Origin of the sequence: Spirosoma oryzae, assembly GCF_003002825.1 — a bacterium.
In the GTDB taxonomy this organism is placed as follows: domain Bacteria; phylum Bacteroidota; class Bacteroidia; order Cytophagales; family Spirosomataceae; genus Spirosoma; species Spirosoma oryzae.
Genome location: NZ_PVTE01000027.1, coordinates 1 through 82,056, shown reverse-complemented (window position 1 = coordinate 82,056; position 82,056 = coordinate 1). Strand labels below are relative to the sequence as shown.

General features: G+C 55.6%; 64 protein-coding genes. 30 read left to right on the top strand and 34 right to left on the bottom strand.

Annotated features, from left to right (window positions below):
* Nucleotides 1–287: 287 nt before the first annotated feature.
* Complete coding sequence (locus CLV58_RS23205) at nt 288–695, bottom strand: hypothetical protein (protein ID WP_106140225.1); 408 nt, start codon at nt 693–695, stop codon at nt 288–290.
* Between the two features lie 111 nt (nt 696–806).
* Nucleotides 807–1,835, bottom strand: a complete 1,029-nt coding sequence (locus CLV58_RS23200) for a bile acid:sodium symporter family protein (RefSeq protein WP_106140224.1) — start codon at nt 1,833–1,835, stop codon at nt 807–809.
* A 258-nt stretch (nt 1,836–2,093) separates the two neighbouring features.
* Here CLV58_RS23200 and CLV58_RS23195 point away from each other — a divergent pair, with 258 nt between their 5' ends.
* Nucleotides 2,094–2,474 carry a MerC domain-containing protein gene (locus CLV58_RS23195; RefSeq protein WP_106140223.1) on the top strand — a complete coding sequence of 127 codons (381 nt, stop codon included), beginning with the start codon at nt 2,094–2,096 and terminating at the stop codon, nt 2,472–2,474.
* A gap of 204 nt (nt 2,475–2,678) precedes the next feature.
* On the opposite strand, the gene CLV58_RS23190 is transcribed toward CLV58_RS23195, so the two are convergent.
* Both CLV58_RS23190 and CLV58_RS23185 read right to left on the bottom strand, forming a co-directional pair.
* Nucleotides 2,679–6,146, bottom strand: coding sequence for a methylmalonyl-CoA mutase family protein (locus CLV58_RS23190; RefSeq protein WP_106140222.1), 3,468 nt, complete (start codon nt 6,144–6,146; stop codon nt 2,679–2,681).
* Between the two features lie 121 nt (nt 6,147–6,267).
* Nucleotides 6,268–7,494 (bottom strand): ABC transporter permease, encoded by a 1,227-nt coding sequence (locus CLV58_RS23185; RefSeq protein WP_106140221.1) that lies wholly within the window; start codon nt 7,492–7,494, stop codon nt 6,268–6,270.
* 313 nt (nt 7,495–7,807) lie between these two features.
* On the opposite strand from CLV58_RS23185, the gene CLV58_RS23180 reads away from it, so the two are divergent.
* The 3 genes from CLV58_RS23180 (at nt 7,808) to guaA (ending at nt 12,770) form a co-directional block, all read left to right on the top strand.
* Complete coding sequence (locus tag CLV58_RS23180) at nt 7,808–9,010, top strand: exo-beta-N-acetylmuramidase NamZ family protein (RefSeq protein ID WP_106140220.1); 1,203 nt, start codon at nt 7,808–7,810, stop codon at nt 9,008–9,010.
* Nucleotides 9,011–9,110: 100 nt separating this feature from the next.
* A complete protein-coding gene (locus CLV58_RS23175; RefSeq protein ID WP_245882431.1) occupies nt 9,111–11,174 on the top strand; it encodes a sialate O-acetylesterase in 2,064 nt (687 codons plus the stop codon).
* A gap of 63 nt (nt 11,175–11,237) precedes the next feature.
* Nucleotides 11,238–12,770 carry a glutamine-hydrolyzing GMP synthase gene (guaA, locus tag CLV58_RS23170; RefSeq protein ID WP_106140219.1) on the top strand — a complete coding sequence of 511 codons (1,533 nt, stop codon included), beginning with the start codon at nt 11,238–11,240 and terminating at the stop codon, nt 12,768–12,770.
* 138 nt (nt 12,771–12,908) lie between these two features.
* Here the strand turns inward: guaA and CLV58_RS23165 are convergent, their stop codons facing one another.
* Nucleotides 12,909–13,622: an SDR family oxidoreductase gene (locus CLV58_RS23165; RefSeq protein ID WP_106140218.1), complete on the bottom strand. Its 714-nt coding sequence runs from the start codon at nt 13,620–13,622 to the stop codon at nt 12,909–12,911.
* A gap of 180 nt (nt 13,623–13,802) precedes the next feature.
* On the opposite strand from CLV58_RS23165, the gene CLV58_RS23160 reads away from it, so the two are divergent.
* From CLV58_RS23160 to CLV58_RS23145, 4 genes are all read left to right on the top strand, one after another.
* Complete coding sequence (locus CLV58_RS23160; protein ID WP_106140217.1) at nt 13,803–14,765, top strand: NAD(P)H-quinone oxidoreductase; 963 nt, start codon at nt 13,803–13,805, stop codon at nt 14,763–14,765.
* Nucleotides 14,766–14,874: 109 nt separating this feature from the next.
* Nucleotides 14,875–16,056, top strand: coding sequence for a glycosyltransferase family 2 protein (locus CLV58_RS23155; protein WP_106140216.1), 1,182 nt, complete (start codon nt 14,875–14,877; stop codon nt 16,054–16,056).
* The gene (locus CLV58_RS23150; RefSeq protein ID WP_106140215.1) at nt 16,049–16,702 is read left to right on the top strand and encodes a glycosyltransferase; all 654 of its coding nucleotides are present in this window, start codon (nt 16,049–16,051) and stop codon (nt 16,700–16,702) included. The genes CLV58_RS23155 and CLV58_RS23150 overlap by 8 nt, the downstream gene beginning before the upstream one ends.
* Nucleotides 16,703–16,709: 7 nt before the next feature.
* Nucleotides 16,710–17,945 (top strand): glycosyltransferase family 4 protein, encoded by a 1,236-nt coding sequence (locus tag CLV58_RS23145; protein WP_106140214.1) that lies wholly within the window; start codon nt 16,710–16,712, stop codon nt 17,943–17,945.
* An 87-nt stretch (nt 17,946–18,032) separates the two neighbouring features.
* Here CLV58_RS23145 and CLV58_RS23140 read toward each other — a convergent pair whose 3' ends face one another.
* Entirely contained in the window at nt 18,033–19,871 is a 1,839-nt protein-coding gene (locus tag CLV58_RS23140; RefSeq protein WP_106140213.1) for an ABC transporter ATP-binding protein, read from the bottom strand.
* A 22-nt stretch (nt 19,872–19,893) separates the two neighbouring features.
* Nucleotides 19,894–20,946, bottom strand: coding sequence for a glycosyltransferase family 4 protein (locus CLV58_RS23135; protein ID WP_106140212.1), 1,053 nt, complete (start codon nt 20,944–20,946; stop codon nt 19,894–19,896).
* 238 nt (nt 20,947–21,184) lie between these two features.
* On the opposite strand from CLV58_RS23135, the gene CLV58_RS23130 reads away from it, so the two are divergent.
* The gene (locus CLV58_RS23130; RefSeq protein ID WP_170108774.1) at nt 21,185–22,252 is read left to right on the top strand and encodes a glycosyltransferase family 4 protein; all 1,068 of its coding nucleotides are present in this window, start codon (nt 21,185–21,187) and stop codon (nt 22,250–22,252) included.
* A gap of 84 nt (nt 22,253–22,336) precedes the next feature.
* Here the strand turns inward: CLV58_RS23130 and CLV58_RS23125 are convergent, their stop codons facing one another.
* The 4 genes from CLV58_RS23125 to CLV58_RS23110 all read right to left on the bottom strand — a co-directional run bounded on the left by CLV58_RS23125 (nt 22,337) and on the right by CLV58_RS23110 (nt 26,270).
* The gene (locus tag CLV58_RS23125; protein WP_106140210.1) at nt 22,337–23,290 is read right to left on the bottom strand and encodes a Kelch repeat-containing protein; all 954 of its coding nucleotides are present in this window, start codon (nt 23,288–23,290) and stop codon (nt 22,337–22,339) included.
* A 177-nt stretch (nt 23,291–23,467) separates the two neighbouring features.
* Entirely contained in the window at nt 23,468–24,841 is a 1,374-nt protein-coding gene (locus tag CLV58_RS23120) for a glycoside hydrolase family 88/105 protein (protein ID WP_106140229.1), read from the bottom strand.
* Nucleotides 24,842–24,905: 64 nt separating this feature from the next.
* Complete coding sequence (locus CLV58_RS23115) at nt 24,906–25,790, bottom strand: alpha/beta hydrolase (protein WP_106140209.1); 885 nt, start codon at nt 25,788–25,790, stop codon at nt 24,906–24,908.
* Between the two features lie 81 nt (nt 25,791–25,871).
* A complete protein-coding gene (locus tag CLV58_RS23110; RefSeq protein WP_106140208.1) occupies nt 25,872–26,270 on the bottom strand; it encodes a helix-turn-helix domain-containing protein in 399 nt (132 codons plus the stop codon).
* A gap of 180 nt (nt 26,271–26,450) precedes the next feature.
* Here CLV58_RS23110 and CLV58_RS23105 point away from each other — a divergent pair, with 180 nt between their 5' ends.
* The 10 genes from CLV58_RS23105 (at nt 26,451) to CLV58_RS23060 (ending at nt 35,439) form a co-directional block, all read left to right on the top strand.
* Nucleotides 26,451–27,125 (top strand): ClpP family protease, encoded by a 675-nt coding sequence (locus CLV58_RS23105; protein WP_106140228.1) that lies wholly within the window; start codon nt 26,451–26,453, stop codon nt 27,123–27,125.
* A 144-nt stretch (nt 27,126–27,269) separates the two neighbouring features.
* Entirely contained in the window at nt 27,270–28,124 is an 855-nt protein-coding gene (locus CLV58_RS23100) for a hypothetical protein (protein ID WP_146141517.1), read from the top strand.
* 229 nt (nt 28,125–28,353) lie between these two features.
* Complete coding sequence (gene clpX, locus CLV58_RS23095) at nt 28,354–29,586, top strand: ATP-dependent Clp protease ATP-binding subunit ClpX (RefSeq protein WP_106140206.1); 1,233 nt, start codon at nt 28,354–28,356, stop codon at nt 29,584–29,586.
* Nucleotides 29,587–29,742: 156 nt separating this feature from the next.
* Nucleotides 29,743–30,351 (top strand): hypothetical protein, encoded by a 609-nt coding sequence (locus CLV58_RS23090; RefSeq protein ID WP_106140205.1) that lies wholly within the window; start codon nt 29,743–29,745, stop codon nt 30,349–30,351.
* Nucleotides 30,352–30,549: 198 nt separating this feature from the next.
* Nucleotides 30,550–31,161, top strand: a complete 612-nt coding sequence (locus tag CLV58_RS23085; protein ID WP_106140204.1) for a hypothetical protein — start codon at nt 30,550–30,552, stop codon at nt 31,159–31,161.
* A gap of 203 nt (nt 31,162–31,364) precedes the next feature.
* A complete protein-coding gene (locus tag CLV58_RS23080; protein WP_106140203.1) occupies nt 31,365–32,498 on the top strand; it encodes an aspartate aminotransferase family protein in 1,134 nt (377 codons plus the stop codon).
* Between the two features lie 36 nt (nt 32,499–32,534).
* On the top strand, nt 32,535–32,912 hold the full coding sequence (locus tag CLV58_RS23075) for a GxxExxY protein (RefSeq protein ID WP_106140202.1): 378 nt from the start codon (nt 32,535–32,537) through the stop codon (nt 32,910–32,912).
* A gap of 50 nt (nt 32,913–32,962) precedes the next feature.
* Nucleotides 32,963–33,922: an N-acetylornithine carbamoyltransferase gene (locus CLV58_RS23070; protein ID WP_106140201.1), complete on the top strand. Its 960-nt coding sequence runs from the start codon at nt 32,963–32,965 to the stop codon at nt 33,920–33,922.
* A 130-nt stretch (nt 33,923–34,052) separates the two neighbouring features.
* A complete protein-coding gene (argB, locus tag CLV58_RS23065; protein WP_106140200.1) occupies nt 34,053–34,835 on the top strand; it encodes an acetylglutamate kinase in 783 nt (260 codons plus the stop codon).
* 211 nt (nt 34,836–35,046) lie between these two features.
* Entirely contained in the window at nt 35,047–35,439 is a 393-nt protein-coding gene (locus tag CLV58_RS23060) for a VOC family protein (RefSeq protein ID WP_106140199.1), read from the top strand.
* A gap of 36 nt (nt 35,440–35,475) precedes the next feature.
* Here the strand turns inward: CLV58_RS23060 and CLV58_RS23055 are convergent, their stop codons facing one another.
* Together CLV58_RS23055 and CLV58_RS23050 are read right to left on the bottom strand one after the other, a co-directional pair.
* Entirely contained in the window at nt 35,476–38,790 is a 3,315-nt protein-coding gene (locus CLV58_RS23055; RefSeq protein ID WP_245882430.1) for a S41 family peptidase, read from the bottom strand.
* A 329-nt stretch (nt 38,791–39,119) separates the two neighbouring features.
* A complete protein-coding gene (locus CLV58_RS23050; RefSeq protein WP_170108773.1) occupies nt 39,120–40,235 on the bottom strand; it encodes an acyltransferase family protein in 1,116 nt (371 codons plus the stop codon).
* Between the two features lie 374 nt (nt 40,236–40,609).
* On the opposite strand from CLV58_RS23050, the gene CLV58_RS23045 reads away from it, so the two are divergent.
* Nucleotides 40,610–40,855 (top strand): DUF3820 family protein, encoded by a 246-nt coding sequence (locus CLV58_RS23045; RefSeq protein WP_106140197.1) that lies wholly within the window; start codon nt 40,610–40,612, stop codon nt 40,853–40,855.
* Nucleotides 40,856–41,050: 195 nt separating this feature from the next.
* Here CLV58_RS23045 and CLV58_RS23040 read toward each other — a convergent pair whose 3' ends face one another.
* From CLV58_RS23040 to CLV58_RS28160, 5 genes are all read right to left on the bottom strand, one after another.
* Nucleotides 41,051–41,449: a hypothetical protein gene (locus tag CLV58_RS23040; protein WP_106140196.1), complete on the bottom strand. Its 399-nt coding sequence runs from the start codon at nt 41,447–41,449 to the stop codon at nt 41,051–41,053.
* A 343-nt stretch (nt 41,450–41,792) separates the two neighbouring features.
* On the bottom strand, nt 41,793–42,533 hold the full coding sequence (locus CLV58_RS23035; RefSeq protein ID WP_106140195.1) for a hypothetical protein: 741 nt from the start codon (nt 42,531–42,533) through the stop codon (nt 41,793–41,795).
* Nucleotides 42,534–42,913: 380 nt separating this feature from the next.
* Entirely contained in the window at nt 42,914–43,348 is a 435-nt protein-coding gene (locus tag CLV58_RS28830) for a transposase (RefSeq protein WP_245882429.1), read from the bottom strand.
* A 1-nt stretch (nt 43,349) separates the two neighbouring features.
* On the bottom strand, nt 43,350–44,213 hold the full coding sequence (locus tag CLV58_RS28825) for an IS110 family transposase (RefSeq protein ID WP_245882428.1): 864 nt from the start codon (nt 44,211–44,213) through the stop codon (nt 43,350–43,352).
* A 483-nt stretch (nt 44,214–44,696) separates the two neighbouring features.
* Nucleotides 44,697–45,212 (bottom strand): hypothetical protein, encoded by a 516-nt coding sequence (locus CLV58_RS28160; RefSeq protein WP_146141516.1) that lies wholly within the window; start codon nt 45,210–45,212, stop codon nt 44,697–44,699.
* Between the two features lie 483 nt (nt 45,213–45,695).
* Here CLV58_RS28160 and CLV58_RS23025 point away from each other — a divergent pair, with 483 nt between their 5' ends.
* Nucleotides 45,696–47,966: a S9 family peptidase gene (locus tag CLV58_RS23025; protein ID WP_106140194.1), complete on the top strand. Its 2,271-nt coding sequence runs from the start codon at nt 45,696–45,698 to the stop codon at nt 47,964–47,966.
* A gap of 244 nt (nt 47,967–48,210) precedes the next feature.
* The gene (locus tag CLV58_RS23020; protein ID WP_106140193.1) at nt 48,211–50,277 is read left to right on the top strand and encodes an alpha-1,4-glucan--maltose-1-phosphate maltosyltransferase; all 2,067 of its coding nucleotides are present in this window, start codon (nt 48,211–48,213) and stop codon (nt 50,275–50,277) included.
* 89 nt (nt 50,278–50,366) lie between these two features.
* Here CLV58_RS23020 and CLV58_RS23015 read toward each other — a convergent pair whose 3' ends face one another.
* Nucleotides 50,367–51,602 carry a M16 family metallopeptidase gene (locus tag CLV58_RS23015; RefSeq protein ID WP_106140192.1) on the bottom strand — a complete coding sequence of 412 codons (1,236 nt, stop codon included), beginning with the start codon at nt 51,600–51,602 and terminating at the stop codon, nt 50,367–50,369.
* A 30-nt stretch (nt 51,603–51,632) separates the two neighbouring features.
* Between CLV58_RS23015 and CLV58_RS23010 the strand changes: the two genes are divergently transcribed.
* Complete coding sequence (locus tag CLV58_RS23010; protein ID WP_106140191.1) at nt 51,633–52,670, top strand: glycosyltransferase family 9 protein; 1,038 nt, start codon at nt 51,633–51,635, stop codon at nt 52,668–52,670.
* 5 nt (nt 52,671–52,675) lie between these two features.
* Here CLV58_RS23010 and CLV58_RS23005 read toward each other — a convergent pair whose 3' ends face one another.
* From CLV58_RS23005 to CLV58_RS22990, 4 genes are all read right to left on the bottom strand, one after another.
* Complete coding sequence (locus CLV58_RS23005; protein ID WP_106140190.1) at nt 52,676–53,665, bottom strand: NAD-dependent epimerase/dehydratase family protein; 990 nt, start codon at nt 53,663–53,665, stop codon at nt 52,676–52,678.
* A 355-nt stretch (nt 53,666–54,020) separates the two neighbouring features.
* Nucleotides 54,021–54,794 carry a DUF4397 domain-containing protein gene (locus tag CLV58_RS23000; protein WP_245882427.1) on the bottom strand — a complete coding sequence of 258 codons (774 nt, stop codon included), beginning with the start codon at nt 54,792–54,794 and terminating at the stop codon, nt 54,021–54,023.
* Nucleotides 54,795–54,917: 123 nt separating this feature from the next.
* Entirely contained in the window at nt 54,918–56,447 is a 1,530-nt protein-coding gene (locus tag CLV58_RS22995) for a SusD/RagB family nutrient-binding outer membrane lipoprotein (protein ID WP_106140188.1), read from the bottom strand.
* A 74-nt stretch (nt 56,448–56,521) separates the two neighbouring features.
* Nucleotides 56,522–59,614, bottom strand: a complete 3,093-nt coding sequence (locus tag CLV58_RS22990) for a SusC/RagA family TonB-linked outer membrane protein (protein ID WP_106140187.1) — start codon at nt 59,612–59,614, stop codon at nt 56,522–56,524.
* Between the two features lie 343 nt (nt 59,615–59,957).
* On the opposite strand from CLV58_RS22990, the gene CLV58_RS22985 reads away from it, so the two are divergent.
* Nucleotides 59,958–61,100: a pyridoxal phosphate-dependent aminotransferase gene (locus CLV58_RS22985; RefSeq protein ID WP_106140186.1), complete on the top strand. Its 1,143-nt coding sequence runs from the start codon at nt 59,958–59,960 to the stop codon at nt 61,098–61,100.
* Between the two features lie 284 nt (nt 61,101–61,384).
* On the opposite strand, the gene CLV58_RS22980 is transcribed toward CLV58_RS22985, so the two are convergent.
* The 6 genes from CLV58_RS22980 to CLV58_RS22960 form a co-directional block, all read right to left on the bottom strand.
* The gene (locus tag CLV58_RS22980; protein WP_146141515.1) at nt 61,385–62,566 is read right to left on the bottom strand and encodes a right-handed parallel beta-helix repeat-containing protein; all 1,182 of its coding nucleotides are present in this window, start codon (nt 62,564–62,566) and stop codon (nt 61,385–61,387) included.
* Nucleotides 62,567–62,715: 149 nt separating this feature from the next.
* Complete coding sequence (locus CLV58_RS29250) at nt 62,716–63,261, bottom strand: PD-(D/E)XK nuclease family transposase (protein ID WP_425443552.1); 546 nt, start codon at nt 63,259–63,261, stop codon at nt 62,716–62,718.
* Nucleotides 63,254–63,565 carry a PD-(D/E)XK nuclease family transposase gene (locus CLV58_RS29245; RefSeq protein ID WP_425443551.1) on the bottom strand — a complete coding sequence of 104 codons (312 nt, stop codon included), beginning with the start codon at nt 63,563–63,565 and terminating at the stop codon, nt 63,254–63,256. Before CLV58_RS29245 ends, CLV58_RS29250 begins: the two co-directional genes overlap by 8 nt.
* A gap of 325 nt (nt 63,566–63,890) precedes the next feature.
* Nucleotides 63,891–64,757 (bottom strand): glycosyltransferase family 2 protein, encoded by an 867-nt coding sequence (locus CLV58_RS22970; protein ID WP_106140184.1) that lies wholly within the window; start codon nt 64,755–64,757, stop codon nt 63,891–63,893.
* A gap of 2 nt (nt 64,758–64,759) precedes the next feature.
* Complete coding sequence (locus CLV58_RS22965; protein ID WP_106140183.1) at nt 64,760–65,413, bottom strand: acyltransferase; 654 nt, start codon at nt 65,411–65,413, stop codon at nt 64,760–64,762.
* The gene (locus CLV58_RS22960) at nt 65,400–66,596 is read right to left on the bottom strand and encodes a glycosyltransferase (RefSeq protein ID WP_106140182.1); all 1,197 of its coding nucleotides are present in this window, start codon (nt 66,594–66,596) and stop codon (nt 65,400–65,402) included. Before CLV58_RS22960 ends, CLV58_RS22965 begins: the two co-directional genes overlap by 14 nt.
* Before the next feature lie 111 nt (nt 66,597–66,707).
* Between CLV58_RS22960 and CLV58_RS22955 the strand changes: the two genes are divergently transcribed.
* Genes CLV58_RS22955 through CLV58_RS22935 form a run of 5 tightly spaced genes read left to right on the top strand, consistent with a single transcriptional unit; the run spans nt 66,708 to nt 73,770 of the window.
* On the top strand, nt 66,708–67,520 hold the full coding sequence (locus CLV58_RS22955; protein ID WP_106140181.1) for a TolC family protein: 813 nt from the start codon (nt 66,708–66,710) through the stop codon (nt 67,518–67,520).
* 7 nt (nt 67,521–67,527) lie between these two features.
* Nucleotides 67,528–69,750: a GumC family protein gene (locus CLV58_RS22950; RefSeq protein ID WP_106140180.1), complete on the top strand. Its 2,223-nt coding sequence runs from the start codon at nt 67,528–67,530 to the stop codon at nt 69,748–69,750.
* Complete coding sequence (locus CLV58_RS22945) at nt 69,747–71,099, top strand: lipopolysaccharide biosynthesis protein (protein ID WP_106140179.1); 1,353 nt, start codon at nt 69,747–69,749, stop codon at nt 71,097–71,099. The genes CLV58_RS22950 and CLV58_RS22945 overlap by 4 nt, the downstream gene beginning before the upstream one ends.
* A 7-nt stretch (nt 71,100–71,106) precedes the next feature.
* Nucleotides 71,107–72,573 (top strand): O-antigen ligase family protein, encoded by a 1,467-nt coding sequence (locus CLV58_RS22940; protein WP_106140178.1) that lies wholly within the window; start codon nt 71,107–71,109, stop codon nt 72,571–72,573.
* Nucleotides 72,574–72,585: 12 nt separating this feature from the next.
* Nucleotides 72,586–73,770 (top strand): glycosyltransferase family 2 protein, encoded by a 1,185-nt coding sequence (locus CLV58_RS22935; RefSeq protein WP_106140177.1) that lies wholly within the window; start codon nt 72,586–72,588, stop codon nt 73,768–73,770.
* Between the two features lie 224 nt (nt 73,771–73,994).
* On the opposite strand, the gene CLV58_RS22930 is transcribed toward CLV58_RS22935, so the two are convergent.
* From CLV58_RS22930 to CLV58_RS22915, 4 genes are read right to left on the bottom strand one after another with little or no spacing between them, the layout of a single operon-like run.
* Nucleotides 73,995–75,170, bottom strand: coding sequence for a glycosyltransferase family 4 protein (locus CLV58_RS22930; protein WP_106140176.1), 1,176 nt, complete (start codon nt 75,168–75,170; stop codon nt 73,995–73,997).
* A complete protein-coding gene (locus CLV58_RS22925; RefSeq protein ID WP_106140175.1) occupies nt 75,154–76,113 on the bottom strand; it encodes a glycosyltransferase family 2 protein in 960 nt (319 codons plus the stop codon). The genes CLV58_RS22930 and CLV58_RS22925 overlap by 17 nt, the downstream gene beginning before the upstream one ends.
* Nucleotides 76,110–77,285, bottom strand: coding sequence for a sugar transferase (locus tag CLV58_RS22920; RefSeq protein WP_146141514.1), 1,176 nt, complete (start codon nt 77,283–77,285; stop codon nt 76,110–76,112). Before CLV58_RS22920 ends, CLV58_RS22925 begins: the two co-directional genes overlap by 4 nt.
* A 20-nt stretch (nt 77,286–77,305) precedes the next feature.
* Nucleotides 77,306–77,737 (bottom strand): response regulator, encoded by a 432-nt coding sequence (locus tag CLV58_RS22915; RefSeq protein ID WP_106140174.1) that lies wholly within the window; start codon nt 77,735–77,737, stop codon nt 77,306–77,308.
* An 89-nt stretch (nt 77,738–77,826) separates the two neighbouring features.
* Between CLV58_RS22915 and CLV58_RS22910 the strand changes: the two genes are divergently transcribed.
* On the top strand, nt 77,827–79,623 hold the full coding sequence (locus CLV58_RS22910; RefSeq protein WP_106140173.1) for a choice-of-anchor Q domain-containing protein: 1,797 nt from the start codon (nt 77,827–77,829) through the stop codon (nt 79,621–79,623).
* Between the two features lie 129 nt (nt 79,624–79,752).
* Here the strand turns inward: CLV58_RS22910 and CLV58_RS28510 are convergent.
* Nucleotides 79,753–82,056: beta strand repeat-containing protein (locus CLV58_RS28510; protein ID WP_170108772.1), on the bottom strand; the 2,304-nt coding region annotated here is incomplete at its 5' end.

The window sequence follows — 82,056 nt, the reverse complement described above, 5'->3', positions numbered from 1 at the left end:
TGGTCTCAGGGTGTTGAGTCAGGCAGTGGAGCGTTTTTATTTCATCAAACTAGGTTATGGACTCAATCCGAATTAAAACCCCTACAAGATTAGCCTAAAGGGGGAGTAATTTCTTCGCGGAACGCTCCCCCTTCAGGGGGCTGGGGGGTAGATGAACCGAAGGGAATTTGGCTTCTGATAGTATCAAATCAAGAACTTAACAGCCCTGCCTTTCAGGGGATTTAGGGGTTAGTTCGACCTAAACCAAAGTAATTTCGGTCAAATACATAAGCGTTGAACGCTACTGACTACCGGCGTCCGTAGAAGCCACCGGGGCGGCCGGGACGCTGGTTTTGCTGGGCAGCAAACAGCCGTTCACGCTGCGAGCGATTCAGCACTGATAGCATCTCGTCGCGCTTGTGGGCGCGGGCCTGTCGGAGTCCCTGTGGGGTGAAGCGTGACGTCGCGAACAGGTGGTCGTAATTGTCTTCGATTCGGTGCAACTGCTTTTCCTGCCGGCGCGATAGACCGACAATAGCGTCGAGCCGTTCGATTTTCAGTTCATCGCGAAACTCATCGTTGGGGTCATTTGGGTAGCCCTGATTGCCATAAGCAGGGGGGCGGTTGTCGAACGGGCGCTGGTACACGCGCTGAGCCATGCTGCTACCGGCGGTCAATACGAAAAGCGAAAAGGCGGCAATGAGTGTCTTTTTCATGTCAGTTGGTCATTGGTGGTTAACTGACGGTTAGAGACCATTGACCGGGCATCGTTTAACCGGCTCACCGACGAACCAGGCTGAACCGGCTTTTTGACCGCTCGAGTGGCGTCAGCGGGTGGTCGAATCGTCGGAAACAGGCTGCGGAATAGGCTTCCAGTTGGCCATTGCCTTCGCCAGAATACTGGCCACGATCAGTTGAAGGGCATGGTAGATCATAATCGGCAGCAGCACGACCCCGGCCGCGCTACCCGGAAACAGTACCTTCGCCATCACGCTACCCTGCACCAGCGATTTCTTTGACCCGCAGAACAAGGCCGTAATCCGGTCTTCCCGGCTGAAATGCAGCCACCGACTGATGACGGTAATAAAGCCAAAGACGATGAAAAAAAGCGCCAGCATACCCACGGCCAGCAGGACCAGATCGGCCACCGACAGGTTGCGGAACAGATTCATGGCAAACGATTCGCAAAAGGCGGTGTACACGATGAGCAGAATCGTGATCTGATCGAAGTAGCGAAGGGCACCTTTGTATTTTTCGGCAAACCAGCCCAACTGCTTGTTCAGCAGCAACCCCAGCACTACCGGTACGACAACCTGAATGGTCAGCTTCAGAATAATCGATTCCAGATCGAACTGACCGCTACCGGCACTAAGCAGCGCACTCATCCAGATGGGTGTAATGAACACGCCAATCAGGCTGGAGATACTGGCGTTGAAAATAGCCGCCGGGATGTTGCCGTTGGCGATCGAAACCATCACAACCGATGAGGAAACCGTAGAAGGCAGGGCCGCGACGTAGAATACGCCCAACCAGAGTAAGCTGGTTTCCGGCGTAATCAGCAAGGCCCGGGCACCCAGCACAAGCAGTGGGAACAGGATAAAGGTTGTCAGGTGGATGAGCAGGTGCAGCCGGTAATTACGCAGTCCGACCTTGAGCTGATCGAAATTAAGCCGCAGGCCATAGAGAAAGAAAATCAGTGAAACGCCGTAGTTGGTAAACGCCGATAACGACAGCGGTCCGGTTTGCATACCGGGTTCGGGCCAAAGCCGGGCCAGGCCGATCATCGCCAGCAGGGCCAGCAGAAACCAATCGAGTCCGACGCGGCCAAGTAATGTTGCAAGGGAGGTTTTTGCCATACACTACTAACGCGAATCGCGGTGTACGGTTCAGGGTAGACGGTTTTCGGTTTTCTGTATACGGTTTACGGGTTGTCCCCGGCAGCTTCCAACAGTTGGAACTGTAGGCTACGTTCATCGACCCGTTAGCCGCTAACGCGGCTCCAGCAACTGGAAGCGTCTGGGGACAACACCGCTACGGTTCGCAAGGAACATATTTGCAACATTGTTGCAAATATGCGATTTCATAACTACCTTTGTGCCATCAATGTGTGCGTTATGAATCAATCACTATCCCGCCACCGGGCTGATTACGTTGGTATTACCGGCTCCGTTCTATGCATCATTCACTGCCTGATTACGCCGGTACTGGTGATGACGTCGGCGCTGCTCAATTACGAGTCGCTGCGGATCGGGTTCCTGAGTCTGGATTACCTTTTTATCGTCATCAACGTCATCGCCGTATGGTCGGCTTCCCAGCGGGCAACCAGCCCGATACGGTGGGCGCTGTGGGGTTTTCTGGCCCTGTTTGCGCTTGGTTTGTTGCTGGAGGACTACAGCGAGTGGTTTGAATACATGGCTTACGCGGCATCGGCGGGGCTGGTCGGTACGCACCTGCTGAACATCCGTCAGTGCCGCGCCACACACGCGCATCATTAGTCAACGCTATTGCCCACAGTGCAACAGGGAGTCCAGTCTTCAAGTCATGCGTCGATGGTTGGGTACTTTTGACCGCATCGGTACTGGCTCTCTGTTTTTTTGTAGCCCAGACGTCCACGTCTGGAGGACGCATTAGCGGCCTAAATAGCTGCCGCTGTCACTAGTTGGCCTGACGGCCTCCAGACGTGGACGTCTGGGCTACAATCACATATTCCGCCGGTACTGCCCGCCGACGGCGTAGAGGGCGTGGGTAAGCTGACCCAGGGAACACACCTTGGCGGCTTCCATCAGGCTTTCGAAGACGTTGCCGTTGGTGAGGGCTGTTTGCTGTAGCTGCGCGATGGCCGTTGCCGCGACCTCCTGATTACGGGTCTGAAACGCCCGGCAACTGTCGACCTGATACCGTTTCTCGTCGTCGGTTGAGCGGATGACTTCGGCGGGCGTCAGGGTGGGGGAGCCGGCCGGGTCGAGGAAGGTGTTGACACCGACGATGGGTAGTTGGCCGTTGTGCTTCAGCGTCTCGTAGTACATTGATTCTTCCTGAATCTTGCTGCGCTGGTACATTCGTTCCATCGCGCCCAGCACACCACCCCGCTCATTGATCGACAGAAACTCCTGGTAAACCGCTTCTTCGACCAGATCGGTCAGTTCTTCCACGACGAATGAGCCCTGCAACGGATTTTCGTTTTTGGTCAGGCCAAATTCACGGTTGATGATGAGCTGAATGGCCATGGCCCGGCGGACCGACTCCTCCGTGGGGGTGGTGATGGCTTCGTCGTAGGCATTGGTATGCAGCGAGTTACAGTTGTCGTACACGGCTAACAGCGCCTGTAGTGTCGTACGAATGTCGTTGAAACCAATTTCCTGCGCGTGCAGGCTTCGCCCCGAGGTTTGAATATGGTATTTGAGTTTCTGCGAGCGCTCGTTGGCCCCGTACCGATTCCGCATCGCTTTCGCCCAGATCCGACGTGCTACCCGTCCCATCACCGTATACTCCGGGTCCATACCATTCGAGAAAAAGAACGACAGGTTGGGCGCAAAATCGTCGACATGCATACCCCGGCTGAGGTAATATTCCACGAACGTAAACCCGTTTGACAGGGTGAAGGCCAGCTGGGAAATCGGGTTGGCTCCGGCTTCGGCGATGTGATAGCCCGAAATCGACACCGAATAAAAATTCTGTATCCGGTGATCGGTGAAATACTGCTGAATATCGCCCATCATCCGTAGGGCAAATTCCGTCGAGAAAATGCAGGTGTTCTGCGCCTGATCTTCCTTCAGAATATCGGCCTGTACCGTTCCGCGCACCCGTTGTAGCGTATCGGCTTTGATCTGCTCGTAAACCTCACGCGGTGCGACCCGGTCGCCCGTCGTGCCAAGCAGGGCTAGACCAAGTCCGTCGTTGCCGTCGGGTAGCGGGCCTGAATACCCCATGAACCCCACCCCTGGCCCCTCCCCGTTAGGGAGGGGAACCTCCGGTTCCACTTTTGTTCCCCTCCCTAATGGGGAGGGGTTAGGGGTGGGGTTTGTGGCATTCTCCCGTACCCACTTTTCGCACTGCTGATCGATGGCGGTGTTGAGAAAGAAGGCCAGTAGGATGGGGGCCGGTCCGTTGATGGTCATGGATACCGACGTGGCCGGGTCGCATAGGTCGAAGCCGGAATACAGCTTTTTGGCGTCGTCGAGCGTACAAACGCTGACGCCGGAATTGCCGATCTTACCAAAAATATCGGGGCGCAGGGCGGGGTCTTCGCCGTAGAGTGTCACCGAATCGAAGGCTGTCGACAGGCGTTTGGCGGGTTGCCCGTTCGAGACGTAGTGGAACCGGCGGTTGGTGCGTTCGGGGCCACCTTCACCCGCAAACATCCGCGTCGGATCTTCGCCGTCCCGCTTGAGCGGAAACACCCCTGCCGTGTACGGAAATTCACCCGGCACGTTCTCGGTCAGCAGCCAGCGCAGCACGTCGCCCAGATCATGGTATTTCGGCAGGCTTACTTTCGGAACGCGCAGATGCGACAGCGTCTCGGTGTACAGCGGTTGCCGAATGGTTTTGTTACGAATGGTAAATTCGTAAAAGTCAGCGGTATAGCGCGCTTGTATGGCGGGCCACTGCGTCAGTAAGGCCCGACAGTCGGGATGCAGCCGGGCGTCGAGTTGCGCGCGAAGCTGTTCGAGGGTTTCCCTCACGGCAGCGGCCGACCGTCCCGTCCTCTCCTGTTCTGGGCGGTCCGCCGTCGCGGGAGGGGTTGGGGCGGTCGGCCGCTGCCGTGAGGGTAAAAGCATAGCCAGCGTTCCGTCGAGCTGATACAACTGCCGGGCTAGCGTTGTCTGCTCATCTACAAACCGCTCGTACCGCCGGCTTTCTTCGACAATCTCGGCCAGGTAGCGTACCCGGTCGGGGGGGATAATAGGGTTTACTGTATTCGGTTTACGGTTTTCGGTGGCTGTCCGGGCAGTAGGTTCCTCACCGTAAACTGAAAAACCGCCCGGCGGCCCGGCGAGAACCGTCATGAGCCGGGCGAACAGCGTGTTCATACCGGCGTCGTTGAACTGAGCCGCCATCGTCCCGATGATGGGTAGTTCGTCGTCGGGAGTGTCCCAGTCGTTGTGGTTGCGCCGGTACTGTTTCCGAACGTCGCGCAGGGCATCGGCTGAGCCGCGTTTGTCGAACTTGTTGATGGCAATGACGTCGGCGAAGTCGAGCATGTCGATTTTTTCGAGCTGTGTAGCCGCGCCGTACTCGGCCGTCATCACGTACAGTGTCTTGTCGGCATGTTCGGTAATCTCCGTGTCCGACTGCCCGATTCCCGACGTTTCTACGATAATCAGATCGAAATCGGCGGCCTGGCAGATGTCGATGGCATCCTGCACGGAACGGCTCAGGGCCAGGTTCGATTGCCGCGTCGCCAGCGATCGCATGTACACCCTCGGGGAACTGATGGCATTCATGCGGATACGATCGCCGAGGAGGGCCCCGCCCGTTTTCCGCTTCGACGGGTCGACGGAAATGATCGCCAGCGTTTTGTCGGGAAAGGCTCGTAAGTAGCGCAGCACCAACTCATCAATCAGCGACGATTTACCCGCGCCACCCGTACCGGTGATACCCAGTACAGGACAAGTTTCGGTTGTCAGTTTGCGGGTGCCGGTTGTCGGACCGTCGTTTTCAGCGATGGTGATCTGCCGGGCGATGCTGTCGTTGCCAGCGGATGGCAGTTCAAAATCACACCGATCCAGCAGGTCATCGATCATACCTTGCAGGCCCATTGCCCGGCCATCGTCGGGCGAGTAGATGCGGGTAATGCCGTAGGCGTGCAACTCCTCGATTTCGCGGGGGAGAATCGTCCCGCCCCCGCCCCCAAAGATCTTGATGTGACCCGCTCCGCGTTCGCTGAGCAGATCATACATGTATTTGAAAAACTCCAGATGCCCGCCCTGATAGCTGGTTATGGCGATGCCCTGCACGTCTTCCTGAATCGCACAGTCGACAATATCGGCCACCGACCGGTTGTGTCCCAGGTGAATCACTTCCGCGCCTGATGCCTGCATGAGCCGACGCATCAGGTTGATGGCCGCATCATGTCCGTCGAACAGCGAAGCCGCCGTAACAATACGAATCTTATGCTGGCGAATGGATGCCGTATCTGCTTTCTCCTGTCGACGCTGAGTAATCATAGTTCTATCGTATCTGGCTATTGTACCAAAGATACGAAGAAAGCTGAGCGGTACACGGTCGACGTCTCAAGCTACCACCAGCACATTGCCAGGTCACAGCTCCAGTGTGATAGGTATACTATTACTTCTTGAATGCCAGCGCCTGTATCGGCTGGATACGGTTGATAATGATCGTCGGAATCCAGAGTACCAGCGCAATCAGCAGGACGGTGGCGGCATTGAGGATCAGGACCGTTGGCCAGTCGATGGCGATGGGTACGTACTTGATAAAGTAGTTCTTGGGATCGAGGGGAATCAGCCGGAACTTGTCCTGAATCAGACTCAGCCCGATGCCTATAATGTTGCCGAGCGCCAGGCCCCAGAGTACCATGTTCAGGCCGACGTTGAGGAACACTCGTCGGATAAGCGGATTGGTGCCACCCAGCGTTTTCAGTAGCCCGATCATGGGGGTTCGTTCCATCATCAGCACCAGCAGCACCGACACCATGTTGAACGACGCGACGAAGGCGATCAGGCCCAGCAGAATAACCATGTTGCGGTCGAGCAGCAGCATCCAGTCGAAGAGGGGGCGGTACTGCTCTTTGACCGATACCAGTCGCATATCCGGTGACAGTCGGTCGAAGACGGCCTCGCGGGTTTGGTCGAGTTTATTGAAATCGCGGACGAAAATTTCGTAGCTCCCTACCGTGTCGGGGCCCCATTTATTCAGGCGCTGAATCAGCCGGATATCGCCCAGCGCCACCGTCTTGTCGACTTCTTCCAGGCCCGTTTCGTAGATACCGACGACGGTCATTTTACGGGCGCGGGGCGGATTACCCAGAAAGTAAAGCGGTAACGATTGCCCTACTTTCGCCTTCAACTGATTGGCCATGTACTGACTAATCAGCAACTGCGTCGACCCGTTGCCTGTGTCGGCCCCGACTTCGGGAACCGTTCCGGCAACCAGCGACTCGCGCAGCAGGTTCCAGTTGTAGTCACGCCCGACACCCTTTAGCACGACGCCCGCCAGCTCGTCGGGCGTTTTCAGGATGCCTGGCTTCGTCGCTACCGCCTGCATATGGACCACCCCCGGAATGCTGGTTCCGGCCTTGAACAAGGGCGTGTTCAGTGGTAAGGACGTGTCGTCGAGAGACCGGTTGTTCGTGAATTTACTGACCTGTAAGTGCGCGCCAAACAGAAATATTTTCTGCTGGATAGACCGTTGGTAGCCGTACAGGACCGCGAAGGCAACGATCATAACGGCCAGCCCCAGTGCGATACTGCCAATGCCGATTCGGGTAACGGTAGCGGAAAAACTGCCCTGCGGAGCGTGACGCACCCGGCGGGCCAGAAATAAAGAAAGATTCAACGTACGAGTGCCTGACTAAGAACGAATATTGTCGACCGCCCCGGCCGACAAGCTACTAACTACAAAGAAACGTGGATCAGCCTTACCGCTGGTGTAAATCGAGCGAAATTCCGTCTGTCGAAATCAATTTTTAGCATTGTGTTGCTTATCCGCAGCTAGCAATGGCAGCACATCCGTTGCTGACTGCGGACAGGAGAAATAAATAGTCTACCAGACTGTAGCTTATGTTTGTCTGAACGCGTGGACAATCCTGAGCGATTCGACGCAGCGTCTGGTCGAATCGCCTATTTTTGTAAAAACCGCTCTTGCCTTTATGTCGCTACAACCTGTCTGTCGATTGCTAGTTGCTCTGTTCGTTAGTTTATCCATGGCCTGTCAGGCGCAATCCACGCAGCAAACGGGTACTGCCAGTGTCGCCCGTACGACTGTCGTGCCGGGTGCCGAACAGACGGCCCTCTACCTGCCTGCGCTGAAGGGTAAGCGCGTCGGAATGGTTGTCAACCATACCTCGCGAATTGGTAAAACGCACCTTGTCGACAGTCTGCTGGCACTCGGTATCACGGTGAAAACGATTTTTGCACCGGAGCATGGCTTTCGGGGAGAAGCTACCGACGGGGAGAAAATCAGCAACGGTCGCGATCCCCGAACGGGGGTTATGATCGCGTCGCTGTACGGGGCCAACCACAAGCCGTCACCCGCTCAGATGGACTCGCTCGATGTTGTCGTGTTTGATATTCAGGACGTAGGCTGCCGGTTCTATACGTACATCAGCACCATGCACTACGTCATGGAAGCCTGCGCTGAAGCGAAGAAACCGCTTATTGTGCTCGATCGGCCGAACCCGAACGGCCATTACGTCGACGGGCCGGTGCTGAACCCGAAGTTTAAATCGTTCGTCGGGATGCACCCGATCCCCGTTGTTTATGGGCTTACCGAAGGCGAACTGGCGGGTATGATCAACGGAGAAGGCTGGCTCGGGCCTAACAAAACCTGTTCGCTGACGGTGATTCCGGTGAAGAACTACACGCACCAGACCCCCTACGTGCTACCGGTCCGGCCATCACCCAATCTGCCCAACCAGCAGGCTGTTCTTCTGTATCCGTCGCTCTGCTTTTTCGAAGGGACAGTCGTCAGTGTCGGTCGGGGTACCGACAAGCAATTTCAGGTGATTGGTTCGCCATATACCAAGTACGGTCCGTACGAGTTTACGCCTGTCGACAAGCCGGGGGCGATGAATCCACCGCAGGAGGGTAAATTATGCTACGGGCTCGATCTGACGCAAGCCCCCATTTCGAAAACGGGATTGATGCTCGATTATCTGTTCGATTTTTACAAACGCGCTACCAACAAGTCGACCTTCTTCCTGGCAGGCGGTGGGTTCGACCGGTTGTCCGGTACGGATCAGTTACGGTTGCAACTGACGGCGGGTGTATCCGAAGCGACCATTCGCAAGAGCTGGGAGCCGGATCTGGCCACTTATAAAACGATGCGGCAGAAATACCTGATCTATCGGTAAAGGCAGATATTGCGGAGATCGAGAACAAAGCAGTAGTACAAGATGATGACATATAGCGAGCCATTGGATAAATTTGTGGACTGCCTATAACCACCGTCTTGTGAATACGCTAGTACGCTTTATCTTTCTTGCTGGGTTCTTTATTTCTTTTGAAAGCGATGGGCAAAACCTTTCGTTGAGCAGTTGGCCTGCCCGGCTGCAACTGTACGCCCGAGACCCCTCTACCAGCCGCTGTGGCGTGCCTGTCAGTGGCCGCATTACTGACCCGACGGCTGCAACGGTATCGGTTGTCACGTTGCGTGATCAGAAACCATACGCATACACACGTCTGATCGCCGATTCTGCCGGACTATTCCGCGTTACGCCATCAATCAAGGCGGAGCCGCACCAATATAGTTTCCAGCTTTTTCAACACCGGTCGGCTGGGGATTCGGTCAGAATCGCTACCCGTGACAGCATCGTTTGTGGGGATGCCTATCTGATTATGGGTCAGTCGAACGCCGTCGGTCGTTTCGATAACAATCCGTTTCGGAGCACGTTTTGTCGATCGTTCGGTGTCAACAATGGTAATGCCGCTTACAACCCGGCGGATACGAGCTGGTGCCTGACCAATACGGCTGAAGGCGTGAACAGTCTGTGGGGCGTCGAACTGCAACGCTATATCTACCAGCGAGACAGTATCCCGACAGCCGTTATCAACGGAGCTGTCGGGTCGACAGATATATCGACTCATCTCATTCGAATCGGTACGCAGCCCGATAATCTAAATACGCTGTATGGGCGGCTGTTGTACCGGACACGGAAGGCGGGGCTGGCCGATCAGCCATTGGTGATGATCTGGCGGCAGGGCGAAGCCGAGGCCGCCAACAACAGCGATGGATATGCGCAGCAGTATGCCCGGCTGTACGGCAACTGGCGGCAGGATTATCCCAACATTCGGCGCGTATACATGGCGCAACTCAATATTCTGCCTGATCAGTCGTCGGCGCGGGCGGGTGCTATCCGCGATTTCCAACGGCAGATCACCAGCGTGTACGCCAACCACGTTCCGATTGCAACAGTTGGTTTGCCGGGGTATCAGGGACTTCACTACGACGAATCCGGTTACCGGCAGTTCGGACTGGAACTGTACCGGCTGATTGCCCGCGATCTGTACAAGAGCACCGACACAAGCAATATCGCGTCGCCCAATCTGAAACGACTCTTTTACAGCAAGCCCGATTATACCGAAATTACCATGGAGTTCGAGGCTGGGCAACGCGTGAAATGGCCGGCCGACTCGGTCATTATCAATCCGAAGACAGGTCGTACGTACACCCAGCGAATGACCGATTTTATCTATACAAACTACCCCAATGGCGAGTCGGGGCTGATACAGTCGGTGTCGGAGCAGGGTAACAAGCTGGTTCTGACGCTTGCTCGCCCGGTCACGGCGCAAACTCTGACATATCTCCCTTCGTCGTACCAGGACAATCAGCTTGGCTATTACGCGGGTCCAACCATTCGAAATGAGCGGGGTATGCGCGCGCTGACGTTTCAGTCGGTTCCTATTGCTGCGCCCCTGCCTGTTGCCAACGACCTGCGGGCCGTACCACTCGACACGGCGGCCATTCAGCTCAACTGGAATCAGCCAGCTACGGGTGTTGACCATTGGGAAGTCGAACGGGCCGACACCAGCGGGCAATTCAGACAAATCGCGAGCCTGAGTAATCAACTGAGCACGTACAGCGACCGCCGGAAGGCCAATACGCTTGATTCACTGCGTATCGGCGAATTATATCGGTACCGAATCCGGGCCATTGGCCAGAAAGCGGAAGCCAGCTATTCACCCGTCGTGACAGCTTCGCTACAGTTTGTGCTTGGCATTCCCATCGGTCCCGAACTTACCCCCAATCCGGGTGGGGCACACGGTTCGGCACTCGTGTATCCCAACCCAGCCGCCGATCAGGTGTTCGTCCGCTTACCACTCGACTGGAGCGGTGACCCTATTGCGCTCATACTAACCGATTCGCAGGGTAAAGTTGTGTTGCAGCAGAGTCGCGCGGTAATCGGGGGCATGTCGGTCGTGCCGTTTTCGGTGGCAACGTTGCCTGTTGGTATCTATGTGCTGAAGCTGGCATACCGGGGTGGGGGTATTCAGTGTCGGCTGGTGGTGAATCGTTAGTTGAAGCGGGTGAGGGCTGCCGTATGGAAAAATGCCCTACCTTTGCATTTTAGAGACCAATCCATGGCCACCGAACAGATTCTGATTCTGGATTTCGGTTCGCAGTACACCCAACTTATCGCCCGCCGGGTGCGCGAACTCAATGTCTACTGCGAAATCCATCCTTACAACAACATTCCAGTTATCTCGCCCGACGTCAAAGGCGTAATCCTGTCGGGAAGCCCGTCGTCTGTGCGGGAAGATGATGCGCCCAACCTTCATCTGGCAGCATTCCGGCAGAAATTACCGCTGCTGGGCGTTTGCTATGGCGCACAGTTACTGGCGCATACAAGCGGGGGTGAAGTACAACCCTCGTCGATTCGTGAGTACGGCCGTGCCAAGCTCGGGACGGTCGAAGCGGACAGTCCGCTGATGCGGGGAATCGATCCGCACTCGCAGGTATGGATGTCGCACGGCGACACGATAACCGCCATTCCCGATTCGTTTAAGGTTATTGCCTCGACTGATTCGGTACGGGTAGCGGCCTTCCACATTACGGGTGAAGATACGTACGGTATCCAGTTTCACCCCGAAGTAACGCATTCGTTACAGGGAAAAGAACTGCTGAAAAACTTTGTTGTCGATATCTGCGGCTGCGCTCAGGACTGGACGTCGGAGTCGTTTGTGGAGTCGACGGTGGCTCAGCTGAAAGAAAAGCTTGGCGACGACAACGTAGTGCTGGGCCTGTCGGGCGGGGTCGACTCGTCGGTAGCGGCCATGCTTATTCACCGGGCTATCGGTAAAAATCTATACTGCGTTTTCGTCGACAACGGACTGTTGCGGAAAGATGAGTTCACAGAAGTCCTGGCGTCGTACGAGTCGCTGGGATTGAACGTGAAAGGCGTCGATGCAAAAGAGCAGTTCTACACGGCCCTGGCTGGCCTGACCGATCCCGAAGCGAAACGCAAGGCCATCGGCAAGACGTTTATCGACGTCTTCGACCATGAAGCGCATCAGATCGAAGGCGTAGCCTGGCTGGGTCAGGGAACTATCTACCCGGACGTCATCGAGTCTGTGTCGGTAAAAGGTCCATCGGCGACGATCAAGTCGCACCATAACGTAGGGGGCTTGCCCGACTTTATGAAACTGAAAGTCGTTGAGCCGCTGAATACGCTGTTTAAAGATGAGGTACGGGCTGTTGGTCGTACGCTTGGGCTGCCCGAAGCCATTCTGGGCCGTCACCCGTTCCCCGGTCCTGGTCTGGCCATTCGTATCCTGGGTGACGTTACGCCCGATAAAGTGGACATACTCCAGCAGGTCGATGCGCTGTTTATCAACGGATTAAAGCGCGACGGGTTGTACGACAAAGTGTGGCAGGCTGGCGCGATGCTCCTGCCGGTGCAGTCGGTTGGCGTGATGGGCGACGAACGTACGTACGAACGCGTGGTAGCACTGCGGGCCGTGACGAGCGTCGACGGTATGACCGCCGACTGGGCGCATCTGCCGTACGAATTCCTGGCCAACGTATCGAACGACATCATCAACCGGGTGAAAGGCGTCAACCGCGTCGTGTACGATATTTCGTCGAAGCCACCGGCAACGATCGAGTGGGAATAAATTGTCGGTTTACGGTATTCGGTATATAGTTTACGGCGGCTGTCGCACGGCGGCTACCTGTTTACACAAAGACACCGGGCTGAAACCCGGTGTCTTTGTATTTGCACCCTGTACCGAAAACTGTGTACCGAATACCGACTATTTCCCCGGCCGTGATGGGCGTACTTCCACTTTGCTGGGGAGCGTACGGGCGGGCATGTTGATCAGGTCGGCCACGATCTGACCGATGTCTTCCGGTTGAATCTTCCACGCATCTTTCTCGCCCGGTTCGTTCCCGTCGAAATAGGTAGCTACCGAGCCGGGCATGATCGTCGACACTTTGATGCCGTCTTTGCGGAGGTCGAGCATGATCGCCTGCGTAAAGCCGACCAGTCCAAATTTACTGGCATTGTAGGCCGAGCCTTTCTCAAAGAAATTCGCACCTGCCAGGCTGGCAATCGTGATGAAGTAGCCTTCCGTCTTGGCCAGTTCCGCCACAGTCGCTTTGGTGGTGTAAAAGACACCCGTCAGGTTGATGTCGATGGTTTCCTGCCACTGCTCCGGCGTCAGTTCCTGGACGGGCGCAAAGTGGCCGACACCTGCGTTGGCGATGACGTAGTCGAGTTGGCCCCATTCCGCAAGCAGCGTATCGACGGCCTTTTGCTGCGACGCCAGATCCCGCACGTCGGCCTGAATACCCAGCGCGTAACCGTCTTTAATTTTGTTAAGCGCTGCTGCCGCCTGGTCGGCGCTCTCCTGTGAGCGGCTGGTGACGGCTACCCGAATGCCCTGATTGATAAGTGCTTCGGCCACACCGTAGCCGATACCCTTTGACCCACCTGTGATAAGGGCCGTTTTACTAGACGCTGCCATACGAGCTGTTGAATCAGAAAAAGTGGAATTAACTACTCAACTGATAACCGCCACCCAGTCGGTAAGGTTTAGGTAAACAGTCGACGGGTCAACCGCTCAATAGCCAGACAGGCAACTACCCTAGCTAATGGTGCCGAACAGTTAGTCAATCACTCCATCATTCTATCATTCAATCAATCCGTGAACGCTATCGTTATTACTCAACCCGGCGACGCTGCCGTTTTGCAGGTGCAGGCGCGACCCCGCCCAGAGCCTGGTTACCGGCAAGTATTGGTGCGTGTCGCAGCCGCCGGTCTGAATCGTAGCGACATCATGCAACGGCAGGGTGGGTACGGTACCGATCCGTCGGGGCAGGTGCCGGGCCTAGAAATGGCGGGCACGGTTGAGCAGTGTGGGCCGGGAGCCAATCGGTGGCAGGTGGGCGATGCCGTCTGTGCGCTGCTGCCCGGTGGTGGTTATGCTGATTACGTGGTCGTCGATGAGCGGCATTGCTTGCCTGTTCCCGACGGGATGTCGATGACGGATGCGGCTTCGCTTCCTGAAACAGTGCTGACCGTCTGGTCGAACGTATTTCAGCAGGGCCGGTTGCGGTCCGGCGATCATTTCCTAGTGCACGGCGGTAGCAGCGGCATCGGAATTACCGCTATTCAATTGGCCGTTGCTTTTGGCGCGAACGCCTTTGCGACGGTGGGTAGCGAGGAAAAGAAAGCGTTTTGTGAAAAGCTGGGTGCCGAGCGGGTCGTCAATTACAAAACCGAAGATTTTGAGCAGGTGCTACAGCCCTATGGTATCGACGTGATTCTGGATATGGTAGGGGGCGACTACGTACCCAAAAACATCCGGCTGCTACGGCCCGACGGTCGACTGACGTTTATCAATGCCATGAAAGGAGCCGAGAGTACGATCGATATTCGGGAACTGATGAGCAAACGTATCGTGCTGACCGGGAGTATGCTCAAACCGCGCTCGGATGAGTTCAAGGCGGCATTGGTTGCCGATGTATTGGCCAGCGTGTGGCCCCTGCTTACGACTGGTCAGCTAAGGCCGGTTGTGTACCGGACGTTTCCGCTGGCTGACGCGGCAACCGCCCAGCAGCTCATGGAAAGCAGTGACCATATCGGCAAGATTGTGCTGACCGTGTAGCGGTCCGGGCCGTTGTTGCCCTATCTTTGGTGGACAGAACTACGACGTCTGACCGGTACAGACAGGCTGCTGCTACAGGGCAGTGGCTAACGCACTCAAACCGAACACGATGACGTTTTCATTGCTCATTGGGGTAAAGAATAACCTGGCCTATACACAGTACGTGTACGAACAGACGCGGCTGATCTACCCGGAAGTGGAGATCGTTTTCGTCAGCTACGGCAGTACCGACGGAACGCACGAATGGCTCGACACGCTGCACGACGAACACGTCCGTTTCTACCACGAGCCTGTTGAGAAAACGCTGTCGGACACGTACAACAAGGCGACGCAGCTAGCCACGTCGGCCTACGTTATCTTCGCCCACAATGATATGGTGCTGGCACCGGGCTTTCTGGAAGCACTGGCACCGTTGCAGACCGACAACCGGGTAATCTCCTATACGACAGTAGAACCGCCCATTTTCGCCGATGACGAGCGGCCGGGCAAAATTGTGCGCGACTTCGGCGATGGGCTCGACACATTTCAGCGTGACGCTTTTTTTGCCTTTGCCGAGCAGCAGCAACGCACAAATCAGCAGGCAAACCGAACGGTCGATACCCGAAACAAGCTGTCGTTTTTTCTGAGCGTATCCCGTCGGGTGCTGCTCGACATGGGTGGACTCGATCCGCTGTTCAATCCGATGTTCTGCGAAGACGATGATCTGCTGTTGCGCTTCCAGTTAAAAGGGCTGGAACCGGTGGTGTCGCTCGATGCCATCTGCTACCATTTTGTCAGCAAAACGTCGCGGTTCTCGGCCGAGTACCAACAGCGTACGCAACGGATCGAAGCCCAGTCGATTCGAAACTTTATTCGCAAATGGGGCTTTCGGAACAGCGGACCGGTAAAGCGTTCGTACGATATTGGCCTTGTACTGCCCAATGCGACAACGGATGTGCTGCGTGTGGTCGAACCCTGGTGCCGCACGATTTATACCAATGCCGATGTCGAATCGTTTATTCGGGAAGAGCAGCCGCTTACCAGCGTCGATTTACGGGTGAAGTTTAGACGGTTGACCGAGCCGGTTACGAACGATGTCGTGGTTCGTGTGAACGCCCGGCACGTGTCGGCCAATAGGATAGAAGCCTTGCCGGAACTGATCGCCAACCGGCTCAACAAACCACGTAGCTGGCTGAAACGATTGGTAAACGTGTTCTATCCAACGTTTCACCGGGAGGGAATGCGTATCCGAATTGTCAATCCCCGGTCGCACGAAACGCAATTGATTAACCGACAGACTGTCAATGCTTAGTCGTTTTTTTTACTGGCGTATCCGCATCACCTATGGCCTGACGGTATGCAACGAGGCCGCCGAACTGGACCGATTACTTGCCTTCCTGCTGGAACACAAGGATCGTCGTGACGAGGTCATTGTGCTTCAGGACACCACAGTTGTCGATGAAGCCGTTACGGCCGTTATCAATCGGTACCGGCCGCACCTGATCTGGGAACAAAGCCGCCTGAATGGCGATTTTGCCACGTTCAAAAATCAGTTGATCGACAGGGCATCAGGTGATTATCTCTTTCAACTGGATGCTGATGAAGTGCCGGGGCCTGGCCTGATGAAGTCACTGAAGAAAACGCTGGTGAAACAAAACAAGTCCGATTGTTTCGCCGTCCCCCGTATCAATTACGTCGACGGACTGACGGACGCCTATGCAACACAGCGGAACTGGCAGCTGGGGCCTGACAGGCGTATCAATTTTCCGGACTATCAGTTACGCCTGTTTCGACTGGGTCGTGATATCCGGTGGCAATACCGGGTACACGAACAACTGCGGGGCCAGCAAACCTGCCATTTTTTACCCGCCGATCAGGACGATCGTTGCCTGATGCACCACAAAACACTAAGCCGGCAGATTCAACAAAACAACCTGTACGACACGTTACAGTCGTGATTTACCAATGAAAAAAATTGCCTTTATCGTGCAGCGCTACGGCGTGGAAGTCAACGGCGGAGCTGAATACCTCTGTCGTATCCTGGCCGAACGGTTGTCCCGGACTTACGAGGTCGACGTGCTGACCAGTTGCGCACTGGAGTACCAGACATGGGCCAACTGGTATCCCGCCGAAACAACCATGATCAATGGCGTACGCGTTCACCGCTTTGCGGCCGAGTATGAACGCCAGGCCAAATTATCGGGTCGTACGGAGCATCAGCTTCGCAAGTTGACTGATCTGGGGAAGCGGGGCGTCTGGGGCTGGCTAAAGAAAAGCTACTACTCATTGAAAGGGCCGTCGATCGCTGAGTGTATCGAGAACTGGCCCAAGTATCAAGGGCCTTATACGCCCGGTCTGATCGATTACCTGAAACAGAATCAGCAGCAGTACGACGCGCTGATTTTTATTACCTATCTCTACTATCCGACCGTCGCAGGCTTGTACGTAGCCCCCGAAAAATCGATCTTCATTCCGACGGCGCATGACGAGAAGCCAATTTATTTTCCTGTCTTTCCGCCCTTGTTCAACAAGCCACGCGCTATTCTTTTTCTGACACCGGGTGAAAAGCGGTTTGTACACCGGCAGTTTAAGAATGAGTCGATTTACAACGACATCGTGGGAATTGGTATCGAGCCGCCCCGCGCCGTGTCCGAAAAGTCGACGGCTGAACTGATCGGCAGCGACGCTGACTATTTGCTTTACATCGGCCGGATCGACGCGGCAAAGGGGTGCGACAAGATGTGCGAGCAGTTTATTCGCTACAAAAAAAAGCACCCGTCGTCGCTGAGACTGGTGCTGGTTGGTCAGTCGTTTATGCCAATTCCCAACCATCCCGACATCATTCCGGCGGGGTTTGTCGATGAAGACGTGAAAGCCCGCCTGCTCATGAATGCAAAAGCGCTGCTCATGCCGTCACCGCACGAAAGTCTGTCGATGGTCACCCTGGAAAGTATGGCGGTAGGCGTGCCCGTTATTGCCAATGCCGATTGCGAAATCCTGCGCGACCATATCGAATCCAGTCAGGCAGGATATGCCTACCACACCTATGCCGAACTCGAAACGGCGATCACCAACATTCTGACGCAGGATGTGAGCAAGATGGCCGAAAATGGCCGTCAGTACGTGCAGCAGTATTACACCTGGCAAACCGTACTCGACAAGTTCGACAAAGCAATCGATTACGCAGCGAGTAAGAAATAGTGGAGAAGAAAGAGGAAAGACGTAAGAAAAAAGATGATGACTTGAACTCACTCTTTCTTCTTACGTCTTTCCTCTTTCTTCATAATCCTACTGCAACACCTCGTGCATGGTGTTGAGCCGGCGGTAGATGCTGTTTTCCTGATTGATGAGTTCGTAGTGATTGCCTCGTTCGATGATCTCTCCCTTTTCCATAATCAGGATTTCGTCGGCTTCGCGGATAGTGCTCAGCCGGTGGGCAATAACCAGCGTCGTACGACCCTCCATCAGGTTGTCGAGAGCATCCTGCACCGATTTTTCCGATTCCAGATCCAGGGCCGAAGTGGCTTCGTCCAGAATCAGAATCGACGGTTTTTTAAAGACGGCCCGTGCGATACTCAGCCGCTGCCGCTGTCCGCCACTGAGCCGGATACCCCGGTCGCCGATGATGGTGTTGTAGCCATCTTCGGTGTCGACGATGAACTGGTGCGCGTTGGCCACTTTGGCGGCTTCGATCACGTCTTCCAGCTTCGCATCGGGCTTGCCGAGGGCGATGTTGTTGAAAATTGTGTCGTTGAACAGGATGATTTCCTGCGTTACGAAGCTCATCTGCGCCCGTAGCGATTCCATCTTGAAGTCCTGCACGTCGACACCGTCGATGGTGACACGACCCTGATTGGTTTCGTAGAAGCGCGGAATCAGATCGGCAATGGTCGACTTACCTACACCCGACGGGCCGACCAGCGCGATTTTTTTGCCTTTACCAATCTTGAAGCTGATGTTCTTCAGAACCGGCTTTTCGCCATACTGGAAGCTGACATTGTCGAACACGATCTCGTGTTGAAATGGCGGCATCGGCCGGGCGTCGGGCTTGTCCTGAATCTCAATGGGTTTGTCGAGCAGTTCAACGACGCGTTCGCCAGCCGCTTGTCCCTGCTGAATGTTCGTAATGGCAACGACAATCGCTTTAGCCGGGCGGATGACCTGCGAGAAAATGGCGATGAAGGCGATAAAGGAACTGGCTTGTAGTTCGCTCTGACTGCTTAAGACCAGCGTACCGCCAAACACCAGAATACAGGCTACCACGAATACCCCTGACGCTTCCGAAAACGCCGGAGCCAGTTCCCGCCGTTTGAAATTGTCGAGGCTGACCTTGCGGTAGAAGTCGTTTTCGACGGCGAAGCGATTCAGTACGAACGGTGTTGCGTTGAACGCCCGCAGAATCCGCATGCCCATGAGTGTTTCGTCCATGAGCGTCAGCATACGGCCCATTGACGTTTGTACGTCCTTCGCTTCTTTCTTGAGTTTCTTGGTAACGGCCGAAATACCGATTGCCGAAATCGGAATGATCAGCAGCGTAAACAGCGTCAGTTTGTAGGAGATAGCGAATAGGGCTACGAAATAGGCGATGAGCATAAATGGCTCCTTGAACACGACTTCGACGGAGCTACTCGCCACACTTTCGATGGCATATACGTCGCCGTTAAGCCGCGACAACAGATCGCCTTTCTGCTCCTTCGTAAAATAACCCAGGTGCAGGTTATTGATTTTTTCGAACAGGGCTTCCCGTAACCGCTTGACCAGCAACGTCCGGGCGCTGAGTAGGGTCCGTTGCGCCAGAAACCGAAACAGGTTTGTCATGACGACCGCGACCACAATCATACCGGCAATGAAGTATAGCACATAAACCGGATTAGTGGCTTTGAGCTGATAGATCAAATGATAAAACAGATCGTGGAGGTACGTCGGCGTAAGGCTGAAGGCCGGTGATACTGCGTACCGGGCTGCATCGGCCGTGCTGATGGGATTGAACAGGAACTTAAGCAGCGGGATGATCAACGCGAACTGAAACACGTTGAAAACCACACTAATCAGCGTAAATACAATAAAAGGAGTTAAAAAACGCCCGTAAGGCTGGGCGTAGGCCATTAACCGTTTATAAATCTTCATTCGCTGTACGTATCGTGAGCCGTTAGGTCATTGACCGATACACCTCCGTATACTTGCGAGCGGCATCGGTCCAGTTAAAGCTGGCACTGTGTGCGATCATGGCTTCCTGCATCTGACTACCCGCCTTGGTGTAACGTTGCATACCGTCCATAAAGTCGTCGTGCAGGTTATCGAAGTCGTCGAAGTAGAACGCCAGGTCTTTGCCGATCTCGGGCAGTGCTGTACTCTTTGACAAAAATACGGGTTTTCCAATAGACATCGCTTCGGTTACGGGCAGACCGAAGCCCTCCGCCAGCGACGGCATGACGACCGCCTGACAATTGTGGTAATACCATGACTTTTCTTCGTCCGTAATTTCGTGCACCAGGTGAACCCGATCTTCTACGTTTAGCTCCGATGCGTGCTGCCGCAGGAAGTGGGCGTAATCCTTATCGTCGTGCCGCCCGGCCAGCACCAGCTCCAGCGCGGGGTTGGTTTGCAGCAGGGGCAGAATCCGGTGTTGGTTTTTCTTGCGGGTAATGACCCCGACATTGAATAGAAACGGCGTCCGGGGGCGGTAGGAGCGCGGGGCCAGCAACGGTTTGGGTAAGTCGTTGGTGCCGTTATAGATCATGTAGATAGGCTTACCGTGCGTATCGCAATGGGTCAGTACATCGTTTTTGCTGAACTCTGAAATGCAGACAATGGCGTCGCTTCGGTCGATGTTGCGCTGAATCTGGGCCAGGTAGCGGGCCGTTTTGCAGGCGGGTTTGTCGTCCCGAAGAAAGTTCAGATCATGAATCGTCAGCAGTACTTTGATCTTACGATTCCGCTGCGGAATGTAGTCGGAACTTTGGTAAGTGCTGTGCCACAGGTGAAACTGTTCGACCGGTGGCATCCTGAATTTTTGCAGCGAATGCTGCGGGATAAGGGGCAACGATGAGCCAAACGCTGACTGCGCATGCGCCGGGCCGAAAATAGTCAGTTGTTCCCGAGTGATGTTTTGCTGAAGTGCTTTGCCGAGGTTGAGACAGTAATAATACAGCCCGGTATTGACATACTTCATGCGTTCACAATCGAAGATAACACGGGTCATAATGGTTGTTGTATGGATAAACCTGGAATCAGCGCGTAGCGACAAGGGGTCGTATACCAGAACGTATATCGTTCCCAAACAGTGTACACCGAGCACACTGGTAAATGCCGCAATAAGGGTTCAGGCTTAGGACGACGGAGCCGAAATCAATCGTTCTCCGATAGCAAGACTCAAAAATGAGCCATATGGTTGTACAAAGATGCTCAATACGGGTAGTGAAATGCTATCTTTCGACTACATGGGAAAAATTATTCTGGATTGTGGGCCGATGAAACACCCACATACGGGGCTGTATCAGTACTGTCAGCAATTGAGTGAATACCTTAATCAGCAACAGGCAGCCGCCGACCACCCACCCATCCAGCTCTACCTGCCTCCCCGCCGACGGCTACAACTGCCACCCCGCCCGTACCACATCGTTGAACAATGGTGGCATTCCGTTTACCAGCCCTTTCTGCGCGACTGTCGGGTGTGGCACGCACCGTTTCAGCTGGGGCGCATCGTACCGGATCGACGCCGGTTTCCTCAAATAAAGGTGGTACTGACGATTCACGATTTAAACGTGTTGCATGAAGACGAACCGCCGGCCATACGACAAAAACGGATGAACCTGACGCAGTCGCTTATCGATCGTAGCGATGCGTTGGTGTGTATTTCGGAGTTCACAAAAAACGACGTGCTGGCTCATTGTCATGTCGGCAACAAGCCCGTACACGTCATCTACAATGGGGTCGATCCGGTACCGGCGGCAGCGATGGACGCACCCGCTTATCAACCAAGTCGCCCGTTTTTGCTAGGCATCGGCTATTTGAATGCCAAGAAGAATTTTCGCGTGCTGGTACCGTTGCTGGAAGCGAATCCCGATCTGGAACTGATCCTGATCGGCCGGCACGACGACCCCGAGTATGTCGCGCAGCTGCAGCAACAGGCGCAGACGGTAGGTGTACACGATCGGCTTCGGCTACTGGGAACCGTGTCGGAAGCCGACAAGGGCTGGTATCTGCGAAACTGCCAGGCGCTGGTGCATCCGTCCCTGGCAGAAGGGTTCGGTCTGCCCGTTCTGGAAGCGATGCAGTTTGGCAAACCGGTGTTCCTGTCGACACGAACGGCCCTCCCCGAAATCGGTGGCGCTGCGGCTTACTATTTCCCTGATTTTACGGCTGATGCGTTACAAACTGCCTACCGCGAAGGTATGGTCGACTACGCGCGAAACAACCGCGCCGACGTCATCCGGCAACACGCAGCCCAATTCTCCTGGCAAACCGCAGCCCGGCAGTATTTAGGGGTGTACGCTTCGCTAGTTTAAAGTTTGTGGTTCAAGGTTGAAGGTTAGACACATCATCATACAGCGTAATAGCCAACCTTAAACCTTGAACCACAAACTTTAAACTCACCGCATCACTTCCACCGTATTCAGCTCCGGGCCACCGCCGTGGTTGGCGGAGCCGGCGACGACGTAAATCTGATTGTTGTAGACTGCGGCACCCGTGCCGTGCCGCCCCTGATTCATGCGGGTGGTTTTGACCCATGTATTGGTTTTGGGGTCGAGGGCTTCGGCTTCGTTATGCGACAGAGTCTGCACGGTTTCCCCACCAATAATCCAGACCTTGCCGTCCTGCGTAACGGCCATGTTGCCGGCGCGTGGGGTGGGCAAATTTGACGTAGTCGGTAGGGTCGACCACTGTCCTGTCTTGAAATCATACACATCGACTTCCGGCACCAGGAGTTCGAGCACTTTACCGATACGGGCCGTCGACCGGCGTCCACCCGCGACATACAGTTTATTGTCGGCGACGGTTACCTGTACGTGGTCGCGGGTACGGGGCGCATCCGCCAATCGTTTCCAGGTGCCCGTTTTTGGGTCGAACTCATCAAGCCAGGCAACGTGGCCGTCGTAATGTCCGTCGGTGATGCCGCAGACCATGTAAATTTTGTCGTTGTAGACAACGGTGCCGCCCGCGCCCCGTAATCGGTCAACAGGGATAGCTGGTCCTTCCCGCCAGGCACCCCGCTTCGGGCTGTAGATCAGTATGGTCGGCAGTACAGTTTCGTGCGGATAAGCGCCTTTGAAGGCTCCCATGATGTACACCTCGCCATTATAACTGACAGCCTGCACGTGATTCATCTCGCTGGGTGGGGCAGGATGCACCTGCCAGACGCCCGTTTTCAGGTTGAGCGCATCCACCGGCCGCATGCCCCGTCCCCCAATCGCGTACAGACTGTCGCCGACAATCGCAGCCGCATTTTCATGGCGGGCACTGCACGTATTTTTCGTCTCGACCGGGTGCCACGACTGAGCCGTCGCCGTGATCGTAGTGGCCAGCAGGGGGAGGATAAATTTCATGGTTGATTTTTGGTTTACGGTATGCAGTTTACGGTGTAAAGTTTACGGTATTCGGTTTACGGTTTTCGGTATGCCGAGTTCGACAGGCAGTTCCCGATTTTCGGCTTACGATGTCTGATTCTGGTCAACGAGTGTACCGGGCAGTAAACCGAAAACTGAAAACCGAATACCGTAAACCTACTTCACCAGTTGCAGCGAGCTGTCGTTGATGGCGAATGATTTATTTTTGAGCAAGTTGATGACTTCGGCCCCCGCCAGTAAGACCGGTCCGTAGCCGTGGGCAGCAAAGACATTAATCGGCCGGTGATAATAAAAGGCCGGATCGAAGCCCATCCCCGTACCGACGCAGGTACCCTCTACCTGTCCGCCGGGCGTCACCTTTGTGGTGACGGCATTCCAGGCCAGCAGTGTCATGGGCGCGTAGGCCAGCGGATCGAGCCAGCCCCGGTTGATGGCCCGCGCGATTGAATAAGCGTAGATGGCCGTCGCGGAGGTTTCCAGGTACGAGTCGGGGCGGTCGAGGAGTTGGTGCCAGAACCCGGAGCCCGACTGCCGGGCAGCTAAGCCTTTGGCGTGTGCTTTCAGCAGGTCAAGCACCGCCGGGCGACCAGTATGGTTGGCAGGCAGAACGTCGAGTAATTCAACCAGCGTCAGAATCGCCCAGCCGTTGGCCCGCGCCCAGTGAAACTCCGGGTGAACGCCCATGCCCTCGACCCAGCCATGCATAAACAGTCCCTTGTCGCGGTTGAACATGCGCTTCGAGAACTGCAACACCTGCTTGACGGCTTCGTCGTAGTACAGTTTATCGCCGGTCAGTTTCCCCATCTGTGCGAGTGCCGGTACGCTCATGAACAAGTCGTCGAGCCAAAGCGTGTTGGGTTGCGGGCGATTGCGGGCCAGCGTACCATCGGCCAGCCGATATTCTTTGGTCATGATGTACCGCACGTACGCATCGATCTGCGGGCGGAGCGCCGTCTTCAGTGAGTTCGCTCCGGCCTGTTCTTTCAACAGAGCCGTCTTAATCATGGCCGCACACATCGCACCGGCATCGTCGAGGGCGTGCGGAGCTAGCATTTGCCGCAGGGGTGTGTTGGCCTTCGGATCGCTGGTAACCTGTGCCTGAAAATAGGGACGTAAGCTCGTGAGAAACGCCAGCCGTTTGCGGGTATAGTCGGCGAATCGCGGGTCGCCGGTGGCTTCGCTCGCGAGCAGCATGCCCGCATAGGTCACACCCCATTCGTAGCTTGTCAGCCGAAAGTCGCCGGGCTTGATAATGGCGTTGGGGTTGACTGTACCGATGGGGTCGATTCGGTGCCCCGACTCCTTGTCGATCAGCAGTGCCGGGGTCGCGCCATCGAGGTATAGGTAGACCCGGTTCAGCACGGCCGTTACACTGTCGATACGGGGCGCGCCGTAGGGTACCGGATAGTCGGGCTGGAGCAGGTGTAACGGTGTTGTCGAATCGTTGGCTTTGGGAGTCGGTGTCTGCGCCAGCAGGGGCACGCAAATGGTCAGGAGGCCGGTGGTCGTTAGGGCAAGGCGGGTAAACAGGTGGGTCACAAACGGGCAGGTTTAGGTAATTTCTGTCAGAAAGCGTGATTCCACCCGCCGTTACTCACCTAGTAGTCCCGACCAGCTTCAGTAGCTTCTGGTAGATGACATTGTGTTTCCAGAACAACTGCAATACCATCGGAATGTGCTTTTTGCCGGGAATGAGCGTGAACTCGTGTTGAACGCCCAGCTCAACCAACTTCTGCCGAAACTGCTCACTGCTGCTGGCAATGCTGGGATACGTCCTGCCACCGACGAAAAGCAGCATGGGTGGACTGGCTTTCGACACGTGGTACATGGGCGAAACGGCCCGCCATACGTCGGGATTTTTGCCGAACGGGATGAGGTACTGCTCGTCGTTGGGGTAAGCCATCTTCTTCAGATAATCGTACATATCCAGCCCGGCGGGGTCGTCCAGAATGGCCCCTTTGATCGGATTCGCGGCTACCCCCAGTCGGGAGAAATACGTGTTGTCGGTAGCCAGCAGGGCGGCAAGTCCGGCCCCGGCCGAATGCCCCATGACGAAGATGCGATCAGGATCACCACCGTAGTCGGCGATATGCTGCTGCGTCCACTGAACGGCTCGGGCTGCGTCGTCGGCCATGGCCGGAACCTCTACGTTAGGGGCCAGTCGATAGTTGATAATGACGGCTACGACGCCCTGCTTGGCAAGTCGGCGGCCAACGAACCAGTAGATATTCTTGCTGCCGCTGTTCCAGCTACCGCCGTGGATAAACACCACAACCGGTCGCTTTTCGGTCGACTTTCGGCTTGGCTGGTATACGTCGAGTTGGTGGCGCTCGGTGTCGAAACCGGGCGTGCTGGGGTTGACATAGGTAATGTCACTGATGCGTTTGCTGGGCCACGCGACGGCGTAATCGCTGACAAAAAGAAGGGCCATGCTAAAAAATACAAGCCCCAGAACGGGCTTACCTATACGATGGGGCATTTCGGTTTACGGTGACTGGTTTACAGTGAGTTGGTCGAGAGACGGTGGGATTGCGTCGATAGCGTAACGATTGCGGTAAACCTAGAACCCAATGCGTTCGCGGGTTTGCTGAACGCCCAGCGAACGAGCCAGTTCGAGGGCAATCCGCTCGTCGTACCGACGCTTCCAGTAGTCGGTCTCCAGCCGCAGCTTTTCCAGTTCGATTTGCTGCTTCTCGACCGTCAGCCGGAGCGTATCCAGTTCGTGCGTATCGGTCACGACGGTGGGGGTGAGGGGCGGCTCATCGGTAAGCAGCGATACCGGCGACAAGCCCAGCGCATCGGCGATCTGCGTTAGCCGCGATAGGGCGAGGTCGGTTTTGCCGCGTTCGATGTCGCCATAAGCCGTGGTCGACAAACCCAGCAAATCGGCCATGTTTTCCTGTGACAGACCGCGTTGTAGGCGTTGCAGGCGAATTTTTTCAGCGACGGATGTCTTCATCTCAAGTACAGTCGATAATTTGTAAACCCAAACCGACCTTGTTTTTTCGCATGATAACGCATTTTTGTGTCGTTCGGTGCGCCGATCGGTTTGGCGGGTGTCAGTCAGCTGGCCGGCCCATATCGGCGAAACTTACCGACCCCCTTATTCGTTTTTAATTTAGGAAGTAAATCCCCGTTTATGAATTACGAAAAAGAATTCCGCAAGTATGCCGTGCACCACATGGGCCTGAACGGGCTGACGGTGGACGGTTATGTCAACCATACCGTTGAAAACATGACCCGTTCGGTCATCGAAGAGCGTCCGATGAACTTCCGTGAAGTCGACGTGTTCTCGCGCCTGATGGCCGACCGGATTATTTTCATGGGCCTGCCCGTCGACGATAACATTGCCAACATCATCGTTGCCCAGTTGCTGTTTCTGGAATCGGCCGATCCGAAGAAAGACATTCTGATGTACCTCAACAGCCCCGGTGGTTCGGTATACGCGGGTCTGGGCATCTACGATACGATGCAGTACGTACGGCCTGACGTGGCTACCGTCTGCACCAGCCTGGCTGCGTCGATGGGCGCGGTACTGCTGGCCGGTGGTGCGGCTGGTAAGCGTTCGGCGCTGCCCCACGCCCGCGTCATGATTCACCAGCCGTCGGGTGGCGCGCAGGGTCAGTCGGTCGACATCGAGATTACGGCCCGCGAAATCGTGAAACTGCGCGAAGAACTGTACCAGATTCTGGCGCATCACTCGGGTAAAACCGTCGAGGAAATCGAGCGCGATTCCGACCGCGACAAATGGATGCGCGCCAGCGAAGCCAAAGAATACGGCCTGATTGACGAAGTGCTGACGCGCGAAAAATAAGCGCCGAATAAGCAATAAAGGCTGCGAAAGAATCCCGGACGATTGGTTTACGAAGCCAGTTGTCCGGGATTCTCTTTTTCTTCGCATTTTGGGAAACGAACTTGTAGTCAGCTGACTAGTTTTTACACATCTACCACACATCGCATGCACACGTCACTTTCTACCGCTTTTGTTTTGCTGATGACGGGTTGTCTATCGGCCTGTCAGCCCGCTGGCGACAGCGTCGCGCCAGTCGCTAGCCCGTCAGCTACGCCCGCCGTTTCGTACCGACTTATCAGGACGCAGACGAACCATCCAATCCCGACAACGGTAGACTATAGCTATTCCCCGGCGGGCTGGTTAGCGACGAGTCGTTCGGCTCCGGATGCGGATGGTATCTGGAAACAACAGGCACCCACAATGCAGTACAGCTACGATGGGGGCCGCCAACTGACCGGTACGGAAGGAACGATCGTGTACCGGGATGCTGCCGGGAATGAAACGAGCCGGGTTCGGTCGCACTACGGCCTGTTCACGAACCGGAGCGGGCGACCAGCCGCTTACCGTCTGTTTGTCAATGCCGGGTCACAGCCAGAACGTTTGTTCGAAGAGCGTCAGTACGAACACGATGCAGCGGGACGAGTCAGCGAGGAAACGTATGTGCATTACGACGAGAGTCCAACAATCGGCCCGCTGAAAACCCGGTATCTGATCAGTTATACCGGTGATGACGTAACGGCTATCGATATGACAATGACTACACAGGGCAGGCTGGTGTCGACTACCCGGACTGTGTTTGAGTACGATGACAAAGCCAATCCGTATTATGGCCTGGCTGTACCGGAACTTCTGCCGCAGCAACGCTACAGTTGGCATAACGTCACGAAGCAAACGATCACGGCAGGAACCTCGCCTGCCAATGTGCTTACGTACAAACTGACCTACGCTGACAATGGAACTTTGTCGCGCTGGGAGTGCAGCGATGGACGGTATCAGACATTTGCGTACGAGCCGTTCTAAGCATAACGCAGAACAGGAAGCTGGAAAAGCATGGGCGGTGCCGACGCCGGAAAAGCGTTGTACGCTAAAACACAGGCGCTGATTTCGGGCTAACCTGTCGCCAGACATTTGTCGGGCGACTACAGGATGTAGCTGTTGCCTTTATGCCGCGCTCTTGATAAATTTGCTGATAGCCGACGATCCCGGTTTACCGGGGTCGTTTTTTTAGTGCCCATTTTTAGATCGGTTCATGTCACAGATAAGTTGTTCTTTCTGCGGTCGGCGCAAGAACGAAGTTATGATGCTCCTGTCGGGCATCGATGCGCACATCTGCAACCACTGCATCGAGCAGGGGCATCAGGTGGTGCTGGACGAAACGCGTCCGAAACGTAGTGAACCTACCGAAGTCAATATCAAGCTGATTAAGCCGGTCGAGATGAAGCGCCACCTCGATCAGTATGTTATCGGACAGGACGACGCCAAAAAAGCGATCTCCGTTGCGGTGTATAATCATTACAAGCGGCTGATGCAGCCCAAAAGCAACGACGACGTAACGATTGAAAAATCGAATATACTGATGGTGGGCGAAACCGGTACGGGAAAGACCTACCTCGCCCGCTCGATCGCCAAAATTCTCGAAGTACCGTTCTGTATTGCCGACGCGACCGTGATTACCGAAGCGGGCTACGTGGGCGAAGACGTGGAAACGATTCTGACGCGGCTGTTGCAGGCGGCTGATTATAATGTCGAAACGGCGGAACGGGGTATCGTATACATCGATGAGATCGATAAAATCGCCCGTAAGTCCGACAACCCAAGCATCACCCGCGACGTGAGTGGGGAAGGGGTACAGCAGGCCCTGCTGAAGTTGCTGGAAGGGTCGGTCGTCAACGTACCACCACAGGGCGGACGCAAACATCCCGACCAACGGCTGATTGCGCTCAACACCGAAAATATTCTGTTTATCTGTGGCGGGGCTTTCGACGGTATCGACCGGCACATTGCCAAGCGGATCAACACGAGACCCATCGGCTTCTCCGGCGATCGTCGGCTCAACGACAGCCTTGAGCGTGGGCACCTGATGCGGTACATTTCGACGCTCGACCTTAAGTCGTTCGGACTGATTCCGGAACTGCTTGGTCGGCTTCCCATCCTGACCCACCTCGAACCCCTCGATCACAAGGCGCTGCTTCAGATTCTGACCGAGCCCAAAAACGCCATTACGAAGCAGTACAACAAGCTGTTTCACATGGAAGGAATCGACCTGTTCTGGACACCCGGCGCGCTTGATTTTATTGTCGATCAGGCCATGACCTATGAACTGGGGGCGCGTGGCCTGCGGGCAATCTGCGAATCGATCATTACCGACGCCATGTTTGAATTGCCGTCCCGCAATGACGTACACAAGCTGACAATCAGTCTGGAATACGCCCGCGAGAAATTCGGCAAAAGCAGTATTTATCAGCTCCGGTCAGCCGCCTGATTGCACTGAAAATTGTATTCGTGCCGTGTTCCCGCTCGACGGGAGCACGGCTTTTTTTGTGCCTTATCGAACAAATACAGAGACGTTAGTCAACAAATGAACAGGTAGGGGGTTTACCCGTTGTTTTCCTATTCTTTAACGTAATCAACCAAGCCGATGAAAGCGTTCTCCCTACCTGTGTTAGCGGCACTCTCCCTCGCTACCGTTCTTTCGTCCTGCAACCGGCAACAAGCGCTCTTCCAGCGTACGGTGGCCGTCTCGTATGCGACGCCCGCCCCAGTAACTCCCGCTGCGACTGAACAAGCTGTCGTCACCGCTGAGACAACCCCGGCGACTCCCGCTGATGTAACTACGCCCGCCACCCAGGCCGTACAGGCAAAGGCGGCTCTGGCGCAGATGGACGCGCTGGTGAGTGCTAATCCGTCACTGGCTGAAAACAAGCGGGTCGAAAAGCGCATGAGCAAGGTGCGTACCATGCTGACCAGTATGAGTACGGCCAGCGCAGCGCCGGCAGCTACAGCTGCGCCCAAGAAAATGAACCTGGTTCAGCGCATGATGCTCAAGAAAATGGACCGGAAAATCAGTAAGCAGCTGGCCCCCGCCAACCCGGAGAAAGCGATGATCAGCACGGGTACACTGGCGTTGGGTGCCGTGCTGGTAATCGTCGGTTTGCTACTGATTCTGTTAACGACGGGTGCCGGTGCGACCATCGGTATCATTGCTTTGTTAGCCGGTGCTGTTGTGCTACTCCTCGGTCTGCTGTAGAACGACAAGTCTGTATTGCGTCAACGAATTACTGAATTGCCGGGTCGGTGAAACCTTGTTTCGCTGGTCCGGCAACTTCTTTTTTACGCGCTTCACAGAATCGATTTGTCACGATTTTTTTGGCGAAGCGCCAACAAACGTCTAGGCTCGTAGTTGTTGAGAGTGTTTAATTAACGTTTTACCTAAAAATTACACTCAATGAGCATGATTACTCGCAACCTCGCAGTAGCCCTGATGGGTGCTGCCATCCTTTCGTCGTGCAGCCGTCCTGTTGCTTATTTTCAACGTACACAACCCGAGCGTTTTGCTGCCAAGACGGAAACGGTTGCTACGCCTGTAGTCGCTAGCGAAGCTACTGTTGCGCCTGCTGCTGAAGTTGCTCCCGTCGCTGCACCAGTAGCTGTAGAAAAAGCCGAAAAAGTGGCGCAGGCCAAAGAAGTGATGAACCAGGTTGACGCGTACGTACGCAACGACAACAAACTGGCCTCGAACAAGGCGCTGACCAAGCGTATCGCACACGCTAAACAAATGCTGGCTTCGGCTGAAACCAACACCGCCCTGAACACCACGGCTGCTTCGACCAAGAAAATGTCGCTGATGGAGAAAATGGTGATGAAGAAGCTGGACAAGAAAATCAAAAACCACGTTGCTCCCGAAGAGGCTAACGCCCTGAACCGCAACCTGCGTAATGGTATCATCATCGGTGCTATCGGTCTGATCCTGTCGCTGTTCGGTGGCGTTATCAGCATCATCGGTCTGATCCTGCTGGTTGTCGGCGTCGTGCTGATCCTGCTGGGCGTACTGGAATAGGGTTGAATGACAGAATGATTGAGTGATTGAATGTGATGCGTCAGCCCATTCTATCATTCAATCACTCGACCAATCAATCATCTGAAAAAGCGAAGCCGGGCCTTTCCAACGAAGGGGCCGGCTTCGCTTTTTTCGGTAAACTTGCACTCCTTAACGCTAGCGGCTGTCGGTGCGGCAGTCGGTAGCCCTAATCGACGATTGGCATGGCCGAGTTATTTAACGTTTACCCGCTCTACGACATCGAACCGGTTCGGGCCGAGGGCAGCTATTTGTGGGATGTCAACGGCACCCGTTATCTCGATCTGTACGGCGGACATGCCGTGATTTCGGTTGGTCATACGCACCCCCGGTACGTGCAGGCATTGACCGATCAGCTTCACAAGATTTCGTTCTACTCCAACTCGGTTCGGATTCCGCAGCAGCAGGAACTGGCCGATAAACTAACGGCACTAGCCGGCCTTGATGACTACGCGCTATTTCTGTGCAACTCGGGTGCTGAGGCCAACGAGAATGCACTCAAACTCGCGTCGTTTCACAACGGCCGGAAAAAAGTAGTTGCCTTTACCAAGTCGTTTCACGGTCGGACGGCCGGTGCGGTAGCGGCTACCGATAACGCGGCTATCGTGGCTCCAATCAATTACAATGAGCACGTTCAGTTTGCGCCGTTCAACGACGCCGTCGCTGCTCGCGCGGCTATTACGGACGAGACCTGTGCCGTCATTGTAGAGGGTATCCAGGGTGTTGGGGGCATTCAGGTTGCGACGGATGAATTTCTGCAAGCCCTGCGGCAGCGTTGCGACGAAACCGGGGCCATCCTGATTCTCGACGGGGTACAGTGCGGCTACGGGCGTTCGGGTAAGTTTTTCTCGCATCAGTTCAGCGGTATCGAGGCCGATATCATCTCGATGGCGAAGGGCATGGGCAACGGCTTCCCGATCGGTGGTATCCTGATCTCGCCCAAATTCAAAGCGAGCTATGGCCTGCTCGGTACGACCTTCGGCGGCAACCATCTGGCCTGTACGGCCGCCATCGCCGTGCTCGACATCATGAAAGACGAAGCGCTGATGGACAACGCTACCCGCATTGGAAATTACCTGATGGACGGAATCCGGCAGATCGGCGGTTACAAAGACCTGCGTGGCCGTGGTCTGATGATCGGTATCGAGTACGACTTTCCGGTCGATGAGTTGCGGAAAACGCTGTTGTTTAAACACCATCAGTTTACGGGTGTCGCCGGCAAAAGCACAATCCGGCTGCTGCCTTCGCTGGCCCTCGGCATCGATGAAGCGGATCAGTTTCTGGAAGCGTTACAGAAGGAGGTCACTCAGTTGGTTTAAACACAGAGGGACGGAGGATTCACGGAGAAAACAGAGATGAATGATAATGAGTTGACGGAGCTGATAATTGGCTGCGCCATACGGGTTCATCGGCAGTTGGGGCCAGGTTTGCTGGAGTCGGTTTACGAAGAATGTCTGGTTCACGAACTGTGCAAAGCTGGCCTATCGGTAGAAAGGCAACCAATCATGCCTGTCGTTTATGATGGGCTACGGATGGATTCTGGTTACCGGGTCGATATCTGGGTTGAAAAACGAATCATTATTGAACTCAAAGCCGTTGAATTGCTCACAGATGTTCATTTTGCCCAACTTATGACTTACCTGCGGTTGGCAAACTGTCGTCTTGGACTACTCATCAACTTTAATGTAGTGTTGCTAAAAAATGGAATAAAACGGGTTGCAAACGGCTATTAACTCGCTGTACCTCCGTGTAGCCCTCGTTTTACTCCGTGTTTAAATAAACGATGACCAACTTTCTTTCCCTCGCCGACGTCAACGACCTCGATGCACTGATACAGTCGGGGCGCGACGCCAAGGCCAACCCATTTGCCGATCAGCACCTCGGTAAGAACAAAACGATTGGCCTGCTCTTTTTCAACTCCAGTCTGCGCACGCGGCTCAGCACCCAGAAAGCAGCCCAGAACCTGGGTATGCAAACGATGGTGATGAACGTCGGTCAGGACAGCTGGGGGCTGGAGATGGAGGAAGGCGTGCTGATGAACGGCGACAAAGCAGAACACGTCCGTGAAGCAGCCGCCGTTATCGGACGCTACTGCGACATCATCGGCATCCGGGCGTTTGCCGGGCTACAGGACCGCGTCAGCGATTACCAGGAGCAGGTGATGCATCAGTTCGCCAAGTACGCGGGCGTGCCCATCGTGAACCTTGAGTCGGCAACGCGCCATCCGCTTCAGTCACTGGCCGACTGCATCACGATCGAAGAAGCCAAGCTGACCGCCCGGCCGAAGGTGGTGCTAACCTGGTTGCCACATTTCAAGCCGCTGCCACAGGCCGTTGGTAACTCGTTTGCGGAATGGATGAACGCCCGTGCCAATGCTGGCAAAGTCGATTTCGTCATCACCAATCCCGAAGGCTACGACCTGGCACCCGAATTTGTCGGCAACGCCCGGATCATCCACAACCGCGAGGAAGCCTTTGCCGGCGCTGACTTTATCTACGGTAAAAACTGGTCGTCGTACGAGCAGTACGGTAAAGTGCTGACAATGGACCCGTCCTGGGCCGTTACGATGGACGATATGCAGCGCACCAACAACGGTAAGTTTATGCATTGCCTGCCCGTTCGGCGCAACCTGAAAGTAAGCGATGCCGTGCTCGACAGCCCACAGTCGCTGGTGATCGAACAGGCCGCCAACCGCGAATGGTCCGCCCAGGCGGTGTTGAAGGAAATATTGAAAGGAATGTAAAAGCGTTTTCGGTTTACAGTATTCGGTTTTCGGCGGTTCGGCGGTATGGTGTCTTTTGTGTGGGATTGTCATGTGCACCGTTATCTATGCAGTAGACCGCAAACTGTAAACCGTAAACCGTAAACCGAATATGGAACAACTCACCGTAGTAAAGATTGGCGGGAACGTGATTGACGATCCGGCCGCGCTGACTCGTTTTCTGACCGCTTTCGCCGGACTGACGGGGGCTAAAATCCTGATTCATGGCGGTGGTAAAATCGCGACGCAGGTGGCCGAAAAGCTGGGTATTCAGACCACGATGGTCAACGGCCGGCGGATTACCGACCAGTCGATGCTCAACGTCGTGACGATGGTGTATGGCGGACTGGTCAACAAGCAGATCGTCGCCAAACTGCAAACGCTCGACGTCAACGCCATTGGCCTGACAGGGGCCGATGCCGGTACCGTACTTGCTCACAAACGACCGGTCAAGGATGTCGATTATGGGATGGTTGGTGATATCGACGAAGTCGATTCGGGCCGGATTCAGGCGTTTCTGCGCGAGGAACTGACTCCCGTTTTTGCTCCGCTGACCTACTGCGAAACCGGCGATCTGCTCAATACCAATGCGGATACGATGGCGTCGGCGATTGCCGTCGATATGGTGCGCCACAACGAAGTGACGCTTGTCTACTGCTTCGAGAAAAAGGGCGTGCTGAGCAACCCCGATGATGATAATAGCGTCATGCCTGATCTGACACCGGCTGTGTATGACGAGCATAAAGCGGCTGGTACTATCAACAAAGGCATGATTCCCAAGCTTGACAATGCGTTTCAGGCGTTGCGAAGTGGCGTGTCCCGCGTTGTGATCTGCCACGCCGACGAACTCGCAACAGCCGTCGCGCACGGAGCCGGAACGACCTTAACGGTATAGCGTGTCAGGAACCGGAAAAGGGCAAAGAAACGAAAGCGGGCCGATTAGTCTGAGTGACTAATCGGCCCGCTTTCGTTTTACGTAGTAAGTTCGTTTACGAAAATTAGCCTGCTTACTGTTCAGCTGTGTGTACCACGTAAAAAGGTTACGTTGAGCTAGTTGTAAGATTGTATCGATGACCAGTGAATCAAAACCGACAAATCAGCAATCGATGGACACACACAACGCAACGATCAGGCAGGCCTGGCCCTATCAACAGAGCGTAATGGATTTACCCGTCAACGACCTGGACGCAGCCCTACCGTTTTACGTGGAAATAATGGGGTTTCGGCTTGTATCACAGAGCGAAACGCCCCACAAGTCGGCCTGTCTCGTTCGAGACGCAGTGCAGATCGGGTTAGCTGAGAACGGTGGCGACCCCGCGCAGGACGGCTGTGTTTTCGAAGTTGATAATGTCGCGAACGCCCTCGCCGAACTGATTGCTAACGGATGGACCGAACGCCCGGAATTTCAGCGTCAGCAGCATGGCACCACTAGCTGGAACGTATTCTTTGTCGTAGCGCCAGACGGACTTTGCTATTGCTACGGCGAACGGGAGACCTAAAAGGTTTTTAAAACCTTTTAGGTCTGGTAATCAGTTCTATTTCCCGCCAACCGACTTATCGGCAGGGGCTTCGTCCAGTTGTTTCAGCAGTTCGGTGACGGCCGTTTTTAGCTGAATATTCTGGTCGGTGTAGCTTTCGCCGATGGGCCGTGATACGCGCACATCGACCGGGCGCGGGTTCAATTCCATATTCTGCCCCCGGTTGTCGGTGATGCGGGAAAAGGGAAGCCGGATCGACGAGCCATCGATCAGCTGGGCGGCCGAGGTGAAGATAATCCAGCCCGCCGTGGGTTCACCGACTACCTTGCCCAGTTTCAGCGTCCGATAGCCCTCCGTGAAGTCTTCGGCGTCGGAAAGTGAGTGCTGGTTGGTGACCAGAATCGTCGGCCGTTCAAGCGCCCGTTGTCCCAACTGGGTACGCGCCGGAGCCGACGGCATACCCCGACCCGTCATGGTCAGGTAGCCCTTTCGGGTGAAGACGTCGATGGCGTAGGCATTGACAAAACCGCCATTGTTGTTCCGTACGTCGACCACAACACCCTCCCGGTTGTGGTTTTCCGCGTCGAGGTCGAGGAATAGCTGGTTGAGCGATTCCGACGACATGTCGTACATGTGTACGTAGCCCAGTCGTCCTTTGCTGGCTTTGTCGACAAAATCGCGCTGCTGCTGCACCCATTGCTTGTAGAGCAGGCCCTTCTCCGTCGCCTGATTGACCGGCTGAACGTTGACGTCGCGCACCGTTCCAGTCGGCGTAGACGCAATGCCCAGCCGGGTCTGCCGGTTGATTTTGTTGTTCAGCAACTGATCGAGGTTCGTGTTTTTATCAATCGATACACCGTCGATCGAAACCAGGTAATCGCCGGGCTTGATGTTGCCGGTCAGGTCGGTAGGCCCCTGGTCGACAACTTCCGTGATGAGCAGCTTACCCGAATTTTCGTACGTGATCCGGTCGAAACGCAGCCCCAGCCGCCCGGTGGTGATGTCGATGGACCCCTGCGGGGCCGATACGCCCGAGTGCGACGCGTTTAGTTCGCCAACCATCAGGCTCAGCAGGCGACGCAGCTCGTCGGGCGTGCGGGCACCGGCGACCAGTGGTTCGTACTGTTTTTTCACGTCCTTCCAGTCAACACCGTGAAACGCCGGGTCGTAGAAGCCTTTGTTCTGTACGTCCCACGCCTGCTGGAACACCTGTAGCTTCTCGGTACCAAAGTCAACGTCCAGCTCGGCCGTGACAGTCAGCGGTTTCGGCTCCCGTTTGTCGAGCGACACCGACTGAATACGTCCCTGCTCAAGGTAAAAAACCTCCTTGCCATCAGCCGTAAACTGCGCGTTGCTTTTCTGCCCGGCGGTTGTGGTGAGCTGTTTGGCGACGGGCCGTTCGGCGCTGGTTTCGTCGAGGGAATAGGTGTACAGATTCTGCCGGTTGCCCACACTGGCGGTCAGCAGCAGTGTTTTGCCATCCTTGCTAATCGACTGCGCGTCGACTTCGACGCCGATTGGCACGAGGCTCATTCGCTGCCGGATGCCGTCGAACACGATGGTGGTCGCTTCCTTCGGACTCGCTTTCGTTTTGGGGCTAGTCGTCAGCGTGTCACGGTTGGGCGTCTTCGTCGTTGACGGGCTGGGCGCGACAGGTGTCGACGGACTGGTTGGCCGGATCGTGCGCGGCACTTCTTCGTTGAACAGATCGCGGAACTGATCTTCCCGGAACTTGGGTAGCTTCGGCATCAGTTCGACCCGGGCCAGTTGGGCCGTCTCGGTACGCTGGTTGGTACCGAACAGAATATACTTACCGTCGGGGCTCCAGGTCAGGTTGCCGCCGAACGTATTAGCCAGAAAACTGACCGGCTTCGCGTCGCCCCCGCTGCTGGGTACAACCCACACGTTGCGGAACGTTTTGGCACCGTACACCGCAAACGCCAGCCACTTTCCATCCGGCGACCAGACGACCGTACCCGTACTGGCAAACGGTGGTCGGCCCAGAAAGCCCTTGTACAGCTGCTTCTCTTTCTTACTGCTCAGGTCAAGCACGCGCAGCTCCTGTCCGTTCCGAATGAAGGCCACCGACTGCCCATCTGGCGAGAGTACCGGTGCGCCGTCGTCCTCCTGACTGTCGGTAAGCCGGGTTTCGTTGCGGGTGCCGAAATCGTACTGATACAGATTGCCCGAGCCGTCGCGGGCGCTGACGTAAATCAGGCTGCGGCTGTTCGGTAGCCACGCCAGCTGCGATTCGAGCGCCGGTGTATTACTCAACCGGATGGCGTCGCCCCCGTCCTTCGCCGATGTCGCAAAGACATCGCCGTGCGCCGTGAACGCCACTTTCTTGCCATCGGGCGACACCGCCAGGTCGCGGAACTGACTCGTCAGTTTCTGGTGATCGACGGACGGACCCGCTGCCGCACCCCGCAGCCGAATGGCCACCGGAGCCGCCTGTTTGGTCGCAATGTCGTACGTCCAGATCTGGAAATCGCGCTCGAAGGCAATGGTTTTACCGTTCTGACTGATAGCGGGCCACAGCACCCGACCATTCTTAAACTGAGTTAGCATGACAGCCTGCCCTTTGAGCGGTTTCGCCCACAGATTCTGACTGCCGCTCCGGTCCGACATGTAGTACAGCGTCTGCCCGTCGGCACTCCACTGCGGCCATAGCTCTTTCGCGCCCCCTTCCGTCAGGCGTTCGTAGTCGGGTTTGTCGCCTTTTTTCGTACTCAGTTTGCAGGTCCAGAGTTCGGTCTGGTCGAGGTGACTGCTGCCTTTGCGCCACCACTGTGCCGCAGCGATGCCCCGCGCCGAAAACGCCAGGGTTTGGCCGTCAGGCGAGGGGACGCCGTAAAATTCACTGGCGTAGCGGTCCGCAGTAACAGCCATCGGCGTGCCGCCCGTAATGGCCACCCGGTAGATGTCGCTCATACCGGCAATGTCGCGGCTCGTCGACTGGAAATACACCAGCTTGCTGTCGGGTGACCAGCCGGTCAGGGTTTCGCCCCCATCATCAAACGTTAGTCGGCGGAGTTCGCCCGTTTCCAGCGTCAGTAGATAAACGTCGCCATTGCCCGAGCGGGTCGAGCCAAAGGCCAGGTACTTGCCGTCGGGTGAATACAGCGGTCTCGATTCGTTATCGGAATGGGCAACCAGCAGCCGCGCTTCGCCCCCCGTGGCCGGCACGGTCCATATGTCGCCCCCGGAAACAAAGGCAATTTCGCGACCATCGGGCGATACGGTAGGTTCAGCAAAGGCAAAACGGGGCGTTGGCGCATCGGCTTTGTTCGATTGGGCCGACAGAGAGGCAGGTTTTGTCAGCAGCAGGGGCAGCAGACAGGCCAGAAACAGGGAGTGCTTGGGCGTATACACGAGCGGTTTGTTGATAAAAAATGAAGAAGGTGATGAATCAGGAATAGACTACCTGCGCTGAGTCAGACGACCCAAATACGCAGCTGGCTCAATCCGCTAGAAAAACAGCGAAAAGCGACAGGTGGCAACGATTCTATCGATTCAACAACAAATATCATAATAAACCGAATCCGACAGGCGGATACGCGAAACTGTGTTTCCCCACGTTGCTGTCATCCCGACGATAGGAGGGAACTTCGGAGATTGGTAGTCTACTCTCAGCGAAGATCCCTCGCAGGCTCGGGATAACAGAAACGAAAACGAAGAAAAGCAGAAGCGAAACAACAACATTACGCCGATTGTGAAACCTGCTCGTCAGCGTTGCTGAAGCGGGGAAGGGTCCACTGCCGGATAAACCGACGGGCGGGTTGCTCGATCCAGTGGTAGGAGGCTGCGGCAACCAGACAGAGCAGAAACAGATACGTCAGCAGATGCAATCCGGTGGGCAGGTGCAGCCACCGGGAATTGGCGTAGAAAGTTAGTGTGCTAACCGGGACCTGTAACAGATACACGCCGTAGCTGATGTCGCCCAGATAAATCAGCGCCGGATGACGCAACCCGTGACTTAGCCCGTTCGACTGACACGACAACCACAGAACCAGCATCGCGAATAAGGGAGCGGCCATTCCGTTGTGCCGGAAACGCAGCACTGGATGTTGCGACCAGATTACCCAACCCGCAGCTACCGAGAGAATCAGCAACGCCAGGAGTAACCAATTGCGATGCCGCACCAGCCACGACCCATGCCGCATGAATACGACCCCCGTGGTCATACCGACCAGAAACGTGTTCAGGTGTAGGGCGGGCAAATACATCGTCAGCGCGTGATAATCGGTTGTAGCACCCAGATCGATCTGTTGTACCATGTGCCGGTGTATCGCCAGACTGACTAGCCATACCAGACCGGTCAGCACGATCAGCCGTTGAGTAGACAGCCGAGCCATACCGGCAAAGAGTAATGGAAACAAAGCGTAAAAAAAGACCTCTACTGACAGCGACCAGCCGGGATAATTCAGGTCCATGGCGTAGGGTGGTAGCCAGGCCTGTACCAGTAGTACACTACTTACTGCCGAACCCGCATGAATGCGATGAAACGTCCCACTATGCGTGAGTACGTCCGCTGTCAGTGTCAGGACAAGCGCGGTCAGATAAAGCGGATAGATGCGGGCGAAGCGGTTGCGCCAGAACCGACCCTTCGCGATACGGGTTGGTAGCTGTCCACCGCGCCCGCTCGACACGACTAGAATAAAACCGGAGAGCACGAAGAAGAAACTGACGGCGCTGTTGCCTGCCAGTAGAATGCGGCCTACCAAGGAGTCGGTGTTCAGGCCAGTAGCGGCTGTGTGGAAAAGAACCAGCAGGATAGCGGCTGCGAATCGGGTAATGGTTAACTGATCGATGCGCACAGAAATGTCCGGGTTAGTTGACAAGGCTGTATACAAAAACGGCGGGCGCTGTAAAGCCCGACAAGGTGTGGTGATTAGGACTATGACGGATAAAGCAGAAAAGCGATCAAGCCTTTATAGCGGATCGGCGGCATAGGTGAGCCGGCTTGGGCCTAAAAATAAAAAGACACCTACAGGACTGCCAGTAGGTTTATTAAACGGTAGTTTACGCCTACAGGGGCACAAGGTGCATCGACGGGGCTACAACAAACAAAAGCGGCTACCGAATGACCCCATCGATAGCCGCTATATGAACTAGTTGATTACGCTGTCCCTCAATACAATTACTCAACAGCCGCAACGTCGTAACTTGCCAACTCGTACAAACACAAACCATGACCACCGACTCACCCAACGGCGACCCGCAGCTTCTGCTGGATTTGTTACATTATCCTATGCCGTTTGGCAAGTACAAAGGCCAACTGATTCGCACATTACCAGTCGCTTATCTGGAATGGTTTGCCCAGAAAGGCTTCCCACCCGGCAAACTCGGCCAACTCCTGCAAACTATGTACGAAATCCGCATTAACGGCTTGGATTACCTACTCACGGAGTTGGAAAAACGGCAGGGTAAACGGTGAATGTCAAAGGGCATTATGGAGAGAAATGCGGAGCACCCAACGACCGCGAGTGCTGATGGATGAGGACGCAAGCTAACTGAACACAGACCACCTCCAACCTTTACACCCCCTGCACGTTGGGCTGCTTGGCTCGGCCTTGCAGCCTGTCCCTTACCGCGAGACAGCTGCTTATGTTGAGCACAGACTCTGTACTCTTCAACTACCCCGCAATGAAACCTCTCGAACTACATAATCAACCAACCATGCTTCCAAATCCAACTCGTTAGGATTCCAGCCAATTTTTCGGAAACCAACTCCAATCTTGTATGCAAAAGTTGGACTCCAAAATGGTTTGAAAACTGGCCTTGCCTCATCATCGTCGACGTCGACAAAGACTTCTGGGACTGAGATGCGTAAAGCCATTGCTTCTCCACTGCCACCCCCCACTAAAATGTCTCCCGTTTTACCATCAAAATCTTTTTCGTCGGATGGAATATCTTCCAGTAATTCATAAATAGCAATCGTTCGGGTTGGCGAATAGTAAACGAAATCGTCATCCGCTGGACATTCAATGGTATGTATAATTCGATGTTTATACTGGTCAATTGCTGCCATTTGGAAGCCAATAAAATCAAAAATTACTTAAGCATTTCTTTTGGCACACGCTACGTGACCAACGTGCTTTTTTTACAATCCTAACGGAATGAGTCTCATGTAGACCGAAGCCGAGTAACGAGCAAAGACAACCCTGTCGTGGGACGTGCGGTCTGTCGACCGGAGCCGCCAAACGCGCACTACTTCGTCATTCCATCCAACGACCCAGGGGGGATGGCCCAGCCCACAAGCTGAAACGGGCGAACGGCTTGCCTGCCTTAACACCCCCTGCCGGCTGGGCTGACCTTTCCCTCTGCGGCCTGTCTCTTGTCAACGGTAGGTGTCCTTGTACGGAGCGAGTCATTTATTTCACAACGGGGTTGTAAATTTTAGCATAATTCTCATAATTCCACACTTCCATAGCAGGCTTTACCCCGTTTACAGAAATGTTCGTGAATTTTACAAGTGTATAATCTCTAGGATTCAAATTGTCTCTTTGAACTACTTGAAGCGGTAAATTATCATCATCTACAATGACGGTGTATGTTAGTTGCTTATCAATAGTTAGTTTTTCCAACTTGCCAAATCTACTCATCATGTAATTATTTAGAGTAAAACGAAAAGAATTAAACTTTTTGCCATTAACTATGGTGTCAGCTGACGATCTGCTTATAGAACTAGAAGATAAAATTACAGGTAAAAAATACTTTAGTGCGTAATAAGAATTCACGAAAGAAGTTTGACTACGAAATGTGTTATTGGATGGGTTTTTGATTAATTCAATAGTATTTTTCTTTTTGTTAATATAGAAATATTCTTTACCATTGAAGACGGAAGCATAATCATTCTCAGTATCGGTAAAAATTAAACCTAGTAATGGTTCCTTCTTGTCAAACTCCATATAGACTTTCTTACTAACGTCTCTGTGATAGTTCTCAGACAAATAGTTTGATTCGATATAGTAGTCATATTTTACGTGATCTATGTTGTTCAATTTTCTCAAAGTGCTCCTCATTATCTCGTTTACAATTGTTGTATCGACAGAGGAACCTGCGAAAACGTTGGTACTTATAAAGAGAGCTAAGTGAAACAGCAATGCTTTCATAAGTTTTAGAGTAAAGCTTGAAGTTTAAGAATGACTTTCTGGACAAACGCTGTTGTCGTGAAGAAAGGTATACCGCTCCACTCGTTAAACTATCCCTTCTGGGGCGTTTGGCTTGTCGGCCTACACCCGAAAATGAATGAAAAATGTTGTCTGTCGATCAAGTTTGGCTTGTCGACCGAAATGCCAAAATGGAAGCTACAAGCCCCTATATGAGTTATGCGGCCTGCAACCTCTCGCACAGAACCCGCCCCGCAAGCACATTTTAGGCGAACCCCCAACGACCATGAGGGTTGATGGTGGCGGAACAAGTTAACACACAAACGCACTTGAACCTTTACACCCTCATTCGGATGTACGCATGCTTTATAAATCCCTCATTATCAAGCCGTCCCTAAAGTAGTCAGAAGCCCCAAATCCTGACCCGTGATCTCGAATTTGGCCAGCTTTTTCTTGATCTGTCGAATTTGTTGCTGCTTTACCTGAGTTACATCCCGCACCAGTTTCGTTGGCTCATAGGCCTCACCCGTGGTGAGCATCTTGTAAACCACCACTGCTAACTTCCGCGCCGTTGCTGTGATGGCTTTGATTCGACCTGCTTTGTAGGCAATCTTCTGAAAGAAGGCCGTCATGGGGTTGGATTTCTTCATGTTGCCCAGCGAGTTAGCCACCATCCGAAAGGTATTGGGCAAGGTCGATTTGTTTTTCAAGGTCTTCTTGGACAACACCTTACCACCGGATGCCTTGTTGTTGGGCGTGAAGCCTAACCATTTGGCAAAGGCTTTGGCTGAATGAAACTTGGTGATTGACTCCCCCACCTCAGCCCGCACCGGCGGCCCGGATAAACGTCAGCAACGCATCTCGGCCAAAACCAGGAATATTGCTCAAATCCACTCCCAGCAGTTGGTGAGCATACTGCTCGATGGGTAGACGCGGGGTGTTGCGCGATTGACGCAGTTTCACCCGGCCAACCGTTGGGTCATTTACGGCTGTAGGTTGCGCTAATCCGTTGGTATGATCGGTAAAGTGGCGATCTAACTCCTTGTCTAACTCGGTAATTTCGGCGTGTAGGTTTAGGTAGAGTCGGTAGTTACTCCTCACCTCGAAGCGCATGGCTCCATTCCAATTGCCCCGAAGCAATTCGATGATTTCGGCTGGTTTCTTTTTGCAACCACGATCGACCAGTGCAGCCAGGTCAACGGGGTCTTCCTGTCCCTGACTAATGGCCGCAATCACCCGCAAGCCTGATACCGAATTGGTGTCGGTCAGCACCGCATCCAGCCGCACATTACCCGCACGTAAGGCCTTCTGGATACGGCGGATGTAGTCGGCGGCATCCTCGACCAGGGTTCGGCGCAGACGTACTAGCGGCCGAATCAGAGTTGAGAACTCATCGGGCAGGAAAATAGGCGGTAGCAATCCCAAGCTGTGCAGAGTACGGATATGGATGGCATCCGAGGTGTCAGACTTAAACCGGCGGTAGTTTTTGGTATTGGCGCCGGCAGTCACTAAGACCTCGAACCCCGCTTCTTGAAGCACATTGACCAGTGGCTTTTCATAACCGCCCGTTGCTTCCATCGCCACATGCTGAACTTGATGATCGGCTAGCCATTTGACCAGTCGAAATAGCTCTTTGGTGGATACGCCAAACTGCTGGACGTCTTGTTTGGGGTCGTCGCCCACGGCAACAACATGAAACTGAGAGCCAATCCGGGCCGCCGGTGCGGTCGATACCCGCCACCTGCTGGTGGACGACGGGCATAGCCAGATAGTTGTCCTGCTTTTTCATGGTTAGAAATGGGTAAGCAGTCAAAAAAGGCTATCAGCGGGCTATTTTAGATGAACAATGAGCAGGATGTACGGAGTAAAAGGCGGACCTTTTCTACCAATTGGGTTCTCAAGGCACCAACGAGCAAGCTCGTTGATGACGAATAGCCAAATCGGGCGGTTGGACGGGTTGTTTGACACCAACAAATGAGAACGATCTTCCCACGAGGGGCTACTGACAGCCGAGTAAAGATAAGCTAAAAGGTAGCCTTCTGGTCTCATGCGTTCTTCTGGGTTCGTTCGCCCGCGAACTCGGTGGCGGTTGGGTTGCCCCGCTCTCCCTCGGGACGAGCCCCCTGTCGCCCAAGACATATAGTTTCTAATTTCATGCGGATAGATTCAATATTGTGAAGGCCAGTAATTAAAAAGAATTTTGTAAGATTTACGTTTTTTAAAATAAACAATTACACTTTCACTACTGCCCATAATTATGGTCGGGTGAACGCAATGCCAATATAAAGTGGAATCTGTATTTGGATAGTAGCTACTCGTATCAGGATCACCCAGTATCTTAATGACTTGCGTTTGATTTTTCCCTAATAAAGAAGAATGGTTTTCATTCAGACTTTTAAGCATTGTGTGTCTAACTATACCTGACTGCTCATTCTTTTTCCAAATCTCACTATTAAAAGCCTGATTTGGGGGGTCTTTAAAAGCTTCTTCAAGAGAAGTTTGTCCACAACTTTTGACTGAGAATACAAATGCGATGAACAGCAATATCCTAACTATATAGGTAAATGGTGTATAATACGGATGATCTTGGCTTTGGTAAGGAATGGCTTTTATTACAATTCGTTTAGCGTTGGCCATTATTATCAGCAGGACAATGGGTAAACAAAAATGAATAAGAAGCATAAGCTTTTGAGCTTTTAAACTTGCCTGATTGGGGTGATTCTCGTGTCGACCGAAGCCGCCTAACAAGCCAAAGTCGCCCTGTCACGGGACGTGCCACCTGTCGCACACGAGTCCATCACTACGTTATTGACTGTTGGCACCACCCAACGAGCCTAAAGTTACCCTGTCACTACCTTTCTGCTGTCAACCGGAGCTGACTGACTACGTTGTTTTTCAGCTTTTGGCAACACCCAACATGTTATTGTACGTAAAACTGAGGGGCTATGATGTGCTGATTAGCTGAGGTTTATGGTTCTGCGAAATTAGTTGGCTGACTACTCACCCGTTGTCAACCTGTAATTGGGAGTTGACGCGCAATCATACATATCCCTTGGACAGCAACCAATAGGCTTGCTGCATTTATATCGTGAGTGGTCGAAGCGTTTATCATACGGTTTCGATTGCTATCTTTAAGGCTGCTCAATTCATTATCAGTTGTTTGTGATGTCGTTTATTACTCGCTACACGCGTTCTGCTTACTTATCAATACTCTCACTTTTACCACTAGCCAGCTGGGCGCAGGGGACGCTGGTGGATTATCAGCGGGCGGAACGGCTGAACGGGGCGTTTCAAAACAAAGTCTACGATGCGCCGGATAAAGTGCTGTGGCTGCCGGATGGGCGCTCGTTCTGGTACGCCAAGCGGACGGCCAACGGAAACGAGTTTGTACTGGTCGATGCGGCCCAGCAAACGAAACGCCCGGCCTTCGATCAGGTGCGGCTGGCGCAGTCGCTGAGTGTAGTCAGGCACAAGTCGATGGGGGCGTATCAGTTACCGGTCGACGGGGTGACGCTGGGGGCGGGGGAGGTCTCGTTCAAGATCAAGGACTCGACGTTTAGCTGTTCGCTCGATACGTACGCCTGTCGGCTGCGGGAGGTGGCGAAACCATCGGCGTCGCGGTACTGGGGTGAGTCGAACGACGAGCGGGCGGAAGGGCAGGAGGTGCCGTCGCCCAACGGGGCCTATGTCGCCTACGTTAAAAACCACAACGTCTACGTTCGGCCGGCGGCTACATCGGTCACTGAGAAAGCGTTGAGTACCGACGGGTCAGCAGATGCGTATTATTCCAGCCGGATCGTATGGTCGCCCGATTCGAAACGGCTGGCGACGACCAAAATAAAACCCGACGATCCGCACAAGCTGTACCTGATCGAATCGTCGCCTACCGATCAGTTGCAGCCCAAGCTACATACACGCACCTACCGGAAACCCGGTGATCCGCTGCCGATTCGGACCCCCGTGCTGTTCAGTCTCGACGGTAAGGCTCCGATGCCCGTTCCGGCTGAGTTGATCGCCAATCAGTATAGCGTCTCGGCACCACAATGGCGGAAAGATGGCCGGGCGTTTACGTTCGAGTACAACCAACGCGGGCATCAGCGGTACACCGTTTTCGAGATGAACACCGCCGGGGCCGTGAAGCCGCTGATCGAGGAACGCAGTCCGACGTTTATTCAGTACAGCAGCAAAAACTACCGCTACGACGTAGCCGACGGGCGTGAACTGATCTGGGCGTCGGAGCGCGACGGCTGGAATCACCTGTATCTGTACGATGGCGCGGGGCGGCTCAAAAATCAGATTACGAAAGGGCCGTGGGTGGTTCGCCGAGTGCTGAACGTCGACGAAGCGAAACGCACGATTCTGTTTGAAGGCAGCGGGCGCGAAGCCGGTCAGGACCCGTATCTGATTCAACTGTATCGGGTCAACTTCGACGGGTCTGGCCTGACGGCGCTGACGCGGGAAAACGGTAACCACCGCCTGTTTTTCTCGCCCGACTACCGCTACGTTGTCGACTACTATTCGCGCATCGATGAGCCGCAGAAAACGGTGCTGCGGCAGACTGACTCGGGCAAGGTGCTGATGGAACTGGAAACGGCGGACATCAAGCCGTTGCTGGCAACGGGCTGGCAGATGCCCGAAGTGTTCACGTCGGCCGGGCGCGACGGCAAAACCGACATCTGGGGGATCATCGTCCGCCCGTCGAACTTCGACCCGAAAAAGACGTATCCGGTCATCGAATACATCTACGCCGGGCCGCACGATTCGTTTGTACCGAAAAGTTTCGTCACTGACTCGCGGGGATCGTTGCACGAAATGGCCGAGCTGGGCTTTATCGTGGTGCAGATAGATGGGATGGGTACGGCCAACCGCTCGAAGGCGTTTCAGGATGTGTGCTGGAAAGACCTCAAAGACAGTGGCTTCCCTGACCGCATGGCGTGGATGCGCGCAGCCGCCAAGCGGTACCCCTACATGGACCTGAGCCGGGTGGGTATCTGGGGGAATTCGGCCGGTGGGCAAAGTTCGGCGGGTGCGCTGCTGCATCACCCTGATTTTTACAAAGTGGCGGTATCGTCGTCGGGTTGTCACGATAACCGGATGGATAAAATCTGGTGGAACGAGCAGTGGATGGGCTACCCCATCGGGCCGCAATACGCCGAGTCGTCAAACGTGACTGACGCGCACAAGTTGCAGGGTAAATTGCTGCTGATTCTGGGTGAGCTGGACGATAACGTCGATCCGTCGTCTACCTTTCAGTTTATCAACGCGCTGATCAAGGCCAACAAAAACTTTGATTTCCTGATGGTACCGGGTATGGGGCACTCGCTGGGGGGCGACTATGGCGAACACAAACGACGCGACTTTTTCGTCAAACACCTACTGAATGTCGAGCCGCCCGCCTGGACCTGGACACAACAGATTACGGTACCGAAACCGTAGGCAGCGAGGGATTAGCCTTTTTTGTCATCCCGACGACAGGAGGGATCTTCGGTAGCAGGCGGCTTAGTTTGCCATTCCTGAAGATCCCTCCTGTCGTCGGGATGACAGAGAAAGGTTGTTCCGGCAAACGATGGTGTCAGGTCGGGGACCTGACACCACTGTACTAGTTTACATCGCTGGCCCGGAAGCAATCGTTCTGCTGCTTTTTTGTAACATTGCCGCGCATGTACAGTGTTACAAACCTATGATCGATACGAAGAAGCAAGTCACTTTTCCGGCGACGGGGCAAACCCGCGTCGTGATCGAACACGTATCGCCCGAACTCGATGGCGGGCGCTTTCCCATCAAAGCCATTCCCGGTGATGTCATTGCGGTTGAGGCCGATATCTTCGCCGATGGTCACGACTACCTGGCGGCCCGGCTGCTGTATAAGCATGTCAATGATGCCGACTGGACCGAGATGAACATGGCCCTGCTGGGCAATGATCGCTGGGGCGCTTCGTTTGTGGTCGACAAGATTGGCCGGTATCAGTACACCATCGAAGGGTGGGTCGATCATCTGGCATCGTGGCAGCACGAAATCCACCTGAAAATAGCTGATGGTCAACGCGTCATTAGCGAATTGCTGGCCGGTGCGCAGTACGTCGATGGCATGCTACGGCGGGCGGGTGGCCCGGCCGAACCGACGCCTAAAAAGGGTAAGACGAAAGCAAAAGCCGCAGCCGTACCGGCTGAAGAGTCGACCGACGTAACGGCGTTGCGTGCGATGGCTGCGCTGTTTCGGGCGGGAGCGGAGAGTGCCGCCGATAGCCCGTACGACGAAGCGATCTCAGTCGCGGAAAGCGAACAGTTTACGTTTTACGCCAACCGCTATCCCGAACGGCAGCACCCGTCGCGCTATCCGGCGCTGGGCGTCGAGGTCGATCGGGCGCGGGCTGGTTTCAGCACCTGGTATTGCTTATTTCCCCGGTCGACAGCCCGCGAAGAAGGTAAGCACGGTACGTTCCGCGACGTTGAAAAACTGCTGCCCCGCATCTCGGAAATGGGTTTCGATGTGCTGTATCTGCCGCCCATTCATCCAATCGGTATGGCGCACCGGAAGGGTAAAAACAACTCGGTCGTCTGTCAGCCGGGTGATCCGGGGGTGCCCTACGGCATCGGCTCGGCGGAGGGTGGTCACGACGCGATTCACGCCGAACTCGGTACCGTCGAGGACTTCAAACACCTGATTTCCATTGCGGCCAATTACGGTATGGAGGTGGCGATGGACCTGGCGATTCAATGTTCGCCCGATCATCCGTGGGCCACGGAACATCCCGACTGGTTCAAAAAGCGGCCCGACGGAACGATTCAGTACGCCGAGAATCCGCCGAAGAAATATCAGGATATTTATCCGGTGTATTTCGAAACGGACGACTGGCAGAACCTGTGGAACGAACTGAAACGCGTGCTGCTGGTGTGGGCGGAGTGGGGCGTTCGCATCGTCCGGGTCGACAACCCACATACCAAACCGTTCGGGTTCTGGGAGTGGGTCATTGCCGAGGTCAAGAAGGAGTTTCCCGACATGCTGTTTCTGGCCGAAGCCTTCACCAAGCCAAAGGTGATGCAGCAACTGGCGAAAGGTGGCTTTGCGCATTCGTACACCTACTTCACCTGGCGCAACACCAAAGCAGAACTGGAAGAGTACCTGACCGAGCTGACGCAGGCAAACGGCCAGCCCGACGCGATGGCGTATTACTTCCGCCCGAATTTCTGGCCGACGACCCACGACATCAACCCGTACAGTCTACAGGGCGGCCACGAGCCGCAGTTTCTGATCCGGTTTTTACTGGCGGCCACGCTGTCGAGTAACTACGGGATCTACGGTCCATCGTTTGAGCTGATGGAGCACGTACCGTTCCCGAACAAGGAAGAATACCTGAACTCGGAAAAGTACGAAATCCGATACTGGGACTGGGAGAAGACGAACAAGCTGACGTATCTGATCGGGCTGACCAACCGAATCCGGCACGAAAACGCGGCCCTGCAAACGACCAATAACCTGACGTTCTGCCCGGTCTCCGACGACGCGATTATGGCCTACGTAAAGGTCAGCAATGACAACAAATTGCTGATCGTAATCAACACGGACGCGTATAACCGCCGGGCCGCTACTGTGCAGGTTCCGCTCTGGCAACTCGGTCTGTACCCGGATCAGCCGTATACCGTCCACGACCTGCTAACGGGGGCCTACTACACCTGGCAGGGCGAATACAACTACGTCGAGCTGGACCCGTACGTCCTGCCGATGCACCTATTCAGGATTGAATGATAGATTGATGGAATGATTGAATGGGCCATCCGGCAGACTATCATTGCGGTAGCCCATTCAATCATTCCATCAATCTATCATTCAGTCAGTCACTTCTCCGGCACGAACGTCAGGGAACTGAACTGATCTTCCTGGAAGGCTTCCTGGGCGAGGTCCTGAAGCTGCGTGGCGGTGATGGCGTTTATATCGGCGTTGATGTCGCCTAGGGCTTCGACCCGGTCGATGTCGAGCAGGCTCTTCGCCATCATCAGCATAAAACTATTATTGCTTTCCTCTGCCATCGCCAGCTGCCCGATCAGCTGCTCTTTGGTCTGATGCAGTTGCAGCGTCGTCAGCGGCTGTTCCCGCAGTCGGCGCAGTTCCTGACTAATCAGGCGGTTAGCTTTATCGACTTTCTTGGGGTCGGTACCGAAGTAGATACCCAGAAAGCCCGTGTCGAGGTAAGGCGTGTAGCTGGCGTCGATGGAGTAGACAAGCCCGTACTTCTCGCGTAGATTCAGATTCAGCCGCGAGTTCATACCGGGACCGCCGAGCAGGTTGACCAGCATAAAGAAGGGTAATCGGCGTGGATCGGTCAGGCCGTAGGCGGGCCGCCCGAGCGCGCACTGTGCCTGCGTGATGGGCCTTTCGACGCGCGTTTGTTTCGGTACGTACCCAGTAGGCTGCTGTCGTTGCCGGCTGGTTTGCTGGGTCGGTACGTCGCGCAGATACTTTTCCACGATCTTCACCACCTGTTTGAACGGCAGGTTACTCACCGACGCGAATACGATCCGGCTGGTGTCGTAGTTCTCGGCGATAAAGCGTTGCAGATCTTCGCGGGTGAACGAACTGACCGTCTCGGTGGTGCCGAGAATGTTGCCGCCCAACGCGTGACTGGGAAAGACCAACTCGTCGAAATCGTCCTGAATGGCGTCTTCGGGTGAGTCGTAATACATCGCCATTTCTTCCAGAATTACCCCGCGCTCCCGCTCGATCTGCTTCTCGGGGAATACCGAGTGAAAGGTGATGTCGGCGAGCAGTTCGGTGGCTTTCTCGAAGTGCGCCCCCAGTACCGACGCATGAAAACACACTTTTTCTTTTGTCGTATATGCATTTAACTCACCACCAACCGTTTCGAGTCGGGTAATGATGTGGTATGATTTTCGTTTCTCCGTACCTTTGAAGGCCATATGCTCCCAGAAATGGGCAAGTCCCTGCTGGTGCGGCTGTTCATCGCGGCTACCGATATCGAGCATGATACCGCAATGCGCAATCTGGGTATGAGGTATCTGCCGATGCGCGATGCGAATCCCGTTCGGCAGGGTAACAACTTCGTAATCTTCCATTCGTAGTCGACTGACGCGCGTGGCGTACTGATGATAACCGTAACGAATCCACCCCGGTTCCTAATTAGTCAAACAGCCTTCATCGGCGATGTTATTCTGGCCACGGCGCTGCTCGAAGAGCTGCACGAGCGGCTGCCCAATGCCCGCATCGACATGCTGGTCAGGCGGGGAAACGAGGGCTTGCTGGCCAACCACCCCCTGCTGAACGAGGTGCTGGTGTGGGATAAGAAAGGTAAGGGTGGTCTGCTGGGCAAATACGGTACGCTGCTCGACCTGCTCAAGCTGCTGCGTGAGCGGCAGTATGACGTCATCCTCAACCTGCAACGCTTCGGCACAACGGGGCTGCTGACCGCCCTCGCCAACGCCCGGATCAGCATTGGCTTTGCAAAAAATCCTTTTTCGCGCTGGTTTACCTACGCAGTCGACCATCGGATCGAACCCGGTATTCACGAGGTCGACCGAAATGCCGGCCTGCTCGAACCACTGGAATTACCAAACTGGCGCGCCCGCCGGACACGGCCCCGGCTGTATCCATCGGCCGACGATTATGCCGCCGTAAAGCCCTATCAGACTGGTGGGTATCGCTGCATCGCGCCGACCTCCGTCTGGTTCACCAAGCAATACCCGCTGGCGCTGTGGGCTGAGGTGATTCAACAACTGCCCGGCGACGAAACGGTGTATCTGTTGGGCGCACCGTCCGACGCAGCCATCTGTGACAGCCTGATTCGGATGGTGCCGGGTCGTACGGTGATCAATCTGGCCGGGAAATTAAGCTTACTCGCATCGGCAGCACTGATGCAGGGTGCCCGGATGAACTACGTCAACGACTCGGCTCCGCTGCACTTATGCTCGTCGACGAACGCGCCGACAACGGCCGTCTTTTGTTCTACCGTACCGGAATTTGGCTTCGGCCCCCTCGCCGACGTGTCGCGCGTGGTACAGACTCCGCACCCGCTCGACTGTCGTCCCTGTAACCTGCATGGCCGGGCCAAATGCCCGCTGGGCCACTTTCTCTGCGCCAATTCAATCGCTGCGGGCGACGTTGCTGGGCAGCAGGAAGGTGCCTGAAGGGCTCAGTCCAGGTAGCCGTTATCCTTGAACCAGTGGAACGCTTCCGTAAGGGCGATGTGGACAGGGGTCTGCGGCATCGCCAGGGTGTTCACCGCTTTGGCTGCCGAAAAGTAGTGTTCGTCGTTCGCCATGGCGATCAGTGTAGAATTGTAGTCGCCGGGTTGCTCGGAGAACGCATTGCGCCAGTCACCCAGTAAACCCATCAGGGAGGCCAGTTGGGCCGGTAGTCGGCGGCTGGGGGCACGGATCTGCATGATCTGCGCCATCATGTCGAACAACTGGCGGAAGCTCAGATTCTCGTTACCCAGAATGTACGACTCGTACAGGTCACCCATCGTCAGCGCGTTAACTGTCGCCGTGGCTACGTCGGCCACGTGGACGTAATTGCGTCCGCCCGCCGGGGTGGCAAAGATGCGTTTGTGATACATGTACGTCAGCAGCATGTGCGCCGTATTTTTGTAATCACAAGGCCCCACGGCAACCGTCGGATGTACCATGATAGCCGGTAAATGATCGGTCTGAACCGCCCTGAGGACCATGTCGGTAGCTGCCAGCTTACTGTCGATGTAGTCGAGGCCGTATAATTTGTCGCGGATAGGCTGTTGTTCAGTACCGGGCTGTTGCGCATCGCCACAAGCAAATACGTCGGCCGTTCCGACGTAAATGTAGCGCCGAACACCAGCCCGGCTAGCGGCTGATAACGTTGTGGCCGTTCCCTGTACGTTGGAGAGCCGCACCGACAGGTTACGGGCCGGATTGGCCGCCGTCGCCGACCCCGCGTGAATAATGTAATCACAGCCGTAGACCGACGCTCGTACGTTGTCGGCATCGAGTAAGTCGCCAACCCAGACATCGACGGGCAGGCCGGCCAGCGCCTGTAAATTAGACGTTGGTCGAACGAAGGCCCTGACGCCATACCCCCGCCGAACCAGTTCTCGACAAAGGTATCCACCTAAAAAACCGTTGGCTCCCGTCACCAATACTGTATTCATCGTGTATGGGTTAAGTGCACTGCTGATTGCCCGGTGTCAGCAACACGGTCGGACGCCTAACGACAGCCTTAGCTGTCAGCAGCGATCAGTACAGGTCAGCCGGTTCAGACGGATCGGTCGTATGTGGACCAAACAGCGTTGCGGCTGCCTATAGCGTTGTATAGACGGTTCTCCGGTTTAGCGGTCACGGCTGCCGTGATTTGTTACAGGCGGTATAGGTAAAGGCTGTTACTGATACCTAAGGTACGAACGGTAGGAATTGTTTGGGTCGTGGGTAGAATAAACTTGGTTGAAAAATAAGTTGCCTCTACGTTGGTAGAGGCAACTTGCGTGAACGATAAAAAAGAGGTCGGATCTATCGATTTACATAGACGTTTATGCGGGGAGCCTGCGTTCCGGTACGGCCAACAACTCCCTGCGCAATGATCGTAATGACCCGTCCGGCCGTACTACCGGTGAAGGTCACGCCGGTTCCCCCACTAGTGGTCGTTCCGGTCGACCGAAAGACAAATGACGCATTATTGCTGAGATCGACGCCGACGAATGGCGAAGCACTCTGGTAAGCGACGTTTGCCGTAATGATTGCGCCGGATGCCAGGGCCAGATCGTAGGCGGGTGCGTTGGGGATGAGGTTGATGAAGCGCACGTAGAACAGGGCCGGATCAGTTGCCGTGTTGAAATCATCGGGAATGAGCTTTATCTGCGGCTGAGTACCGGTGCCCAGTACGAGTAGCGAATAGTAGTTACCGTCGGTCAGGGAAAGGGTTTGCGTAGCGACGGTGGTCGCACTGCCTGCGGTTGTAGCAGCCGGGCTGCTCAGGGTGATTGGTACCTGCCCCGACGAAATAACGGCGTAACTGGCCGTTGAACCGGGAAAGGTATTGCCAAAGGTAATGGCCGTGGGCGTGCCGGTACCAGCGCTGATACTACTGGCTCCCGTCGGTAATCCCGCACTGATCTTCTGCCCATTAACGTATAGGTCGACGGAAGCGGCTTCGGGAGCGGCATGAACGAGTTTGATCCGCGCCCCCGTCTGTACTGGCGTCGACGGAATGAGCAGCGTTTCGCGCTGGCACGACCAGCCCAGCCCGATCGCCAGCAACGCTATAAGGTATGTGTAGGTACGCATTGAAATTTGATTTATGGTTTACAGTCTACGGTATTCGGTTTACGGTTTTGCGGCCAGTCCTGTGTCACTTACTGGTGATAGACTGAAAACTGTAAACCGAATACCGTAGCCCGAACGCCGGATTTATGGCTGGCTGAACCAGACGGGTTTGGTGTGATAATCGAGTTCGAGACCGCCGATTTTTGCGAGGGCATCGATGTTCCAGACGTATTCGGAGTTATAGCGGGGCCGCAGCCGTTGCGCCGGCTTGCCGTTATTCACCGTCGCGAAGGTCTGCGGAAGCTGAAAGCCGGTGAATATCTCCGCGCTATAGTTGTACCGGCGCAGGTCGGACCACTGTTCCAGAAAACCCCAGCCCCACTGCGCAATGTATTTCTGCAACATGATCTGGTTGAGCGTCAGCGAACCGGCCGCCGGGAGGACGACGGCATTGGCCAGGTAAGTAGCTTGGTCGGCGGTCGATACGCCCGCGTATGTCAGGTGCGCGCTGATGCCGTTGCGGTAGGCGGCTAGCGCCGTAGCTTTGTCACCTTTGAAGAAGGCCGCTTCGGCCTTGATGAACTGAAGCTGCGAATAGGTCATCATCGGGAACGGTCCTTTGTCGGTAAAGACGTATTTACCCGTCGTACCGGCCGCTGGAATACTGTTAAGGGGTGTTGCCCACGGACTCAGCACCCGCGCGGTGGCCGGAATACTCGCTGCGGTCGATTGGCCACCGCCGGGAACCAGACCCCGGTACACGCCGTCGCCACTCGCTACCAGCAGCTGCGATAACCGAGGATCTTTTACGTTCGTAAATATCCGGCCGTCGAGCAGTCGCAGCATGAAATCGCTCTGCCCGTATACCTGGAGGTTCTGACGCGTAGGCCCAAAGAAGCTGGCGTCGGCAGTGCTGTTACCATTGAACGGCATCAGCGCATTGTCGGCATTGCTGGTGAAGGCGCTGTCGACATAAGCGATGACCTTGTTCGGGTCATACCCGCTTTTGGGCGACAGGTGGTGCGCGTTGATCGCCAGCAGGCCGTAGGCAAAACGCTTCCATTTGAGCCGGTCACCCGCGTACATAATGTCGCCACGGGCCAGCTGTGTCTGTGACACCCGGCCGTCGGCGCGGTTGAGATAGGGAATCGCTTCGTTCAGCAGCCGTACCACTTCGGCGTAGGCTGCCTGTTGCGTATCGTAGTTGAACTGGTTTTTCTGCGGGTCCTGATCGAACGCTTCCGACAGAATGATTTCACCGTGTATATCGGTCAGCATCTGCCAGCCCCATGCTTTCATCACCAGCCCGACGCCCAGGTAGTCCCATTTCTGGTTGGCGCGGGCGTCGTCGATCAGATTGATCAAATTGCGACCCGCCTTGAAATAGACGTTGCGCCAGAGTTCACCGCCTACGTCGGATGCAGAGGCATAGCCGTGCAGATCCCAGGTGTCGCCGGCCAGATACGATTGCCAGTTCTGTACGTACCGGCCGATAACCCGCGCGTCGACCTGCACCCCCAGGGCGTAGTTGACTTCGATAGGTGCCAGCAGCAGGGCCGCTTCGACCTGATCGGGGTTGTTGGGGTTTTTGTTAATGTCGAGGTATTTGTCGCAGCTACTCAGCGCCAGCAGCAGCCCGCTGAGCAGGAAGAGACATAGGAAGTTTCGTTTCATAGTAAGGTTTTCGGTATTCAGTTTTCGGTTTACGGTGGGTTTTCCCGGAGGCACCGTGAACTGAAAACCATAAACTATAAACTGACATTTAGGCCCACGTTCAGCGTGCGGGGGAGGGGGAGGTTCCCGTAGTCGATACCGAAACCACCTGATCCGCCCGTTACGGCATTGCTGGCGTTCACGCCCGGATCACCACCCGAATAGTTGGTCAGCAGAAAGAGATCGGTGCCGGTGAAGAAAACACTCGCCGTCTTGAACACCCGTGACCGGTTGAGCAGCGACGCGGGCAGGTTATAGCGCAGCGTAATGTCTTTCAACCGCACCCAACTGATGTTCCGCTCGATGAAATTCTCGTCGGCCAGGGCAGACGTGTAATAGGTACTGTTGTAGTAGGGTACGACCTGAATGGTATTCGGCGTTGGCGTAGCCGTGTTTTCCAGCCCGTCTTTCAGAACGCCGTCGAAGGTGCGGGGTGTTTGCCGGTCGAGTGTGTTGCGGCTCAGGCCCTGCCGGTACAGAAACGATTCCGTCGCGTTGTAGACGTCGCCACCTTTCCGGATGTCGAACAGGAAGCTAAGCGTCAGGTTGTTTTTAACCGTAAACGAGTTCAAGAAGCCCATCTGGAAGTCCGGGTTGCGGTTGCCCACCACTTTCCACGACGTTTCCACGTAGGGCAACCCCGTTTGCGGGTTGATCAGGATCGCGCCGTTGCTGTTGCGCACGTAGGTATCGCCGGTCAGCGTTGTTAGTGGGCTGTTCACACGGGCACCGTTCCGCACGTTGCGGTACACCCAGGTATCGGAGTTGTAGTATTCCGACAGGCCGCTAGGCAGACTCAGCAGCCGGCTGTTGGTTTTGGTGAAGTTAACCGTCGTGTTCCAGCTGAACAGCCCCGTCCGGACCGGCTCGGCGTTAAGCGAGAGTTCGACACCATCGTTCCAGAGGTCGCCGGTGTTGATCGTTTTCAGGATAAAGCCCGTTCCGTAGCTGATCCGCAGGTTCTGAATGATCTGGTTCGTGCTCTTGGTGCGGTAATACGCTGCGTCGAGACCCAGCCGGCCGTTAAAGAACTTCAACTCCACCCCCGTTTCGAACGAATTGACTTTCTCTGGGACCAGGAAGGGGTTGGGAGCTGTGAATCCATAGCTGAATCCGCCACCCGTGGTCGTCTGGTTTTCGTAGGCCTGCGAGGTCGCATAGACGGGAGCTTCCTTACCGACCTGCGCCATCGAGATGCGGAACTTACCGTAGCTGAGTGCGTTCCGGAAGCGCCCCTGCGGCACCAGCTCGGTAAAGACAAAGCTGGCCGATGCCGACGGGTAGAAAAACGACCGGCTTTCGGTAGGGAAGGTGCTGCTCCAGTCGTTACGGCCCGTCACGGTCAGGAACAACAGGTCGTTGTAGCCCAGCGTAACGTCGCCGAAGACGCCGAAGAGTCGCCGTTGCTGTAGGACCGACAAGGTTTTCTGCGTCAGTGGGTCGGTGTTGTTGATGCTGGTGAAATTCGGGTCGAGGAATTTTTCCCCGCGCGCCGACAGGGCGTTGTACGTATAGTCGTAAAGCGCCTGCCCCACCCGGAACGAGGTGCTTAGTTTGTTGAACTGCTTTTTGGCCGTGGCAAAATACTGTACCGTCAGCGTCCGGTTATTGTCAGTCGATTGGTCGAGTGAACCGCCGATGGTACCGCCCGACCGGTTCGATTCGGGATGGTATTTAATCAGGTACTGCGTCGAATAAACGTCGAGTCCGACGCGGCCACTGAAACTCAGCCAATCGGTAGCTGTATAACTCAGGCCAATATTGGTAATGGCCCGATCGCCCTTGTCACGCAACTCATTTTTGTTGACGTCGAAATAAGGGTTCTCGATTTCGGCATTACCGGTAATCAACCGGCGCGTTCCGTCGGGGTTGAGGTAGTCGCTCATGTCGGAAGACTGCGGCCACAACAGCATACCGAGCAGGAAACTGTTGCTCCCCTTCGACACTTTCGTATTGGCGGTGTTGATGTACTGAAGTGTAGCTTCCGCGCTTAGTTTATCGCTGATTTTAGCCGTTCCGGCCAGGGTCAGGTTCAGGCGGTTATAGCGCGTCGTCGGAATGACCCCGCCCGAACTGGTGTAGCCGCCCGACAGTCGGAACGTATACCGATCGGTACCCCCGTCGAACGACAGGTTGTGCCGCTGCCCCATGCCCGTTTGCAGGAAGCCGTTGACGTTGTCGTAAAGCTGGGTGCCTTCGGCGTAAGCGGGACCGAAATAGTTGAAGGTGTTGTTCTGCGATACACCGTTGCTGCCCTGACTATATAGCTGCTGTACCTGAGGCAACCGGCTCCGGTTGATACTTTGCCAGGTAAAGCTGTTGGTGTACGATATCGTTCCTTTACCGTTTCGGCCTTTCTTGGTCGTAATGACCACCGCACCGTTGGCCGCTTCCACGCCGTAGAGGGCAGCCGCTTCCGGTCCTTTCAGAATGGTAATGTTCTCGATATCATTCGGGTTGATGTCCTGCGCCCGGTTGCTGAAATCGACGGTTCGGTTCTCAAACGATGTGCTTGAATTCTTTGAGGCCACAAAGCTGCTGCTTTCTGCCGTACGGTTGCTGATCGGCATCCCGTCGATCACGAAAAGCGGCTGGTTGTTGCCGCTAAGCGAGTTGATGCCCCGGATAATTACCTGCGACGACGAACCCGGTAACCCACTCGTGGTGGCGACCTGTACGCCGGCGACCCGCCCCTGTAGCGCGTTCAGGAAATTGTCGCGCTGGGTCTGGGCCAGGTCCTGACCGCCCACTTCCGTAACGGCATAGCCCAGCTGTCGCTTTTCCCGCTTGATGCCGAGCGCGGTGACGACGACTTCGTTGAGGGCGTTGGTTTCCTGCGCGAGACTGATGTTGAGCGCGGTGGCATTTCCTACGGTTACGTCCTGCGATGTGGCACCGATGAAGCTGACTCGCAGCACCTGTCCCCGGTCGGCCTGAATCTGGAACGTACCGTTGACGTCGGTCGTCGTGCCGCGCGACGTACCCAGGACGACGACGCTGGCACCGGGGATGGGATCGTTGTCGCCCTGGGACGTTACCCGGCCGGTGATCGTGCGGTCCTGCGCCCAGGCATCAGGACGCAGAAGCACCAGTAGCAGCAGGAAAAAGCTGCGTACAAATCTGTTCATAAAGAAGAGTCTAGGTTAGAAAATGATTAAAAATAGGGCCAAAAATGTATGTAATCCTACAGAGATGCAAGTGTATCTATTCAGAATAGCCGGAAAAAAATTTGCCTTTCGATCGGGACCGGGGGTAACCCCATGTGTAGCAACTTGGATTAGTCACTATGCTAGTGTATGCTTATTTGTTAAAATAATATTTGGATAAATTGACTGATTGTATAATTAATTGTATTAAAAAAATAGATTGTCGAAATAATTAAAAAGTTGGGTCTAGGTTGGCCAAGCGATCAGAAATGCGCAGTAAATTGCCGTAGATCAACCAAAAATACATCCCAACCCCTGTTCCGCTATGGCATTCAATCGTCGCGACTGGCTCCGTACCAGTTTGTTATCTGGCCTGAGTTTGGCGGCTGCACCCGCTGCTTTCTGTGAACCCGAGGGCGATCCGGCGCTGTGGCTGGAACCCGGTAAGAAAGCGGCCCTGAAAGCCCGCCTGTCGGCTAACGAAAATCCATACGGCCCGTCGCCCAAAGCGTTGAAAGTAATCACGGAAGCGGCTCCCGACGGGTACCTGTACGCGATGGAGTACGCGAAGCAGTTTCGGAAGCTGGTGGCCGACACGGAAGGCGTTCCCGAAGAATGCGTGCTGCTGGGCGCTGGCTCCGGCGAACTGCTGACGGCGGCTTCGCTCTGGGCTGCCTACCGGCCCAATGCCGGCCGGACGATTGTGGCTCCCGACCCGACCTTCGATCAATTGCCCCGCGCGGCTGTTAAACACGGCATCACGATGGACCGGGTACCGCTGGTAGCAGCCGACGGCTACGACATTAACCTGAACAAACTCAATGAGCGGGTCGGCAGTCAGACGGGCATGGTCTACCTGTGTAACCCGAACAATCCTACCGCCATCACTGTCGACCCGGCCAAGCTGCGGGCGTTCTGCGAAGCGGTCGGCTCGAAAACACCGATTCTGGTCGATGAAGCCTACATCGACTACACGCCCGATCCGAAGGCGTATTCCATGGTCGATCTGGTTCGGAAAGGCGCGAACGTGATCGTTACCCGGACATTCTCGAAAGTACATGGCTTTGCCGGTCTGCGGACCGGTTACCTCCTTGCCAAACCCGAACTGGTCGAGCAGATCGGTAAGTTCTCGACGGGCGGCAGTGGGCTTAGCATGACGACCTTGCGGGCGGCTATGGCGAGTTTACAGGATAAAGAATTCATCAAGTACTCGCTGGGTAAGACCAAGGAATCGAAAGACTACCTGTACGGTGTGCTGAAGCAGCATAATTACGAACCGCTGCCGTCGGGTGCCAACTTCGTCATGTTCCCGATCCGAATGAAAGGCGAAGACTTTGTCTCGCGGATGATGGAGCAGGGCGTCAGTATCCGGCAGTGGAAATTTGACGGGCAATACTGGTGCCGTGTCAGTCTAGGTACGATGCCGCAGATGCAGGCTTTCGCCGATGGGCTTAAACTCGTGTCGTAGTACCACGTCCGGTCTTCCCTAACTGACGTGACTTGTATCGGTTTCTATTAGTGTTGGTTACCTGGCTTAATAGGTAAGTTCGTTTACCCCTAAATCCCCTGGAGGGGACTTTGCTCGCTCATGAACAAAGTCCCCTTCAGGGGATTTAGGGGTAGAAAAGGCCTGTAAATAGCATCGCAAGCAAAACCCCTGAAATACTAACTATATACTACACAGACCTAGGAGTTAGGCTGGGCCACCGTGGCGCGGCCTAACTCCTGGATATTAATCAATCAGCTCCCCAATTAATCCGGCTTCATAAAACCGACGCCCGGTGGGACAGTCCCCGATCCCAAAACGTTGTTTTCGTTGATTATCGGGGGAATGCCGTCGGTCAGGTCGAATGGTGTCTGGCTACGAATCACGCAGCTCGTCACATCGTTGCGCTGATCGCGGTTGTAGAAGCGGAAAGCCGTCTTCCGCTCAGTGTCGACCGTACAGTTCGTAAAGGCAATCGTCGCGCCGGGTACTGAACCGGGCCGCGTGTCGACAAACACACCGCAGGCACCCACCCGACTAATCAGATTGTTATGCACGGTCAGCGGTCCCCGATGTCCAACGATAATCAACCCCACGCCCGGCGCGTCGCTGATTTCGTTGTCGGTAAACGAGCCGGACACGCCCCCGCCGATCTGAACGCCATTATCCTGAAACTTGGCGAAGGGCGACAAACCCGTCTGACTGACCTGATTGTGATAGACCTGACTGTTAGGCGCGCAGGCGTACTGAATGCCTTCGCAGCCCGTTCGTTCGGTGCGGTTGTGGTGAATGCTCAGGCCAACGATTTCGTGGGGAAACACGGTGATGGTGCTGGTAATGCCTTCGTTCCAGAATGAATTGCCGATGTACAGACCTTCGCCCCGCGTGTTGTGTACGTAGTTGTGGTGAATCGACACGTTATACATCGTAAAATGCCCCCGCCAGGTGCTGGAATCGTTGACGGCCGGATCGGTCTTCGCCATGATACCGGCAAACCCCGCCGTATCAATTTCAATGTGATGGACGTCGACGTCTGAACTCTTCCCGCCAATCGCCAGCGCGCTGACACCGGGGGCCGGCGCGGAGATGCGAAAGCCGTAATCCGTCTGCGCATCACCCTGCCCATTCAGCACCACGTAGCGCGAGGCTGCGAAAGTGACATTGCTGAGCTGCGCCACCGGCGAATGGACCCGGACAAGTCCGCCGTAGTTAACGAAAACAATAGGCTTACTGGCGCTGCCGATAAAGTTCCGGAACCGGAAGTATGTGTATTCCCCCGCCTGTACACCCACGGTGTCGCCCGGTGATACGCCCATTGCTTTGCCGTCGTACACACCGGGTTTGGTGATGAGAAAGCGTGGTGGTGGCCCGGCTGGTTTGGGCAACTCGCTGCTTATCCGGCACATGACAAGCAGACTGGCGATGGCTACAATAAGGACCTGTTTCAAAGGCGGGTTGACAAGACGGCGACTACACCCACAAGGGCTGATGGTGAACGAGTCAGCTTATTTCACTACGTTGCTTCAACCTGTATACCCTTGCTTGGTTGGGCTGTAAACTTTTCTTCGGGACATGCTTCCAGTCACCGAGAAGCTGTCTACTTTATGCTTATTACCATGTTTTTTGCACTGCTAATACTTACACTATTGATTCGAGCAATCAAATCAATTGGTAAGCCCTCTTGTAAGGCATTTTGGATGGCAGATATTTTTACCTCTTCAATCCGTTTCTTCTCGGCCTTGACCGCTTCAGCATTGGCCGCTGTCACACGAGCGAAATAAGCCCTCTCCTCCGGAGTCATTTTTCGCGTGTCCAACTCGTCAATGGCTCGCTTGAGCCATTCCTCGTTCCAGAAAGCCGGATACTGAGTGGGTTCGGTTGTGTGGAGCGTTTTCATCGTGTATACCAGCTTTTCTAAATCGGTCTCTATTTCAACTACTTGCTTGTTAAATTTAGCTAATTCTACGGTAATAAACGTCATCTGAGTATCAATGATTTCACCTTGTTCGCTCCTCAAGTTGGCAACCGTATGAAAATGAGCCGTTGGTAGAATGTTCTTCGCTAAAATGGCAATTGCGTAAATTCTAGGCAGGTTGGCATAATCAAACTCACCCCGCTCCACCACCGTGTTGAACTTATGCAAGGCGTAAAAACGGTCCGCCGTCGCGGTTCATGCGCTGCACAAAATGCGGAGCTAAGCCCAACTGCATTTCCACGATGAACTGACTACCGTTTTCATCCGTACAGGCTAAATCAAAAATACCACTCCGACTGTCGATGGTCAGTGCTTCAAACACATTCTTATCGAAACGGACTTCCTGAATGGGCGTCTCAGATTTGATTAGTGCCTGCAACGCCGTACGAAGGAATAAGCTGTCGGCTTCATTCCCAAAGGTGGCTTTAAAGCCGTAATCCGAAACAATGGGAATGTAAATACCTGTGTCCATCCACCAAAACTACGAAAAACAACGCCTGAAATTCGCTTTATTCAATCTTGCCTAATACCCTATTGCAAGTAACCCGTTCAACCTGTCACGTCCAACTAGAGGGGTGTTTCTCGTGTCAGCCGCTACGTTCTGGGCTTCCTAACCGTAACGTTTCCCCTGTCCCAGGCACCCCAAAAAGCTCTCCAACTCAAGTGTTTATTTTGTCAACCGAGGCCACACAACGAGTCTCAAAACTGCCCTGTCCGAAATACGTCTTGTGTCGGCCGAGAACGGCAAGCACACTTTGCCTTTTGGCCGGGCCACCCAACATTCGGCTATATCGGTGCTAGCGGGCCTGCGAGGAAGTAGGTGCTTTCTTCAAATAAACAGGTAGTCGTTTCAACTCCTTCAGGGCACGTCGGGTAAATGCTTTGCTAATACTACCCGCGTCCATGAGTCGTCGGTCGCTGGTCCAGGCGCGGGCATTGGTAGAACTGACTTTCCGGAGTGTGCCCAGGTTGACCAGACAGTAGGCCATCCAGCCATCTTCCGACCGTTCGGTTCGCTGGCGATCCAGGTCGTGCTGAAAGCCGCCCACCGCCTGCGCATCGGCCCGGCGAAAGGCAAAATTGAAGCCCATCACGTCGACAAACTCCCGATGATGCCGCTTTAGCCGTTTGAACAGTTCTCCCAGTAACTCGTGCAGCCCGAGCTGGAACCGCTGATTGCCGGGGCTGGGAATAAACGAGTACAGGCCGTATGAACAGGCTACCGACGGCGTGTGCAACGGCTCGACGATCGCGTCGAGCCAGCCGGGTGGATACAGGCTATCCGAGTCGGCACTGGCGATAAATTCCCCACGAGCCATGTCGAGTCCGGCCTGCCGGGCATAGCTGATTCCCTGATCGGCAACGAATACCGACCGGACACCACACTGGTCGAGCAGCCACTGCGTCCTGTCGGTCGAGTTGTTGTTGGCTACGATTAACTCGGTGCGGTACCTGGTTACCTGATCGGCTAGGGAAGACAGTGTTTGCAGAATATTGGCTTCCTCATTGTAGGCCGGAATGACGATGGATACCTGCGGATCGTCGACGCGGTAGCGGCTTAGTTTAGCCCTAAGCTGGCTCAGCGTTTCGGCGGATGGCTGGGTGGACTGGTTGGCTAACCGAAGATGAGCGTCGAGCCAGGAGGGTATGGTAAACAGATGCATGTCTACGCGGGAATGGGCGTGTGGGGTTTGTTGGCAATATACGGAACGCGCAGCCATTGGCCGCTGGCTTCATCGTACGCTTTTAACAGGCGGGCGGGATTTCCGGCAACGACACTATAAGCCGGTACATCTTTGGTCACGACACTGCCTGCTGCCACGACTGCGTGCTTGCCGATGCGAACCCCCGCCGTAATGACGACGTTGGCACCAATCCAGCATTCATCATCGATGACGACGGGGCGGCTGGTAACGGGCTGCTGCCGAATCGGTACCTGCACATCTTCGTAGCCGTGGTTCAGGCCCGAGATCACAACGTGCTGCGCAATAATTACCTGACTGCCAATGGTGACTGGTCCAATAACGACGCTGCCGATACCGACCCGGCTGTAATCGCCGATCCGTACGGGACCGATGCCATTGTTGACCACGCAGTAATCCTCGACGGTCGATTGGCTACCCAGCGTGAACGGTTGAAAGGGGAGGACATCCATGCGGGCGGTGCGGCATACCTGCGCGCCTTTGCCGCGTTGGTGCAGCCAGGGGTTGACAAATACGCTGACCCACCAGCGTGGGCGCGCCTGCCCGCTCGGAATCAGCAGGTAATGAATCAGCTTTTTCAGCCGGGCGTTGCTCTTGATCGATTCAGACAGGTTCATTGCGCAGGTTGCCGACGGGGGCGGGTTGAGTGGGTGCGAAATCGTGTTGGGCCTGTACCAGCATACCCACCGAGTGAGCCCAGGTATGCTGCCGCGCAAAGGCGATGCAGGCAGCGGGTGAGGCCGGTAACTGCCCGTCGAGAATGCCCCCGATATGGTCGATAAATTCAGGGCCGGTAGTTGCCAGTCGCACGTAGTCGGCAAACAGACTCATCGTCTCCGTTTTCAGGGCCACTACCGGCTTGCCCATCGCCAGGTACTCGTCAATTTTTCGGGGGTAATTACCGATGGTCAGTTCGTTGAGCTGCTGCGGATTGATGGCCACGTCGAGGTGGGCCAGATAAGCCGGGAGCTGGGCCATTGGCTTTGCCCCCAGAAAATGAACGTTGGGTAGTTCGTGCAGGGCGCTCTGTCGGAAGGCGTCGTCTTCAGGGCCGATCAGTACCAGCTGCCAATCGGGACGGGAGCGGGCCGTCAGCAGCAGCCAGTCGATGGTCAGTCGGCCAGCGTTCAGGGCCCCCAGATAGCCGATGCGTGGGTATGGAATTCGGGCCAGGTCGTCGGGCAGCGCGTGCGGTACCGTCGGGTCGAACTGCCGAAGGTCACACCCCTGCCCGATGTCGACCGTTCGCGGATTGTGCTGCCGGGCCAGCCGGGCGAGGTAAGCGGAGTTGGCCGCTACGAGCGTCGCCTTGCGCATCAGCGCCGGTTCCAGGCGGTTGCCGTGCCGCTGCCAGAAACCGATTGCCAGCAGATTATCGCGGGTGTAATAAATAAACTGACGGGGTTTCAGCAGGTCGGGCAGGTAAAAGCTACGGACCATGTCGCTGTCGTTGAGCAGCGTGATCGCTGAGAAGCCCAACTGATCGATTGCCCACTGTATGATTCGGGCGAAGCGCCGGTTGTTCCAGCGGTTGACGCGGTCGAACAGCCAGCCATCCGGCAGCCAGTTGGTGGGGCAGCTGTGCCGATCGGGTGTCAGCACCCAGCAGGACGCGCTAACCGGTACCAGCGGACTCGTCGGGACGCTTTGTTGGCCAGGATGACGCAGGGCAGTCAGCCAGTCGACAGCCGGATTGACGTACAGCACCCGGTGCGTCCGTGACAGTTCCTGCGCCATGTCTTTGCAGTTCCCACCCAGCGGCAAGTCCCAGGGCTGAATGCCAACGATTACGTAGTCCATGGAAAGGACAGTAGCTAAAAGTGATACTTAATTATTGCTATAAGTATGCCAAATGAAAATTTGGTAAACAAATTGCATATAAAAAATGCATAGTACTAACCTGTTCGGGCTATGTCATCATTTTTTATCACCGCTCGCTACCGGCCATTTGTTGTTTTCCTGTTTCTGCTTGCCGGTAGTGTAAACTCACTCTGGGCGCAGCGATTTCCAACGGCGTCGGTCGACCGACGGGCACCGGTAAAGCCGGCAACCAGTCAGTCGGATACGGCGCTGCTTGACGTGAGCAAATCGCTGGCGGAGCAGATGCTGCCGTTTGACCGGATCTATCAGCTGGCGCTGGAGCATTCGCCGGCCGTGCGGTTTGAGGATGCCATGGTCGATGGTAAAGTCGCCAATCTACAGGTGACCAAAGTGCTGATTCTTCAGGGCGTCAGCCCATTTTTTACGTACGCATCGGGTAATCAGGCCTATCTCAACAGTGGTACGGTTAGCAGTGATTTCGTTCAGTTGGCCAACGGACACCGGTACGGGGTAAATATTCAGCTGGCCCTGTCGGAAGTGGTCGGACGGCGGCACCGGCTTAGTCAGATGCGGTCAGAACTGAAAGCGGCCAACGCCCGCCGGGATCTGATCCGGGTTGAACTGCAACGCGATCTGAATCGCTCGTATCAGGCTACTATGACGGCGCACCGGCTGCTGGGCATTCGGATTCGGGATGCGCAGACGGCCCTGATCGCCTTTCGCATTGCCGAGGTTGAAATGCAGCAGGGCAAGATTTCGTCGGTGGCGTTTGCCAGCGTCAGCAACGTGTTAGCCATCGCGCAATCCAACGTCGAGAAGGAGCGGGGTGATTTTTTAACTTATCTGTACGACATGGTCGCACTGACGGGCGTACCCCTTGCCGCGTTGGTAGCCAGTCGATGAGTAACGTATGAAATTACTCCTAATCAGTCGCGTATTCCGGAAAAAGTGGTTCTGGCTGTTGCTCTTTCCGATTGCAACGGCCGGAACGGTCGTGTATACGAGCCGGGATATGCAGCGTGAGTACGTGACCAATGCCACGATTTATACGGGGCTGGCGTCGGGCTACTCGATTACCAGCAGCGAAGATTCCCGCGTCGATTACTACGCGATCAATAACGCCTTTGACAACCTGATTACGACGATCAAGTCGAGCGAAACGGTCGAGGACGTCGCGCTGCACCTGCTGGCCAGTCACCTGCAACTGACCAGGCCCAACCCGTACATCCTCGGTCCGAAAGGGCTGGCGAAACTAAACGAACTGATCGACGCCAAAAACCGACGGCAACTGGTGGTGAAAGGCAATGAGTCGGCAACCTACGAACGGCTCAAGCAACTGGCGCACCGGCCGGAAAACAACCTGCTGAAGAAAATCCTGTACGACTCGAAATCGAATTACGCCATCGAAGGCATCACCGGTCGACTGACGGTGGCCCGCAAAAATACCAGCGACATGCTGGAACTGTCGTTTAAAGCCGACGACCCCGCCGTCTGTCAGCATACGCTGAGCGATCTGATCGACGTGTTTCGGGAGCGGTACACATCGATGAAATCGTCGGAGACCAACAATGTCGTGCGTTATTTCGAAAACCAAGTGCAGCAGTCGTACCGGAGTTTACAGGGGGCCGAAAATACCCTGCGCGACTTCGGGGTCGATCACAAGATCATCAATTACGGGGAGCAGTCGAAGTTTGTGGCCGAGTCGAAGGAAGACATGACCACCGACTATAACCGCGAAGTGATGCGGTACAAGGCGGCTAAAGCGGCTATCGCTGCCATCGAACGGCGGCTGTCGAACCGGATGTCTGTTGTCACGACCAATGAAGACATTCTGGCCCGGCGTACGGAACTGGGGAAAGCGCAACTGCAACTGGCCAATGCCATGGCGACCGGGCAACCGGCGTCGGTAATCGAGCCCTTACAAAACAACTTTACCCGCCTGTCGGACGAGCTGCGGCAGGTAGCTCATACCTATTACAGCCTCAACAATTCGCAGGAAGGCTTACCCCAAAGCAACCTGCTCGACGACTGGCTGAATAAGCTGATCGAATCCGAAGAATCGGGTGCCCGGATCACCGTTATGCGCAACCGGCTCCGCGAATACGACGCGATCTACACCGAGTTTGCGCCCCTGGGCTCGACCCTGAACCGGATGGAGCGGGAAGTGGGTGTGGCCGAAAAAGAATACCTGTCGGTGCTGCACGGGCTGAACCTGGCGCGGCTGCGGCAGAAAAACCTGCAAATGAGCGGTCCGCTGTCGGTACTCGACCCGCCCAAGTTTCCGCTCTCGCCCGAACCGTCGAAACGGGCCGTGCTGGTCATCGCTGCTTTCCTGGCCGGCTTCGTGGTCATGTTCACCTTCTTCCTGGTTCGCGAGCTGCTCAACGGAAGCATCCGCACCTCCGATCAGGCCGAAAAACGAATTGGGTTGCCGCTAGCGGCCGCGTTCCCGCTCATCGCCAAAAAAACGACCAGTGGCGTACTGCTGAATGTGCGACACGACATGCTGGAGCAGCTGCGGAGTGTGCTGATGATCGAAACACTGGCGGCCCGCCCCGACGCGGCCCGGCCGGTCAATAATTACCACCTGATTATTCTGTTCAGTACCCGACCATCCGAACAGCCGTCGTGGGTGGGTACCTACCTGGCCGACCTGCTGACGCAGGCTGGTCATTCCGTCGCCTACCTGTACCCGCGTGACACCGTTATGACCGACGCCCGACCCGACCACGAAGAGTGCTGGCGGACCTACCATCCCGGTCCGCGCTTTTCCGACACGCGGCATATCGGCGAACTGGTCAGCCGGGCCGGGTTCAATGGATCGTCGCTGTCGTACGTTTTTCTGGAACTCCCTGCCCTGCGCGAAACGGCTATCCCGGCGGCTCTGGTGGCGCAGGCCAGTCTGTCGCTGCTGATTGTCAACGCGGCTAGTGACTGGGCCCGGACGGACAGTGAACTGGTCAATTTTTACCAGCGGGCCAGTCGTGCCAACGTCATGATGGTGGTCGATCAGATCGAGCCGGACCTGCTGGAACCACTCACCGGACCGATCAAGGGAAAAAGCCGGAAAAAGGCGAAGAAAACGCTGACCCAAACACCTACCCCCACCCTTAGTCCGACGCCCATTTCATGACGCTACAATCGCTACAGACTGCTGGTCGGCAACTGATCCGGACCAATGCCTTCGTGTCGCTGCTGGGCAATGGATTATCGGCCTTGCTGGGCCTGGCGACGCTGGCGCTGCTGGCCCGCCTGTGCCCGCGCGACGAATTGGGGAAATGGCTGCTGTTTCTGACCATATACGCACTGACCGACACACTGCGGTCGGGCCTGATTCTCAATGCACTGATTCGTAATCTGGCCGCCGAGCAGGACCCGCAGCAGATTCGTCGCTGGTCGGGGGCTGCCTGGCAGTTGTCGGTTGGTTTACTGGCCGGACTTAGCGGGTTACTACTAGTCGGTGCTGCCATTGGTCACTGGCTGGGCTACGGTCAGGACTGGCCACTGCTGGCGGGCTGGATTACCCTGCTGGGGCTGGTGTCGTTACCGGTGAACCTGAGTGGCTGGCTGTTGCAGGCCCGTGCCCGTTTTAAGGCCATGCAGGTTGTCCGCATCAGCGTGCAGGTCCTGTTCCTGATCGGTATCGGCCTGGGGTACTGGCTGCATCGACTCGACAGCACGTATCTGTTCGCGGCTTACACACTGGCGCACGTGCTGATCGGTGGCCTCGTCATTGTCAACGACTGGGCGCAGCTGGGGGCGGGGCGGAGCGGCACGGCGCACGAACGGCAGGCGCTGCTGGGCTTCGGCCGGTACAGCATGGGTACACTGCTGGTGTCGAACCTGTTGCGGAGTTCCGACCGGCTGCTGATCGGGTCACTGATCGGGCCGGAAGCCGTCGTTGTCTATACGCTGCCGCAACGATTGATCGAACTGATCGAAATGCCGATTCGCAGTATCGTTATCACGGACATGCCCCTGCTGGCCAAACAGCACGGCCAACGACCGGTGGCGGCCTGGGCGGCTTATTTCAACCAACAGGCGGGGCGGCTCTGGCTGCTGGTACTGCCGCTGGCGGTGGGGGGCATCCTGGCCGCCGGACCGCTGGTGCAACTGCTGGGCGGGGGCAACTACGACGACAGTGCGGCCATCCTACGTTGTTTCATGCTCTACGCGCTGTTTCTGCCGCTCGAACGCTACTCCGGCATTGGCCTCGATATTGTCGATAAACCGAATCAGAACCTGCTGAAAGTGAGCTGTATGCTGGTCGTCAACCTGCTGGGCGATCTGCTGGCTATCCTGTTGTTCAAATCGGTGCTGGGCGTAGCGGTTGCGTCGGTGGCGACGTTTCTGGCCGGGCTGCTGCTGGGCTTCCGGCTGCTGCAGGCGCATGCCCCAGTGTCGGTGAAGAAGGCGATCGTGGCGGGCGTGAAACAAGTACGGGACTTGTCGAAAAAGATGCAGCATGCCGGGATTCACTAGATCACTGATGCAGCCTACGTGGCTGGGCAACACCCTGAGCGGACTGGTGGCCATCGGTGCCGCCGTCGGGCTGGGAATCGCCATCAACAAGGGCGGGGTTCCGGTGGCGGGCGCGCTGATTGCCCTGCCGCCGGCCATCGCCTACGTGCTGTTTTGCATCATGCGGCCCGTCATTGGCATGTGGACCTACATCCATTGCAGCTTTTTCATCAACGGACTGGGGCGACTGCTCGAAACGGAAGCTCCCTTCGGCCTGGCAATCGACGGGCTGTTGCTACTGACCCTGCTGGGTATGTGGCTCTCAACCGATCGGGCCGACGACCGGCCGTCGAATAGCGTCAACACCGCCGTGTTTTACCTCGTGCTGGCCTGGTTTCTGTACACGCTGCTCGAACTGCTGAACCCCGAAACCCGGAGCCGCGAAGCCTGGTTCTACGCCGTTCGGGGGGTGTCGCTCTACTGGATACAGGTCGTCGTCATTGTGCTGAAGCTGGTCAACGATCGTACGCAGATCGACCGGTTCGTGCGGGTGTGGCTGGGCTGGTCGATCGTGGCCGCGCTGTGGGGATTCAAGCAGCAGTATGTCGGGCTGGTACACGGCGAGATCATGTGGCTTGAGAGCGGGGCGAAAAAGACGCACGTGCTGTTTGGCCACCTGCGCAGCTTTTCATTTTACTCCGATGCCGGTCAGTTTGGCGCGGCCATGGCCCACGTCTCTCTCTTCGCGATTCTCAAAGCACTGGAAGAACCAAAGCTCACCCGGAAACTGATCTACGCCGGGCTGGCCGTGTTTTACTTCTGGGGGTTCGCTATTGCCGGGAGTCGGGGGCCGCTTTTCGTCCTGGCCGTCGGGATCATTATGTACCTGTTCCTCAAAAAAAACGTCCTGATCCTGACCATCGGTATCGTCATCGGCGGGGGCGCTTTTGGCCTGCTGAAATACACCACCGTCGGGCAGGGCAACTACCAGGTGCAGCGCATCCGATCGGCGCTCGATCCCAACGATCCATCGTTGCAGGTGCGGCTGGAGAATCAGCAGAAGCTGGCTGCCTACCTCAAAACCCGTCCGTTGGGGGGCGGTATTGGCTCCGGGGGCGACTGGGGACGACGCTTTTCCCCCGGTACGTTTCTGGCCGAAACGGCGCTCGACAGCTGGTACGTGAAAATATGGGTAGAGTCGGGCGTGGTGGGGCTGAGTGTACACCTGCTGACGCTGGTGATTATGGGGATCATCGGTTTTATTCAGGTGGCCCGCCTGCGCGACCCGACCCTCAAATCAACTATGACGGGCCTGTACTGTGGTTTTGTCGGCGTGGCAGCCGCCAGCTACGGCAATCAGGTATTTGGTCAGTCGCCTTCCAACACAGTTCTCTATGTCAGTATTGCCCTGTTTTGTACCTGCGGCCGGTTCGATTCGCCACCGGTTGCCGAAGCCAAAAACAGGCCCGTTTATAAACCAATCTATGCCGCTTAATTCCGCTATGCCATGTTTATACTTGATCTGCTCGTCGTTCTGCTGCTGAGCTATACCGGGCTCGTAACCGTTTACCTCTTTTTCTTCGCGGTGGCTGGTCGGCTGCGTTCGCTCCCGGCGCTGCGAAAACCCGTTGGTGAGGCCCTACGGCGGATGGCCGTGCTGATTCCCGCGTATCGCGAAGACGGTGTCATTCTGGAGTCGGCCCGGCAGGGGCTGAGTCAGACGTATCCGGCCGACGCGTTCGACGTCGTCGTCATTGCCGATTCACTGCAACAAAGCACGCTCGATACCTTACGGACGTTGCCCATTCAGGTTGTCGAAGTGTCGTTTGCGCAGTCGACCAAAGCCAAGGCGCTCAATGTGGCGTTGCAGCAATTACCGGAACAGTACGACGTAGCGGTGATTCTGGATGCCGACAACCTGATGGCACCTGACTTTCTAGGGCAGGTCGACGCGGCATTCGGCCAGAGCTGGAACGTGGTGCAGGGGCACCGGGTGGCCAAAAATACCAACACCAGCGTGGCCGTGCTGGACGCGATCAGCGAAGAAATCAACAACCATATTTTCCGGCAGGGGCACCGGGCGGTCGGACTGTCGGCGGCTCTGATCGGCTCCGGTATGGCGTTCGACTACCGACTGCTGAAAGAACTGATGCCGTCGGTGCAGGCCGTCGGTGGTTTCGACAAGGAGATCGAGATGCGGTTACTGAGTCGTGGGGTTGGCTTCGGTTACCTGCCGGACGCGCTGGTCTACGACGAGAAAGTACAGAGTGAAGCTGTGTTCGAGCGGCAGCGTACCCGCTGGATTGCGGCTCAGTTCAAGTACCTCCAACTCAACGCCGGACCGGGTCTGAAAGCCCTGTTTGCCGGCAACATCGACTACGCCGACAAGGTCTTTCAGACGGTGCTGCCGCCCCGGATTCTGCTGATGGGGACGCTGGCCATTGGTGTCGTCGCCGGGTTGCTGTTCGGGAGTTCAATCCTGCTGATCGGTGCGGCTCTGCAATTGGCGCTGCTACTGCTGACCTTCTACCTGTCGGCACCAGCGGCTTTGACGCGTAAGATTGGTCCGGCCGAATTGCTCAAGTTACCCCTGCTATTTGGTCGGTTTATCAAGTCGATCTACCGCATGAAAACGGCCCGCAACCAGTTCCTGCACACGCCCCACGGCGCTGACCCGGTCAGCAAACCGTAAGTACGAAGTGGTGTCAGGTCACGCACCTGACACCACTTCGTACTTACGGTTTGTTATCCCGACGCCAGGAGGGATCTTCGGAAATTAATAGCTTTTCTTGCTGTTAACGAAGATCCCTCCTGGCGTCGGGATGACAAAGAACTACTGATAATCAGTCTGTTGTTTTGTGGGTGTGGCCCCTGTCGAAGACCTAAACGATTGTCGAAACCGTTTAGGTCTAGTGCCTAGACAAACGGCGTTGGCTGCGCGTAGGGGGCGGGTTGCGTCTGGGCCGGGTCGAAGCGTTTGTAGATCATCAGCAGGCGCTGGGCGGCTTCCGACCAGGAGAAACGGGTAGCCCAGGCCTGACCACGTCGGATGAGCAACTGCCGTAGCGACGAGTCGTTCATCAACTGCTGCATGGCGTCGGTGATGGCCTGCGGCTGAAACGGATCGACCAACAGCGCAGCTGATCCGGCTACTTCCGGCATCGCGGTCCGATTGCCCGTAATAACGGGCGTCCCACTGGCCATGGCTTCCAGAATCGGCAGTCCAAAGCCTTCACTGATCGACGGGAACAAAAACAGCTCGGCCATGGCGTACAGGCTGGGCAGATCGCTATCGTGAATGTAGCCGATGAAGCGGCAATAAGCCTGTATCTGACTGCATTCGCTGGCGGTAAAGTGTTGTCGGAGAAAGTCGGGAAACTTGCCACTGATGACCAGCGGAATCGTCGGATCGGTCGTGCGGTAGGCGAGGTAGGCCCGCAGCACGTTAATCATGTTTTTTCGTGGGTCGGCGCTGCCCAGGAAGAGGAAATAGCGCGTCGGGAGCTGGTAGCGTAGTCGGACCTGAATCTGCTGATCGTCGGAAACCGGTGCGAAGAACTTGTTACTCACACCGTTATGGAGCACCGTTATCCGGGCCTGCGGTAAGTCCAGTTCCTCCTTGATCTGGTCGCTGGCGAAGTGCGACACCGTAACGATCGGCTGGCAGCGGTGTACCAGCCAGGGGATCAGAAACGTGCGATACACGTTGCCAAGTCGCTGATACGCAGTTGCCGTATTTACATCGTTCTTGCGCTTCATGAACAGCGTGTCGTGCAGAGTCAGGATAACGGGCGTTCCTGAAATCAGCGGAGCTGTATTCGCCGTGCAGTGTAGTACGTCGAGCTTATAGTGGCGAATGGCGAGGGGCAGGGCCACCTGCTCCCAGTGAATGTAATTAAGCCCCGGCAGTTTGACCAGCGTAAATCGGCTGCGCAGCTTCAGGCACTGCTCGTCGGTGTCGGGCCGGACGAAAATAAAGTACTCGTTCTCCGTATCGATGTTCTGTAGCGCGTGAATCAGTTCCAGCGCTACGAAATCCATACCATGCTTGTGCGGCCGTAAAAGGCGCTGTGCTTCAATGCCAATCCGCATGATCGTGCTGAAAAATAGGGGTGAACTGAGTAGCCGGCGGAACCGGTCGGGGTACGGTATGCGACAGATGCCAGATCGTACCCCGCCAGAAGGCCCGAAGCCGGTCGCGCTGCCCGGCAAGCGCGTAGCCAAGCAGGTTTTTGGGAAACGCCAGCAGCGCGTAGTACAGGAAAAACACGGCCTGCGCGGTTCGGGTCATGTTTCGGCGGATGAATAGAATGCGGTTCCGCGTCTGGTAATACACCTTGAGCGGACTGCTTTTGCCCACCGTCACCGATTCTTTGTGGTAGACCAGGGCCGAGGGCTGGTAGTAAATGCCGTAGCCCGCCCGGCGGATCTGCCAGCACCAGTCGAGTTCTTCGTAGTACAGGAAATAATCGTCGTACAGCAGGCCCACCCGCTCGACCACGTCGCGCCGGACCATCATGGCTGCGCCGTGCGCAAACGGTGTCAGCCCGCCCTGGTCGAACTGCCCCTTGTCGATCTGATGCGTACCGATGGACCAGGCCTGCCCGGTGAACGGATTCATGGGCGTGTAGCCCGCGTACTGAATCGTATCCGGCGACTGGTGGTACCGAATTTTGGGCGCGGTGACACCGATGGCGTCGTCGGTGGCGAAGGGTTCCAGTAGTCGTTCGATCAGATCGGGCGTTACTTCGGTGTCGTTGTTGAGCAGCAGTAGGTAAGCACCGCGCGCCTGCCGGATGGCCGCGTTGTTGCCACCGGCAAACCCCAGGTTCGCGCCGGTCCGAATGACACGGGTGTTCGAATAGCCCAGCGCCTGAATCCCGTCGGTCGGGTCGACGGGTGAGTCGTTATCGGCAACCAGTACCTCGATGTTCGGGTAGGTCAGCGTCTGAATCGACCGCAGCAGTTCGCAGGTCACCGCCAGCTGGTTGTAATTGAGCGTGATGATCGATACGAGGGGGTAGTCGTGCCTCATACATTCTCTTTTTGGAACAGCGCCCACGACGTACGAATCAGAATGAGCAGGTCTGTTTTCAGGGAGTAGGTCCGCGCGTATTCGGCGTCGAGATCCATGCGCTCCTGGTCAGATACCCCCGCCCGGCCCCGCTTGGTTACCTGCCACAGACCGGTCAGGCCGGCGGGGGCGGCAAATCGCTGGGCCCGGTCGGTCTGGGTCAGCTTTTCCGCTTCATAGGGTGGAAGTGGCCGGTTGCCCACAAACGACATATCGCCCTTCAGGATATTCAGCAACTGAGGTAGTTCGTCGATACTGGCGTTCCGGAGAAACTTGCCCAGCCGGGTTACGCGCGGATCGGACTGGAATTTCATGAACGTAGCCTGATCGCGCTGTTCATCGAGAAACTGGCGTTCGCAGACCTGACGACCGTCCTGAAACAACGGTTTCTGGCACGAAGTCCCCTGACGCAGGCAACTGTCGCACACTTGACCGCCGGTCGACTCCACCGGTTTGGGCTTGTTGTACATATTCTGCGACGCCATGCTCTGAATCATGGCGTCGGCCCCGGTGCGCATAGTCCGGAACTTGTACATCTGAAACGGCCGGTAGCCCATACCGATTCGGCGGGATTTGTAGAAAATGGGGCCGGGGGAGTCCAGCCGAATCAGCAAGGTGACGATGGCCATCAGGGGCGACACGGCGACCAGAATCAGCGTAGAGAGGGCGATGTCGAATAGGCGCTTCCCCGGCGGGATGCTTGTATTGGCAAACTGCTGGGTAACCTGCTGACTTCGATACGATTTCTTGTAGATGAAATAGTAAATCCGTTTTTTCAGCGTGCTGGCGTCGAACGCAACCGGGAAAATGTCGACCGTCGGCTGTCCTTTTTCCTGCACGTTAAAGTCGACTGTCGGCTCGGTGATGAGCAGGATGGTGGCGAACCCCTGTTCAAGCCGACGAAAATTGATGATGTCGAACAGGTGCCGACCCATCGTGGTTTCGTTGATGATAACCAGATCGATCAGGCGGTCATTGGCTAACTGGTCCAAGGCGTCTGCTGCGGTTTCGGCCACAGTCAGCATGGCTTGGTCGCCGAGAACACCGCGCAGTTCGTCGGTCTGGGCGTCGGTACTGTCGACGTAGAGTACCTGGAATGTGTCACTGGCTGTTATCGTGAAGGGAGAATCCATAGCGGTTGATAAAGCTAACCTTAGCGGGCATCCGTGTGATTGGGCGTCGGGGTAAACCGGACGCTACTGCGCTGACCAAGCAACCGCATCAGCGCTTCGATCTTGGCCTTGATGAACAGCGGGCTGAAGGGTTTGCTGATGAAGTCGTCGGCACCGTGTTGCAGGCATTTTATTTTCAGATCGGTATCCGTCGAGGCCGACAGAATGAAAATCGGGATTGTCTTGAAGAGCGAGCTGTTTTTGATAAGGCTGATAAACTCCATGCCGTCGATGTCGGGCATGCTCAGATCGGTCAGGATCACATCGGGAAAATTGCCCTGCTCAAGCCAATCGACTGCTTCAACGGCGTTGCTGAATGCAGTTACCCGGAAGTCGGGGTCCATTACATGCCTGACGATTTGCCGGATATAATTGTCGTCGTCGACATACAAAACGTGGTATGCTTTTTCCATATGCTTGGTTCAAATCTGGTTGTTTGCTTTGTTGCTTTTTCCTGATAAAAATCGGACCGTACTCTTTTTTTGTTACCTATTCCTATTTAATGTACACCAAAATAGACGTAGTGATCGGCTACCTCGCCCAACTGCTGCTGTATTTATACGGTAGGGGAATGGTACGCTGCTCCGGCAGCGCGCACAACACCGATATTGAATGGACGCAACCAGTTTGGTATTCGCGCATTTCTTATGCCATTCGCAAACGGCAGCGTGTAGAAAAAAGCTTGTTAATCAGTTGGTTCTTGTTGTCCGTTGCCGCCGGTACCGCAATGGGGCAGTCAGGCTGTGTCTGCGACTACGTTGTCGACAAAGCAGGGGTCTACACAAACGCTAAGCTGAACGTCAAGCCTGGGCAAACGGTCTGTGTGAAGGCTGGTCGGTACGACTACCTGCGCTTCAATGGGTTCGTCGGTACGGCCAGCCAACCGATTCGCTTTATCAATTGTGGTGGACTGGTTTCGGTTGGCGTCGACGCGTATTACTCCGGCATTCAGTTTAACACGAGCCGGTACTTTGTCCTGTCTGGTTCCGGTGACCCATCGCTCCAGTACGGCTTCAAGCTGGACCGGTCGAATCAGTCGGCATCGGGTGTCAGCATCGGCGGGCTAAGCTCCGACTGCGAGGTGGAGCGGGTGGAGGTGGCCTTTGCGGGCTTTGCCGGCTTTATGGTCAAAACCGATCCCAGCTGCGACTCGACAACCTGGCGGGAAAACTTCAGCATGTACAATGTCAGTCTGCATGACAATTATGTGCACGACACCGGGGGAGAAGGATTTTACATTGGCCACTCGTATTACACAGGGGTGAACGTTACCTGCAACGGCATACAGAAGACGGTGTATCCGCACCTTATCTACGGGTTGCGGGTGTACAACAACCGCATCGAGCACACGGCCGCCGAGGGGCTCCAGTACGGTTGCGCGCCCGACGCGCAGGTTCATCACAATACGCTTGACTACACCGGAATGGCTCCGTTTGCCAATTACCAGAACAACGGTATTCAGATCGGCGGTGGGGGCGGGGGCGACTGCTACAGTAACCAGCTGTCGCACGTGGCCGGTATCGGGCTGATCATCGTCGGGCATCTGGGCAACAACCGGATTTACAACAATGTCATCAACGACGCCAGCCTGGACGGTATCTTCTGCGACGACCGGGTCGGTTCGTTGCCGAATACGTCGATGCTGTTTGCCAATAATACGATCAACCGCACCGGCCGCGACGGTATCCGGCTGTATAATCAGAACAATACCAACCTCATTGTCAACAACGCGATCACGCAGGTCAACGCACAGGGTAGCCAGGGCGGGCGCGTGCTGACGCTGATGCAGGGTGCTCAGGCAACCCTGGTGACGAACGTGACGGCTGTTGCCGGTACGACGCTGTATACCGACGAATCGGCGGATTTTCGACCTGCACCAGGTTCTCCGCTTGTCGGAACGGGGACTAACGTCAGTAATCTGGGCGTAATCACCGACTTGCCGGGTAACAACCGTGAGGACGGTAGCCAATACGATGTTGGGGCTTATAAATATGCACCTGTGTCGTCGGCGGGGGCACGTCAGGCCGCGCCTATGCCGGAATTAACTGCGGCATCCAGCGAACTACTACTTTATCCGTCGCCGGCGCACAGTTATGTTTCCTGTCAGCTTCCGGCGGGACAAGCTATCCAATGGCTAACGATCTATTCGCAGCAAGGAACCGTCGTGTCGACTGTGGTTGGCGATCATGCCAGCAGCTGTGTCGACGTTTCGGTGGATGAACTGCCTTCGGGAACGTACACGGTCGTCATGCTGAGTGCTGGAGGCAAGCGGTATACGAGTCGCTTTATTCGGCTGTAAGGTGAACGCGGGGGTGGTATGATGACTAGCACAACCCATAAAAACGGTAGCGCTTCGACCGAATGCCTCAGGAGTTGTCGTGCCTGAGGCTATTCGATCGAAGCGCTACCGCCTTTCTTAGTCAGCCCGTTACCGGGTTCTTATTTTCTGAATGGTAACTGGTACACACAGGGTATCCGGGCAACTGAACGATAGCGTAGCGGTACCCGTTGTCCGGCTTTCCATACCCGCATTGTCGATTACGCGGAACGAGATGACCGAAGCCACAGCGCCGTTTGTACCGTCGATCGGGTCGATGTGAACCGGTACGTTGCTGGCAGTCGTAACGCCCCCTGCCGGGAAAGTCGCTGCTGTGTACGAAGTACCACCGATAAACAGCGTCGTCACGTTCGTCGGGAAACTCACGAAGCGAATGGCGACGACCGCGCCGTCGGGATCAGTTCCCGTCAGGCTCGACGGTGGTACCGTTATCGCGTTTGTACCGCCCGGATTCGACCGGGCTGCCAGGGCGGTAGTCGCCGGCGTTGGTAACTGCTCGATCCCGAAGTTGGCTCCACTTACTTCCGCGCTGCCAACCGTCACCGACGTGATTCCGTCGACCAGACCGTCACCGCCCGTCGTGGTTCCTTCGCCTGTCGTGGTCCAGTTCGTTGGCAAGCTAACCGCCGGTGGCGTGCCGCCTACGATGCCTGCTGCCGTGCTAATCCGTACGCCGTACGAGCCGGGGGCTACGTTGTCGAAGCGATAAGCACCCGTCGTCGCTACAGGTACCGAAGCCACCACCGTGTTGGCGCTGTTCGTCAGGATAGCAAACAGACCTCCTGCGTTGGTACCCGGACCGTTGATCTGATTGTCGGTCAGGCCGTTCGCATCGTTGAAGACGGTACCGCCGACACCCGGCGTGATCGTAAAGCTGACAACCCCGGTGGTACAGGTGACAGGGGTGAGCTTGTCGCAGAGCTGGTAGGCGACCGTGTATGATCCTGGTGCGGTACCGGCGGCTACGGAGAGCGAGCCGGTGTTTGGGTCGAGTGTGACACCCGCCGGGTATGTACCTACCTGCGCTACCGTTGCATTACCATTCGGTCCTACCGTCGCTGGCAACCCATCGACCATATCGTTGGCCGCTACATTGGCTACGACTACCCCTCCGTTACCCGCGCTGACCGTACCCGCATCCGGGTTGGCGACTTCTGCCGCAGTGACAGTAACGCTGATGGTTCCGGTTGTGCAGGTGACAGGCGTTATTTTGTCGCAGAGCTGGTAGACGGTTGTGTAGACACCCGGTGTTGTACCCTGCGCGACGGATACACTGCCAGTATTTGTGTTCAACACAAGTGGCGTTCCCGTCGTGAGCAGGGTCACCGTAGCGTTACCGTTGGCACCCAACGTAGCTGGTAGGCCATCAACGACATCGTTTGCTACCACGTTGGCGATGGCCGTTCCGCCGGTAGCACTGCTGATGGTACCCGCGTCCGGATTCGCGACTTCTGACGCCGTAACGATAAAGCTGACGATGGCCGTAGAGCAGGTCGCGGGCGTGAGTTTGTCGCACAGTTGATAGGCCACCGTGTACGAGCCCGGCGTCGTGCCTTGCGCGACGGTCAGGCTACCCGTTGTTGGGTCAAGCGTGACGCCCGGCGGGTAAGTACCCACCTGAGCGACCGTGGCGTTACCGTTGGTACCCAGGGTAGCGGGTTGGCCGTTAACGAAGTCGTTAGCCGCCACGTTGGCGACAGCGGTGCTGTTGGTACCACTGCTAACGGTGCCCGCATCGGGCATAGCGACCGACGATGGCGTAACTGTCAGACTAACGATGGAGGTGGTACAGGTAGCCGGGGTGAGCTTGTCGCAGAGCTGGTAGGCGACCGTGTATGATCCTGGTACGGTACCGGCGGCTACCGAGATCGATCCGTTCGTGGAGTTGAGGGTGATGCCCGCTGGCGGGTTGATAAGCGAGACCGTAGCGTTACCGCCAGTCGCCAGATTGGCGGGTTGACCGTTGACCACGTCGTTAGCTGCTATGTTGGCTACTGGTGTGCCACCGGTGCCTGCGCTAACAGTGCCCGCGTCAGGGTTGGCCACCGAGGAAGCGGTGACGGTGAGGCTAACGACGGCCGTGGAGCAGGTCGGTGTGCTGAGCCGATCGCAGAGTTGATAAGCGACGGTGTAGCTGCCCGGTGCCGTGCCTGCCGCGATGAGGAGCGAGCCATTCGCGGGGTTGAGACTGATGCCGGTGGGGTAGTTGCCTACCTGCGCGACTGTGGCGTTACCACCATTGCCCAAGGTAGCGGGTTGACCGTTGACCACATCGTTAGCGGCTACGTTAGCCACTGGTGTGCCACCCGTGCCCGCACTAGCGGTACCCGCGTCGGGCGATGCCGTGACGGCCGGGGTGACGGTGAAGCTGACCACGCCGGTGGTGCAAGTCAC

What these genes read in the sequence shown, in the direction of transcription:
- CLV58_RS23140 (WP_106140213.1), bottom strand. Translation starts at nt 19,871, where the DNA reads ATGAAGATTTATAAACGGTTAATGGCCTACGCCCAGCCTTACGGGCGT.
- CLV58_RS23000 (WP_245882427.1), bottom strand. Translation starts at nt 54,794, where the DNA reads ATGCGTACCTACACATACCTTATAGCGTTGCTGGCGATCGGGCTGGGC.
- CLV58_RS23010 (WP_106140191.1), top strand. Translation starts at nt 51,633, where the DNA reads ATGATAACCGTAACGAATCCACCCCGGTTCCTAATTAGTCAAACAGCC.
- CLV58_RS22950 (WP_106140180.1), top strand. Translation starts at nt 67,528, where the DNA reads ATGAAATTACTCCTAATCAGTCGCGTATTCCGGAAAAAGTGGTTCTGG.
- CLV58_RS23135 (WP_106140212.1), bottom strand. Translation starts at nt 20,946, where the DNA reads ATGACCCGTGTTATCTTCGATTGTGAACGCATGAAGTATGTCAATACC.
- CLV58_RS22995 (WP_106140188.1), bottom strand. Translation starts at nt 56,447, where the DNA reads ATGAAACGAAACTTCCTATGTCTCTTCCTGCTCAGCGGGCTGCTGCTG.
- CLV58_RS23200 (WP_106140224.1), bottom strand. Translation starts at nt 1,835, where the DNA reads ATGGCAAAAACCTCCCTTGCAACATTACTTGGCCGCGTCGGACTCGAT.
- CLV58_RS23025 (WP_106140194.1), top strand. Translation starts at nt 45,696, where the DNA reads ATGTCGTTTATTACTCGCTACACGCGTTCTGCTTACTTATCAATACTC.
- CLV58_RS23150 (WP_106140215.1), top strand. Translation starts at nt 16,049, where the DNA reads ATGCTTAGTCGTTTTTTTTACTGGCGTATCCGCATCACCTATGGCCTG.
- CLV58_RS23035 (WP_106140195.1), bottom strand. Translation starts at nt 42,533, where the DNA reads ATGAAAGCATTGCTGTTTCACTTAGCTCTCTTTATAAGTACCAACGTT.
- CLV58_RS22915 (WP_106140174.1), bottom strand. Translation starts at nt 77,737, where the DNA reads ATGGAAAAAGCATACCACGTTTTGTATGTCGACGACGACAATTATATC.
- CLV58_RS22940 (WP_106140178.1), top strand. Translation starts at nt 71,107, where the DNA reads ATGCAGCCTACGTGGCTGGGCAACACCCTGAGCGGACTGGTGGCCATC.
- CLV58_RS23100 (WP_146141517.1), top strand. Translation starts at nt 27,270, where the DNA reads ATGCACACGTCACTTTCTACCGCTTTTGTTTTGCTGATGACGGGTTGT.
- CLV58_RS23145 (WP_106140214.1), top strand. Translation starts at nt 16,710, where the DNA reads ATGAAAAAAATTGCCTTTATCGTGCAGCGCTACGGCGTGGAAGTCAAC.
- CLV58_RS22985 (WP_106140186.1), top strand. Translation starts at nt 59,958, where the DNA reads ATGGCATTCAATCGTCGCGACTGGCTCCGTACCAGTTTGTTATCTGGC.
- argB (WP_106140200.1), top strand. Translation starts at nt 34,053, where the DNA reads ATGGAACAACTCACCGTAGTAAAGATTGGCGGGAACGTGATTGACGAT.
- CLV58_RS22925 (WP_106140175.1), bottom strand. Translation starts at nt 76,113, where the DNA reads ATGAGGCACGACTACCCCCTCGTATCGATCATCACGCTCAATTACAAC.
- CLV58_RS23020 (WP_106140193.1), top strand. Translation starts at nt 48,211, where the DNA reads ATGATCGATACGAAGAAGCAAGTCACTTTTCCGGCGACGGGGCAAACC.
- CLV58_RS22945 (WP_106140179.1), top strand. Translation starts at nt 69,747, where the DNA reads ATGACGCTACAATCGCTACAGACTGCTGGTCGGCAACTGATCCGGACC.
- CLV58_RS28160 (WP_146141516.1), bottom strand. Translation starts at nt 45,212, where the DNA reads ATGCTTCTTATTCATTTTTGTTTACCCATTGTCCTGCTGATAATAATG.
- CLV58_RS22920 (WP_146141514.1), bottom strand. Translation starts at nt 77,285, where the DNA reads ATGGATTCTCCCTTCACGATAACAGCCAGTGACACATTCCAGGTACTC.
- CLV58_RS23130 (WP_170108774.1), top strand. Translation starts at nt 21,185, where the DNA reads ATGGGAAAAATTATTCTGGATTGTGGGCCGATGAAACACCCACATACG.
- CLV58_RS23070 (WP_106140201.1), top strand. Translation starts at nt 32,963, where the DNA reads ATGACCAACTTTCTTTCCCTCGCCGACGTCAACGACCTCGATGCACTG.
- CLV58_RS23105 (WP_106140228.1), top strand. Translation starts at nt 26,451, where the DNA reads ATGAATTACGAAAAAGAATTCCGCAAGTATGCCGTGCACCACATGGGC.
- CLV58_RS22935 (WP_106140177.1), top strand. Translation starts at nt 72,586, where the DNA reads ATGTTTATACTTGATCTGCTCGTCGTTCTGCTGCTGAGCTATACCGGG.
- CLV58_RS22955 (WP_106140181.1), top strand. Translation starts at nt 66,708, where the DNA reads ATGTCATCATTTTTTATCACCGCTCGCTACCGGCCATTTGTTGTTTTC.
- CLV58_RS23080 (WP_106140203.1), top strand. Translation starts at nt 31,365, where the DNA reads ATGGCCGAGTTATTTAACGTTTACCCGCTCTACGACATCGAACCGGTT.
- CLV58_RS23005 (WP_106140190.1), bottom strand. Translation starts at nt 53,665, where the DNA reads ATGAATACAGTATTGGTGACGGGAGCCAACGGTTTTTTAGGTGGATAC.
- CLV58_RS22990 (WP_106140187.1), bottom strand. Translation starts at nt 59,614, where the DNA reads ATGAACAGATTTGTACGCAGCTTTTTCCTGCTGCTACTGGTGCTTCTG.
- CLV58_RS22960 (WP_106140182.1), bottom strand. Translation starts at nt 66,596, where the DNA reads ATGGACTACGTAATCGTTGGCATTCAGCCCTGGGACTTGCCGCTGGGT.
- CLV58_RS23125 (WP_106140210.1), bottom strand. Translation starts at nt 23,290, where the DNA reads ATGAAATTTATCCTCCCCCTGCTGGCCACTACGATCACGGCGACGGCT.
- CLV58_RS23190 (WP_106140222.1), bottom strand. Translation starts at nt 6,146, where the DNA reads ATGATTACTCAGCGTCGACAGGAGAAAGCAGATACGGCATCCATTCGC.
- CLV58_RS22970 (WP_106140184.1), bottom strand. Translation starts at nt 64,757, where the DNA reads ATGCATCTGTTTACCATACCCTCCTGGCTCGACGCTCATCTTCGGTTA.
- CLV58_RS23195 (WP_106140223.1), top strand. Translation starts at nt 2,094, where the DNA reads ATGAATCAATCACTATCCCGCCACCGGGCTGATTACGTTGGTATTACC.
- CLV58_RS23155 (WP_106140216.1), top strand. Translation starts at nt 14,875, where the DNA reads ATGACGTTTTCATTGCTCATTGGGGTAAAGAATAACCTGGCCTATACA.
- CLV58_RS23115 (WP_106140209.1), bottom strand. Translation starts at nt 25,790, where the DNA reads ATGCCCCATCGTATAGGTAAGCCCGTTCTGGGGCTTGTATTTTTTAGC.
- CLV58_RS23045 (WP_106140197.1), top strand. Translation starts at nt 40,610, where the DNA reads ATGACCACCGACTCACCCAACGGCGACCCGCAGCTTCTGCTGGATTTG.
- CLV58_RS22930 (WP_106140176.1), bottom strand. Translation starts at nt 75,170, where the DNA reads ATGCGGATTGGCATTGAAGCACAGCGCCTTTTACGGCCGCACAAGCAT.
- CLV58_RS22910 (WP_106140173.1), top strand. Translation starts at nt 77,827, where the DNA reads ATGTACACCAAAATAGACGTAGTGATCGGCTACCTCGCCCAACTGCTG.
- CLV58_RS23090 (WP_106140205.1), top strand. Translation starts at nt 29,743, where the DNA reads ATGAAAGCGTTCTCCCTACCTGTGTTAGCGGCACTCTCCCTCGCTACC.
- CLV58_RS23015 (WP_106140192.1), bottom strand. Translation starts at nt 51,602, where the DNA reads ATGGAAGATTACGAAGTTGTTACCCTGCCGAACGGGATTCGCATCGCG.
- CLV58_RS23040 (WP_106140196.1), bottom strand. Translation starts at nt 41,449, where the DNA reads ATGGCAGCAATTGACCAGTATAAACATCGAATTATACATACCATTGAA.
- CLV58_RS23180 (WP_106140220.1), top strand. Translation starts at nt 7,808, where the DNA reads ATGTCGCTACAACCTGTCTGTCGATTGCTAGTTGCTCTGTTCGTTAGT.
- CLV58_RS23075 (WP_106140202.1), top strand. Translation starts at nt 32,535, where the DNA reads ATGAATGATAATGAGTTGACGGAGCTGATAATTGGCTGCGCCATACGG.
- CLV58_RS23110 (WP_106140208.1), bottom strand. Translation starts at nt 26,270, where the DNA reads ATGAAGACATCCGTCGCTGAAAAAATTCGCCTGCAACGCCTACAACGC.
- CLV58_RS29245 (WP_425443551.1), bottom strand. Translation starts at nt 63,565, where the DNA reads ATGGACACAGGTATTTACATTCCCATTGTTTCGGATTACGGCTTTAAA.
- CLV58_RS23165 (WP_106140218.1), bottom strand. Translation starts at nt 13,622, where the DNA reads ATGGCAGCGTCTAGTAAAACGGCCCTTATCACAGGTGGGTCAAAGGGT.
- CLV58_RS22965 (WP_106140183.1), bottom strand. Translation starts at nt 65,413, where the DNA reads ATGAACCTGTCTGAATCGATCAAGAGCAACGCCCGGCTGAAAAAGCTG.
- CLV58_RS23060 (WP_106140199.1), top strand. Translation starts at nt 35,047, where the DNA reads ATGGACACACACAACGCAACGATCAGGCAGGCCTGGCCCTATCAACAG.
- CLV58_RS23085 (WP_106140204.1), top strand. Translation starts at nt 30,550, where the DNA reads ATGAGCATGATTACTCGCAACCTCGCAGTAGCCCTGATGGGTGCTGCC.
- guaA (WP_106140219.1), top strand. Translation starts at nt 11,238, where the DNA reads ATGGCCACCGAACAGATTCTGATTCTGGATTTCGGTTCGCAGTACACC.
- CLV58_RS23205 (WP_106140225.1), bottom strand. Translation starts at nt 695, where the DNA reads ATGAAAAAGACACTCATTGCCGCCTTTTCGCTTTTCGTATTGACCGCC.
- clpX (WP_106140206.1), top strand. Translation starts at nt 28,354, where the DNA reads ATGTCACAGATAAGTTGTTCTTTCTGCGGTCGGCGCAAGAACGAAGTT.